Below are 83,124 nucleotides of genomic sequence, written 5' to 3'. Positions count from 1 at the left end.
GCCACCATGACCTTCACCAGCGGCACCTACGCCATTAACCAGGTCCTGACCGTCAACGCCGTGTCGGACACCGACGCCGCGGACGAGTCGGTGTCCATCACCATGGCGGTGACGGGCTACCCGGGCGTCACGGTCGGGCCGGAGATTGTGCTCGCGGTGGAGGACTCGAGCCCGGCGGTCATCGTCAAGCAGGGGACGCGCGATCTGTCCAAGGACAACCGCGGCGTGCAGCTCACCGAGGGCGCCGGCGGCGAGAACCTGACCGTCACCCTGCGCACCGACCCGGGCGGAACGGTCACCATCACGCCGACATCGGCCGACCCGGGCGCGGTGACCGTCTCCGCCGCCATCACGCTGGATGCAAGCAACTACATGACCGGGCGGACCATCACCGTCAGCCCGGCGAACGACGCCGACTCCGATGACGAGACGGTGGAGGTCACCTTCGCCGTCAGCGGCTACGGCACGGTCACCAGCGGGCCGCCGGTCACGGTCCTGGTGGACGACAACGGGCCGAAAGTGCTGGTCACGCCGACGGCGCTCAGGCTTGATGAGGGCGCCCTCGGCGGCTATTCCATCTCGCTCAACTCGGACCCCGGCGCCGGCTCCACCGTCACGGTCACGGCCACCCCCGAGGGCGCGGGGACGCCTGTGTCGACCACGTTCGACTCGGACACCTGGGACAGCCCGCGCTTCGTCTTCGTGATCAGCCCCCAGGACGACAACCAGGTGGACGAGACGTTCACCATCGCCAACAGCATCAGCGCCAGCACCAGCATCCACTATCCGACCACGATGACCGTGCCGAACGTGATCGTCACCTACCTCGACGACGACAAGGACGAGCTGGTGATCGCGCCGGCGACGCGGCAGATCACGCTCGTCGAGGGCGACGAGAACCACAACACGGGCTCCTACACCATCGCGCTGAACACGGACCCGGGCATGACTACGACCGTGGTCGTCACATCCGGGAATCCCGGTGCGGTGCACGTCGACTCCGGCGGGACGCCGGGCGCATCGGTGACGCTGACCTTCACCAGCGGGAGCGGCGGCAACTGGAGCACGCCGCAGACGGTGAACGTCACCGCCCGCGACGACGTGAACGGCCTGGATGAGGCCGTCATGGTCACCCACGCCGTCACCGGCTACGCCGCCGACCCGATGGGCTTCACCGTGCTGACCCGCGACGACGACGAGGTCGCTGAGCCCGGCCTGACGCTGACGCCGACGAGCCTGGAAGTGTTCGCCAACGCGGGCACCGCCACCTACACGGTGCAGTTGAACACGGTGCCGGCGGGCAGCGTGACGGTGAGTGTGACCTCCAGCGACACGACGCATGCGACGGTGAATCCGGCGACGCTGACGTTCGCGGCCTCCGGCGCCAACATCTGGAGCACGCCGCAGACGGTGACGGTGACCTCCGCGTCGGGGGCGGCGGCCGGCGATGAGGCGACTGTCACCCACAGCATCCAGACCACGAACGATACGACGGACTACCCGACGGGCACCGTGTCGGGCGCGGAGGTGGCGGTGGCGGTGGTGACCGACACCCGCCCCACGGTGACCGTCGCGCCGAGCGCGGCGTCGGTGGCGGAGGGTTCGCCGGCGGTCTTCACCGTGACCGCCAGCCCCGCGCCGGCCTCGGGCACGAACCTCACCGTGAGCCTGACCGTCTCGGAGGCGACCGGCGACTATGTGGCCGCGGGCAACGAGGGGGCCGGCAAGAGCGTGACCATCCCAGGCGGCTCGGCCAGCGCCAACTTCAGCGTGGCGACGGTCAACGACAGCAACGACGAGCCCGACGGCTCGGTGACCGTCACCCTGGGCGCCGGCGGCAACGTCTACAAGCTCGGCTCGACGACGTCCGCCAGCGTCACCGTCACCGACGGCGAGGCGACTTCGGTGACCCTCACGCGGGGCTCGGCCGCGGGCGTGGCCGAGGGCGCCGCGCACGACTACACCATCACGCTGGGGCGGCCCCTGGTGGCGCCCGAGGTCCTGCCGGTGACGCTGACCTTCAGCGGCACGGCCGCCCGGAACTCCGACTACACGCTGGCGTGCCCGTCGCCGCTGCCGACGGGTGTGGCCTGCGCCAACCTGAACACCGGCACCGCCACTGTCACCTTCACCGGCCCCACCGCCACTCCGACGACGGCGGCGACGCTGAGGCTGACCGCCGTACAGGAGACCAGCGGCGCCGGCCTGCGGGAGAGCATCGAGACGGTGGACGTCGGCCTGGGGACGCTGACCTCGACCTCGGGCACCGACCTCGGCGGCGGCGCCTCGGCTACCGACAGCGCCGGCTCGCTGAACATCACCAACGTGCTGCCGACGCAGACGGTCACCATGACGTCGAACAACCACTGGCCGCGAGAGGGCGCAACGGACGGGACGGAAGACGAGGACATCACCGTCACGCTCGGCTACGCGCTGAGCGGCTCGGAGACGATCACCGTGCCGCTGCGGGTGCGCGGCGCGACGGTGACCGACGACTACACCTTCGCGCTCCATCCAGCGACGCAGAACGGCGTGACGCTCAGCACGAGCAGCCCCTACTCGGCGCAGAACCCGGCGCTGGTGTTCTCGGCGCACTCCAGCAACCCGACGACGGCGACGCTGCGGCTCGTGGCCGTCGACAACACCGAACGCACGGAGCCGGCAATCCTCATCGACTTCCACGGCAGCGTGGTGAAGAGCAACTTTACGCCCACGGTGACCACATCAGGCGACGTCTTCATGATCATCGTCGACGACGAGACGGGCGATATAGAGGTGCCGCGTGATTGGCCGTTGAAGCCGTCGGGTGTGGCAGCCGCGGGTAAGTTCCGCCTGTTCTTCGTGACATCGCAGACCAGGGATGCCACGCCCACACAGATACGGCAGTACAACCTCTGGATCCAGCGACAGGTCGCCGCCACGGGCCACGCGTCGATCCAGCCCTACGCCGGGTTCATCACGGTGCTGGGCAGCACGGAGCTCGACGGGAACGCGCGAGAGAACACGGGCATGTGGGCAAGCAACGCCCACACGGACGGCTCCACCTCCACAAGCATGGACAGCGACGGCATCTCCATTTGGTGGCTGAACGGCGACAAGGTGGCCGACCACTACCACGACTTCTTCGACGGTTCCTGGGACGGCGGCACCGACCAGAGCTCACGCGCCCGCAACCAGGCAGGCGATGAGCGAGGCAACATATGGGTCTGGACCGGCAGCAACCCGGACGGCACGGCCTACGCGACTTCAACCCAGCGGCTCGGCCAGACCGCCCCGCGGGCCGGGCGGCTCTCGGCCGACCAGATCAGCAGCTCATCCCCGTCCAGAAGCAGTAGCTACGCCTTCTACGGCATGTCGCCGGTGTTCACGGTGGAGGGCGTGGAGGCGAGCCTGGCGGTCAGCGGCGGCGGGAACGTGACCGAGGGCTCGACTCTGACGGTGACGGTGAACCTGGGCGCCGCGGCGCCGAAGGCGTTGATGATCCCGGTGCGGATGCGCGCCGGCGGCAACCCGACGGCGTCGGCGGCGGACTTCACGCTCACCAAGGACGGCACCGCGGTGAGCGCCGTGAGCATCGCCAGCGGGGCGATGAGCGGCACCGTCACCCTCACTGCGGTGGCGGACCGCGTCGACGAGGACGAGAACATGGAGACGTTCGTCCTGGAGTTCGGGAGGCTGCCCGAGGGCGTGGTGGCGCACGCGACGCTCGCGACCTCCCAGACCATCACGATCACCGACGCCGACACAGCGGGCGTGACGGTGACGGAGTCGGGCGACCCGGCCAACACGCAGGTAGACGAGGACGGCACGCCCACGGCGACCGACACCTACACGGTGGTGCTGGACTCGAAGCCTTTGAGCAGCGTGACGATCCGGGTGTCGACGGGGACGACGACCGGCGCGAATCCCACGTCGGGCACGGTGGTGCGGGTGGACGGCCCCGACACGGCAACGGCGTACACGGCCACGGAGGACTTGGTGTTCACGGTGTCGAACTGGAACAGCCCGCAGACGGTGACGGTGCAGGGCGTGCAGGACAACATCGACAACCCCGGCGACAAGCGCAGCATCGACATCACCCACGCGGTACAGACTGGCGACACCAACGGCAAGTACACCACTGCCATGACCATCGACGAGGTGGAGGCAGAGGTGATCGACGACGACGCCGCGCCGACCGGCGTGACGCTGACCGTGGACGACGATTCGGTGGCCGAGGAGGGCGGGGCGCAGACCATCACCGTGACGGCCACAGTCGGCGGGACCACGCGTTTCGGCGTCGCGCAGACGGTGACGGTGCGGGTGCGGGGCAGCGGCACGGCGCACGCCGTGGACTTCTCGCCGGTGGCGGACTTCACGATCACCATCGCCGCGGGCGCCGACGACGGGGACCAGACGTTCACCCTCACGCCCGCCAACGACTCCGTGGACGAAATCAACGAGACGATCGACGTGACGGGCCACGCCATCACCCCGGCGACGGGCGTGACGTTCACCGACGAGACCATCACCCTCACCGACGACGACGCCGCGCCGACCGACGTGGCGTTGAGCACATCGCCCACGACGGTCTCCGAAGGCGTCGCGGGCGGCTCGCAGGTCGTCACGGTGACGGCGACGGTGCAGGGCACGACCACCTTCGGAACAGCGAAGACGGTCGCGGTGTCGGTGGCGGGCCACAACGCGGTGGGCCGCGTGGGGTTCACGCAGGTGAACAGCTTCAACGTGAACATCCCCGCGGGGTCGAGTACGGGGACGGCGATGTTCACGCTGTCGCCGCGGACCAACACCTGGGACGAGGCGTCGGGCGCGGCGGCGCTGACGGGCACGCTGGCGGGGGTGACCGTCGCCGGCGCGTCCGTGACCCTCACCGACGACGACGCCGCCCCGGCGGGCATCTCCTTCGGGGTGAGCCCGACGAGCATCACCGAGGACGGCGGCGCCCGGACGATCAATTTCACGCTGCAGGTGCAGACGGGGACGGGCGGCACGACCTACGGCAAGGACATCGCGGTGGCCGTCGCCGCGGCCGGCTCCGGCAGCGCCAACGTCGTGGACTTCACCGCGTCGAGCATCAGCCCGGTGACGATCACCAAGGGCTCCTCCGCGCAGTTCTCCGGCAGTTTCACGCTGACGCCCACCAACGACAGCAACGACGAGTACGACGAGACCGTCACGGTGTCCGCCACGGCCACCGACGTGCACGGCAACGCCATCGTGATGCCCGCTGTCGATGTCACGATCACCGACGACGAGCCGACGACGGTGACGATGACCGCGCCGACGGGGGCGGTGGCGGAGGACGGGGGCACCAAGGACATCACCTTGACGCTCAGCCGGGCGCTGACGGGCGCCGAGACCATCACCGTGCCCGTGGAGGTGGTGGGCGTGACGGTGGCCTCGGACTACACCCTGGGGTTGCACGGCACGAACACGAGCGTCACCGTCGACACCACGACGAGCCCGTTCAGCGCGCAGAACCCGGCGGTGAAGTTCCAGGCCGGGGCGTCGGCGGCGGTGCTGCGGTTCACGGCGCAGCCCGACAACGACCGCACCCAGCCGTTCGCGCTCGTCCGCTACGGCAGCGGCGCGGCGGCGGGCGGCGGCTTGGACTTCGGGTCGCCGGCGGGCGGGCCGGTCGGCTTCGTGGTGACCGACGACGAGACGGGCGACATCCTGTTCCCGTGGGACTCGCCGCTGCGCCCGACGGCCCTCAACATCCTCCCGGGCTACGAGTTCCGGCTGGTGTTCGCAACTTCGGGGGCGCGGGACGCCTCGTCCACGGACATCGCCGACTACGACTTCTTCATCCGCTCGGCGCTGGCGGAGGGACACGAGGACATCGTCCCGTACGCGGGGTTCTTCACGGTGGTGGGCAGCACCTCCGCGGTGGACGCCTCGGCGCACGCCGGCTTCAGCACGGGCGATACCAGCAAGGAGGTGTATTGGCTGGGCAACGCGGTGCATGCGGAGCGGCTGGGGTCCTATTTCGATTTCCGGGGCGAGTGGCTGAACCAGACGCCGTACGACGAGAGCGGGACGGCGGCGACGGTGAACGCAGCGGGCTACTTCACGGGCTCGACGAGCGCCGGCGCGAAGTCCGCCAACCCGTTGGGCGCCGCGACGGTGACGCTCGGCTACTTGGGTGACAGCGGCTCGGGCCGCGCGCCGCTCGGCAGCGGCTCGACGGCGGCGAACACGAACACGCGGCCCTTCTACGGCCTGTCGCCGGTGCTGAAGGCGGACCAGCGCCCCACGGTGTCGGTCGTCCCCAAGACCGGGGGAGAGTCGGTGGCGGAGGGCTCGCCCGCGGTGGTCACGGTCAGCATCTCCCCCGCGCCGACCGAGTCTGTCGGGGTCACGTTGTTCATAACCGACGAGTCCGGCAAGCCCTCATACACCTCGAGCGCCGACCGGGCGAACAAGGAGAACGCGGTGACCTTCACCAGCACGGTCACGTCCGCGGACTACTCGGTGCCCACGGTGAACGACAGCGTCGACGAGCCCGACGGCGGCGTGGAGGTGCGCGTGATCGGCGGGACGGGGTACGCCGCCGCCAGCTCGCCGAACGACTTGGCGACGGTGCGGGTGACCGACGGGGAGGTCACCTCGCTCTCGCTGACGGGGACGTCGGCCAACGTGACGGAGGGACTCGACAAGACGTTCACCATGTCGCTGGGGCGGCGGCTGGTCTCCGGCGAGACGGTGACGGTGCCGCTGACCTTCGCCGGCACGGCGACGCGCGGCACGGACTACACCTTCGAGTGCTCCGGCACCAGCGTGACCTGCCCGGACATCAACAGCACCGACGCAGGCAACAACCCGCGTGTGGTCTTCGCCAACGGCGCGCAGCACGCCACCATCACCATGGCGGCGGTGCTGGACGCCAACACCACCCCCGTCGAGCCGAACGAGACGGTGGACATCGGCATGGGGACGCCGACGACTGTGGGCATGGGCGGCGGCGTCGCCACCCCGACGGACAGCGCGCCGCAGTTCACCATCATGAACCGCTCCCAGATCACCCTGGTGTCCTTCGACCAGACCGCCGACACGGCGACGGAGGCGGCGGGGGCCGGGCGCACGGTGCAGGTGCGGGTCAACTACACGCCCGAAGCGCTGATCGGCCTGACCGTCCCCTTCACCGTGACGGGCACGGCCACAGAGGGCAGCGGCAAGGACTACACCCGCACCGGCGGCGCCAGCTTCACGCCGGCCGCGGGCGACAGCGACAGCACCCTCACGGTCACCGTCCTCGACGACGTCTTCGACGACGAGGCGGAGACCATCGTCATCACGCTGAGCGACGGCACCAACTGGGACCTCGGGGCGAACCCCTCCACGACGATCACCATCACCGACGACGACGCCCCGCCGGAGGTGACGCTGTCGGCGAGTCCGGCGACGGTGGCGGAGTTCGCCGGCGCCACGCAGGTCACGGTGACCGCGACGCTGCAGGGCACGACCCGCTTCGAGGCCGCTGTGACGCTGACGGTGAACATCGCCGGCTCCGGCGGCGCGAACGTCGTGGGCTTCACCGCGCCGGCGTCGGTGGCTCTGCCCATCGCCGCCGGCGCCGCCTCGGGCACGGCCACCTTCACCCTCACGCCCACCGACGACGAGGTGATCGAGAGCAACGAGGTCATCACGCTGTCGGCGACCGAGACGGGAGCGGTCATCAACAGCTCGACCATCGATCTGACCGACGACGACTCGGCCACCTCGCTTAGCCTCACGCTGTCCACGACGGCGGGCGAGGTGACCGAGGGCGGCGCGGGCGCGGCGGGCTACAAGGACGTGACCATCACCTTGGGCCGCGCCCTGACAGGCAGCGAGACGGTGACGGTGCCGCTGACCGTGACGGGCGTGACGGTCAGCACCGACTACACGTTCGCGCTGCAGCCCGCGACGCAGACGGGCGTGACGCTGCTGACCAGCGCGCCCCACAGCGCCCAGAACCCGGCAGTGCGCCTCGCCGCGGGGGCGACGAGCGCGGTGCTGCGCTTCACGCCGCAGGACAACGATGACCGGACGAACCCGGCGGCGGTCATCGCCTACGGCACGGGGACGCGGCTGCCCAGCGGCACGGGCGTCTCCCTGGGCACGCCGGCGGGGTCGCCTCTCATCTTCGCTGTCACCGACGACGAGACGGGCGCCCTCAACGTGGCGTCCAACTGGGCGCTGAAGCCGGCGGGGGTGGGCCCGGGCCAGCCGTTCCGCCTGCTGTACGTCCTGTGCCGCACCGACCGGGACGCCACCTCCACCGACATCAGGGCCTACAACACCTACGCGTGGCAGAGCCACTTGGCGCACGGGCACGACTCGCTGAACCCGTACGCGGGCCTGCTGCGCATAGTCGGCAGCACCGCCGCTGTGGACGCGCGCGTGAACACAGGCATGTGGAGCGGCGGCGCCTACACCGACGGCTCCACCGCGCAGAACAGCAGCGGCATCCTGATCTACTGGATGGGCGGCAACGACAGGATCGCGAACAACTACTTCGACTTCTACGACGGGCGGTGGGTCGGCGACACCGACGCCGGCCAGACGAACTTCGACCGCTGCCAGACCGGCAACGGACGGGGCGGCAACGCCTTCATCTGGACGGGCAGCAACGCCGACGGCACCGGCAACGACGGCCACGAACTGGGGACCTCCCAGGTGCAGTACGCGGCGCTGAGCCCCCTCAGCCGCCCCGGGCGCACCCCCCTCAGCCGCAGCGACCAGAAGAATGCCGCCACCTTGATGAGAAACTTCTACGTGCTGTCGCCGGTGTTCACCGCGGCGGCGGAGACGCAGTTCGCTCAGGCGGCGCAGAGCGTCGAGGAGGACGCGGGCACGGTCAACGTGACGGTGAACGTCTCCCCCGCGGCGGGAGGGGCCATCACCCTGAACTACACCCTCTCCGGCACGGCGACCCGCGGCACGGACTACGCCATAACCGGCGTCACTGGCGACAGCGCCACGGTGACCGTGCCGGTTGGCGCCACCAGCGTGAACATCCCCGTGGCCGTCACCGACGACAGCGACCGGGAGGGGGCCGAGACGGTGATCCTGACGCTGAACCCCGGCGACGGCTACACGCTGGGCGCTGTCGCCGCGCACACCCTCACCATCGCCGTCAACGACCAATCGACGGTGACCGCCAACGCCGACGGCTCCTACACCCTCGCCGGGGACAGCCCGCTGATCCCCAGCGCCTTGCGCGTCGCGGGCCAGAAGTTCCGCCTCATGTTCCGCACCACCAGCAGGTGGGCCGCCACCGCCACCGGCATCGCGACCTACGACGGCTACGTGCAGGGCGAGGTGGCGGGCGGCTCGCTCAACGCCATGCACCCCTACGCCAGCCTGTTCAAGGTCGTGGGCGCCACCAACGCCGTCGACGTCCGGACCCACCTCGACATGCGCGACGGCAGCAACTGGCGCCCGAACATCCCCATCTACTGGATGGACGCCTCAGGCGGCGGCGCCCTCATCGCCGACGACTACCAGGACTTCTGCACCCGGGACTCCACCCACAACACCAACCCCCGCGAGCGCTGGTGGAAGAACGACGACCTCGCCGACCAGCGCGACGAGGACGGCACCGGCCACGGCGACAACAACTTCCCGTTCACCGGCAGCAACAACGACTGCACCAAGCAGTCCACCAAGCACCTGGGCGGCTCGGGCCAAGTGGAGGTCGGCGGCCACGCGGACGCCCGGGTGTGGGGGCCGCTGAGCACCGCCGGGCAGACCCGCACCAACACCAACTCCCTCTTCGCCATGTCGCCGGTGTTCAAGGTGGGCGCCCAGGGCCTCCTCGTCGCCTCGTTCGCGCAGACCTCCCAGGGCGCGAACGAGGACGCGGGCACCGTCAACGTGACGGTGAACCTCAGCGAGGCGCAGGCGACGGCGGTCACCGTGAGCTACACCCTCTCCGGCACCGCTGTGCGGGGCACCGACTACAGCATCGCCGGGGTCACCAGCAGCAGCGGCACCATCGACGTGCCGGCGCAGGCCACCAGCGTGAACATCCCCGTGGCCATCACCGACGACAGCGCCGAGGAGGCCGCCGAGACGATCGTCCTGACGCTGACTGTGCCCGCCGACAACCGCTACGCGCTGGACACCGCCTCCTCCGTACACACCCTGACCATCGGGCCCAGCGACCAGCCGGGCGCGACGCCGGTGGCGTCCCTCGGCTCGGCGAGCCGCCGGACCGCCGAGGGCGCCGGGTCGGTGACGATGACGATGACGGTGTGGCCCGCGCCGGCGGTGCCGCTGCTCGTGGAGTACACGGTCACGGGCGACGCCCTCGCGCTGTACGGGACCCTCCCCGACGCCACGCCGGGGGCGGACCTGCCCGCCTCGGGCAGCGTCACCGTCCCGGTGGGCGCCAACCTGGTTCACTTCACGGTGCCGATCACCGACGACGACCACGCCGAGGGCGCCGAGGCGGCGCTCCTCACCCTCGTGGACCGCGCCGCCTACGACTTGGGCGAGACCCACGTGTCGCAGATCATCATCGACGACAACGACAAGAAGGGGTTCGTGTTCGACTCCGCGGCGGTGACAGTCGCCGAGGGCGCCGGCGCCGACTACACCGTGAAGCTGGCCACCGAGCCGACCGCGACGGTGACCGTTGCGATCAGCGGGGCGGGCCTGACGGCTGCGCCCGCGAGCCTCACCTTCACCGGCGGCACGAACGGCACCTGGGACACGCCGCAGACCGTCACGGTGACAGCCGCCGAGGACGACACCGACACCGCCGACGACGTGCTGGCGCTCACCCACACCCCCTCCGGCGGCGGCTACAGCGCGGCCGACAGCGGCGACCTCCGGGTGGCGGTGGCCGACAACGACGAACTGGCGGTGAGGGTCGTCGAGTCCGGCGGCGCGACGCGGGCCGCCGAGCCCAGCGGCACCGACACCTACACGCTCGCGCTGGGCAAGCAGCCCGCGCGGGCGGTGATGATCACCGTCAGGTCGACCGCGCCGGGAGCAGCGGAGGTGAGCACGGACGGCAGCCACTTCTCGTCGCTGTTGACCGTCACGTTCGGCCCCTCTACATGGAACCGGCCCCAGACCATCACGGTGCGGGCGGTCGACGACATCTTCGCCAACCCCGACGACCGCCGCGCCGCGGAGATCACCCACCGCGTCAGGACGCTCGACGCCGAGTTCCGGGGCCTCACTGCCGACGCGGTCACGGCGTACGTGACCGACGACGAGCCGGACCCGGTGCTCACCCTGCACGCGTCGACGGTCCGGGTGGGCGAAGGGGAGACCGCCACCCTGACGGCCAGGCTGGCCTCGGCGCTGCGGGGGACCGTCAGCGTCCCCCTCGACATCACCCGGTACTCGGCGGAGGCGGGCGACTTCAGCGTCCCCTCCAGCGTCCGCATCGGCGCCCGCACCCTGGAGGGCTCGGTCACGCTGCGGACCCGCCACGACAGCGACAGCGACCACGAGAGCTTCGACGTGGACATCGACGACGACCGCCTGCCCGCAGGCGTCGGCACAGCCCAGCCCTCCTTCGTCTCCATGCGCATCATCGACGACGAGTACGTCCCGCCGCCGGCCACCCTCAACTGCGACACCGCCGACGGCTACTGCGAGGCGGGCCCCCTGTCGGTCGGCGAGGGGAAGTGGCGGCAGCTCTACACCACGCTGACGCGGCGGCCGGCGCACTTCGTGACGGGGCATATAAGCGTCACGAGGGGCGCCGCCGACATCTCGGCGTCCAGTGTCGTCACCTTCGGACCGAACTTCTACCAGGACAGGAATTGGGCCGTGCACGGCCTCGAGGACGTCGCCACCCGGGCGCTGGACCCCGTCGAGGTCACGATCCGGTTCGAGTCGCGGGACCCGTTCTTCAACGGCAAGGAGACGACGCTGCGCTTCCAGGTCGTGGACAACGACGGGCGCACCAAGCTCAGCCTCGCGCCGGGCGCGGCGACCCTCACCGAGGCCGACAGCGGCACGGTGCGCCTCACGGTGACCGCCGACCGGCCCGTGCCGGTGGACGTGACCCCGGTCCTCTCGCTGCGCGCCGCCACCGTCGGCGGCGACTTCTCCGGGGCGGACGCCGACTGCGCGGGGTGCCTCAGCGCCGACGGCACCAAGATCACCTTCCCCACCATGCGCACCGGCGCCACGGTGAGCCAAGTCGTCCTGCACTCCAAGGACGACAACGTCGTCGAGCGCGACGTGCTGGTGCGCGGCCGCCTCGAGCTGCTCGACGCGCCCGGCGGCAGCCCCCTCGTCCCGCCGCCGATCGTCACCATCGACACCGCCAACCACGCCGTCGCGCTGACCCACACCGACGACGACCCGCTGACCGCCCGGGTACACCGGTACGACAGCGGCGACCACCTCTTCCTGAACCGCAAGACCGAGTTCCCCATCTCGGTACACCACCTGCGGACCGACCCGGCCCAGACCGTGCGCGAGGACTATCCGCCGGCGGAGCGGACCGCGGACGGAGCGGTGCGAGGCACCCTCATCCCGCTGCGGGCCGCGCTGAACCTCTACAGGGGCATCGTGCTGGAACTGCCCGAGGGCTTCCCCCTCACCGGGGACCGGATCACCCTCGGCGACGGCGTCGAGGCCGTCGACCTCCGCGCCGAGGTGCCGGCCGCCACCGCGAAGCCGCTGGTGGCCTACAGCCCCGTCGAGGAGGTGCCGGCCGACATCCTGCACCTCAACCCCGGCGCGCCCGCCGCCGACCGCATCAACATGCTGACCGTCTACGACATCACCGCCACCGGCTTCACCGTCGCCTGGAACGCCGCGGAGGGCGCCGACGGCTACGAGGTGCGCTGGCAGGCCGCCGGCCAGACCCAGCCGCAGACGGCCCGCGTGGCCGGCACGTCCCACACCGTCAGCGGCCTCACCGCCGCCACCGACCACCAGGTGCGGGTCATGGTGGTGAAGCGGGGCAGCGCCGTGGCGGCCAAGTCCAGCCAGACCGTCACCGTCACCACCGCCGACCCGCCGCCGCCGGGCACCCCGGAGGTCAGCGTCACCGCCGGGGCGGGCGTCACCGAAGGCGCCGCTGCTGTCTTCACCGTCACCGCTGCACCGGCGCCGTCGGCCCCGCTGGCGGTCTCGGTGACCGTCACCCAGCGCGGCGACTACGGAGTGTCAACGGGTTCCAAGACTGTGATGGTGCCCACGGGCGGCTCGGCGCAGTACAGCGTCGCCACCGCCGACGACAGCGCCGACGAGGCCGACGGCTCGGTGAGCGTGACAGTGAACGCGGGCACCGGCTACACCGTGTCCCCCTCCCGGGGCGCCGCCGCCGTCGCGGTCGCCGACGACGACGCCCCGCCGCCGCCGACCTGCACCACCGCCGACGCGGCGCTGCTCGCCGAGGTCGCAGCCAAGACCGCCGACCCGTGGAACGGGACGCGGCCCGACCTGGTGGACACGTTCACCCGCGCCCACAACACCATGCTGGGCGCCGACACCTACACGGTCGCGGCGCTCAAGGCCCGAGCGGACCGCCGGACGCCCAACTGGCAGGGCGACGGCCCCAACGCGCTCTGGCAGAAGATCTACGCCGAGCTGGACCGCCTCGAAGCCTGCCGCGCCGCGCCGCCCCCGCCCCCGCCGCCGCCTCCTCCCCCGCCTCCTCCCGCGGTGCCGGAGGTCAGCGTCACCGCCGGCGCGGGCGTCACCGAAGGCCAGAACGCGTCCTTCACCGTCACCGCCGCCCCGGCGCCTTCGTCGCCGCTGACCGTGAGCGTGACCGTCACCCAGAGCGGCGACTACGGCGCCCCGACGGGCACCAAGACCGTCACGGTCCCCGCCAGCGGCGCCAAGAGCTTCACCGTCGCCACCGCCGGCGACAGCACCGACGAGGCCGACGGCTCGGTCACCTTGACGGTGAACGCCGGCCAGGGCTACACCGTCTCGGCTGCCCGGGGCGCCGCGACCGTGACCGTCGCCGACGACGACGACCCGCCGCCGCCTCCCGCGGTGCCGGAGGTCAGCGTCACCGCCGGCGCGGGCGTCACCGAAGGCCAGAACGCGTCCTTCACCGTCACCGCCGCCCCGGCGCCGTCGGCCCCGCTGACCGTGAGCGTGACCGTCACCCAGAGCGGCGACTTCGGCGCCTCGACCGGGACCAGGACCGTCACGGTCCCCACCGGCGGCGCCAAGAGCTTCAGCGTCGCCACCGCCGGTGACAGCGCCGACGAGGCCGACGGCTCGGTGACGGTCACCGTCAACGCGGGCAGCGGCTACACCGTGTCCTCGTCCCACGGCGCCGCCACGGTCGACGTCGCCGACGACGACGCCACCGCGGTCACCCTCGCCGCTCCTGCCGGCGGCGCCATAGCCGAGGACGGCGGCGCCCGCGAGGTCACCGTGACCGCCGGCCGCGCCTTGGCCGCCGGCGAGTCCCTCACGGCGCCGCTGTCGGTGACCGGCGCCGCCGCGGGCAGCCACTACACGCTCGCCCTCAAGCAGGGCCAGGGCGTCAACGAGCACGTGACGCTGCTGACCGGGGCGCCCCACAGCGCCCAGGACCCGGCGGTGGCCCTCGCGGCGGGCGCGCGGGTGGCGACGCTGCTGCTGACGGCGCTGCCCAACGACGACACCGACGAGCGCACCGTGCGCGTCGCCTTCGGCGCCGGGCGGCGCGCCCCGACCGGAGCCGGCCTCTCCGGCGGCATCAGCGCCTCCGGCGGCCCCGTCGAGGTCGCCATTGCCAACGACGACGCCCCGCCGCCCCGGAACCTGCCCACCATTGCCATCGACGACGTCCGCGACGTCGAGGAGAGCTGGGTGCTGTCCTTCCGGGTGACGCTCAGCGAAGCGTCCACCGAGAGGGTGACCGTCGACTACGCCACCGTCGAAGGGACCGCTTACGGGTCGGTCGACTTCGGCGACGTCCGGGCCAGGACGCTCGTCTTGCCGCCCGGAACCACCCGCGCCACCATCCACATCGCCGTCCGCGACGACACCAGGCGCGAACGGGACGAGACCTTCCAGGTCGTTCTGTCCAACCCTGCCGGCGCCACCATCGCCCGAGGCACCGCCACCGGCACCATCATCAACGACGACTAGTGCAGGACGGCGTCGGGTTTGCGGGGCGTCTTGGCGTACTCGGCGGTCAGCAGGGACTCGCCGTCGCTGATGATCGTCCAGATCGAGCCCTTGGCGTTGCCGCGCTCGCCGTTGATGACCGTGCCCGTGATCCGCAGCAGCCGGATCACCTCGGGGATCACGTCGCCGTGGCTGCAGAGCACCGCGTCGGTGCTGGCCAACGCCGCCATGAGGGCGAACGTGCGGCGCCCGTCGGCACCCTCGGCCAGGACGGGCTGTGATTCCACTTCCACCCCCAGGCGGCGAGCCAGCGGCTCCACGGTCTGGACGCAGCGCGGGAAGGGGCTCGAGAGCACCCGGGTCACACCGGCGTCGCCGAGGCGGTCGGCGATGCGGACGGCCTGCCGCATGCCGTCCTCGCTGAGCCCGCGCAGATGATCATCGTGTGAGTACGGATCGCGCTTGCCGGCATCGGCGTGACGGATGAGGTAGAGGGTCACTCCGCGGGTCTCCCAGAGGCGCACACAGCGATGCGGGATTCTACGACCCCCACCCGCCCAACTGAAAGCACTTCTCCACCTATTCCGCCCCGCCCGGACGGCAGATCTCGAGGTGGGGCACCCACCGCCGGCAGCCTCCGGCCGGGAATGGCGGGGCGCGCCGCTAGCCTGCGGTCACCGGTGTCGATGGCGCCGGCGGCGACGCTGGAGGTCCCCGTGCCCGCCACGAAGGTGCCCACGAACGAGCAGGTCCTCGAGGCCCTCGACGGGGTCGACGATCCCGAACTGCACCGCAGCATCGTCGAGCTGGACATGGTCGGTGACGTGCGCATCTCGCCGCGGGGCGTCGTGGAGGTGGAGGTCGCTCTCACCATCGAGGGCTGCCCGATGCGCTCGGAGATCACGAACCGGGTCTCGACCGCGGTGAGTGCCCTGCCGGGCGTCCGCGACGTCCGGGTGGAGTTGGGCGTGATGACCGACGCCCAGCGCGCCGCCCTGCGGGAGCGCCTCATCGGCGACCCTGCGGCCACGGCCGGCTCGGGCCCCGCCCACGGTCACGCCGAGGGCCGCGCCATCCCCTTCGCCGATCCGGCCTGCCGCACGCGCTCCCTGCTGGTGGCCTCGGGCAAGGGCGGCGTCGGCAAGTCCTCGGTAACCACCAACCTGGCGGTCGCCCTGGCGGCGCGCGGTCGCAGCGTGGCGGTGGTGGACGCCGACGTGTGGGGGTTCTCGATCCCCCGGATGCTGGGCATCGACCGCCGCCCGGTGGTCATCGACGAGATGCTCGTCCCGCCCGAGGCCCACGGGGTGCGTTGCATCTCCATGGGGTTCTTCGCCGCCGAGGATCAGCCGGTCATCTGGCGCGGGCCCATGCTGCACAAGGCGCTGGAGCAGTTTCTCACCGACGTGTGGTGGGACGACCCCGACTACCTGCTCGTGGACCTCCCGCCGGGCACAGGCGACATCTCCATCTCGCTGTCGCAGTACCTGCCCCGCAGCGAGGTGTACATCGTGACGACGCCCCAGCCGGCCGCGCTCAGCGTGGCGCAACGGGCCGGCTTCATGGCCAAGCGGGTGCAGCTCACCACCAAGGGCGTCATCGAGAACATGTCCTGGTTCACCGGCGACGACGGCAAGCGCTACGAGTTGTTCGGGTCCGGCGGTGGCGCGGAGTTGGCCCGCCGCCTGGAGGTGCCGTTGCTGGGTCAGGTGCCGCTGGTGACCGAGTTGCGGGCCGGTGGCGACTCGGGCCGGCCGGTCGCCGCGCTCGACCCCGACGGCGAGGCGGGCCGGGCCTTCGCCGCCATCGCCGAGGCGGTCGACGTGGAGCTGGCGCCGACGCGGCGCTACAACCCGGGCCTGAAGCTGATCGACTGAGCTGGTCGACCGAGCTGATCGACCGGCGCTGATTCGCCGGGGCCGGGCCCCGGGGCGCTCAGGCCCGGCTGAGGCGTCGCAGCCGGTGGCGCTCGTCCTCGGTCATGCCGCCCCACACGCCGGAGTCCTGGCGGGTGCTCATGGCGAAGTCCAGGCACGGCTCGCGGGCCGGGCACTGGCCGCAGACGGCCTTGGCGCTCTGGATCTGCTCGACGGCCGGACCGGTGGTCCCGATGGGGAAGAACAGAGCAGGGTCTGTGTTCCGGCAGGCGGCCAGCGTTCGCCAGTCGGTTTCGCCCGGCGACGCCGCAGGCAAGGTGAGTGCCAACTCGCTCTCCCGGTTGCAGGCTGGTGGATACGGTTGGCGCGAACGTCGTCGGTCGCGCCGGCGGGTAGGCCGTAACGATAACGATCGCCTGTGGAAAGTTCAAGATCGACTGTGGGAAGCTTGGGCACAACCTGTCAGTGACTTGGCGGGACCGGCCGGAGGGAGGGCTGTGGCGCACACATGTGGAAACGACGAGCGGCCGCGCCGCGCCGTCGCCGGGGCGGGCCGATGACGCTGGTGGTGGCGCACCGCGGCGCTTCGACCGGTGTCCGCCAGAACACCGCCGAGGCGTTCCGGCTGGCGCGCCGGCTCGGCGCCGACTGGGTCGAACTCGACGTGCGGCGCACGGTTGACCACGTGCTGGTCGCCCACCACGATGCCCACCTGCCCGACGGCAGGCTCGTCGCCGACACCCCCCTCGACGAGTTGCCCGACTGGGTTCCCTCCCTCGCCGAGGCCTTCGAGGCCTGCGAGGGCATGGGCGTGCTGGTGGAGATCAAGAACGATCCCGACGAGCCCGGCTACGACGGCGACAACACCATCGCCACCGCCGTCGCCGGCCTCGTCTCGGCCTACCGCCCCTACGACGAGGTCATGATCTCGTCCTTCAACACCACCACAATCGAACGCATCCGGGAGGTCGACGACCGGCTGGCCACGGGTCTGCTGATGTTCGACCCCGTGCGGGTGCTGCAGGGCCCCGACCGCGCCGCCGCCTCCGGGCACGTGGCGATCCATCCTTACTACGCCACCGTGGACGCGGCGCTGCTGCGCCGGGCGCGCCGGGCGTCGGTGGCGGTGTGGGTCTGGACGGTCAACGAGGCCGCCGCCGTCGAGGAGTTCGTGCGCCTCGGCGTGGACGCCATCATCACCGACGACTGCCCGAAGGTGCGGGCGATCCTGGAGCAGGTCACCGCCGAGGGCGGGTCTCAGTAGCCGAAGGGCAGCACCAGCCGCAGCGCCTCGGGTCGCCAGGTCAGGCGCAACTGCATGAGCCGCCCGGCGAAGTCCCCGTCCACCTGTACCGGCACCGGGCGGTGCCCGACGACCCGCAGATCGGTGACCCCTTCGGCGTAGTCCACCTCGCCGCCCGCCGCCACGCCGCCCTCGCTGCGCAGCGCCTGCATCACCAGCCGGCCGAGCCCGGGCCCGGTGAAGTCGCGCACCGAGAGCAGCACCAGCGGCTCGCCCAGCGAGGCGCGCGGCGCCAGATTCAGGGGCCGCGTGCCCAGGTACGTGTACGGGTTGGTGTTCAGGCACACCGCGAAGCAGCCGTCCTCGATGCGGCGGCCGTCGGGGAGTTCCAGGGCGAAGTACGGCTCGTCCCGGTCGATGTGCCGCAGCCAGGTGACCGCGGTGGCGTACACGAACAGGGCGTGGTTCAGGGTGCGCTTCAGGTCGCTGCGCCGCTCGACGCGCTCCACCACGGCGGCATCGAAGCCGAGGCCCACGTGGAACAGGAAGTGGCGGTTGTTGACCGCCCCCAGGCCGACGCGCTCGATCGCCCCGCTGTCCAGGGCGCCCAGGAGCGCTTCGGCTGCGTCGATCGGCTCGTCGGGGAGCCCCAGCGTGCGGGCGAAGACGTTGGTGGAGCCGCCCGGCAGCACCCCCAGCGCCGCCTCGGAGCCGACGAGACCGTTGGCGGCCTCGTTCAGGGTGCCGTCCCCCCCGAGCACCACCACCGCCTCGGCGCCCCGCTCCACACCCCGGCGGGCCAGGGCGGTGGCGTGGTCGCGCCTCGTCGTGATCGCCACCGACACGTCGTGGCTCCGCGACAGGATCCGGTTCACCACCACCCGGGTCCGGGGCGACACCGAGGACGCGGAGGGGTTGACGATCAGAAGCAGCTTCAGGTTCGGCTCCTCTCCAGAGCCCGGCCCGTCCCGCGACGCTAGCGCTGCGGTCCTCGCCGACCACAATCACGGCACCGGCGGCGTCCACCCGGGCGGCCACCGAGGCGCGTTGTAATCGGGTTGGCCGAGCAGCAGACTCTGACGGTGCGAATCGCAGTCTGTGTGAAGCAGATCCCCGACCCGGCGAACCCCGGCAAGCTCGATCCGGATACGAACACCCTGGTCCGCGACGAGAAGCTCATCCTCGACGAGTCCGACTCCTACGGCGTCGAGATGGCGCTGCAGATGGCCGAGGCCACCGAGGGCGAGGTGATCGTGGTCTCGATGGCGCCCAACGAGGAGTTCGGCGGGCTGCGCACCGCCCTGGCCATGGGGGCCGACCGGGCCATCCTCGTCAGCGACGAGGCTCTGGCCGGCAGCGACGCCCTCGGCACCGCCAAGGTTCTGGCGGCGGCGATGCGCCGAGCCGAGCCCGACTTGATCCTGACGGCCACGGAGTCCACAGACGGCTACACCGGCACCGTGCCCGCTCAGATCGCCGAACTGCTGGGCCTGCCGTCGGTCACCTTCGCCAAGTCGGTCAACCTCGGCGACGGCGAGGTGACCGTCCAGCGCCAGACCGAGGAAGGCTACGACGAGGTCGTCTGCCCGCTGCCGGCGGTGCTGTCGGTGACCGCCGGTGTGGTCGAGCCCCGCTACCCCTCCTTCAAGGGCATCATGGCGGCCAAGAACAAGCCCGCCGACCGGCTCGGGATCGCCGACCTGGGAATCGAGGCCGGCCAGGTCGGCTGGGCCGGCGCCCGCCAGGAGATCGTCGAGGTGGCGCCCGTGCCCGCCCGCGAGGCCGGCGAGATCGTCGACGACGAGGGCGACGGCCACGAGCGCATCGTGGCGTTCCTGGAAGAACTCAAGGTCCTCTAGGGAGGTCGCCATGGGTGTCGGAACCGTCTGGGTGCACGTCGAGCCCGCCCCCGGTGGCGTGGCGTCGATCTCCCAGGAGCTGCTGGCGGCGGCGCGCCGCTTCGGTGAGCGCGTCGAGGCGGTCTGCGCCGGCGGCGACCCCGACGCGGTGAGCGCCGCGGCGGGCGAGCACGGCGCCTCCGCCCTGCGCTATCTCGAGCGTCCCGACGAGGCCCTGGTCGGCCCGCTGCTGGCGACCTCGCTGGCGGAGGCTGTGGCCGCAGCCGAGGACCCGCCGGCGGTGATCCTGGCGGCCACCACCTACGACGGGCGCGACGTGGCCGGCCGTCTCTCGGCCCGCCTGGACACCCCGGTGGTCACCAACGTCACCGAACTGGCGGTCAGCGACGGCGCCCTGATCGGCATCGAGCCCGTCTTCGGTGGCACCACCAACGTGCACACCCGCTTCGCCGGCGCCGGCGGCCCGCAGATCTTCCTCATCCGCCCCAAGTCGTTCCAGGCCGAGCCGACCGGCGGGCCGCCGGCGCAGCTGGTGGACCTGCCGGCCGCCGACTGCGGCGCCGCCGGCGCCGCAGTCGTCATCGGCAGCCAGGCCGAGCAGTCCACGGGACCCAAGCTGGACGAGGCGGCCGTGGTGGTCTCGGGCGGCCGTGGCCTCGGCGAGGCCGGCAAGTACGAGATGATCGAGCAGCTCGCCGGCCTGCTGGGCGGCGCCGCGGGGGCCTCCCGCGCCATCGTCGACGCCGGCTGGGTTCCCTACTCCCAGCAGGTGGGCCAGACCGGCAAGGTGGTCAAGCCCGACGTCTACATCGCCTGCGGCATCTCCGGCGCCACCCAGCACCTCGTGGGGATGAAGAACTCCCGCAACATCGTCGCCGTCAACAAGGACGCCGAGGCCCCCATCTTCGGGGTGGCCGACCTCGGCATCGTCGGCGACGTCCACCAGGTGCTGCCCCGCCTCATCGAAGCCCTGCAGGCCCGCGGCTGACCGGGCAGGCGCCGCCGGTGCCGAGTCCGGCTCCCGCCTCGTAATCGATCCGGACTTCGACTCCGGCGTCCCCCACCCTCCCCGGTTGTCGCAGGCCCAAGAGGGGCCTGTGGGCGGCGCTTGAGGGGCAAGCAGAGGCGAGGAGACGACTGCTAACGTCCCCGCCGGGATCCGCGGCCGCGGCCGGCGCGAGATCGACCCGATCGTCTGGCAGCAGGGAGGGAGCGCTGTGATCGACGTCTCAGCCCAGTTCATCCTCAACTCCTTCGCATTCCTCATCTGGGGGGTGCTGGTGATGTGGATGGCGGCGGGGTTCGCCATGCTCGAGGCGGGCTCGGTGCGCACCAAGAACGCATCGATGATCTGCCTGAAGAACATCGGGATCTTCTCCATCGCCGGCATCGCCTACTACCTCATCGGCTACAACATCATGTACGTCGACGTGGGCGACGCCGTCGGCTCCTTCCGGTTCCTGTACGAGTCGTCGGCTAGCGAGGTTGCGCTGCTCGGCGGTGACGAGGGCGCCGTCGGGTCGGTGGTCGACAACGGCTACTCGGTCATGTCGGACTGGTACTTCCAGATGGTCTTCGTGGCGGCGGCGGCCTCGATCGTGTCCGGGGCCATCGCCGAGCGCATCAAGATGTGGTCCTTCTTCGCGTTCACGCTGATCCTCACCGCCTTCATCTACCCGATCGTCGGCTCCTGGACCTGGGGCGGCGGCTGGCTGGCCGAGCGGGGGTTCGTGGACTTCGCCGGCTCCACCATCGTCCACAGCACCGGCGGCTGGGCGGCGCTGGCGGGCGTCATGATCATCGGCCCGAGGCTCGGCAAGTTCCGCCCCGACGGCACGGCCCGGCCCACGCCACCCTCCAACGTGCTGATCGTCACTCTCGGCGTGTTCATCCTCTGGATGGGCTGGTTCGCCTTCAACGGCGGGTCCGTGCTGGCTCTGGGCAGCGCGGCCGACGCCGTGAGCATGAGCGTCGTGCTGGTCAACACCAACCTGGCGGCTGCCGCCGGCGTCGTGTCGGCGCTCGCCGTCTCCAAGAGGCTGCTGGGACGCATGGACCTCATCGCCGGCCTCAACGGCGCCATCGCCGGCCTGGTGTCCATCACCGCCGCGCCCTACATCACCGAGCACTGGTGGGCGATCGTCATCGGCGCAATCGGCGGCATCCTCTGCACGGCCGGCATCAAGGCGCTCGAGATGATGAGGCTGGACGACGTGGTCGGGGCCATCCCCGCCCACCTGATCTGCGGCATCTGGGGAACCATCGCCGCCTGCATCGCCGGCGGCGCAAGCTTCGGCACGCAGCTTCTGGGCGTCGTGACCATCGGCGCCTTCTCGTTCACCGCCTCCTTCGTCGTGTGGAAGCTGATCGACATGACGATCGGCCTGCGGGTCTCCAGGAAGGTGGAGCAGCTCGGCCAGGACGTCGGCGAGCTCGGCATCGAGGCCTACCCCGAGTTCGTGGTCGTCCCCGAGGAGATCTTCAACGACGACGAGTAGGGGGCCGGCGCCCGCCGGGATGCCGCTCGACAAGTGTGAGGCGTCAGGCGCCGATCAGCCGTCGTGCCGCTTCTCGGGCCTCGTCGAGGTCCTCGACGATCTGGTCGGCCGGGATGTGCGCCAGCACGTCGAGCCCCTCCATCGTCGTGGCGGGCGCCCCGGCGAGGCCCATGACGATGCAGGCGGTCTCCTCGTCGCGGGCGATGTCGACCATCTGCCCGACCATGTGGGCGGCGCTGTCGTCCATGTGGACCGTCTCGGAGAAGTCCAGGATGACGACCTCGTGGTCGCCGATCTCCGCGCCGATCCTGTCGATGATCATGTTGGAGGAGGCGACGGTGAAGCTTCCCTTGAGGGCCACCAGGCCGACGCGAGCCGCGAACGGGTCCTCCTCGCCGGTGTCGCCGAGGAAGGTCCGGTCCAGCAGCGGCACCGAGACAACGCTGTCCAGTTGCAGGCGCTCGAACTGCCGGGCGCCTGCCATTCCCGCCGCGATCAGGCCGATTGCCACGGCGGTGACCACATCCAGGAAGACGGTCAGGCCGAGGGTCAGCAGCATCACCAGCAGGTGTTCCCTCTGGACGTGGGTAAGGCGCCGGATGAAGCGCCAGTCGATGATGTCCCAGCCGACCTTCATCAGGATCCCGGCCAGGACGGCGTGCGGGATCACTGCCGCGTAGCGCCCGAGCCCGAGGACGACCCCGAACAGGATCGCCGCGCACAGCGCGCCCGCGACCGGGGACCGCGCGCCGGCCCGGATGTTCACCACGGTGTTGGGCGTGGCTCCTGCCCCGGGCAGCCCGCCGATGAACCCGCAGACGGTGTTGCCGATGCCCTGACCGATCAGCTCCCGGTTGGGCTTGTGGCGGGTGCGCGTCATGGCGTCGGCGATGAGCGACGTGAGCAGGCTGTCGATCGAACTGAGCAGCGCCAGGGTGAGGGCGGGCGCCACCGAACGTGCCACGAGATCCGCCGACAGGGCCGGCAGGGCCAGTTCCGGCACGCCGCCCGGCACGTCGCCGATGACCGGCATGTCGGTCGGCCACAGCACGCTGGCGAGTGTCCCGGCGACCAGCGCCGCCACCGCGGGCGGCAGGAAGGCACGCAGCCGGGCGGGCCAGGCCGCGCCGACCACCAGGGTGATGGCGCCAACCGCCAATGCGCCGGCGTTGAAGTCGCCGATCGCTCCGCGCCACGCACGGACGGCCCCCGGCGCACCGCCGGAGGCGACGGGCGCCCCCAACATCGGCAGGGTCTGCATGAGGATGAGGATCAGCCCGATCCCGGACATGAATCCCGAGATCACCGAGTGCGGCGTGTAGGAGACGAACCGGCCGATCCGTAGCACGCCGAGCAGGATCTGGATGAGCCCCGCCATGACGACGACGGTGAACACTTCGGAGAGGTTGTCGGCGTGGTGGGTGACGATCGCCACGAACGCCACGGCCATCGGGCCGGTGGGGCCGGCTATGAGGGTTCGGGTCCCTCCGAAGACGGCGGCGAAGAATCCCAGTGCCACCGCCCCGTACAACCCGGCGATCGCCCCGAGACCCGACGCAACCCCGAACGCCAGTGCCAGGGGAAGCCCGACGACGGCGGAGATGAGGCCGCCGAAGACGTCGCCCCGAAGGGCTTCGACGTTGTAGTTCCCCCTCATCGGCACCCGCCTGCTCCGCTCTGCGAGCGAGCTGAGCCTAATTTGCCGTCGGTGACCTGTTAGGCGTCCAGCAGGCGCTTGGCGACCTCGCGGGCGCCGTCGAGGTCCTCCACGATGTGGCCGGCGGGGATGTGCCGCAGCACGTTGAGCGACCGGAGGGTCTCCGCCGGCGGGCCGTGCAGGCCCATCACGATGCACTCGGTGTCGGTGGCGCGGGCCACGTCGATCATCTGCTCCACGACCAGCGCGGCGCTGTCATCGATGTACTGGGTCTCGGAGAAGTCCAGGATCACGACCTCGTGCTCGCCGATGTCCTGGCTGAGGGCCTTGATCAGCCTCCGGGAGGAGGCCACGGTGAAGTTGCCCTTCAGCCCCACCATGCCGGTGCGTGCCGCGAACATGTCCACGTCGTCGTCGAGGTCGAAGATGTCCACGTCGGCATAGAGGAAGGTCTGGTCCAGCAGCGGCACCGAGACAACCCGGTCCATCTGGAACAGCTCGAAGCGGCGCGCCCCCACCATCCCGGCCACGACCAGGCCCACCGCCACGGCGGTCAGCAGATCCACGAACACCGTCAGCGCCAGCGTCGCAACCATGACGGCGAGGTGCTCGCGCTGGATCTGGCGGATGCGGGTCAGGAAGCGCCAGTCGATGATGTCCCAGCTGATCCGCATCAGGATGGCGGCGAGGGCGGCGTGGGGGATCACCTCCAGGAACCGCCCGAGCCCCAGCAGGATGGCCAGCAGGATCCCCGCGCACAGCACCGCCGAGACCCGGGTCCGGGCGCCGGCCCGGATGTTCGCCCCGGTCAGCACGGTGATCCCCGCGCTCGGCATGCCGGCGATGAAGCCGGTGACCACATTGCCGATGCCCTGGCCGATGAGCTCGCGGTCCGAGTCGTGCTGGGTGCGGGTCATCGAGTCGGCCATCAGCGAGGTGAGCAGCGTGTTGATGGAGCCCAGCAGCGCCAGGGTGATCGCCGGCTGCACCGCCCGCCCCAGCAGGTCCACCGAGAACGCCGGCAGGGCGATGGTGGGGAAGCCCTGGGGCACGTCGCCGATGATCGGCGTGTCGCCTCCCCAGGCGACGCTCAGCAGCGTGCCGGCGATGAGCGCCGCGAGGGTCGCCGGAAGCCAGCGCCGCAGGCGGGTCGGCCAGATGATGCTGACGGCCAGGGTCACGGCGCCGATGACGACGGCCTGGAGGTTGAGGCCGTCGAGCAGGTCGGGCCAGGCGCGGATCGCCCCCAGCGACCCGCCCTCGACGACGGCGCTGCCCCCGAAGGGCAGGGTCTGGCTCAGGATGATGATGATGCCGACGCCCGACATGAACCCCGAGATCACCGAGTACGGCGTGTAGGCGATGAACCGCCCGAGCCGCAGCGCGCCGAGCAGCACCTGCAGCACGCCGGCCATGATGGCGATGGCGAACACCTCGGTGATGCTCTCCACCTGCGTGGCCACGATCACCGACACCGCCACGGTCATGGGCGCCGTGGGGCCCGACACCAGGGTCTGCGTGCCGCCGAAGAGCGCCGCGAACAGCCCCATGGACACCGCCGCGTACAGGCCGGCCACCGCCCCCAGCCCCGACCCCCCGCCGAATGCCAGCGCCAGCGGCAGCCCCACCACGCCGGCGGTGATCCCGCCGAGGACGTCGCTGCGGAGGTCGTCCCTGCTGTAGCGGAGTTTGTCCGTCAGGTTCCGCATGGCGGCGCGCCTCCGGCGGCGACGCTACTCCCCGGCGAGGGGCGGGGTCGTTTTCTTCCGGGGCCGGCAAGGACCGGCGGACTGTCCGGCGGTTCGGTTCCCTTTCGGTCCCTTGGACTACACCACGGGCCAGGGCCAGCGCCTGCCGGAGGGGTCGGTGGGGAAGCGGCCGTCGCTCAGCAGCGTCTCCGATCGCACCGCCACGGCGGCGCACTCCGCCGGGTCCAGCAGTTCGGCCAGCGCCTCCGGCGGCCCGTCCTCGCACAGCACCCCCAAGCCGTCGCGCACGTCGCCGGGCAGCGGGTCCCCGGCGAAGTCCCACAGCACGGTGCGCAGCTTGAAGACGGCGTGGAAGCAGAGGCCGTTGTCGATGGCCCAGACGTGGTCGCCGCCTTCCAGCAGCACGTGGCCGCCCTTGCGGTCGGTGGCGTTGGCGACGATGTCGAAGGCGCAGAGCCGGCGCAGGGCGGGGTGCAGTTCTGGCCGTTCCCGCAGCGTGAAGTAGTGCTGCTCGAAGTCGGCGAGCACGAACAGCTGCAGCGACCCGGCGCCCAGGGGGCCGTCGCGCACCACGGTGGGCGGCACCAGGTCCCAGCCCAGCGCGGCCGACAGCTCGTAGGCCGCCGCCTCCCGCCTGTGCAGCCCCGGAGGGAAGTCGTGCAACGGCCGCTCGCCGCGGGCGGGCTTGTAGACGGCTTGCAGCGCCGGCTCGGCGCCGGGGTCCTCACCCGGGCTCACGTCCACGAGGAACGTGGCGTTGGAACTCCACGGCAGGCGCCCCAGCACCCGCACCTCGCCGGTCGCTAGCAGCTCGACGGCGTCGGCGTCCGCGACGGGCCCTCTGGCGCGGATCGGGGATTCGCCCACGGCGCAGCGGGGTCAGTTCCAGCAGGGACAGAAGCCGTCGTCGTGATTGAGGGGCGCCCCGCAGTACGGGCACGGCGGCCGGCCGGCGGCCACCAGGGCGTTCGCCTGCTGGACGAAGCCGGCAACCTGCCCGGGACGGAGCGCGATGCGCGCCGAGGCGGCCTCGTCCTCGTCGTCCTCGGTGAGTTCCTCGATCCACAGGATGATGCGGCGGTTCGTCTCCTCGTAGGCCGCGCCGATGGTGCCGACGATCCAGTCGGGGCCCTCGGGCTCGCGGAAGTCGGCCTCCCCGGCGTCGGCGTCCCGCGGGTCCGGCGGCGCGTCGGCGCTGCCCTTGCGCTCGATGTCGCCGAGCATCTCACTCAGGAACCTCGCCAGGGCGGCCACCTGCTGCTTCTCCATCTTCAGCGACGCCTCGATGTCGCCCTCGCGGACCTGCAGGAAGAAGACGCGCCGGCCTGTGGGCCCGACGGTTCCGCAGGCGAAGCCGTCCACGTCTGAGAATTCGTAGGAGGAGGGCATGATCGGTGGGGGTGCGACGGTCAGCCGGGGCGCAACGTGCGCAGGTCGTCGCCGGTGGAGTTTACGGTCAGCACGAGAGGGCCGTCGCCGCCGTAGGCGATGACGGTGACTGAGCAGGGCGAGACGACGATGCGCTGGAAAAGGTCCAGCGGCGTGCCGACCGCCTGGGCGACCGCCGCCTTGATGCAGTCGGCGTGGGAGACCGCCACGATGGCACCGCCCCGGTGGCGGGCGGTGAGGTCGGCGAGGGTGCCGCAGACGCGGGTCTGCATCTCGGCGAACGACTCCCCGCCGGGGAAGCGGAAACCGCTGGGGGTGTGCTGAACCTGCCGCCAGGCGGCGAGGCGCCGCAGGTCGGCCAGCTCACGTCCTGTCCAGTCGCCGAAGTCGCATTCGTTCAGCCCGTCGACGGTGCGGACCCGCCGCCCGGCGGCGCGGGCGATCGGGGCGGCGGTCTCGGTGGCCCGCTCCAGCGGCGAGGCGTACACGGCGCGCACGTCCGCCAGGGCGCCGATGCGCGCCGCGGCGGCCTCGGCCTGCGCCCGGCCCGTCTCGTTGAGGTGCAGCCCCGGCGCCCGCCCTGGCAGCACCTGCCCGGTGGTGGCGGTGGCGCCGTGGCGCACCAGCAGAACCGTGACCGCACGGCGGGCAGCAGCCATCGCCCGCTCAACCTAGCGTTCGGCGATCCCTCGCAGCACCCCGTCAGGACGCTGTGCCCAGAGCGCGTCGATGTCGGGGAGGTCGAGTAGGTCGTGCAGAGTCGCGAGAGATCGCCTCTCGTACACGCCAAAGAGGGTGCGCGGATAGGCTCTGAACAGGGGAGTTGCTGTCCTGCCTCAGTGGCGCGAATCGCGCAGCCGGAGCCTGGATTCCGGCCTCCGCCGGAATGACGGGATTCGCGGATTGGAATTCTCGGTCGGTAATGGCCGCCTATCCCCTAACGCCCGAAGGGGCGTGTAATCTGAAACTTGAGCTTTCAGATTACACGTACCCGTTGTTATGATGACTCTGTGATTCGTCGAGAGATTGCCGATCTTGTACTGAAACTGTTCCGACAGTACCCGTTCGTGTCGGTGACCGGGCCGCGCCAGTCCGGCAAGACGACGCTGTGCCAGTCCCTCTTCGACGACGCTGAGGTCAGCTACGCCAGCTTGGACGCGCTCGATGTCCGTGAGCGAGCCGAGCGCGATCCGCGGGGATTCCTGCGCGACCTCGGCACGCCGGCGGTCATCGACGAAGTCCAGCATGTGCCGTCGCTCTTCTCGTATCTGAAGGAAGCGGCCGATGCCCGCGGCGCGAACGGCTTGTACGTGCTCACCGGCAGCGAGAACTTCAAGCTGAACGAGGCGGTCGGCGAGTCTCTGGCCGGCCGGATAGCGCAGCTGCGCCTGCTTCCGTTCTCGTTCGAGGAGAGTCGCCGGGCGGGCGGGGCAGATGCGTTCGCCGAGATCGCGTACAGGGGCTTCTACCCGCGCATCATCGACCAGCGACTCGAGCCGCGACAGGCGCTGGCCGACTACTTCGACACTTACGTCGAGAGGGATGTCCGCCGGATGGGCGGCGTCGGCGACCTCTCGGCATTCCGACGGTTCTCGGCGCTGTGCGCAGGACGAGTCGGGCAACTCGTCAACTCGGCACAGCTAGGCGCGGACGCGGGGGTGACACACACGACCGTCCGGCATTGGCTGGCCGTGCTCGAGCGCAGCTACATCGCCTTCCTGTTGCCGCCGTATTTCGCCAACATTCGAAAGCGGCTGGTGAAGTCGCCGAAGATCTACTTCTACGACGTCGGCCTCGCCAGCCACCTGCTGGGGATCGGTGAACCGAGCCAAGTAGCGACCCACCCGTTGCGCGGCCAACTGTTCGAGAACATGGTGGTCGCCGAAGCGATGAAGCACAGCTTCAACCGCGGGCGCCATCCCCGGCTCAGCTTCTACCGGGAATCGGGCGGGCTGGAATGCGACCTGTTCCAGGAGACTGGGCGCGGCATCCATGCCGTCGAGATCAAGTCGGGGGCAACCGTGGCCTCCGACTGGTTCGGGCCGTTGCACCGTGTCGCCGCGACTGTCCCCGGCATTACGGCCCGGACCGTTGTCTTCGGCGGCGACAATCAGCAGTCTCGGTCGGAGGTCGACGTGGTGCCGCTCGGGAGATTCCCTGCGGCACTGAGCCGATTCGACACCCACACGGCGGTGATCGTCGGCAGCGAGGGCGCCCCGGTTGACGCTGCGGCTGTCCTGGCGCTGTTTCCCAACGGCACGAGACGCGGCGCGACGACCGACGCGAGGGGTGTGGCCCGCCTCGACCTCCACACCGAGGACGTGCCGATGACGGTGTTCGTCGCAGGGCCGGATCTGAGCGCCCACGTATCGACAGGTTGGGTTCCGGCTGAGGGCGCCTTGAGCGTCGAGTTGGTGCCGCTGGTCGGCGGCGGCTCGGCAATCTTCGAAGACCGGACCGGGTCCCTGCCGGGCATCGAAGGCCGACTCGACCCGATACTCGACGGGGACGGGCGTACGTGTCTGTACACAGACAACGTGGCTGTCAACGGCGCCCTCAGCTCCGGCGCGGTCCACTTCGCCGTCGGCGAGGAGATCCTTCGTCTCCAAGACGCCCACGGCAACGCGTGTGACGTGAGGTTCGTGGCGATGAGAGGTCAGTCGTCGCTGCTGGAATACCGCCCGCTCTGACCAGCCGTGTCTGTCACATATATGCTACACTTCGTGTGTGCCGGATGTCGTCTACTACGGGACGGCCAGAGGCGACGAGCCTGTAGCGGACTACGTGGAATGACTTGGGCGCTCGGGGGACAAGCGCGACGTGGCGGCGATCCTCGACCTGATTGTGGAACTTGAGGAACGGGGGAGCGCGCTGCGTATGCCCGAATCCCGGATCATCGACCGCGCCGAGCGCATCTTCGAGCTGCGGCCCCGCTCGCACCGGATCGCTTTCGCCGTACTTGGAGGCAGATACGTCCTCCTCCACGCGTGGCGAAAGCGGTCTCAGACCCTTGATAGACGAGAACTCGCCACCGCCCGGCGGCGGCTTGCGGATTGGAGGAGCCGTCATGGCCAGCAACGCCCGAGCGCACATTGAAGAGATCGTCGCCGACGACGCCGAAATCCAGGCGGAGTACGAGACGCTGCGACTGAGGCGCGCGATAGTCGGCCAGCTGCGCGCCCTGCGCGAGCAACGGAACTGGACGCAGCAGCAACTCGCCGAAGCCGTAGGAGTGCCGCGCAGCGCGATCTCCCGTCTCGAGTCGGCGGGACACAGCCCGCGCCTCGAGACCCTTCACGCCGTGGCGCGCGTGTTCGGCTACGACGTGGATGTGCGCTTGAAGCGTCGGCGGACCCCGGTGGCGTGAAGCGACACGTTCTTCGGCCGGCCGGGCGAGATCGATGATGCGTTACGCCTTGGCGGGAGACGGGATCGGGAGTTGTGCCCGCGGCGGAGAGGGCGGCGCGGTCGGTGTCAGATAGCGACACGGAGTAGCCCCAACTCCTCCTGGACGCAGTCGTCGGCGAGCCGTTCGGTCGCCACGGCGACGTATTCGTCGAGCAACTCGATTCCACCGGCCCGCCGTCCGTGGCGGCGCGCCGCGACCATCGTGGTGCCCGACCCTGCAAACGGGTCCACGACAACCCCGCCGGGTGGGCAGGCCAGCTTCACGAAGAACTCCGCGAGGCCCTCGGGCATGACGGCGGTGTGGCGTCCTGCCGGACCGTGGTGCTGGTTGTAGCTCTGGCTGACGGCGATGACGTTTCCCGGATCGGCGCCGCCGCAACCGTAGGTCTTGGTCCTGTCCCGACCGAACCCGGCGTCGGTGTTCTTGCGGCCGTTGGGGTCGCCGAGCCGCCTGGCGATCTCTGCCGGATCGGCCTTGTAGGGGACTCGCACCGCGTCGAGGTCGAAGAACGGCTTGGGCCCTTTGGCGAAGTGGTACACGTACTCGAAGCTGTCCTTGGTCCGCGGCCCGAACCGGCCGGGGATGGCGTTCGGCTTGGCCCAGATGTACGTCTCGACCCACCGCCAACCCATCCTTTGCATGGCGAGCACCAACTCGTAGACGTACGGGTGACGCTGGCCCTGCAGTTCTCCTGATTTCGCCACCCGGTTCTTGATGTTGAGCACGAACGATCCGGTCGGGCCTGTTGCCTCGCGCATCGCCGCGGCGAAGGGCAGGAACCACTCGACGTAGTTGTCCGGGTGGATCCGCGAGTAAGCCCGAGCGTCGGCATAGGGGGGCGAGGTGAAGAACAGGTCCACCGACTCTGCCGGCAGACGCTCCAGCCAGAGTTCCGCGTCCCCCCAAACGACCCCGTCGTCGAGGACTTGGTGCAGTGCCTCATCCCGATCGTCGGGCGGTGGCGGGGGTGCTTGCCCGACAGTGTTTGACGCTATGCGGCGATGATAGCTACAGGGGTGTGACAGCTACGGGACGGTAGGAGTGTTGGGGACGTCCCGGTCGCCGGGAGCGTCACATCCCCCGGACGGCACCGGTTAGCGTCCGGGAGATGAGGTCCTCCGGTGGCGCGACGGGGCCCAGGCACGGAGATGCCGGGGATGTGCTTGGCAGGACCGCTGCAGGGGTCCAGGTCTCGGCGGCTGAACGGCTGGGGGCTCTGGAGGCCGAGGTGGTGGCGTGTCGGGCGTGCCCGCGGCTGGTGGCGTGGCGGGAGGAGGTGGCGCGCACCCGCCGGGCCGCCTTCGCCGGCGAGGACTACTGGGGCCGGGCGGTGCCGGGCTTCGGCGACCCCGAGGCCCGCCTGCTGGTGGTGGGGTTGGCGCCCGCCGCGCACGGCGCCAACCGCACGGGGCGCATGTTCACCGGCGACCGTTCCGGCGAGTGGCTCTACCGGGCGCTGTGGCGGGCGGGCTTCGCCAACCAGCCCGAGGCCCTCCACGCCGCCGACGGGCTGCGCCTCACCGGCGCCTGGGTCACCTCGCCGGTGAAGTGCGCGCCGCCCGCCAACAAGCCGACCGGCGAGGAGTTCGCCGCCTGCAGCGGCTTCTTCACGGCCGAGTTGGCGGCGCTGGCGCAGGTGCGGGTGGTGGTGGCGCTGGGCGGTCTGGCCTGCGCCGCGGTGGCGCGGCACTGGGACCTGCGTCCCCGGCCCCGCTTCGCGCATGGGTTGGAGGTGCCGCTGGGCGGCGGGCGCACCCTGCTCTGCTGCTACCACGTGAGCCAGCAGAACACCTTCACCGGCCGGCTCACCGAGGACATGCTGGACGCCGTCTTCGACCGGGCCCGCCGCCTCGCCGGATAGCCTGCGCCAGTCATGGATCGTTCGGGTCGAGGCGTGCGCGGGCCGCGGCTGGCTCTGGTGGGCGTGTGCGCCGCAATGGTCCTGCTGCTGGCGGCCTGCGGCGAGGGCGGCGAGCCCACGTCCTTCGACGACACCGTCGAGACCAACTTCATCAGCGGCTGCGAGCTGGCCGCCGAGACCGACCCCCGGATCAGCCCGGTGGCCCCGCGGTACTGCGCCTGCGCCTACGACCGCGTCCGGACCGAGATCAGCTTCGAGGACTTCAAGCAGCTCGACGACGACGTGAAGGACGACGCCGGCAACATCATCGACGAAGACGCGGAATCCACCGCCGCCCGCCTCTCGGCCATCTTCGCCGACTGCCGAGCCGCCAACACCCGCAGCTGACCCCTCCCCGGACTGCCCAACACCCGCGGGGGCCCCGCCCCCGCGGTCACCCCCGGGAAGGCAGCCCCACCCGGGCCTCGGGCGCCGCCCAGTCGGGCCAGCGCTGGCGGCTCTTGGCCGAGAGTTTGTGCATGAGGGCGATGGCGCCCGGGTCGGCGTCGCCGGGCCGCCCCTCGATCACCCCCTCCTGCAGCATCCGCACGATGATCTCCCGCCCCAGCGGCGTGCGCACCACCGTGAGGGTCCAGTCGCTGACGTCGCCGATGCCGCCGGTGGAGATGTCGGCGTGCTCGGCGGCGAAGTCGGGGCAGTGCAGGCAGCCCTCCCGGGTCCAGGCGTGGCACTCCTTCAGGCTGATCTCGTGGTAGTCGCCGTTGTGCATCCACACCTGGAAGACGCCCTTGATGTTCATCTTCTTGATGTCTTCTTTGCGCAGCCCGTACTTGATCCAGAAGAGTTCGTCGAACAGCGAGTCGTCGAAGCTCTTGGAGCACAGCAGGCCGATGTTCAGCTTGATGGGCCGCCCCACCTTGCCCACCTTGCGGTGCCACATGACCGGCCCGATGGAGGTCTGGCAGCTCATGCCCACCAGCGCCAGCTCCTTCAGTCCCCGCTCGGCGGCCTCGGGGTACGCCATGGTGTTGGCCGAGTAGGTGTAGCGGCTGCCGGCGGCGGCCAGTACCTCGTCGCGGTCGGTGGCCACGCCGGGGATGGCCTTCCAGCCGGCGGCCTCGCCCTCCAGGTGCGACACCAGGGCGCCGTCGATGATGCCGTTCTCCAGGCACCAGATGAGGATGGCCGACACCAGCCCGCCGTCCTGGCCGACCTCGTAGACGAAGTCGTCGCTGGCGCGGGTCAGGATGATGTCCTTGTAGACGCCCGAGGGCTCGTCGTCGCTGCGGCGGCGACCGAAGAGGTGCTCGTCGGCCTCGGGCTCCCAGGCCCGGAAGCGGGGGCAGGCCCGGGTGCAGGAGGTGCAGCCCTTCACGCCGTGGACGCAGTCCTCCAGGCCCAGCTCCTCCTCCAGGTGGAACGGGTAGTACTGGCCGGGCTCGTGGCGGTAGCCGATCACGTCGTGGGGGCAGGCGATGACGCAGCCGGCGCAGCCGGTGCACAGCCCGCTGGTGATGACCTCCTCGTAGAGCTCCTTCCACTGGTAGGTCCAGCGGGGCTTGGGGGCGGGCGCCGCCGGCGCGGTCATCGTGTCGCTCATCGCCGTCGATGGTACCGCCGGGTGCCGCGGTCACCGGTCCGGGCAGCGCGCATCGTGCCGGCCGAGATACTGTGACTACGGTAGTGATCACACGAGTGGAGGTCTGTGATGCGCTCGGTCGGGGTCAGGGAGTTCAGGGATCACGCGACCGCGTTGATGAAGCTGGGCGAGACGATCCGCATCGAACGCCACGGCAAGCCGATCGGCTTTTTCGTGCCGGTTCCGGCACCCAAGAGAAGCCGCCAGGAGGTTCGCCAATCGCTGGACCGCGTCGGCGAAGCGGTCCAGCGGGTGCTTGACCGGACAGGTTTGGACGAGGAGGACCTCGTCGAGGCGGTCGTCCCCGGGAGCCGAACGAGCTGATGCTGCTGGTGGTCGACACCAGCGTGCTGGTGGCCGACCTACTGCGGATCAGGGGAAGGGAGCGGCTCAGCGACCACCGCTTGGACCTGTGTATCCCCGAGCACACACTGGGCGAAGTTCATGCTGAGTTGCCTCGACGCATCGGTGCCGTCGCGGCGTCCGCCGGGTTCGCTGCGGCTGAACGGGACGACCTGTTGATTCTGTGCCTCGATGCGGTGGACAACAACCTGGCAGTCGTCGCCGCCGAGGTCTACTCGCCGTTCGAGGAGGAGGCGCGGGCGCGCTCGCAGCGAGATCCCGACGACTGGCCGGTCGTTGCTTGTGCCCTGGCCCTGAGCGCCGCGGTGTGGACGAACGACAACGATCTCCTGGGCACCGGTGTCCCCACCTGGACCACCCAGACCCTTCAGACCTGGCTGGATCGATCGGGCTGACGAGCGGGTTCGGTCACAGGCCGGTGCGGCCCGCCTCGCGGATCATCGGGAGCAGTTCGGAGTAGGGGGCGTCCTCGGCCTTCGAGCCGGTGGTCACGCCGGCGTCGGTGGTGAGGCAGTGGCCGTTGGTGTAGCCCGACTCGTCGCCGGCCAGCCACAGGGCGGCGTTGGCCACGTCCGACGCCAGGCCGGGTCGCCCGGCCAGCGGCGACTTCTCGGTCAGTTCGGCCAGTACGCCGTCGATGTCGTCGGGGTCGCCGAAGTGTGCCATGGCCACCATCGGCGTGGCCATGGAGTGGGGGGCGATGCAGTTGACCCGGATGCCGTGGCGGCACAGCTCGGCGCCGGCGTTCTTGGTGAGCCCCACCACGGCGTGCTTGGCGGCGGCGTAGGCGTGCGGTCCGAGCCCGCCGATGACCCCCGCCGTGGACGCCATGCTGATGATCGAACCCCTCTGGCGGGGCTTCATCACCCGGGCGGCGTGCTTCATCCCGTAGAAGACGCCGTGTAGCAGCACGTCGACGGTGAACCGCCACTCCGCCTCGGGGATCTGGTCGATCGGTCCCCGGGCGCCCACGATCCCGGCGTTGTTGTACATCACGTCGAGCTGCCCGAAGCTGTCGACGGCCAGGTCCACGAGCGCCGCCACATGCTCCTCCCGGGTCACGTCGCAGCGGATGAAGCGGGCCGCCTCGCCGAGGTCGTCGGCGATCGCCTGCCCGGCCTCCACCTGGATGTCGCCGAGCGCCACACGGGCGCCCTCGACCACGAACAGCCGCGCCGCGGCCTCCCCGAAGCCGCTGGCGCTCCCGGTGATGGCCGCCACCTTGCCCGCGAGTCGTCCAGCCACGGTTGGTCCTTTCATCTCCCGCCCGGCGCCGATCGCGCCACCGCTGCGCCCTCCGTGGGGTTCTGGAACCTGCGCGCACGGCTCCGTCGGTTGTTGTTCGATCGCTTTGCGCCCTCGGCAGGATTCGAACCTGCGCGCACGGCTCCGGAGGCCGCTGCTCTATCCCCTGAGCTACGAGGGCCGGACTCGCAGGCTAACGCTGCGTGCGCCCTCACCGGTACGCTGCCGCATGATTCGGAGGCACCTGCTCGACGCCCTGCGCGCCGCGCTCGGCGCCGCCGGTGTCGAGCCTCTGCCTGCCACGATCGAGATCGGTCGCCCGGCACGCGCCGAGCACGGTGACTGGTCCTCGAACGTGGCGCTGGTCTGCGCCAAGGCAGCTGGCCGCCGCCCGCTCGACCTGGCCGAGAGCCTGGCCGAGCGCATCGCCGCCGACCCTCCCGCCCACCTGCGCCGGGTGGAGGTGGCGGGGCCGGGGTTCGTGAACTTCCACCTCGACGACGGCTGGCTGCACGACGTGCTGCGCCAGGTGGTCGCCCAGGGCACGGACGGCTACGCCCGTTGTGACTTCGGCGCCGGGACGGCGGTGAACGTGGAGTTCGTGAGCGCCAACCCCACCGGGCCGCTGCACGTGGGCGGCGGGCGCTGGGCCGCCTATGGCGACAGCCTCTGCAACATCCTGGCCCGCTGCGGCTTCGCCCCGCACCGGGAGTACTACCTCAACGACCGCGGCCGCCAGATGGACGCCTTCGCCGAGTCGCTGGTGGCCCGCAAGGAGGGCAGCGAGCCGCCTGTGGACGGCTACCGCGCCGACTACGTGCGCGAGTGGGCCGCCGAGATGCCCGACGGCGCCGACGCCCTGGAGTGGGGCTACGTCCGCGCCCGCCGCGATGTGGCCGAGAGCTTGGCGCGTCTCGGCGTGCGGTTCGACACCTGGTCCAGCGAGCGCGCCCTGGTGAGTTCAGGGGCCGTCGCCGCCACGCTGGAGACTCTTGAGGGCAGAGGCGCCGCCTACCGCGCCGACGGCGCCGTGTGGTTGCGCATCGCTGGTGCCGTCCCCGCCGGCGGGCGCCCGGCCGCGGCCGGCGCCCCGGTCGGCGACGGCGACGATGCCGTCCACGAGGGAGCGCTCCGGGGCGACCGGGACACCGGCGACGGACCGGTCCCGGCAGTCCTCGGCGGGGATGCCGCTCGCGCCTCCCGCGGCGGCGACCGGGTGCTCGTCCGTTCCAACGGCGAGCCCACCTACCTGTTGCCCGACATCGCCTACCACGCCGACAAGCTGGACCGCGGCTTCGATCTTCTCATCAACGTTTGGGGTGCCGACCACCACGGCCACATTGCCCCCCTAGCGGCTGGCGTCTGCGCCCTCGGGCACCGCCGTGAGCAGTTGGAGATCGTGCTGGGGCAGCTCGTCACGGTGATGCGCGGCGGCGCCGAGGCCAAGATCTCCAAGAGGGCCGGCAACGTGGTGCTGCTCGACGACCTGGTGGACCTCGTCGGGCCCGACGCCGCCCGCATGACGTTCCTGCTGCAGTCCCTCGGCAGCCGCCAGACCATCGACTTGGACGTCGCAGCGGCGCAGTCCATGGAGAACCCCGTGTTCTACGTGCAGTACGCCCACGCCCGCATCTGCTCGCTGATGGCCACCGCCGCCGAGCGCGGCACAACGCGCCCGCCGCTCGAGGACGCCGCGCTGGAGCTGCTCACCCACCGGCGCGAGCTGGAGGTGCTCCGCACGCTGCACGCCCTCGGCGACGTCGTGGCCGAGGCGGCCCGCGAGCGCGCCCCCCACAAGCTCACCACCTGGGTGCGAGAGTTGGCTGGCGCCTTCCACGGCTTCTACCACGACTGCCCGATCCTGCGCAGCGAAGTCGACTCGTCGCTGCGCGCCGCCCGGCTGTGGCTCACCGAGGCGGCCCGCATCGGCCTGGTCATCGCCCTCGACCTCCTAGGCGTCAGCGCCCCTGAACGCATGGAAACCCGCCCCGCCGACGATGCCGAGGAGGCGGTCTGATGGCCGGACCTGTCCCTCGGAACCTGCTGCCCGACAACGCCGCCTGCGACGCCGGCGGCCGGCTCTCCGTGGGCGGCTGCGACCTAGTGGACCTCGCAGGCGAGTTCGGCACGCCGCTCATCGTCTACGACGAGGACCACCTGCGGGCGCGCTGCGGCGAGGCGCGGTCGGTCTTCGGCGAGGGCGCCGTGGCGTACGCCGCCAAGGCCTTCCTCTGCCGGGCCATGGTGGAGTTGGTCCACGAAGAGGGGCTGCACCTCGACGTGTCCACCGGCGGCGAGCTGCACGTGGCCCTAGCGGCCGGGTTCCCGCCCGAGCGGCTGGTGATGCACGGAAACTACAAGTCGGCGGCGGCCTTGACCGCCGCCATCGAGGCTGGCGTGGGCCGCATCGTGGTCGACAGCTTCGAGGAGTTCGACCGCCTCGACACTTTGGCGGCCGAGCGAGGGTGTCGGCCGGCGGTGTTGCTGCGGATCACGCCGGGCATCGAGGCGCACACCCATGTTTATCTGGCCACGGGACGGGACGACTCGAAGTTCGGTTTCACGGTATCCACTGGCGCAGCGGCGGAGGCGGTGGCCCGCGCCCGCGCTTCGGACTCGGTGGAACTTGTTGGCATCCACGCCCACATCGGCAGTCAGGTGTTCCGCCTCGACTCGTTCGCGCGGGCGGTGGCTACCCTGGCGTCCTTCGCCAACCCGTTGGGCCTGCCCGAGTTGTCAGTCGGCGGCGGCCTCGGCGTGGCCTATGTTGCCGGCGAGCAGGCACCGTCGATCACCGAATGGGGGCGCACCGTGCTGCAGGCGGCGGCCGACGCCGGCGTGACGGCCCGACTCAGCGTCGAACCCGGACGGGCGATCGTGGCCGCCGCGGCCGTCACGCTCTACACGGTCGGCGCGGTCAAGGCCCTTCCGGGCATCCGCACCTATGTCGCCGTCGACGGCGGCCTCAGCGACAACCCGCGGCCGGTGCTCTACGGCAGCGGCTACGAGGCGTTCCTGCCCCGCGTCGCCAGCGCGGCGAGGCCCCGAGCCGTCCGGGTGGTGGGCATGAATTGCGAGTCGAGCGACATTCTCGTGGCGGACGGCCATTTGCCGCAGGACTTGGCCACCGACGACGTTCTGGCCATCCCCGTGGCCGGCGCCTACGGTTACGCAATGGCCTCCAACTACAACAAGATGCCCAGACCCGCCGTGGTGTTTGTGCGCGACGGCGAGGCCCGCCCGGTGATCCGCCGCGAGACCTACGAGGATCTCCTCCGCCTCGACCTGTAGGGGCGGGACGTCCCGAGGCGTCGCCACCATGGATCAGGCGAACTCAGCCTCTCGCGGGGAGTTGAGGAGCCTTCGGGCTGGTTGTGTGCCTGAGTGGGGGCGGGCCCGGGAGCGGCGCCCGCCGGCAACGCCTGCTGGCCGGTTGTGTGCCCGAGCAGCGGCGGGGGTTCGTCGGCGAGGCCGCCCCCAAGGTCGTCATCTCCGGCCGGGCGCGTGCCCCGCTCGGGAGGCGACAGGTCGATGCGGAGCCGCGACGCCAGCCGGAGGAGGTCGGCGTCGGAGCGGTCGGCGCCGAGGAACTCCACCAGCTCCTCCTGGCGGGGTTGGCCGAAGGCGAGGCGGTAGGCGGCGAGCGATTTGCGCAGCTTCGGCAGCGCCGCCGCGTCGCGGCTGAACGGCATGACGGGCACATGGCGTTCGATCTTCGCCGGTCCGGCGTGGAAAACCCAGTAAGGAACCATCTCGCCGCTGTCCGTCGGTCTTTCCGGGACGGCCCGCTCGAAGAGTCGGCTCCACGGGTCGCCGCCGCTGGCCCGCCCCTCGGTGAGCAGGTCCGGGCCGAAGGTCGCGGCGATGTTCCGGCGGACGGCGTGGCCCTTGTAGCGGTGGACGCGCCCCTCGCGCTGCTCGAGGTCGACGGGGTTGGCGGGCAGGTTCCAGTGGACGACGGCGTGGCACCAGAGATGGAAGTCCAGTCCCTCCTGCCCGACCGACGTGGAGGCCATCACGAAGGGCCAGAACGGCGAGTTGAACGCTCTGGAGAGCGACTCGGCCCGCACCTCGCCGCCGCCTTCGAGAGCCTGGTTGCCGAAGGCGACGGCGAAGCGGGTGCGCATACGGCGGGCGTCGAACTCGACGCGGCGGCTGTCCTGCGCCGGCCGGGGCACGTCCACCCGGAACGAGGAGGTGCGCAACTCCAAGGCCTCTTTGAGGTGGCCGGCGATGTCGGCGGCCAGCGCGGCGCGCCGCTCGTCGGCTCCCAGACTCAGGTACCCGAGCCAGTCACGGAGCACATGGGCGTGCTCGTCCAGCACCGCTTGGAGGTTCCCGATGATCGAGTGCCGAAGGACGTCATGCCAGTAACGCCCGCCGCCCTCTTCGGTCTCGGACTCCTCCGAGCTCCCGCCGACGATGGTGCCGGTGACCTCGGGGGCGTTGAAGAAGCTCCGGAACGCGCCCGCAGCCCGAGCGGCGTGTACCACGGCAGACTCATTGTCGAGAGGTAGCCCCGCGACCGCAGCGATCGCCCGCAGCGCGCACTGCGCCGGCCCGCCGACCGCCAACTCGGCCAGCACTGTCGTGAGGTCGTCGGGCGGGCGTCCGAGAGCGTGGCGACCGTCTTCGCCCGTGGGCCTGGCTTCGGACCCGGATGAAGGTCGGCAATGGTCGCCGGAGGACGGCCCGGGACTGTATTCGAGCATGGCCTTGGCTTCGGCGACGTGCGCCCGGAGCCCGCGGTCAACCTGCTCACCCTCCCAGTGGCTGAGGTCGTTCAGGGCCAGCAGGCGGTGCGTCGCCGACGGATGACGTTGCTGGTCGAGGAGCAGGGGCGCCGCCCAGTACCACCTCCGGTCGACCGCGCCCTCGGCGGGTGCGGTTAGGACAAGGGCTTCGATGGCCTTCGCAATGCGAGCTTTCACCTCGGCGAGCAGGTCGGTGACGCGGCGGCCCGCCTGGCCTCCCCCGACGACTGGTCGGTCTGCCGCTGCCACCTCGCCGGGCACGCCGCTGACGCAACGGCGCGGGTCGCCCGGCAGTGGCCGGGGGTCTCCCAGTTCTGCGAGGGTCGGGCTCGGCCAGGTGAGCAGGAACGTGGTCATCGCCGCGGCTCGACTGTCGCCGGCCGCCTCTCCGGGCCTCGCTGCTTCGGTTGTGCGCTCGCTGGTGCGCAAGGTGAGGCGCTGCCCGCCGCGTCGCCCGTAGTTGGCGGTGTAGGCGTGGCTGCGTCCGCTGTAGGCGCGGCGCTCGGCCTCGAAGCTGGCCAGCGACGAGACGACTTTGGGGACCACCGCCCATCCCGAGAAGATGAGCCTCTTGGTGAAGGTGGCGGCCTCCGGGCTCTCGTAGACCGACCCGGTGTCGTAGTAGCGCAGGGACGGGGGGATCCAGAGCAGATCGAAGGCGCGGTGGCGATGCAAGTCGTCGAGCAGCCAGCGGAGTCGCCCGTTCTGGGGGTCGATGCGCTCGTAGGCCTCCACATCCTCCCAACTCAGCAGGCCCGGACCCGCTTCGAGCCCCGCGCCGTCCCCGAGGCGGCCGTCCGCTGCGGCCGACACGATGGTCTCCTTCAGCTTGTAGCCCTCCATGAAGTTGACGAGGTACGGCGCGGACTTCCAGTACTCGGCGGGCTCGTGGTGCTTCACGGACTCGGCCAGATCCCCGAAGCGGAGGTAGGCGCGCAGGTCGTGCGACTTCACCTCTACGTGCGCTTCTGGCTCGTGCAGCATCCCGTCGCGGTCCGGCGTCGCCGCCAGTCGCTCGGTCCGCGCCATCACGCCGCGCAGTCGGCCCTGGATCTCCACGCAGATCTCCTCGGCGCGCCCCAGCGAGTCGGCGGAGGTGAGCGCCAGCCGGAGATCGCCGAACCGGTCCCGCAGCTCCTCGGTCCGCGCCGGATCCCCGAGCAGGAACGAGCAGGTCTCGTAGAAGTCCTCGTAGTGGTCGCTGTCGGGCTCGTCGCCGGTGGTGTACATGCGGTACGGGGTGGCGGACAGCAGCAGCGTCCGCGTGGTGCGGCCGGTCTGCGGGTCGGTGTAGTTGAACATCCGGTGCGCCACGTTGGCGGCGAAGTTCTGAGGATCGGGTCGCAGCAGGTCCTTGAAGCGCTGGAACTCGTCCAGGATCACCAGGTCGGGTTGCAGCGCGGCGACGCCGACGTTCGCCATGATGCGCCGCACGCCGGCGATGAACCACCAGCGCTTTCCGAGCAGGTCCCCGGGGAACGTGCGCTGCCAGCGCAGCCCTTCGACGAGTTGGTCGAAGAGCTCGCGCAGGGTCCGCGCGCCGCGGGCGCGCCTCGCCCGTTCGGTCTCTTCCAGCAGCCTTTTGAAGTCTTCGAGCGACCCCTGGATGCGCGGGCGGTAGTACTGCTCCCACCAGCGCAGCCGCTCATCGGGGTCGACCCTGATGCCGTGCCAGAACACCCGGCGCGCCGGCGCACCCATTGCACTCGCGCCCCAGATGGCGCGCAGGAACGTGTAGGCGAGGCAGCGCTCGGTGAACTTGCCGGTGCCGCGCCCGAACTGGAGCGAGGTTCCGGGGGTGATGGCCAGCAGGTTGACGCCTCCCCGACCGGGATTGTCCTGGTTCAGGTTCACCAGCGGGAGCATGGTGAGCCGGTCCACGGACTCGATGGGCTCGACGCCCTCGGGCGCCAGCTTGCGAAGGTTCTGGCGGGCGATGGCGCCGTTCGAGCAGATGTAGACGATGTCGTGGCGCTCGTCGCCGGTGCGCCGCAGGTGGTCGATGACCTGGGCGACCACGCCTTTGGCGACATGCGTCTTGCCGAGCCCCACCTCGTCGGCCACGAGGAACCGGGTGGCGGGATCGGCGGCGGTGTACATCCGCTGGAAGGCCCAGCGGGCGGTCCGCCTCTGGAAGTCCTTCAGGTCGGTCAGGACCGCCTCGGCGTCGACGTCCGGCGCGGTCATCGGTCCGGCGTCCCGGTGTGCGCCACCTCGTGGATCGTCTTCCAGAGTTCGGCGAAGCCCGGCGGCAGCGCGCCGTCCTCGGCCAGGTCGCCCACGAGCGGGTGCAGCCCGGCGAGCTTGGCGGGGTCCCGTCGCATCGTGCGCAGCAACTTCTCCAGGACCGGCAGGCTCGACGAACCGCCCCCGCCGCCAGCGGGGCCTCTGGCGGCGCCCTCGACGGCGTCGAGCAGGCTCACGTGGTCCGGGTCCTCGTCCAGCAGCGCCAAGAGGTAGCGGAAGAAGCGCTCGGCGTTCCCCACGAGGGCGCGCAGCAGGGAACCCTCACGCTCCTCCGGCACGCCGTCGAGCGGGACCGGGACGACGAAGCCAGTCCGGGCCTCCTCGTCGTCGGAGTGAGTGAGCTCGAATGCCAGGAAGCCGGAAATGGCTTCGAGGATCGTCTCGAAGCGAGCCTCCAGAGGTTCACCGGCGACAACCCGTCTCCGGTTCCCCGCGGACGCCAGCGGCCAGCAGTGGATCTCCGTGCCGTCGGGTGCCCGCAGAGGCTCAGACGTCCGGTACGTGACCGCCCAGCCGGTGCCGCTGCGTTCGACGGATCCCGCGAAATGAAGCTGGGCGATGGCCCGGCGAGCGCTGTCCAGCGCTCCTCGGCCTTCGTCGTCCGGTTCAGGAGTCGGTTCGGGTCGGCGGTAGCTCCGGAACAGCTCCCGGAGCCCTGGCTCGTCCTCACTGCCGACGCAGAGCCGGTCGATGCCGAGCGCCTCTGTGGCGCCCACGAGTTCCAACAGGATCTCGACATTGGCGCCGAATGCTGCACCGGTGGCGTTCGCCGATCCGAGGAACAGATGCGCCCGGCCGTCGCGCTCGAAGGCGAAGACCTTGGCGTGCAACCCCGCCAGCGGCCGGCCCGGGTCGTTGGGTGAGTCGGAGTCTTCGGCATCCGCGAGATCCGGCACGCTGGCGTCGTCGAAGGTGTGAACGGTATTCATACCCTCGAGTGACACCGGATCGAGGCCGTCCAGGGACTCTTGCGTGCTGACGAGTTCGATCACTTGGGGGGTCTGGGCGGCGGCGCTGATGTCCTGGCCGTCTCGCGCCTCCGGGGTGCTGACGGGCTCGTCCACCGGTCGCGGATGCACCCTCGTGAAGAAGTCGTCGCTCACGAACGGCGAGATGATCAGCGACCGCTCGGCGGCATCCGGCAGCGGCGAAGACCGCTGCGTCAGGCCCAGTACGTGGGTGCGCAGCTCCTGCGCACCGCCGGGCAGGGCGAACCTGGCCGACCCGAGAGCGTCCGCCAGGGATCGCACGCGGTTGCGATGGACCTCGCCGACCTCGCCGACCGCGTATTCGAGGAGTCCGCCGAACAGGTCGCCCACGGGTTCCAGCGACACGCCGTCCGCGGCGCTCGTTTCGTCGAGGCGGACCAAGGCGTCCCAGCTCGCGTCGAACGTGAGGTTCCGGCTGGCGACGAGCACCCGGAGCGCCCGCTGTCGCCCCGCACCGTCGGGCGGCGCGTCCGGCGGTGCCTCGCCGGCCTCGTAGCGCAGCACCCACACCTTGGGGTGTACGACCCCGCCTCGCGGCGCACGAACGGGGATGACCGCCCCCTCGAGGAAGGCGAACACCCGCCGCGAGGGCGGCAGGGCGATCTCGCCGGCTTGGCAGAGCACGCTGAGCTTGTCGGCGTGGGTGCGCAGCGCGTGCAGCAGTTCGATGGGTTCGAGGCGGCCGTCGTCGGGGACGATGCCGTCGGGGCCGGTGAGCGTCAGCGCAGCGGGTGCCGCTAGGAGCGCCCGGAGGTCGAGCGTGAAAGTCACGGCCATGGCCGACTCCAGCCCGAAGCCGGCAGGGGGCCGCAACGCGTCAAGGAGGGTCAGGCGGTTGGCGGGCTGCAGCATCAGGGCACCGGCCCCAGCGCCACATCGAGATCGGAGAGGTAGCTCTTGGTGATCGGCCACCGGTAGTTGAACTGACCGCCGCCGGGCACTTGACCCCAGTTCTCCAGGGCCGCCCGGTAGCCGAGGCGCGCGCGCCTCGACTTGAGTCGGACCTCCCGGTCGACGATGCAATCGTGGACCGAGCGATCCTCGGCGAAGCCCGCCGGGTTCTCCACCGCCCGCCGGGCCACGAAGTTCACGAAGTCCCGGGTGGCGCCGCCGATGCGGCGCTCGCTGAGGACGTGCCAGAACTCGGGCAGGTTCTCGGCCCAGATGCGTAACTCCTCGTGTCGGCCCTCGAGCAACCTGGCCCAGCGGCCGAGGCGGCGGAGTTGGCGCTGCTCGAGTTCGTGGGTGTCCCATCCGAACTCTGCCCGCGCTTTGCGTGCGAGGAGCACGTTGTAGACCAACTGGGGGCCGAGGGTGAGCTCGGAGAAGCAGCGGGCGTGGCGCAGGAGTTCCACGAGACCGCCGGGCATCCCGTGCGTCGGCACTTCCCACGGGAAGCGGGCGTTCGCCGCGGCGGCCGGCGTGCCGCACAGGAAGGCCAGCAGCGTGCCCGGCTGGCACCGCCGGATGCACTCGACGAGGACCTGCGCCTCATCGCGACGCAGCTCGAATGTGATGTTCTCCTGCAGGAAGTCGTCGGGCGCCGGCGGCATGGACGCCCACATCGACACCGCCCGCGCCGTCGGATTGCGGTCGTCGTCGCGCTCGGGCTGACGGCGTCCCAGAGCTGCCGCCCGCTGCCCGTACTCGGCGATGCTGAGATCGAGACGCCGCAGCCCCCAGGCGCCCAGGCCGGCCCAGTAGAGCCAACTCGGCAAGAGCTTGAGATCCCTTCCGGCGGCGTAGCCGATCACCCCGTTGTTCTTCCCCAGATGGCGGAGGCAGCCGATGAGCCGCGCCTCGTCCTCGCGGAGCCTGCGGGCGAAGTCACCCGGCGCGACGCGCTGCGCCTCGAGGCGGGCGAAGATCCACGGCACGAACATGAAGTAGCGGAGCCTTGTCTGGGTGGTCGTCGTGCCGGGGCTGAGCCTCCCCGAGAAGGCGTCGCGCACGGTGCCCAAACCCAACTCGTCCAGGGTGCCGGGCTCCTCCAGCGAACGCAGCAGCTCGCCCACTCGCGCGCTGGCGGCCGCATCGAAGTCGAGCCAGCCGAGCGACGACTCCGGCGCATGGGCGATCACGAGCGTCGCGCTCGGTCTGCGGCAGTATCCGGCGGGGGTTGCGCAATCACGTGCTACCCAGAGTACGCACCGCGGAAGATGGCCTGCCAGGCAGGCTGAGGCAACCTGAGCAGCAGCCAGTCGAGGAGACCCCGCAATCCGGTACGCAGATCGCTGGCGGTCGCTGACTCGGAAGGCGAACCCCGGCGGCCGGCCCGGGGCACCGCCGACGGCAATGTGAGTTGCCGCCGTTCGTGGCTATTCTGGCTGGGCATGACGGTCGCCCACGTCAATCCCGCGGTGTTGCAGTGGGCGGCGGATCGGGCCGACCTCGGATCGGATGATCTGAGCAGGTCCCTGCGCCAATCGGTCAGCACGGTCGAGCGCTGGTTGGACGGTTCGTCGGCTCCGACATTCAGCCAGGCGCAGCAATTGGCGAAACGGCTGCGAGTGCCGTTCGGTTACCTGTTCCTCGCTGATCCACCCGTGGACGAGTTGCCGATTCCCGACTTCCGTCGCGCTCCCGGAGGGGCCTACCGAAGGCCGTCGGTCGACCTTCGCGACGTGATAGCCGACGTCCTGCGGCACCAGGACTGGTACCGGGACTTCAGGGTCGGTGCTGATGAGCCCCCCCTCCCGGTCGTGGGGCGGTTCTCGACCCAAGCCCCGGTTTCCGCAGTGGCGGCAGACATTGCCCTGAGCCTCAATCTTGATTCCGAAGTCCGTTGCGAAACCCAGCGAGATCGATTCCTCAGGGCGTTTGTCCGACAGGTTGAGGCCTTGGGAATCCTGGTCATGAGAAACGGGGTCGTTCACCAGGCGACGAATCGTCCCCTTCGCGTCGAGGAGTTCCGCGGCTTCTCGATTGCGGATCCCATGGCCCCGGTGATCTTCATCAACAACGCGGACAGTCACTCCGCCCAGATCTTCACCCTGGCTCATGAACTGGCGCACATCTGGGTCGGCGAGGGTGGAATCTCGGACGCAGACTTGACGATCCCGGGAGGCGGGTCGACACATATCGAGGCGTATTGCAATGAAGTTGCGGGCGAAGTTCTGCTGCCCTGGGACCGCATCGCTGATAGCTGGAAGCGCCGGACCTCCTCGGAGAGCGAATGGCTCGGGGGTGTAGCTGCAGAGTTTCGTGTCTCGACCGTCATGGTCGCCAGACAACTCTGGACGCACGGGGCGATCAGCCGCCAGAGATTCTTCGAACTCTACGAGGCCGAGCGGGCCAAGTGGAACGCGCAGCGCGCGACAACGTCTTCGGGGGGCGACTACTACAAGAACGTCCCGATCCGCAACAGCCGGCTTCTCACCGAGGCCGTCCTTGAGAGCGTCGGCGCGTCGGAGATGTTGATACGCGACGCTTCCCGGCTTCTCGGAGTCAAGCCTGCGAACCTTCCCAAACTCCGGGCTTCCCTGGGCGGCACATAGTGCTCCGCCTGCTTGATGCCAACGTGTTCATAACGGCGAAGAACACATACTACGGATTCGATCTGGTGCCTGCGTTCTGGACGTGGCTGGAGGGTCGGGCGACCGCCGGGGTGCTGGCGTCAACCGACCTCGTGTACCAGGAACTCAAGGATGGAGGCGACGAACTGGCCCACTGGGTCGGCAGCCGGCGCGAACTCCTGTTCCATGTGAGCTCCGCCTCCTCGGAGGTAGCGGGACATGTCTCCGACCTGGGAGATTGGGCTCGCGGCGAGGGGTATCGCGAACATGTGGTCGAGGACTTCATGAGCTGCGCTGATCCATTTCTCGTGGGTGCCGCGGCGGCCGTTGGTGCGACGATCGTGACTCTGGAAACGCTGGCTGGTGCAAGTCGGAAGAAGGTCAAGATCCCTGATGCTTGCAGTCACCTCGAAGTGCCCTACGAGGACACTTTCGAGATGATGCGCAACTTGGGGGCGAGATTCGGGTAGAGCCCGCGGAAGCTTGCCTCAGGATCTGAACGTGCTGCCGAGCAGCTTGGCGGCTCGTGGAGATTGTTGTCCGGTCTGTCCAGCCGGAGGCTGGATCTGCGGCGGGCGGTGGGCGGCTGCGCCGGTAGCGTGAGCGGGATGGTTGCTCCCTCTTCTGCTGGGTCCGGTGCCGCGCCCGCGGCTTCCTCTGCTCCGGTGCGAATCGGCGTGGGCATCTTGGGCGGCGGCACGGTCGGCGCCGCGCTGGTGGGGCTGCTGGACGAGCGGCGGGCCGAGATCGCCGCCCGCTGCGGCACCGAGCTCGTGCCGGTCGCCGTGGCGGTGCGCTCGCCGGAGCGATCCCGACCGGGTGTGGCGGCCGAGCTGCTGACCGGCGACGCCGCAGCGGTGGTGGCGCGCCCCGACACCGACGTGGTGGTGGAGCTCATCGGCGGCATCGAGCCGGCCCGGGAGTTGCTGCTGGCGGCGCTGGCTGCCGGCAAGCCCGTGGTCACGGCCAACAAGGAGGTCATCGCCGACCACGGCGCCGAACTGTTCGCCGCGGCCCGCGCCGCCAGCGTGGATCTGCTGTTCGAGGCGGCGGTGGGCGGGGCCATCCCGCTGGTGCGGGCGCTGCGGGAGTCCCTGGCGGGCGAGTCGGTGCGCCGCATCATGGGCATCGTCAACGGCACCACCAACTACATCCTGAGCCGCATGACGACGGGCGGTTCCAGCTACCTCGACGCCCTGGCCGAGGCCCAGGCGTTGGGCTACGCCGAGGCCGATCCCCGCGCGGATGTGGAGGGCCACGACGCCGCCGCCAAGGCCGCCATCATGGCCGCCGTCGCTTTCGGCGCCGAGGTGACCGCGGCCGACGTGCACTGCGAGGGAATCTCCACCCTCAGCGCCGACGACATCACCTTCGCCCGCCGCTTGGGCCACGTCATCAAGCTCCTGGCCATCGCTGAACGCGTCGACGCTGAGGAGACCCACCCGGCTGAGGCGGCGAAGGGAGGGGGCGGGGTCGGGGGGCCGGGCTGCGACGACTCTTCGCCCCGCACCGAGGAGCAGAGCAGCGCCTCGGGCCCCCCGGTCCCGACGATCGCGGTGCGGGTGCATCCGGCGATGGTGCCGGAGGACCATCCGCTGGCGTCGGTGCGCGACAGCTTCAACGCCGTGTTCGTGGAGGGCGAGGCTTCCGGCGAGTTGATGCTCTACGGCCGCGGCGCCGGCGGCCGCCCCACCGCCTCGGCGGTCCTCGGCGACCTCATCGACGCCGCCGCCAACCTCCGCCGCGGCGCCGCGGGCGGCCCGCCGCCCATGGCGCCCGCCCGCATCCACCCCATCGGCGAGCTCCGCACCGCCTACTACCTGGCGCTGGAGGTGATCGACCGGCCGGGCGTGCTGGCCGCGGTGGCCGGGGTGTTCGGCCAACACGGCGTGTCGATCCGCTCCATGACCCAGGAGGGCCTCGGCGAGGAGGCCCGCATCATCTTCATCACTCACGTGGCCTGCGAGAGCGACATGCGGGCGACGCTCGACGACCTGCGCCACCTCGAAGCGGTCCGGCAGGTGGGCAGCGTGCTGCGGGTCATCGCCGACGAATGAGCCTCAGCTACGTCTCCACCCGCGGCCGAGCCCCCGAACTGGCCTTCGCCGACGTCCTGCTCGCTGGCCTCGCAACCGACGGCGGTCTCTACGTGCCGGCGACTTGGCCCACCCTGGCCGTGCGTCATGGCAGCACTCTAGATTCCGGCCCCGGATCGAGTCCGGGGCAGGCTCTTCGCCGGAATGACGGAGTGGCGGGGGTGCGGGGGGCCGGCGCCGGATCGATTTCGCCAGACGATCCGCCGACGGCCACCGGCACCGCTGCCGATGGTGATAACCAACTGGGGGTGGGGATGCCGGTGGCTAGCGCAGGCGTGCCATTTTCAGAGGCCGCCGGAGCGCCACCGGCGTCCCCACCCGGACGCCCGCTGTCCGACTACGCCCAGACCGCCGTCGAGGTCATGTGGCCGTTCGTGGCAGGCCAGATCGACAGGCAGGCCTTCGAGCAGCTCACCGCCGAGGCCTACGCCACGTTCGAGCATCCCGACGTGGCCCCCCTCGTCCCCCTCGACGAGGGCGAGGGCCTCTGGCTCATGGAGCTGTTCCACGGGCCCACGCTGGCGTTCAAGGACATCGCCCTGCAGCTGGTGGGCAGGCTGTTCGACCACGAGCTGGCCCGGCGCGGCGAGCGGGTCACCATCGTGGGGGCAACCTCGGGCGACACCGGCTCGGCCGCCATCGAGGCGTGCCGCGACCGCGACTCTCTCGACATCTTCGTGCTGCACCCGCGCGGCCGCGTCTCGGAGGTGCAGCGCCGCCAGATGACCACGGTGCCCTCCGCCAACGTGCACAACATCGCCCTCGACGGCAGCTTCGACGACTGCCAGGACCTGGTGAAGGCCATGTTCGCCGACGAGGCCTTCCGCGGCCGGCACCGGCTGGCGGCGGTGAACTCCATCAACTTCGCCAGGGTCATGGCCCAGATCGTCTACTACGTGGTGGCGGCCCGGGCCCTCGCCGGCGCGGGGGCCGCCCGGCCGGTGAGCTTCGCCGTGCCGACCGGCAATTTCGGCAACGTGTACGCCGGGTACGCGGCGCACCGCATGGGCCTCGGCGTGGAGCAGTTCGTGGTCGGCAGCAACGTCAACGACATCCTCACCCGTTTCTTCGACTCGGCCCGCCTGGAGATCCGCCGGGTGATGCCCACCATGTCGCCGAGCATGGACATCCAGGTGTCGTCCAACCTGGAGCGGCTGCTGTTCGAGTTGAACGGCCGCGACGGTGCCGCCACCGCCGCGTTGCTGGAGGGCTTCCGTGCCGCCGGCGAGGCCGAGCTGCCGCCGGGTCCGGCCGCCGGGCTGTCTCCCCTCTGGTCGGGGGCCCGGGTCGGCGAGGCGCAGACGCTGGCGGTCATCGGCGACACCTACGACCGCACCGGGATGATGATCGATCCGCACACCGCGGTGGGTGTGGGCGCGGCAACGACCGCCCGGCGCGACCCGGAGGTCCCGCTGGTAGTGCTGGCCACGGCGCATCCGGCCAAGTTCCCCGACGCCGTGGCGCGAGCCTGCGGGCGCCGCCCCGAGCTTCCCGAGCACCTCGCCGACCTGGGCGAGCGGCCCGAGCGCTGCGTCGAGTTGGACAACGACCTGGCGGGGGTGCAGCGTTTCGTGGCGGCGCACACCCGTGTCGCCGGCGACCGCTGAGCAGGGGGCCGGGCGTGAAGTACGTGGTTTGCATTCCCGACGGCTGCGCCGACGAGCCGGTGCCCGCCCTGGAGGGCCGCACCCCGCTCGAGGTGGCGCACATGCCGACGCTGGCGCGCCTGGCGGCCCGGGGCACACTGGGGCGTGCCCGCGTGATCCCCGAGGGCCTGCCGGCGGGCAGCGATGTCGGCAACATGTCGATCCTGGGCTACGACCCTGCGCTGTACCACAACGGTCGGGCGTCCATCGAGGCCGCCGCCATGGGCGTGCCCCTCGCCCCCGGCGAGGTGGCGTACCGCTGCAATCTCGTCACCCTCTCCGGCGACGGCACGATGCTGGACTTCGCCGGCGGGCATCCCCCCAGCGCCGCCGCCGCCGAGGTGATCGGCGCCCTGCAGGAGGAGTTGGGCGGCGAGGTGGCCTTCCACGCCGGCGTGCAGTACCGGAACATCATGGTGGCGCCCGCCGTCTGGGCCGAGGCCGACTGCACCCCGCCCCACGACATCAGCGGGCAGCCGGCGGTGTGGCCCACCGGCCCGGCGGCCCCCCGCCTGCAGGCCCTCATGGACGCCTCCCGCGACGTGCTGGCCCGTTTCGACATCGAGGCCACGCAGGTCTGGTTCTGGGGCCAGGGCACGTCGCCGCAGATGCCTTCCTTCGCCGACCGCTACGGCAAGGCCGCCGGCCTGGTCAGCGCGGTCGACCTGGTCCGTGGCCTGGGGGTGCTCACCGGCATGGAGGTGGTGTCGGTCCCGGGTGCCACCGCCTGGTACGACACGAACTACGAGGGCAAGCGCGATGCCGTCCTGGCGGGCCTCGAGGCCGGTGCCGACCTGTTCGTGCTCCACGTCGAGGCCAGCGATGAGGCAGGCCACGCCGGCGACGTGGACGAGAAGGTCAAGAGCCTCGAGAACTGGGACCGGCGCATCCTCCGCGACCTGGTGGCGGGGCTCGACGAGCTCGGTCCGTGGCGACTGCTGCTGCTGCCCGACCACGCCACGCCGCTGGAGTTGCGGACCCACACCGCCGACCCGGTGCCGTACCTGCTGGTGGATTCACGCGCCGGGGGGGCCGGCGGTTCCTACACCGAGTCGGCGACGGCGGACGCACCGGTGGTGCCCGGCCACCGCCTGATGGGGGAGTTGCTGCGGCCCTGACGGCCACCGGGAGCTGGCCCCGGGGGTTGTCGCCCTCTGTGCCTGCGGTTACCCTTGAAGTTGCCTTCGGCAGGCAAGTCGCAGACCGAGGGCTCTGTGAGTGCCCCGAAAGCTTGTGGGTGCATCTTGCACGCACCGCGAGCAGCCATCGGGAATGGTTGCGCAGGGGTTCTCCGTCCCAAGTTCTGATGTGGACGCAAAACCGTGCCGGTGACTGAGCCGGCCTGTGGAAGTGAGGTTGAGGTGAGCACCGAGACCGTCGATTCGCAACGCAGTCTGTTCGAGGCCAAGAGCCGCGCCGAACTGATCGACATCGCCACGGCGATGGGTGGGAGACCCTCATCGCGGAGCAAGAAGGCCGAGTTGGTCGATCTGATCGTGGAGCTGGCGGGCTTCGGCGCCGCCACCGAGCAGGCAGCCAAGGGAGAGAGTGCCGCGCCCGCGGCCACCGCTGTTGCGACGGCGACCGCGGCCGGCGATGGCGCCGGCGCTGTGTCCACCGAGGCCCCTCCGGAGATCGCCGCCGCAGACGGCGCCGAGTCGGACGATGGCGCGGACACCGCTGTCGCCACTCCCGAGTCCTCCAACGGGTTGGAGTCCGCAACCGAGGTGGCTGACGCCGCCGAGGCCGGCGAGCGCACCGAGGGCCGCACGGCCCCCGCATCCCGACCCGGATCCGCCGAGCAACGCGGATCCGCCGAGCGCCGCGAGGGCGGTCAGCGCCGCGAGGGTGGCGAGCGCCGCGACGCCGGCGAGCGCCGTGAGCGGGGTCAGGGCGGCGAGGGTGGCGAGCGCCGTGAGCGGGGTCAGGGCGGCGAGGGTGGCGAGCGCCGTGAGCGGGGTCAGGGCGGCGAGGGCCGCTCGGGGACGGCCACGGCCGAGCGTTCCGAACGCTCCGACGGCGAGCGGGGCCGCTGGGAGGACGGCGGCACCGAGTACGGCAACCGGCGTCGACGCCGGGGCCGCGGCCGGGTCGAGGAGGAGCCCTGGGAGGGCGAGCCGGTGGAGGTGTCCGGCTACCTCGACCTGCGCGACGAGGGCTACGGCTTCCTGCGCCTGAACGGCCACCTGCCCAGCCGCGAGGACGTCTACGTGTCGGTCAAGCAGGTGCGCCAGTTCGGCCTCCGCAGGGGCGACCACGTCAGCGGCGGCTCCCGCCCCGCCAACCGCAGCGAGAAGAACCCCGCACTGCTGCGCCTCGACACCATCAACGGCAAGCCTCCCGAGGAGTCCCGGAAGCGCCCCAACTTCGAGGACCTCACGCCGCTGTTCCCCGACGAGAAGCTGCGCCTCGAGCGCGCCGCCGACCGGGGCAACATGACCACCCGCATCATCGACCTCATCTCGCCGATCGGCAAGGGCCAGCGCGGCCTCATCGTCTCGCCGCCCAAGGCCGGCAAGACCACGATCATGAAGGAGATCGCCCGCTCCATCGAGGTCAACAACCCGGAGGTCCGCCTCATTGTGCTGCTCGTGGACGAGCGGCCCGAAGAGGTCACCGACATGCGCCGCTGGCTGATGCGCGGCGAGGTGGCCGCCTCCACCTTCGACCGCCCCGCCGAGGAGCACACCCACGTGGCCGAGCTCACCATCGAGCGCGCCAAGCGCATGACCGAGGCCGGCGAGGACGTGGTCATCATGCTCGACGGCATCACCCGCCTGGCCCGGGCCTACAACCTGGCGGCGCCGGCCACGGGCCGCATCATGTCCGGTGGTGTGGACTCCGGGGCGCTGTACCCGCCCAAGAAGTTCTTCGGCGCGGCCCGCAACATGGAGGAGGGCGGCTCGCTCACCATCCTGGCCACGGCGCTGGTGGAGACCGGCTCCAAGATGGACGAGGTCATCTTCGAGGAGTTCAAGGGCACCGGCAACATGGAGTTGCGGCTCGACCGGCGCACCGCCGAGCGCCGCATCTATCCCGCCATCGACGTGGACGCCAGCTCCACCCGCCACGAGGAGTTGCTGTTCGAGCGCAAGCAGCTGCAGCAGGTCTGGAAGCTGCGCCGGGTGCTGTCGGGCCTCGCCAGCGATCACGGCAACGGTGCCGCCGGGCTGGAACTGCTGATAGACCGGCTGAAGACGTTCCCCGACAACGACGCTTTCCTGGAGGAAGTGGCCCGCGGGCCGATGGGCGGCTGAGCGGACCGCCCGCAGAGAGGAGCCGAGCGCATGAAACCCGACATCCATCCCGAATACCGCGCGGTCGTGTTCCAGGACACGTCCTCGGGGGAGATGTTCCTGACCCGGTCCACCATCGCCACCGCCGACACCGTGGAGTGGACCGACGGCAACACCTATCCCCTGGCGAAGGTGGAGATCTCCAGCGCCAGCCACCCGTTCTTCACCGGCACGATGACCATCGTCGACACCGCCGGGCGGGTCGAGCGCTTCGAGCGGCGCTACGGCAGGCGCGACCGCCAATAGGGGAGTGCCGGCGAACCACCTCCACACCGGGCCCGCCGTTCCCCCATCATCCCAGTGGAGCCCGGGAATCAGCGCCCTGCGACAGCGGGTGCCTCTCTCGGCGTTCCGGCCCCCTCTATCGTCATTCCGGCGAAGGCCGGAATCCAGTGCCGGGGGTCGAGTGGCTGTGCGGGGCGAACGTGCTGGCGGGGAGTCTGACCGGGTTCCATCGTTCGGGCGTAGGCCGCAGTCCAAGGTCCAGTCGCGCGGGCGGTCCTGTGCAGGGGATCCGTGAGCCGATGAGCATCGATCCCCACTCCGAGCGCTTCCAGGCGCTGGCAGTCGAGCGCGCCGACATCGAGGCGCGCCTCGCCGGCGTCGACCTGGCGCGTGACCGCAACGCCTTCCGCCAAGTCACCCGCCGCTACAAGCAACTCAGCGAGATCACCGACCGCGTCGACGCCCTGCGGGCGGCGATCGACGACCGGGACGCGGCCGTCGAGCTGCTCGGCGAGGCCACGCCCGCCGAGGCCGAGTCGCTGCAGGCCGAGGCTGCCGAGGCCGAGGAGCGCATCGCCGCCCTCGAGGCCGAGCTCACCGACCTGCTGGCGCCGCGCGACCCCAACGAGGGCAAGGACGTCATCGTGGAGATCCGCGGTGCCGAGGGCGGCGAGGAGGCCAACCTGTTCGCCCGGGAGCTCTTCGAGATGTACCTGGCCTTCGCCGAGGCGCAGGGCTGGAAGGTGGACGTGCTGGGCTCGCAGGCCTCCGACCTCGGCGGCATCACCCACGTGGCCTTCGAGGTGTCCGGCGACGGCGTGTGGCGGCGGCTGCGCTTCGAGGGCGGCCCGCACCGGGTGCAGCGGGTGCCCGAGACCGAGTCGCAGGGCCGGATCCACACCTCCTCGGCGACGGTTTCGGTGCTGCCGACCGCCGACGAGGTGGAGGTGCAGATCGACGAGGCCGACCTGCAGATCAGCGTGTTCCGCTCCTCCGGTCCCGGCGGCCAGTCGGTGAACACCACCGACTCCGCCGTGCGGGTCACCCACAAGCCGACCGGCCTGGTGGTGAGCATGCAGGACGAGAAGAGCCAGTTGCAGAACCGCAACAAGGCGCTGCAGGTGCTGCGGGCCCGGCTGCTGCGCCTGGAGCAGGAGCGGGCCGCCGCCGAGGCCTCCGACCAGCGGCGCAGCCAGATCGGCCGGGGCGGGCGCTCGGAGAAGATCCGCACCTACAACTACAAGGAGAACCGGGTCACGGATCATCGCATCGGGCTCACCCTCTACAAGCTGGACCGGGTGCTGGCCGGCGCCCTCGAGGAGATCGTCGAGGCCCTGGCCCGCCACGACCGCGAGCAGGCGCTGGCCGGCGCCACGTCGTAAGCGGGTCGGCGTGGCTGGCGACGTCGCCGGTGCCGGCGTCGTGCTCTGGCGCGAGCTGCTGGCCGAGGCCGCCGAGCGCCTGACGGCCGCCGGGGTGGCCTCTGCCGATATCGAGGCTCGGCGCATCGTGGTGGCCTCCGCCGGCTGCGACGACGCCGCCTGGCACAGCGAGCTGGACCGGCCCGCCACCCGCCGGGGCGTGGCCTCGTTCGACCGGATGCTGGCACGCCGGACAGCCGGCGAGCCGCTGCAGTACGTGCTGGGCTCGTGGGGGTTCCGCGCCCTTGACCTGTTCGTGGACCGGCGGGTGCTGATCCCCCGACCCGAGACCGAGATCACCGCCGGTTGCGCCCTCGCCGAGCTCCAACGCCTCGCCGAGCTCCAGCGCCGCGCCGGTGCGTCCGGGGGCGGAGGCGGGGTGCCGCTCCGTTCCTCCACGCAGGCGAGAGTCGCCGCGGCCCGGCCCCCCGCCCCGCCCCCTCCGTCTGCGGCCCCTCGGAGAGCGTCTGTCCTGCTGGCCGCCGACCTGGGGTGTGGCTCGGGGGCGATCGGGTTGTCGCTGGCGGTCGAGTGTTTGGATGTCGAGGTGATCTGCACCGACGTCTCGCCCGAGGCGCTGGCGGTGGCGAGCGCCAATCTGGCCGGTCTGGGCCGGCCGGCGCGGCGGGTGCGGCTGGCGGAGGGCTCCTGGTACGCGGCGCTGCCGGCGGATCTGCGCGGACGCTTCGACGTGCTCGTCTCCAACCCGCCCTACATCGCCGCCGGCGGCCGGCTTCCGCCAGAGATCACCGACCACGAGCCACCGGTGGCGCTGTACTCGGGGCCGACCGGCACGGAGGCGACCCGGACGATCCTGGCCGGGGCGCCGGAGTGGCTCGCCCCGGGCGGCGCGGTGGTGCTGGAGATGGCCGACGGCACCGCCGGCCGCGTCGAGGAGCTGGCACACGCCGAGGGGCTGCAGGAGGTCGCCGTACACCACGACCTGGCCGGCTGCGAGCGCGTCCTCGTCGCCCGCCGCTCCGGATGAGCCGCCCACCTCCACCCGGACCCGTGCTGATCGACCTGCGGGTCGAACCACAGCGGGCGCTGGAGGAGGCCACCGCCGCGCTGCGCGCCGGAAGGGTGGTGCTCCTGCCGACCGACACGGTCTACGGGCTCGCCGCACTCACCCCGGCCGCCGAGGAGGACCTGTTCGCGCTGAAGGGCCGGCCCGCCGACCGCTCGATCGCAGTACTGGTGGCCGACCGCCCCGCAGCCGAGTCCCTCGCAGTCTCAGTCCCGGAACCACTCGCAGAACTCATGGACCGACACTGGCCGGGGCCGCTCACCGTGGTGCTGCCCCGCCCGCAGACATCGGTCCCACAAGTCGGCGGCAACCGCGAAACCATCGGCGTCCGCTGCCCCAACCACCCGTGGCTGCGAAGCCTGCTGGCCGAGGTCGGCCCCCTCGCCACCACCAGCGCCAACCGCCACGCCCAGCAAACCCCAACCCACGCCACCGAGGTTCTGGCTGCTCTGACTCCCGATCACGAATCCGCCGTCGGCATCGCCGTGGCCATAGACGGTGGCCCCTGCACCGGCCAGGCCTCCACCGTCGTTACCTGGCAAGACGGCGAACTGAAGATCCTCCGCTCGGGGCCCCTGAGGCTCGAACCGTCCAACTCCGCCTGAGAGCGGTCATTCGCCGACCGGTCCGCAACGCCACACCAGCGGTTGTGCCTTGGTGGTCCTGAGTCCAGAATGCAAGCGCCGCCCCCCTCGCCTTCAAGGATTGTGACCCTTGAGGGGGGCGGCACCGAAGGTCTAAGACCCTGCCGAAGCATATAGCGGCGGGTACCTGGCCGTAAACCTCGGACTTCCGCACCAACGGAGGCTGGAACGTCGATAAGGCGATCGCCCGGGCCACGGCCCCCGTACAATCCCGTCCGTGCGCGTTGCCACAGGGTCTGACCACGCCGGCTACCAGCTGAAGAGCCTCCTGGCCGGGCGTCTCGCCGAGCGGGGCCACGAGGTCGTCGACCTGGGCGCCCACAGCGAGGACCGCGTCGACTATCCCGATTTCGGCGCCGCGGTCGGCCGCGCCGTGGCCGCCGGCGAGGCCGACCTGGGGGTGTGCGTGTGCGGCAGCGGAATCGGCATCGCCATGGCGGCGAACAAGATCTCCGGCATCCGGGCGGCGGTTGTGCACGACACCACCTCGGCGGCCCTGGCCCGCATGCACAACGACGCCAACGTGGTCTGCTTCGGCCAGCGCCTGCTCGACGAGTCCGTCGCCCTCGAGGCCCTCGACGCCTTCCTGGACGCCGGCTTCGAGGGCGGCCGCCACGTGGCCCGGGTCGCCAAGCTGGACGCACTGTGAGCCTTGCGCCCGTGGCGGGCGATGTTCCGGCCGCGGGCGGGCGTGATGCGCGGAGGCGTCATGGCCGCCCTCGTGGACGCCACCGTCGTGTCGGTGAGTGCGCCCGATTGAGGAACCCGCCGGCCGAGGTGCCACACTTGACGGTTGAGCAGGCGTCTGGAGGGTCATGAGCTACGACGTTGGAGACCGGGTCGTGTACCCACATCACGGCGCCGCGGTCATCGAGCGCCGGGAGATGCGCGAGGCCTTCGGCACCGAGACCGAGTACCTGGTGCTCCGCATGGCCCACGGCGACATGACCGTGGCGGTGCCGGCGGACAAACTCGACGACGTGGGCGTGCGCTGGCCCATCAGCGCCGACGAGGTGGAGGACCTCTTCGAAGTGCTGCGCAAGCGTGACGTGCACGAGCCGGCCAACTGGAGCCGCCGCTTCAAGAACCACCAGGAGAAGCTGAAGTCCGGCGACGTCTACCAGGTGGCCGAGATCGTCCGGAACCTGGCCCTGCGTGACCGGGCCAAGGGCCTGTCGGCGGGCGAGAAGACGCTGTGCTCGAAGGCGCGCAGCGTGCTGATCTCGGAGTTGAGCTTCGCCCTCGACATCTCCGAGGAGGACGCCGTCGAGAAGGTGGACGAGGCCCTGCAGTAGCCCGCCTGCCACGGCCGCTCGGTAGGCTCGTGGCCGGATCCCCGACGGGCTGTGGCGCAGCTTGGTCAGCGCACCTGCTTTGGGAGCAGGGGGTCGCCGGTTCAAATCCGGCCAGCCCGACACCTCCGATCACCCCGCTCGTGCCGGCCGCCCTTCCGGGCCGGCGCCGGCGGCTGCGCCCCTGCTACTCCTCGGCGATGACGGTGATGTTCTTGGCGCCGTCGTAGGCCCGGTACGACCCGCACACCTTGCAGGTCCCCACCAGCACCCGCACGCCGTCGATGTGGTCGATGCCGTAGGGCACCAGCGTCAGGCAGTCGGGCTTCGGGCACGGCCCGTCAACGATGTAGGTCGACATCGGCGCCTCGCGGCGATCGGCGGCTGAGCACCCCGTACGGGATTCGAACCCGTGCTACCAGATTGAGAATCTGGCGTCCTAGGCCTCTAGACGAACGGGGCAGGAGCGCCCCACAGGCTAGCGGCCACCGTCCCGCGCCACCCACTGAGCCCGTGCGCTCTAGTGCTGCCCGGGCGGGTGACGCCGGTGGTGCTCCGGCGGCCTCTGAGAATGGCGCGCCTGCGCCAGCCCCGGCGTCCCCGCCCTCGCCCGTTGGCTGCAGCCCGGGTGGGCGCGAGGCTTGTCGGTAGGGTGGGATCGTGCTCGGTGGTGGCTTGGCGAGGGCGGTTGCGGCGCTCGTGGCGGTGGCGCTCGTGGCGGTGGCATGTGGTGGCGTCGGAGACGGCGAATCCGCGGACCGCGAGCCCGGCGCCGAGACCGGGAACCTCGTCGCGGAGCCGGAGCCGTCGTCCGGTGAGGAGCCGCCGCAGGAGCCGGAGGCCCCGCCCGAGCCGCCCCCGCCCTCCGAGCCTCCGGCGGGGGAGGGCTCGCAAGAACCGGAACCGCCGGAGGTGCCCGGTGAGACCGTTGCCGGGGAATCGCCGGACGAACCTGCCGAGCCGGCGGCCGCGGAGGAACCGCCGCCGGCCCCCGAGCCGGACGCCGACGCCGCAGAGCTCCGGGGCATGCTCGAGTTCGCCGACTGCGGGCAGGAGTACCTCTGCGCCACGCTGGCCGTGCCCGCCGATCACGCCGACCCCGGCGGGCCCACCGTGGATCTTGCCGTCGGCATGATTCCCGCCGCCGATCCGGCCCGGCGCGTCGGATACCTGCTCGCCAACCCGGGCGGCCCGGGCGCCGGCATGCAGGGGTTCCTGGACTTCGGCGCCGGGCTCTCCCCCTACCTGCTGGAGCGCTTCGACGTGATCGGCTGGGACCCCCGCGCCGTGGGCGGCAGCGTGCCCTCGAGCTGCTGGGCGGAGGCCGTCGAGCTGCACCTCCTGGACCCGGTGCCGGACTCACCGGCCGAGCAGGAGGCCCTCGACGATGCAGCCCGCGCCGTCGCCGAGGAGTGCATCGCCCGGCTCGGCGACATGGTCGGCCACGTCGGCACCATCGACACGGTCCGGGACATGGACGCCATCCGCCGGGCACTCGGCGCCGACACGATCAGCTACGTCGGGTTCAGCTACGGCACGCTTCTGGGCCTGCTCTACGCCGACCTGTTCGGCGAGCGCCTTCGTGCGGCCGCCCTCGACGGCGTGGCCGATCCGTCGCTGTCGGGAACCGAGCACGCCGTCGGGCAGATGGTGGGCTTCGACAGGGCGGTCGAGGACATGTTCGCCTGGTGCCGCAGCGACCCCGGCTGTGCGGTCAGCGGCGATCCCGCCGACGCCTACTACGGGTTGCTGGAGCAGGTGGACGAGGCCCCGCTCACCGGCCCGGCCGGCGAACTCGTGCTGGACCCCGCCAGGGTGGTGCTGGCCGCGGTGTTCGCCACCTACAGCTCGCAGCTCTGGCCATACTTCTTCCAGTTCCTGGCCGAGGCGACCGCGGGCGACGGCTCGAGACTTGCGCAACTCGGCGAGGCCTACACCCTGCTGGCCGACCTCGGCGCCTTCGTCGCCATCAACTGCACCGACGGCGGCGCCGCCACCCGCGCCGAACTCGACGCCCTGGCCGACGTGCTGGAGGAGGTGGCCGGCGTCCTCGGGCGGGCCTCGATGATCTCGGGGTTGCCGTGCGAGCACTGGCCGGTCACGAACGGCACGCGGCCCGTCGGGCCGGTCGCCGCTCCCCTGGCCCCGCCGATCCTCGTGGTGGGCAACCGGGGCGACAACGCCACGCCCTACGAGTGGGCCGTGGCGGTCGCCGGACAGCTCGAATCAGGGGTGCTGATCAGCTACGACGGCAACGAGCACGGCAGCTACGGGCTCAGCAACTGCGTCACCGGCATCGTGGACGAGTACCTGGTGAACCTCATCGTGCCGCCGGACGACATGGACTGCCCCCGGGAGTCCTAGCCCCGAACGCCGGCGAGCGCCCCTGCCGGCCGGCCGGAGCGCTCTGCGATGCTCGGGGGGGAGGACTCGAACCCCCAACGACGGGACCAGAACCCGCTGTGTTGCCTATTACACCACCCCCGAAAGGGTGGGACAAGGCTACCGGCAACCCGCTGGCGACGGCCCGGGCGGGCGCCCCCGGTGCCGAGTCCGTCTCTCGCCTGCGTAATCGATCCGGACTTCGCCCCCGGCGTCGACCGCCCTCGGTTGTGGTGATTCTTGGGACGGTTGCCGGCACTTGGAGGAGAAGAGCTGGGCGCGCTCAGTCTCCAGGCGGGCCCCGCCCCGGAAGGACTGTCAGCCGGCGGGCTCCGAATCCAGGCGGGCCCGGGCGTTCCGCAGGCGGCGGAGGACCTCGGCTCGGTCCAGCAGGACCATGGACTCGAAGAGCGGCGGGCCGACGGTGCGTCCGGTGAGCGCCACCCGGATCGGGGCCTGGGCCTTGCCCAGCTTCAGGTCGTGGCGCTCGGCGAGGGCGAGCGCGGCGGCGTGGGCGGCTTCGGGGGTCCAGTCGGCGGCGGCGTAGGTGGCGATGGCGTCGTCCAGCACCGCCGGGGCCTGCGGGCCGCCCATGGCCTTGCGCCACGAGTCGTCATCGGCTGGCGGCTCCTCCAGGAACAGCCAGTCCACGTAGCGGCCGATGTCGCCGAGGGTGCGCACCTTCTCCTGCACCACCGGGGCCAGGGCCTCCAGCACCTCGGGGCGGGTCCGCTCGGCGGGCCAGGGAGCCGCCTCGCCCAGCCACGGCTCGGAGCGCCGCAGGTACTCCTCGGTGCTCAACGCCCGGATGTACACCCCGTTGAAGTGCTCCAGCTTCTTGGTGTCGAAGAACGCCGGCGCCCGGTTCACGTCGGCCAGGCGGAACTGCTCGATGATCTCGGCCATGGGGCGGATCTCGACGCCGTCGGTCGGCCCCCAGCCCAGCAGCGCCAGGTGGTTCGCCATGGCCTCGGGCAGGTAGCCGCGGGCCCGGTAGTCGCCCAGCGACACGTCGTCGCGCCGCTTGGAGAGCTTCTTGCGGGAGGCGTTCACCAGCAGCGGCAGGTGGGCGTAGACGGGCGCCTCGGCCCCCAGGGCCTCCAGCAGCAGGATCACCTTCGGCACCCCCGACAGCAGGTCCTCGCCCCTGATGGCGTGCGTGACGCCCATGTCCACGTCGTCGACGGCATTGGCCAGCAGGAACGTGGCCGCCCCGGCGGAGCGCCACACCACGAAGTCCTCCAGGTCGTCGCTGGCGAAGGACACCTCGCCGCGCACGACGTCCTGGAACGTCACCGTGCGCCCCTCGGGCATCCGGAACCGGGCCGCCAGGCCGGGCTGCAGCGTCGTGCCCGCCACCGGCTGGTTGTCGGCGTCGCAGAGGTAGGCGCCGCCGCCGGCCAGCAGCGACTCCACGGCCTCCCGGTGGCGCTCTCTGCGCTCGGACTGGAACACGGGCTCCTCGTCCCAGTCGATGCCCAGCCACTCCAGCAGGTCGTAGATGAGGTCGACCACTTCGGGCTGGTTGCGGGCCTCGTCGGTGTCCTCGATGCGCAGCAGCATCCGCCCGCCCACCGAGCGGGCGTAGATCCAGTTGAACAGCGCCGTCCGGGCCGAGCCGACGTGCAGGAACCCCGTCGGCGACGGGGCGAACCGCACCCGTGGCCGGGTCACGGCGCCCCGAGCGCCTCGGGTGACGCCTCCTCCGCGATGCGGCAGCGGATGGGGTAGCCGTCATGGCCTCCGGCGCCGGCGAACAGCTCCCGCCGGGAGGCCACCACTTCGATGGGGGTGCCGGCGTCCAGGTATCCCCAGTGGTCGAAGGCCACCTGCAGGTCGTCGGCCACCGGCGCCCGGCCGAACAGCGAGGCCCGCTTCAGCGCCACCGCCACGCAGCCCGCCACCACGTCGCCGGCCTTCTCGCCCGCCTGCAGCGCCAGATGCGGCACGAAGCGCCCCGCCAGGCGCAGCGCGTACCCCTGGTCGGGGCCCTGGTGGCCGAACCCGTCGCCGGCCGGAAGCGGCCCCTCGGGCAGCTCGCCGGGCCGCTCGGCGCGCCAGCCGCCCCGCTGCGGGGGCGAGCTGTAGTGGCGGGCCGTCCTGCCGGGTGCGTGGGGCACGTAGGGGGGCTGGGCCATGGCGCAAATGTACTTGCGGGCCGGCGGGCTTCAGCGCTCCACGGCAGAATCCGTAGAGTCCGTCGCCCGGCGATCCGGGTCGCCGTCTCGGCAGATCGCTTGGTGCTGGTCGAGGCCCGGTACCGTGCACCCATGCTCTTCGGAATCAAGACCTCGCAGCAGGACACTGACTGGGCGGACATGCTGGCCGTCTGGACCGAGGCCGACGACATCCCGGTCTTCACGTCGGCCTGGAACTTCGATCACTTCTACCCCATCTACTCGGACTCCACGGGTGAGTGCCTGGAGGGCTGGACGACCCTCACCGCACTGGCGCAGGCCACGAAGCGCCTGCGGGTGGGCTGCATGGTGACCGGCATCGTGTACCGCCACCCCGCGGTGCTGGCGTCCATGGCGTCCACGGTGGACATCATCAGCGGGGGCCGGCTGGAGTTCGGCATCGGCGCCGCCTGGAACGAGGAGGAGTGCGAGGGCTACGGCATCCGCCTCGGCACCCTGACCGAGCGCTTCGACCGTTTCGCGGAGGCCTGCGAGGTCATCACGGGCCTGCTCACGCAGGAGGTCACCACGTTCGACGGCCGCTACTACACGCTCAGCGAGGCCCGCAACAACCCGCCGGGCGTCCAGAAGCCGCATCCTCCCATCTGCATCGGCGGCGGGGGCGAGCGGCGCACGCTGCCGCTGGTGGCCCGCTTCGCCGACCACTGGAACTGCCCCCCCGACTGGGACGCCCCGCCCGGCCAGGTCAACACCGACGGCTTCCGGGCCAAGCGCGACGTGCTGTACGAGGCCTGCGCCGCCATCGGCCGGCCCCCCGGCGAGATCATGATCTCGACGCACGTCAGGGTGCCGCCCGACGGCTCCCCCGGCCCGGTCGTCGAAGCCTGTGCCGGCTACGCCGAGGCCGGCATGGATCTGGCCATCTGCTACCTGCCCCCACCGCACGACCCGGCGGTCCTCGAACCCCTCGCCGAGGCCCTCAGCGACCTCGCCGACTGAGCGCCCAGGACTCCCCGGCCGGCGCCTCGGCGTCGCTGTGGAGCAGGCCCCAGACGATCGAGTCGCAGAGCGCCTCCCAGGAGGCCTCCACGATGTTCTCCGACACGCCGATCGTGGTCCACGTGCGGGCGCCGTCGGTGGAGTCGATCAGCACCCTGGTGACCGCGGCAGTGCCGGCGGCCGTGTCCAGGACCCGCACCTTGTAGTCGGTGAGGGCGATGCGGGCGATCTCGGGGTAGTGATCGCCGGCCGCCGACAGCAGGGCGTTGTGCAGGGCGTTCACCGGGCCGTTGCCCTCGCCGACGGTGATGCGCCGCTGGTCGCCCACCCACAGCTTGATCGTGGCCTCGCACTGGCGGTGCATGGCGTCGTCGTCGGGCCGTCTCGGCCCGGAGACACCGACCGGCGCACCGCCCGACCGCAGGTGCCGCCCCACCTCCACCCGGAACGACTCGATGCCGAAGAACGGTTGCTCCCAGCCGAGGGCCGCCCGCATCCACAACTCCAGGGAGGCGTCGGCCACCTCGAACTGGTAGCCCTCGTACTCCAGCCGCTTCAGGGTCTCGATCAGCTGGCTGATCGTGGCGCCGTCCAGCTCGATGCCCAGCTCCTGGGCCTTCAACTCGATCGACGAGCGTCCCGCCATCTCCGAGACCACGAACCGGGTGCCGTTGCCCACCGCTGCCGGGTCGATGTGCTCGTAGGCGTCGGCCCGGCGGGCCAGGGCGCTGGCGTGCAGCCCGGCCTTGTGGGCGAACGCCGAGGTGCCCACGTAGGGCTGCTGGGGGTCCGGCACCCAGTTGACCATCTCCGCCACCCGCCGGGAGACCGACGTCAGCAGCTCCAGCCGCTCCGGCGGCAGCGTCGCCACGCCCATCTTCAGGCTCAGGTTGGCGATGATCGGCACCAGGTCGCAGTTGCCGGTGCGCTCGCCGTAGCCGTTGATCGTGCCCTGCACCTGGGTGGCCCCGGCCCGCACGCCGGCCAGCGCGTTGGCCACCCCGCAGCCGGTGTCGTTGTGCAGGTGCACCCCGACCGGGGCGCCGAGGGCGTCCACGATCTCCGCCACGATGGCGTACACCTCGTGCGGCAGCGAGCCCCCGTTGGTGTCGCACAGCACCAGCCGCTCCGCCCCGGCCTCGGCCACCGCCGCCAGCACCGCCAGCGAGTAGTCCGGGTTGTGCTTGTAGCCGTCGAAGGCCCCCTCGGCGTCGAAGAACACCCGCCGGCCCGCCCCGACCAGGTACGCCACCGACTCCGCCGCCATGGCGATGCCCTCGTCCAGGCTGGTGCGCAGCGCCTCGCTGACGTGGTAGTCCCAGCACTTGCCCACGATGCACACCGTCCGGGTGCCGGCCGCCAGCAGGTTCGCCAGCACGGCGTCGCCGTCGCAGCGGCCCCCCACCCGCCGGGTGGAGCCGAACGCTGCCAGGCGGGCCGTCTCCAGCCGCAGCTCCTCGGCGGCCCGGGCGAAGAACTCGTCGTCCTTGGGGTTGGCGCCCGGCCAGCCGCCCTCGATGTAGTGCACGCCGAGGCGGTCCAGCTCCCGGGCGATGCGCAGCTTGTCCTCGACGGTCAGCGAGATGCCCTCGAGTTGGCTGCCGTCGCGCAGGGTGGTGTCGTAGATCTCCACCGCGGCCGGCGTGCGGTGGGCGGCCGCCGCGGCCCGGGCCCGGGCTTCGAGGTCGCCGCTCAGCCAGACGGCACGGGCTCTCGCGGCTCCGGCTCGAGCAGCAGCACCGGCCTCAGCGGTACCGGCTCCGGCGGCGGCTCCGGTTCGAGCAGCAGCACCGGCCCCGGTCGGCAGGGCCGGCGCGGCGCCTGCCGCGGCGGTGTCGGCGCCGTCGCCGGCCACCCCGCGGCCCGCGCCGCTACTCGTTGACATACTCGTTCCACTCCTTGTAGCGGTCCACCTTCCCCTGGACCGCCTCGTAGAACACCTCTTGGATCTGGCGGGTCACCGGCCCCGGGTCGCCGATCTCCCGGTCGTCGATCGAGCGGATCGGCACCACCTCCGCCGCGGTGCCGCTGAGGAACGCCTCATCGGCCGTGTACAGGTCGCTGCGCAGCAGGTTCCCGGTCTCGTACGGGATCTCCAGGTCGCCGGCGATGGTCTCGATGGCGTCCTGGGTGATGCCCCCGAGGGCGCCCGCGCTGGTCGGCGGCGTGATGATCCGCCCGTCCATCACGACGAACAGGTTCTCGCCGGTGCATTCGCTGACGTGGCCCTGCGGCGACAGCAGGATGGCCTCGTCGTAGCCGGCGTTCAGGGCCGACACCTTGGCCATCTGGCTGTTGATGTAGTGCCCGCAGCCCTTGGCGGCCGGCGGCATGGCGTTGGGGTCGTGGCGCTGCCACGAGCTGATCATCATGCGCACGCCGGTGTTGATGGAGTCGGCGCCCAGGTAGATGCCCCAACTCCACGTGGCGATCGACACGTTCACCGGGCAGGGCATGGGGTTGAGCCCCATCTCGCCGTAGCCCAGGTACACTAGCGGGCGGATGTAGCACGATTCCAGCTCGTTGATCGCCACGGTCTGCTTCGTGGCCTCCACCAGCTCCTCGGGCGTGTACGGGATCTGGATCCCCAGGATCTTGGCGCTGCGGAACAGCCGCTCGATGTGGGGCGTGAGGCGGAAAACGGCGGCCCCCCGGTCGGTCGCGTAGGCGCGGATGCCCTCGAATACGCCGTTCCCGTAGTGCAGGGTGTGGGTGAGGATGTGCACCTTGGCGTCGTGCCAGTCCACGAACTCACCGTCCATCCAGATCTTCTCGACGGGCTGAATCGGCATCGGGTATCCCTTCGTTGTCTCGGTGCGTCAATGATGGTCCAATGCGGGCGGTGACGGCCCGCGGACCGTCACCGGGGCTCGCCGTGGTTCCGGCGGGCCCCTAGCCGGCTACGGCGCCGGCGATGGCGTCGCCGATGGCGCTGGTGCCACCCACGCTGCCGTCGACGGCCATGCAGGCCCGGTCGATGGCCGCCGCGGCGGCGTTCTCGCCCAGGTGCTCCAGCATCATCGCCGCCGACAGGATCGCCGCGCTCGGATCGGCGATGCCCTGCCCGGCGATGTCGGGCGCCGAGCCGTGCACGGGCTCGAACATCGACGGTCCGGTGCCGGCCGCGTTCAGGTTCGCCGAGGCGGCCTTGCCGATGCCGCCGCTGACCGCCCCGCCCAGGTCGGTGAGGATGTCGCCGAACAGGTTGTCGGTCACGATCACGTCGTAGCGGTCCGGCGAGTCCACGAAGTAGATGCAGGCGGCGTCCACGTGGTTGTAGGCGGTGCCGTAGTCGGGGTATTCGGCCGCGACCTCCTCGAAGGTGCGGTACCACAGGTCGCCGGAGTAGGTCATCACGTTGGTCTTGTGCACCAGCGTGACGTGGCGGCGCCGCTTGGAGGCCAACTCGAAGCCGAAGCGGATGGCCCGCTCCACGCCCATGCGGGTGTTCACCGAGCCCTGCGTGACGATCTCGTGCGGTGTGCCCTTGCGCAGGAACCCGCCCTCGCCGGCGTAGGCGCCCTCGGTGTTCTCCCTGATGACGGCCATGTCGATGTTGCGTTCGGGCAGGCGGAAGGGGCGCAGGTTGATGTACAGGTCCAACTCGAAGCGCATCCGCAGCAGCAGGCCCCGCTCCAGGGTGCCCGGCGGCACGTCGGGGGTGCCCACCGCGCCCACGTAGATGGCGTCGAGGCCCCGCCACTCCTCCACCACGCTGTCGGGCAGCACGGTGCCGTCGCGCAGGTAGCGCTCGCCGCCGAGGTCGTAGTCCACCGTCTCGAAGTTCACGCCGGCGGCCTCGATGACCTTCAGGCCCTCGCCGATCACCTCCGGCCCGATCCCGTCGCCTGCCAGCACTCCAATGCGATGTGTCGCCATGCGAACAATCTACCGGGCGTTTCGCGGCGGGGGGTCAGTAGATTGATGTGATGAACGCCCCGCAGTTGACGCGTGTGGCCTACGAGCGGCTGCAGGAGGAGCTCGCCTACCTCACCGGGCCGGCCAACGAGGCCATCACGGCGCAGATCGCCGCCGCCCGGGCCCTCGGCGACCTCTCCGAGAACGGCGACTACCACGCCGCCCGCGAGGAGAAGGGCAAGATGCAGGGCCGCATCCAGCAGATCCAGGCGCTGCTGGAGAACGCGGTGGTGGTTTCCCCCGGCGACGGGCCCGCCGACCGCGCCACCGTGGGCTCGCTGGTGGATCTGCGCTTCGAGGGCGACGAGGACACCGAGCGCTACCTCATCGGCACCATCGAGGAGCGCCACGAGGACTACGACGTGGTGTCGCCCTCCTCGCCGCTCGGGGTGGCCATGATCGGCGCCCGGCCCGGCGACGTGGTGCGCTACGAGGCGCCCGCCGGCCCGGTGGAGGTCACCGTCGTGGACGTCGTCACCGCCGAGGACCGCCACTGATGGCAGCCGGCCCTCGCACGCTCAGCGAGAAGGTCTGGGACGCCCACGTCGTCCACGCCGGCGACGACGGCACCGACATCCTCTTCATCGACCTGCACCTGCTGCACGAGGTCACCTCCCCGCAGGCGTTCGACGGCCTGCGCATGGCGGGCCGCAGCTTGCGCCGCCCCGACCTCACCGTGGCGACCGAGGACCACAACGTGCCCACTGCCAACATCAGCGGCCCGGTGGCCGACGCCGTGTCGCGCCGCCAGCTGGAGTCGCTGCGGGCCAACTGCGCCGAATTCGGGGTGCCGCTGTACCCCATGGGCCACGACCGCCAGGGCATCGTCCACGTCATCGGCCCCGAACTGGGCCTCACCCTGCCGGGCAGCACCGTGGTCTGCGGCGACAGCCACACCTCCACCCACGGCGCCTTCGGGGCGCTGGCATTCGGCATCGGCACCAGCGAGGTCGAGCACGTGCTGGCCACCCAGACGCTGCCGCAGGCCCGGCCCCGCACCATGGCGGTCACCGTGGACGGCGAGCTGCCGGCCGGTTCGGGCCCCAAGGACGTGATCCTGTCGATCATCGGGCGCATCGGCACCGGCGGCGGCATCGGCTCGGTCATCGAGTACCGGGGCGCCGTCATCAAGGCCCTCTCCATGGAGGGCCGCATGACCGTGTGCAACATGTCCATCGAGGCGGGCGCCCGGGCCGGCATGGTCGCCCCCGACGACACCACCTTCGCCTATCTGCAGGGCCGCCCGCACGCCCCGGCGGGCGCCGCCTGGGACGAGGCGGTCGAGCACTGGCGGGCGCTGCGCACCGACGACGGGGCGGGCTTCGACACCGAGGTGCACCTCGACGGCGCCGACATCCCGCCGCACGTCACCTGGGGCACCAACCCGGGCCACGTGGCGCCGCTCGACGGCGCCGTGCCGTCGCCCGACGAGGCCGGCGACGCCGCCGGGCGGGACGCCGCCGTCCGGGCGCTGGAGTACATGGGCCTCGCCGCCGGCACGCCCATGCGGGACATCCCCGTCGACACCGTGTTCATCGGCTCGTGCACCAACAGCCGCATCGAGGACCTGCGGACCGTGGCCGAGGTGGTGGCGGGCCGGCGGGTGGCGCCGGGCATGCGCACCCTGGTGGTGCCGGGCTCGATGCAGGTGAAGCACCAGGCCGAGGCCGAGGGTCTGCACGAGGTGCTCATCGCAGCCGGGTTCGATTGGCGGGAGCCGGGCTGCTCCATGTGCCTGGGCATGAACCCCGACAAGATCTCCGCCGGCGAGCGCTGCGCCAGCACCAGCAACCGCAACTTCGAGGGCCGCCAGGGGATCGGCGGGCGCACCCACCTCGTGTCGCCGGCGGTGGCGGCGGCAACCGCGGTGGCCGGCCACTTCGCCGCCCCGGCCGACCTGGACTGAGCCCCGATGGCCCACCGACCTACGGCCCCGACGAGAAGATCCGTCATTCCGGCGCAGGCCGGAATCCAGGAGTCGGGGACCCGACTTGCGGCGTCGGCGGACCACCCGGCGACGGTGCGAGGAGCGAAGTAGCCGATGGAACCCGTACGGATCGTGGAGGGCCGGGCGCTGCCGCTGGACCGCTCCGACGTGGACACCGACCAGATCATCCCCAGCCACTGGCTGAAGCGGGTGGAGCGCACCGGCTTCGAGGAGGGCCTGTTCTCCTCGTGGCGCGAGGATCCCGCCTTCGTGCTGAACGACCGGCGCTACGCCGGCGCCGAGGTGCTCGTGGCCGGCCCCAACTTCGGCATCGGCTCGTCGCGCGAGCACGCCGTGTGGGCCATCCAGCAGTACGGCTTCCGGGCCGTCGTCGCCCCCCGCTTCGGCGACATCTTCCGCAACAACGCCGCCAAGTGCGGCCTCGTGACCGCCGCTGTGGACGCCGACTTCGGCCGGGCGCTGCTCGACGCGCTGCTGGTCGACCATAACCTCGTCGTGCGGGTCGACGTGGAGAACCTCACCGTGGAGGCGCCCGCCGCCGGCCTCGCCGCCCCGTTCCCGCTGGCTGACGCCGTCCAGGAGCGCCTCCTCGGCGGCCTCGACGACATCGCCATCACCCTCCGCCACGCCGAGGCCATCGCCGCCTTCGAGCAGACCCGCCCCACCTGGCTCCCGGTCACGACCGGCTGAGCGATGCTCCGACCTGCCTCTCCCGCCGTACCGGCGAAGGTGGGGAACCACATCGCGGCGATTCTGGTAGGCGTCGCGGTCTTGGCCACGGCGTGCGGTTCGGACGAGCCCGCCGCTCCGTCCCCCGAGCCCGCCCCGGCGCCCGCCGCTGAAGCGCCGCCGGCAGCGGCGCCGTCACCGGCCGAGGCCGCGCAACCGCCCTCGGAGCCTCCGGCACCCCCGCCGGCCGAGCCGCCGCCACCCCCGCCGGAGCGGGAACCCGAGCCCGAGATCACGCCGGCGGAGCCGCCGCCCCCGCCGCAGCCTGAGGATGCGGCCGAGGTCCCGGCGCCCGTCCCGCTGCCCGAACGCATCCCGCCGGGCCCCAGCGACGCCTACTTCGCCCTCCACCGGGTGCTGGACATCGCCATAGAGATCGACACCGAGGACTGGGACACCCTGCGCCACCAGACCCGCACTCTCGAGGACCTGTTCGCCGAGATCGCCGAGTACCAACTCTCCCGACCGTTCGCAAGCATCTACACCTGGTTCCCGGCCACGGTGACGGTCGACGGCGAGACCCACACCGAAGTCGGCGTCCGCAAGAAGGGCTTCATCGGTTCCCAGAGCGACACCAAGCCCTCCCTCAAGCTCCGCTTCGACAAGTACGTCGACGACCAGGTCCTGGGCGGCGTCATGGAACGCATGACCCTCAACAACAGCATCCAGGACCCGTCGATGATCAACACCTGCCTCACCTACCGGGTCTTCGCCGCGGCGGGCAATCCGGCCTCGCGCTGCAACTTCGCCACCGTCTCGGTGAACGGCAAGAACCTCGGCCTCTACGTCCACGTGGAGGAGATCAAGGCCCCCTTCCTGGCCCGCCACTTCGCCAGCACCGAGGGCAATCTCTACGAGGGCAACGTCAGCGACTTCACGCCCGAGTTCCGCGGCACGTTCGAGAAGAAGAACAACGAGGACGCCGACGACTGGTCCGACATCGACGCCGTCGTGGCCGCCCTGCAGGACCCCTCCGACGCCGGCTGGGCGGACCTTTCCCTCATGGTCGACCTCGACGCCTTCGTGACGTTCTGGGCCACCGAGGTGCTGGTGGGCCACTGGGACGGCTACGCCGGCGACCGCAACAACTACTGGTTCTACCGGGATCCCGGCGGCCCCTTCGTGTTCATCCCCTGGGGCGTCGACGACACCTTCCACCTCCGGGACGACCCCAACCCGTTCGACAACATCAGCGACCCGCCGCCGTCGGTGCTGGCCCTCACGGCCATCCCCAATCGGCTGTACAACGACAGCTACTGGCGGGACCGGTACGTCGAGCGCCTGAAGCACCTGCTGGAGGCCGTCTGGGCCGAGGAGGCCCTGCTGGCGAGCGTCGACGAGATGGCCGCCATCGTGCAGGAGAACGCCCTGCCGGAGGACCGGGCCGGGGCCGCCGCCGACGCCGAGCGGGTCCGTCAGTTCATCAAGAAGCGCCGGGCGGAGATCCTCGACGACCTCACGCCCGAGCCGCCGGAGTGGCCGGCTCCCGACTTCCCCGCCGACGAATCGGAGCGGGTCGAGTTGACGGTGCGCTTCGAGAGCACGTGGGGATCCAACAAGAGAATCAACCCCGTGGCGGAGGGCGAGATCCTGCACCTGGCCTTCGACGGCACCGAGGTTCCCCCCGGCGACAGCGGTGTGATCGTCGGCCACGCCAGCCCCGAGGAGGCGGCCGGGTTCGACGAGCCGGCGGCCTCGATCACCCTCCTCGGCCTGCAGCCCGACGGTTCGGTGGAGGGAATGACCGTCGTGCTGCCCCTGGCCCGGTTCACGGGTGGCGCCGAACTGGTGATCGGCGTGGACTCCGTCGGGGGCGGGGTGTGGACCATCCCGGCCGGCGGCACCGCGCTGGACAGCTTCACCCCGTTCACCGAAGGCACCCTGAAGCTGGTCGAGGCCGGCACGTCGGAGGGGGCGACGGTCCTCGGCAGCTTCGTCGGTGCGTTCGGCGGCACCCCCGGCATCGCGGGCGACGGCACCGGCGGGGGAGGCACGGACGGGGGCGACTCGGACGGGGGCGACACCGGCCCGGCTCCCGTGAACGTCGGCCTCGTCATCAACGAGGTGGCCGCCAAGGGCGATCCGCTGGACTGGTTCGAGCTCCACAACTCCTCGGGGGAGTACCTGGCGCTGGCCAACTTCGTGATGGCCGACGACCTGTCGGACCCCGCCAAGCGGGTGCCGTTCCCGCCCGACCTGGTGATCCCGCCGGGCGGCTACCTGCAGGTCGAGCTCGACAAGGAGGCCTGGCCCGGCTTCGCCCTCGGACAGGACGAGGAGCTGGGCATCTGGACCGCCGACGGGGCACCCGTCGACCAGGTCGACTGGGCCGAAGGCGAGGCCGGCGAGGGAACCAGCTACGCCCGCCTACCCGACGCCACCGGCGACTTCCGGACCACCCCCACCCCCACACCGGGCGCCCCCAACGGCTGATCCCACCTCCGCGGCCCCCTACCCCGGGCGGCCGCGACCGTTGCCGTCGCCCAGCAGTTCCTCCAGGCGGGCGAGGCGCTCGTTCATCTCCCGCAGCTCGTCCCGCATCTCCTGCTCGCGGTGGCTCTGACCCCGGATCCCCGCCAGCAGCTCCTCGTGGCCCTCCTCGGTCTCGAGTTCCACCAGGCGGGCGGCGGTGGCTGCCGACAGCAGGGCGATGAAGCTGATGCCGGCGATCATCAGCACCGTGGCCACCAGCCTGCCGAGCCCCGAGTTGGGGACGACGTCGCCGTAGCCCACCGTCGTGGCGGTCACGATCGCCCACCAGATGCCCTCGGGGACGTTGCGGCCCTCCTCCAGGTACGAGAAGAGAGTGCCGCTGACGACCACCAGCACGATCAGGCTCGACAGCAGCCAACCCAGCCCCGATCTCCCGAAGATCCGGTGGATGAGCGCGGCGGTCCGGTTGGCGATGGCGGCGAGCCGCAGCAGCCGCAGCAGCCGCAGCACCTCGATGAGACGCCCCAGACGGGCCAGCCGCAGGCTCGCCAGCAGGTAGGGAACCAACGGCACCGTGAACAGCACGATGCACACGTCCAGCCAGGCGCAGCGCAGGTACGCCCTGCGGTTGGGCGTGACGATCAGCATGATGGCCAGTTCGGCCGCGAAGACGCCCCAGATGGCCCAGTCGGCGACGTGGAGCCAGAACACGGCGGTCGAGCCGGTGAACTGCTCCTCCATCACCAGCAGCGGGATGACCGCCGCTGCCGCCATCACCACCAGCACACTCATGCGGCGCTTCAGGATGCGGCCCCGCGGCGTCAGGATGGCGTCGAACCCGGATCCCCCGAGGAGCGTGTGGGGCCCGACCAGCGAGAGAGACTCCGCGATCGGCCGCTCGGCGCGGTCGGTCTGGGGAGGTCCGCTCGTGTCCTTCGATCCCACCACCGGTGATCCTCTCGTTCCGTACCCGCACCGAGAGTAGTTCTGCCCCTATCGCGCGCCGGCCATCCCCGGGTCCCCGACCGGGCGAGGCAACCGGGACCGGATTCGAATTCCCTACCCCGACGGTCGTATTTCGCCGCCGGCGCCGTAGCCTGATCGGTGGCCGTGAATCCACGGCCGTTCCCATAGGAAAAAGGAGAAGACGGACGTGTCCGAATCAACCTGGGGTTTCGAGACCCGCCAGATCCATGCCGGTCAGGTACCGGATTCGGCGACGAATGCTCGAGCGGTACCCATCTACCAGACCACCTCGTACACCTTCAACAGCAGCGAGCACGCTGCGAACCTGTTCGCCCTCGCCGAGATCGGCAACATCTACACGCGCATCATGAACCCGACCCAGGCGGTTTTGGAAGCGCGAATGTCGAGCTTGGAGGGTGGCACCGAGACAGCAGTGGGCATCCCCGGTGCGCTGGTCCTCAGCAGCGGCCAGGCGGCGGAGACGCTGGCGATCCTGAACCTGGCCGAGGCCGGCGACCACATCGTCTCCTCGGCGTCCCTCTACGGCGGCACCTACAACCTGTTCCACTACACGCTGCCGAAGCTGGGCATCGAGGTCACCTTCGTGGACGACCCGCATGACCTCGACGAGTGGTCCTCGGCCGTGCGTCCCAACACCAAGTGCTTCTACGGCGAGGTGTTCGGCAACCCCGGCAACGACTTCCTCGATATCGAGGCCGTGGCCGACCTGGCGCACGCCAACGACTGCCCGCTGATGATCGACAACACGGCGGCCTCGCCGTACCTGGTGCGGCCGATCGAGTGGGGCGCCGACATCGTCGTGCACTCGCTGACGAAGTACATCGGCGGACACGGCACCTCCATCGGCGGCTGCATCGTCGACGGCGGCACCTTCGACTTCAGCCGCAGCGAGAAGTTCCCCAACTTCACCGAGCCCGACCCCAGCTACCACGGCCTGGCCTACTGGCCGGCGCTGGGTCCGGGGTCCTACATCATCAAGGCCCGGGTGCAGTTGCTGCGGGACATCGGGGCGGCGGTCGCACCGCTGAACTCGTTCCTGTTCCTGCAGGGGCTGGAGACCCTCAGCCTGCGGATGGAGCGGCACTGCCAGAACGCCCAGATCGTGGCGGAGTACCTGGAGGGCCGCGACGAGGTGGAGCAGGTGTTCTTCGCCGGCCTGCCGTCGAACCCCACCCACGAGCGGGCCACACGGCTCACCGGCGGGCGGGGCTACGGCGCCATCCCGTCGTTCATCGTCTCCGGCGGCCGTGACGCCGGCCAGCGCTTCGTGGAGGCGCTGCAGATGCACAGCCACGTGGCCAACATCGGCGACGTGCGCAGCCTGGTGATCCACCCGGCCTCCACCACCCACTCCCAGCTCACCGAGGAGGAGCAGGCGGCCGCCCAAGTGCAGCCCGGCCTGGTGCGCCTCGCCGTGGGCCTCGAGTCGGTGGACGACATCATCGCCGACCTGGAGTTCGGCTTCAAAGCCCTCTGACCGGGGCCGCGGCGCCGGCAGATCCCGGCCGCCGCACACAACCGAGGGAGGGGACGCCGGGGGGCGGCGCCGGATCGATTTCGCCAGACGATCCGCCGACGGCCACCGGTGGCCCCGACCGGACTAGCGACGAACCGGTGCCCCGTCCCCCGACCCGGGAGGCGGGGCGCCGCCGCGCCCGGGGTTGTGCGGGGCTCAGTCGCTGCGGCGGAGGGTGGCTTCGAGGTGGGGGGTCATGGGCTCGCCGACCGCCGCCATGTGCACCTCGTAGCGCATGGTGTCGCCGTCGACGGAGATGCGGCGCTCGGTGGCGTCGACCCGCTTGGCGGTCGGCGCCAGGACCACCCGGCTGCCTTCGGGGCCCGCCCAGCCCGACAGGCTGTCCGCGCCGGCCCGCAGCACCACCAGCAGGCCGAAATGGGTGTCGGTCACCTCGCCCACCAGCACTTCGGCGATGCCGCTGGGATGCACCACCAGCAACTCCAGGCCCGACTCGCCGTCGGGTCGCAGGTAGCCCGACTCGGCGTGCAGCGGCGCCCCGTCGGCGCCCTTCGTCCGCTGGCTGTAGGCCAGGAACGGCTTGCCGACGTGGCCGATGGTGACTTCTTCGCTGTAGTCGAAGGCCTCGATGGTCGGATAATCACCACGGCCGCCGCCTCGCCAGGTCCCCAGCAGCGGAGCCAGGTGGGCGGCGGCCGGGTGCAGTTCCACTGGGGCTTCTAGCCGGCTGTACCGGGTCTCACGTCCCGACCATCGTCATTCCGGCGCAGGCCGGAATCCAGGACCGGGCGGTTGAGGCTGTCTGGGCGCGGTATGGCTCGGTACCCGTCTAGAAGTCCATGTCGGGCATGCCGCCGGGGGTGCCCGCGCCGTCCTCCTCGGGCTTGTCGGCCACCACGGCCTCGGTGGTCAGGAACAGCCCCGCCACCGAGCCGGCGTTCTGCAGCGCCGAGCGGGTCACCTTGGCGGCGTCGATGATGCCGGCCGCGGTTAGGTCCTCGTACTCGCCGGTGGCGGCGTTGAGCCCGTCGCTGCCCTCCAGGCCGCGCACGTGCTCAACCACCACGCCGCCTTCCATGCCGGCGTTCACGGCGATCTGGTACAGCGGCGCCTGCAGCGCCCGGGCCACGATGCGCGCCCCGGTGGCGGCGTCGGGCTCGTCGAGCCCCGCGGCGGTCTCCTCCACGGCGGCCTGCGCCCGCAGCAGCGTCACGCCCCCGCCGGCCACGACGCCTTCCTCGATGGCGGCCTTCGTGGTGCTGACGGCGTCCTCGATGCGGTGCTTCTTCTCCTTCAGCTCCACCTCGGTGGCGGCGCCGACCTTTAGCACGGCCACGCCGCCGGAGAGCTTGGCGAGGCGCTCCTGCAGCTTCTCCCGGTCGTAGTCGGAGTCGGTGTTCTCGATCTCCTGGGAGATCTGGCGGATGCGCCCGTCCACGTCGGCCTTGCTGCCGGCGCCCTCCACGATGGTGGTCTCGTCCTTGGTGACGACCACCTTGCGGGCCCGGCCCAGCAGGTCCAGCGTGGTGTTCTCCAGCTTCAGCCCGACGTCCTCGGAGATGACCTGGCCGCCGGTCAGGATGGCCATGTCGGCCAGCATCGCCTTGCGGCGGTCGCCGAAGCCGGGGGCCTTCACCGCCACCGAGGCGAACGTGCCCCGGATCTTGTTCACCACCAGCGTTGCCAGCGCCTCACCTTCGGTGTCCTCGGCGATGATCAGCAGCGGCCGGCCGGCCTGCATGACCTTCTCCAGCACGGGCACGACGTCGCGCACGGCGGTGATCTTCGAGCTCACCAGCAGGAGGTACGGGTCGTCCAGCACGGCTTCCATGCGCTCGGGGTCGGTCACGAAGTAGGGCGAGATGAAGCCCTTGTCGAAGCGCATGCCCTCCACGAGGTCCATCTCCATGCCGAAGGTCTGCGACTCCTCGACGGTGATGACGCCGTCCTTGCCCACCTTGTCGATGGCCTCGGCGATCTGCTCGCCGATCTCGTCGTCGGCGGCGGAGATGGCGGCCACCGAGGCCACCTGCTCCTTGGACTCCACGTCCACGGACTGGCCGTGGATCGCCCCCACGGCAGCGTCCACGCCGGCCTCGATGCCCGCCTTGATGGCCATGGGGGAGGCCCCGGCGGCCACGTTGCGCAGGCCCTCGCGCACCATCGCCCACGCCAGCACGGTGGCGGTCGTGGTGCCGTCGCCGGCCACGTCGTCGGTCTTCTTGGCGACCTCCTTGACCAGTTCGGCGCCGATCTTCTGGTACGGGTCCTCGAGGTCGATCTCCTTGGCGATCGACACGCCGTCGTTGGTGATGGTGGGGGCGCCCCACTTCTTCTCGAGGACGACGTTGCGACCCTTCGGGCCGAGCGTCACGCGGACGGCGTCGGCGAGTTGGTTCATCCCTGCTTCGAGCGAACGGCGAGCCTGTTCGTCGTAGGCGATGATCTTGGCCATGCTGGGTTTCCTCCGTGGAAGCGTCGATCTACTAGCACTCTCAGTCTGAGACTGCTAGGAAGCTTAGGGGTGACCGGCACCGTCCCCAACACCGGCGGGGGAGGGTCCGGGCGAGGATCCGGGGTGCCGCCCTGCTCCTTCGCGCAGGCGCAAGGCGTCGCAGCCCGGCCCCCCGGCCCCCCGCCCTTGCGATGTTGCGGCTGGTAGGCGTTGGGTTGGCGCCGGGTCAGGTAGTGGTGGGGAAAGTGCCGCCGGCTACTGCGGGGACGATGGCGAGGGTCGAACCCTCGGGCACTTCGGTGGCGGGGCCGTCCAGGAAGCGCACGTCCTCGTCGTCCACGAAGACGTTCACGAAACGCCGCAGGTCGCCCGACTCGTCCACGACCCGTTCGCGCAGGCCGGGATGGCGCGCCTCCAGGTCGTTCAGGACGTCGGCCACGGTCGCGCCGCTGGTGCTGACGGTCGCCGCGCCCGCGGTCAAGGGCCGCAGTGTGGTGGGAATTCGCACGGTCACACTCATGGCCCGACATGCTACCGAGCTACTCCCGACCCCCGGCCGCCCGGGCTCTTACCGCGCCCCTGGGGCCGCTAGTCCGACAGGTGCGCCGCCACCACCTCTTCCACGCAGGCGGCGGCCTCGTTCCAGGCCCGGTCGGGGCCGAAGCGCTCGGTCAGCGACAGCACCCGCACATCGGCCGGCGCCGTTGCGTCGCGTTGCACGTGTCCGGCCACGGCCAGCGCCGGCACCCCCAGGCGGTCGGCCAGCCCGCACACGCCTCCCACCACCTTGCCGTTGAACGACTCGGCGTCCAGCAATCCTTCCCCGGTCACCACCAGGTCGGCCCCATCGAGGCGCTCGGCCAGGCCGGTCTCCTCGGCCACCACCTCGAACCCCTCCACGATCCGCGCCCCCAGGGCCGCCAGCCCGCCCGCCAGCCCGCCGGCGGCGCCGGCCCGCGGCAGGTCGGAGACGTCCACCCCGTACTCGGCGACGTACATGTCCACCAGCCGCTCGAGGCGCCGGCGCAGCAGCTTCACCTCCGCCGGCGTGGCCCCCTTCTGTGGGCCGAACACCTCGGCGGCTTCCAAGAAGCGGGTGCGCACGTCGCAGGCCACCACCAGTTCGGTGGCCCGCAGCCGGTAGCCCGGCAGCAGCGCCCGCAGCGCCCCGAACCCGCCGTCGGTCGTGGCCGATCCCCCCACGCACACGATGATCCTCTTGGCGCCCCGCTCCAGGGCCGCCTCGATCAGCTCGCCCGTGCCGTAGGTGGAGGCGGCGAGGGCGTCGTTGCCGGAGGCGCCGCCGACGAGCTGCAGGCCCGACGCCTGGGCCATCTCGATGATCGCCACCTCGCCGTCCAGCCGCCAGCCGGCGCTGACCGGGTCGCCCAGCGGGTTCGTGACGACGGTGTGGCGGTTGGCCCCGCCGAGGGTCGCCAGCGTGCCCTCGCCCCCGTCGGCCATCGGCATCGACTCGGCCTCCCAGCCGGCCGCCTCGGCCGCCCGGCACGCCGCCGCGGCGATCTCGGCGGCGGACGCGGTGCCCTTGAACTTGTCAGGGGCGGCGATCAGGCGTGGGGTTCGGCTCGCCATGCCGGGGGTTGGCCTTCAGCCCCGGCGGGGCCTCAGCAGTTGGGCTGGGCCAGGTCGTCGGCGCCGAGGTGGATCAGCACGTGGGCGTCGCCGGGGGCCGTCGGGGGTGAGGCCGGCAGCGGCAGCACCTGGCTGGAGGCCACCTGGATGAGCGAGGCCACGACGCCGGCGTCGGCGCCGTACTGGTCCACGTAGTAGATGGTCGATATCTCGATGTTGCCCTCGGGGTCGTCGTTGACGGCCGGCAGCACGTTGTACCCCTGGGCGCTGAGCGAGGTGGAGAGTCGGCCGGCCGCTCCGCAGACGCCGGAGCCGTTGGCCACCAGCACCCGCACCTGGTCGCGGTTGTGGGTCGGAGCCGGCGGTGGCGGCGGCTCGGCGAACATGTCGTCGGGGGCGGCCTCGGGGAGTTCCGCCGGTGCGGGCGCCGGTGCCGCCGGCTGCGGGGTCGGCTCGGCGGCGGGCGCCGGGGGCTGCGGCGCGGGTTCGGGCGCCGGGGCCGGCGCCGCCGGGGGTTCGGTGCTCTCCGCCGTCGTGTCGGTCGTGCCGACCGGCTCGTTCGTCGTCTCCGGATCGTCGAGGCCGCGCGCCAGGATCACCACCGCGATCACCAGTGCGACGATGACGAGGAGGGCGCCGCGCAGGGCGTTCATGGGCGCGAAGCCAAGCGGCTGGGAGACATCGACGACAGGCTAGACGCGTCTCAGCGGCAGTTGGGTCATATCCGGGTGTGCAACCAGAGTGCGCAACCCACGGCCCGCAAGCGGCCGCGGCCGCCCGCCTCGTAGGCTGAGGTGTACCGCCCGAGTAGCTCATCTGGCCAGAGCACCGGTCTTGTAAACCGGAGGTAGTGGGTTCGATTCCCACCTCGGGCTCCGCCTCGCCCGCCGCTCCCGGCCCCCACCGCAGGGCCCGGAACAAGCCCGCCGGGGGGTTGGTATCTCCGCAGCGGTCGGTATGTTGAGCACTCTCAGACCGAGAGTGCTAACAGCAGAACCAAAGGGAGAGCCAATGAACCTTCAGCCCCTCGAGGACCGTATCGTCGTACGGCCCAGCGAGTCCGAGGAAGTCACCGCCAGCGGTCTCGTCATTCCCGACACCGCCAAGGAGAAGCCCCAGCAGGGTGAGGTGCTCGCAGTCGGTCCGGGCAAGCGTTCCGATCAGACCGGCGAGATCATCAGCGTCGACGTGAGCGTCGGCGACACCGTGGTCTACAGCAAGTTCGGCGGCACCGAGATCACCGTCGGCGGCGAGGACCTGCTGATCCTGTCGGCCCGCGACGTGCTGGCCACCATCGGCTGAGCGTCCCCCCAACGCCCGGGACCGCACGCCGCCCACTGCACGGCCTTAAGTAAGAAGGAGTCACCGACACCCCATGACAACCCTGTTGAAGTTCGACGACGACGCCCGCAAGGCCCTCGAGGCCGGCGTCAACCAGCTCGCCGACACCGTCAAGGTCACGCTGGGCCCCAAGGGGCGCAACGTGGTCCTCGACAAGAAGTTCGGCGCACCCACCATCACCAACGACGGCGTCTCGATCGCCCGTGAGGTCGAGATCGAGGACCAGTTCGAGAACATGGGGGCGCAGCTCGTCAAGGAGGTCGCCACCAAGACCAACGACGTGGCCGGCGACGGCACCACGACGGCCACCGTGCTGGCGCAGGCGCTCGTGAACGAGGGCCTGCGCAACGTGGCCGCCGGCGCCTCGCCCATGGGCCTCAAGCGGGGCATCGAGAAGGCGGTCGCCGCCGCCACCGACGCCATCGCCGACATGGCCACCCACATCGAGGACAAGAAGGAGATCGCCCAGGTGGCCGGTCTGTCCGCAGCCGACCCCGCCGTGGGCGAGGTCATCGCCGACGCCATCGACAAGGTCGGCAAGGACGGCGTCGTGACCGTCGAGGAGTCCAACACCTTCGGCATGGAGCTCGACTTCGTCGAGGGCATGCAGTTCGACAAGGGCTTCCTGTCGCCGTACTTCGTCACCGACCCCGAGCGCCAGGAGGCCGTGCTGGAGGATCCCTACATCCTCTTCCACCAGGCCAAGATCACGTCGGTGCAGGACCTGCTGCCCGTCCTCGAGAAGATCATGCAGACCGGCAAGCCGCTGCTGCTCGTCGCCGAGGACACCGAGGGCGAGGCCTTGGCCACCCTGGTGGTCAACAAGATCCGCGGCACGTTCACGTCGGTGGCCGTGAAGGCCCCCGGCTTCGGCGAGCGCCGCAAGGCCATGCTGGCCGACATGGCCATCCTCACCGGCGGCCAGGTCGTGTCGCCCGAGGTCGGCATCAAGCTGGACGGCGTCACCCTCGACCTGCTGGGCCGGGCCCGCAAGGTGGTCGTCAACAAGGACGACACGACCATCGTGGAGGGCAACGGCAACCGGGCCGACGTGGAGGCCCGCATCCGCCAGATCCGCACCGAGATCGACAACACCGACTCCGACTGGGACCGCGAGAAGCTCCAGGAGCGCCTCGCCAAGCTGGCCGGCGGCGTGGCGGTCGTGAAGGTCGGCGCCGCCACCGAGGTGGAGCTGAAGGAGAAGAAGCACCGCATCGAGGACGCCCTCTCGGCGACCCGTGCGGCCATCGAGGAGGGCGTCGTGGCCGGCGGCGGCACGGCGCTGCTGCGCTGCCGTGAGGCGGTCGCCGCGGTTGCCGAGGAGCTGTCGGGCGACGAGGCCACCGGTGCCCGCCTGGTGCACAAGGCCCTGGAGATGCCGACGAGGCTGATCGCTCAGAACGCTGGCTTCGAGGGTTCGGTGATCGTGCGCCGCGTGCTCGGCACCGAGGGCACCACGGGCTTCAACGCCGTCACCGGCGAGCTGGAGGACCTCCCGGGTGCCGGCGTCATCGACCCGGCCATGGTCACCCGTGCGGCGCTCCAGAACGCCGCCTCCATCGCCGCCCTGCTGCTGACCACCGAGTGCCTGGTGGCCGACAAGCCCGAGCCCGCCCCGCCGATGCCCCCGGGCGGCGGCATGGAGGGCATGGGCGGCATGATGTAGCAGGCCCCAGCGCCACAAGTCCCCCCAGCGACCCCCTGGGCCCGGGAAACCGGTCGGGGGGTCGCTCGCGTCGCCGGGTGTCGTGTCGCCGCAGCCCGCCGAGCCCCCGTAGCGGGAGCCG

General features: G+C 71.1%; 61 protein-coding genes, 5 tRNA genes and 1 pseudogene. 38 read left to right on the top strand and 29 right to left on the bottom strand.

What is annotated here, in order from left to right; translation table 11 throughout:
• The first annotated feature begins 6 nt into the window (after positions 1-6).
• Positions 7-15,057 (top strand): fibronectin type III domain-containing protein, encoded by a 15,051-nt coding sequence (locus OXG55_03800; protein MCY4102378.1) that lies wholly within the window; start codon positions 7-9, stop codon positions 15,055-15,057.
• Here OXG55_03800 and OXG55_03795 read toward each other — a convergent pair.
• Positions 15,054-15,536 (bottom strand): histidine phosphatase family protein, encoded by a 483-nt coding sequence (locus OXG55_03795; protein MCY4102377.1) that lies wholly within the window; start codon positions 15,534-15,536, stop codon positions 15,054-15,056. The genes OXG55_03800 and OXG55_03795 overlap by 4 nt on opposite strands.
• Positions 15,537-15,722: 186 nt before the next feature.
• Between OXG55_03795 and OXG55_03790 the strand changes: the two genes are divergently transcribed.
• Positions 15,723-16,913: a P-loop NTPase gene (locus tag OXG55_03790; GenBank protein ID MCY4102376.1), complete on the top strand. Its 1,191-nt coding sequence runs from the start codon at positions 15,723-15,725 to the stop codon at positions 16,911-16,913.
• 58 nt (positions 16,914-16,971) lie between these two features.
• Here the strand turns inward: OXG55_03790 and OXG55_03785 are convergent, their stop codons facing one another.
• Complete coding sequence (locus OXG55_03785) at positions 16,972-17,229, bottom strand: WhiB family transcriptional regulator (GenBank protein MCY4102375.1); 258 nt, start codon at positions 17,227-17,229, stop codon at positions 16,972-16,974.
• Positions 17,230-17,469: 240 nt separating this feature from the next.
• Between OXG55_03785 and OXG55_03780 the strand changes: the two genes are divergently transcribed.
• Positions 17,470-18,177: a glycerophosphodiester phosphodiesterase gene (locus tag OXG55_03780; GenBank protein MCY4102374.1), complete on the top strand. Its 708-nt coding sequence runs from the start codon at positions 17,470-17,472 to the stop codon at positions 18,175-18,177.
• On the opposite strand, the gene OXG55_03775 is transcribed toward OXG55_03780, so the two are convergent.
• On the bottom strand, positions 18,171-19,160 hold the full coding sequence (locus OXG55_03775) for a diacylglycerol kinase family protein (GenBank protein ID MCY4102373.1): 990 nt from the start codon (positions 19,158-19,160) through the stop codon (positions 18,171-18,173). The genes OXG55_03780 and OXG55_03775 overlap by 7 nt on opposite strands.
• Before the next feature lie 78 nt (positions 19,161-19,238).
• Here OXG55_03775 and OXG55_03770 point away from each other — a divergent pair, with 78 nt between their 5' ends.
• From OXG55_03770 to OXG55_03760, 3 genes are all read left to right on the top strand, one after another.
• Positions 19,239-20,015, top strand: a complete 777-nt coding sequence (locus tag OXG55_03770) for an electron transfer flavoprotein subunit beta/FixA family protein (protein MCY4102372.1) — start codon at positions 19,239-19,241, stop codon at positions 20,013-20,015.
• A 10-nt stretch (positions 20,016-20,025) separates the two neighbouring features.
• Positions 20,026-21,003 carry an electron transfer flavoprotein subunit alpha/FixB family protein gene (locus OXG55_03765; protein MCY4102371.1) on the top strand — a complete coding sequence of 326 codons (978 nt, stop codon included), beginning with the start codon at positions 20,026-20,028 and terminating at the stop codon, positions 21,001-21,003.
• Between the two features lie 229 nt (positions 21,004-21,232).
• Entirely contained in the window at positions 21,233-22,513 is a 1,281-nt protein-coding gene (locus OXG55_03760; protein MCY4102370.1) for an ammonium transporter, read from the top strand.
• Between the two features lie 43 nt (positions 22,514-22,556).
• Here the strand turns inward: OXG55_03760 and OXG55_03755 are convergent, their stop codons facing one another.
• From OXG55_03755 to OXG55_03735, 5 genes are all read right to left on the bottom strand, one after another.
• Positions 22,557-24,170 (bottom strand): SulP family inorganic anion transporter, encoded by a 1,614-nt coding sequence (locus OXG55_03755; GenBank protein ID MCY4102369.1) that lies wholly within the window; start codon positions 24,168-24,170, stop codon positions 22,557-22,559.
• Between the two features lie 59 nt (positions 24,171-24,229).
• Positions 24,230-25,879: a SulP family inorganic anion transporter gene (locus OXG55_03750; protein MCY4102368.1), complete on the bottom strand. Its 1,650-nt coding sequence runs from the start codon at positions 25,877-25,879 to the stop codon at positions 24,230-24,232.
• A gap of 117 nt (positions 25,880-25,996) precedes the next feature.
• Positions 25,997-26,746 carry an SCO1664 family protein gene (locus tag OXG55_03745; protein MCY4102367.1) on the bottom strand — a complete coding sequence of 250 codons (750 nt, stop codon included), beginning with the start codon at positions 26,744-26,746 and terminating at the stop codon, positions 25,997-25,999.
• A 12-nt stretch (positions 26,747-26,758) separates the two neighbouring features.
• On the bottom strand, positions 26,759-27,241 hold the full coding sequence (locus OXG55_03740) for a DUF3090 family protein (protein MCY4102366.1): 483 nt from the start codon (positions 27,239-27,241) through the stop codon (positions 26,759-26,761).
• 47 nt (positions 27,242-27,288) lie between these two features.
• Positions 27,289-27,927: an MSMEG_4193 family putative phosphomutase gene (locus tag OXG55_03735; protein MCY4102365.1), complete on the bottom strand. Its 639-nt coding sequence runs from the start codon at positions 27,925-27,927 to the stop codon at positions 27,289-27,291.
• 351 nt (positions 27,928-28,278) lie between these two features.
• Here OXG55_03735 and OXG55_03730 point away from each other — a divergent pair, with 351 nt between their 5' ends.
• Positions 28,279-29,958: an ATP-binding protein gene (locus OXG55_03730; GenBank protein MCY4102364.1), complete on the top strand. Its 1,680-nt coding sequence runs from the start codon at positions 28,279-28,281 to the stop codon at positions 29,956-29,958.
• Positions 29,959-30,335: 377 nt separating this feature from the next.
• The gene (locus OXG55_03725) at positions 30,336-30,635 is read left to right on the top strand and encodes a helix-turn-helix transcriptional regulator (protein ID MCY4102363.1); all 300 of its coding nucleotides are present in this window, start codon (positions 30,336-30,338) and stop codon (positions 30,633-30,635) included.
• A gap of 107 nt (positions 30,636-30,742) precedes the next feature.
• Here OXG55_03725 and OXG55_03720 read toward each other — a convergent pair whose 3' ends face one another.
• Positions 30,743-31,537, bottom strand: coding sequence for a site-specific DNA-methyltransferase (locus tag OXG55_03720; GenBank protein MCY4102362.1), 795 nt, complete (start codon positions 31,535-31,537; stop codon positions 30,743-30,745).
• Between the two features lie 299 nt (positions 31,538-31,836).
• Here OXG55_03720 and OXG55_03715 point away from each other — a divergent pair, with 299 nt between their 5' ends.
• On the top strand, positions 31,837-32,538 hold the full coding sequence (locus OXG55_03715; GenBank protein MCY4102361.1) for a uracil-DNA glycosylase: 702 nt from the start codon (positions 31,837-31,839) through the stop codon (positions 32,536-32,538).
• A gap of 33 nt (positions 32,539-32,571) precedes the next feature.
• Positions 32,572-32,925 carry a hypothetical protein gene (locus OXG55_03710; protein ID MCY4102360.1) on the top strand — a complete coding sequence of 118 codons (354 nt, stop codon included), beginning with the start codon at positions 32,572-32,574 and terminating at the stop codon, positions 32,923-32,925.
• Between the two features lie 46 nt (positions 32,926-32,971).
• Here the strand turns inward: OXG55_03710 and OXG55_03705 are convergent, their stop codons facing one another.
• Positions 32,972-34,138, bottom strand: coding sequence for a Coenzyme F420 hydrogenase/dehydrogenase, beta subunit C-terminal domain (locus OXG55_03705; GenBank protein MCY4102359.1), 1,167 nt, complete (start codon positions 34,136-34,138; stop codon positions 32,972-32,974).
• Positions 34,139-34,243: 105 nt separating this feature from the next.
• Here OXG55_03705 and OXG55_03700 point away from each other — a divergent pair, with 105 nt between their 5' ends.
• On the top strand, positions 34,244-34,501 hold the full coding sequence (locus OXG55_03700; GenBank protein ID MCY4102358.1) for a hypothetical protein: 258 nt from the start codon (positions 34,244-34,246) through the stop codon (positions 34,499-34,501).
• A complete protein-coding gene (locus tag OXG55_03695) occupies positions 34,501-34,935 on the top strand; it encodes a PIN domain-containing protein (protein MCY4102357.1) in 435 nt (144 codons plus the stop codon). Before OXG55_03700 ends, OXG55_03695 begins: the two co-directional genes overlap by 1 nt.
• Positions 34,936-34,948: 13 nt before the next feature.
• Here OXG55_03695 and OXG55_03690 read toward each other — a convergent pair whose 3' ends face one another.
• Complete coding sequence (locus OXG55_03690) at positions 34,949-35,785, bottom strand: SDR family oxidoreductase (GenBank protein ID MCY4102356.1); 837 nt, start codon at positions 35,783-35,785, stop codon at positions 34,949-34,951.
• A 109-nt stretch (positions 35,786-35,894) separates the two neighbouring features.
• Positions 35,895-35,966 (bottom strand) — tRNA-Arg (locus tag OXG55_03685).
• A 48-nt stretch (positions 35,967-36,014) separates the two neighbouring features.
• Between OXG55_03685 and OXG55_03680 the strand changes: the two genes are divergently transcribed.
• Together OXG55_03680 and lysA are read left to right on the top strand one after the other, a co-directional pair.
• The gene (locus OXG55_03680) at positions 36,015-37,802 is read left to right on the top strand and encodes an arginine--tRNA ligase (protein ID MCY4102355.1); all 1,788 of its coding nucleotides are present in this window, start codon (positions 36,015-36,017) and stop codon (positions 37,800-37,802) included.
• Positions 37,802-39,076 carry a diaminopimelate decarboxylase gene (gene lysA / locus OXG55_03675; protein MCY4102354.1) on the top strand — a complete coding sequence of 425 codons (1,275 nt, stop codon included), beginning with the start codon at positions 37,802-37,804 and terminating at the stop codon, positions 39,074-39,076. Before OXG55_03680 ends, lysA begins: the two co-directional genes overlap by 1 nt.
• On the opposite strand, the gene OXG55_03670 is transcribed toward lysA, so the two are convergent.
• Genes OXG55_03670 through OXG55_03660 form a run of 3 tightly spaced genes read right to left on the bottom strand, consistent with a single transcriptional unit; the run spans position 39,046 to position 45,856 of the window.
• On the bottom strand, positions 39,046-42,726 hold the full coding sequence (locus tag OXG55_03670; protein MCY4102353.1) for a helicase-related protein: 3,681 nt from the start codon (positions 42,724-42,726) through the stop codon (positions 39,046-39,048). The two genes, lysA and OXG55_03670, sit on opposite strands and share 31 nt — an antisense overlap.
• Positions 42,723-44,627 (bottom strand): phospholipase D family protein, encoded by a 1,905-nt coding sequence (locus OXG55_03665; GenBank protein MCY4102352.1) that lies wholly within the window; start codon positions 44,625-44,627, stop codon positions 42,723-42,725. Before OXG55_03665 ends, OXG55_03670 begins: the two co-directional genes overlap by 4 nt.
• The gene (locus tag OXG55_03660) at positions 44,627-45,856 is read right to left on the bottom strand and encodes a DUF6361 family protein (GenBank protein ID MCY4102351.1); all 1,230 of its coding nucleotides are present in this window, start codon (positions 45,854-45,856) and stop codon (positions 44,627-44,629) included. Before OXG55_03660 ends, OXG55_03665 begins: the two co-directional genes overlap by 1 nt.
• A 465-nt stretch (positions 45,857-46,321) precedes the next feature.
• On the opposite strand from OXG55_03660, the gene OXG55_03655 reads away from it, so the two are divergent.
• The 14 genes and pseudogenes from OXG55_03655 to OXG55_03590 all read left to right on the top strand — a co-directional run bounded on the left by OXG55_03655 (position 46,322) and on the right by OXG55_03590 (position 59,060).
• Entirely contained in the window at positions 46,322-47,272 is a 951-nt protein-coding gene (locus OXG55_03655) for an ImmA/IrrE family metallo-endopeptidase (GenBank protein MCY4102350.1), read from the top strand.
• Positions 47,272-47,760: a DUF4411 family protein gene (locus OXG55_03650; protein ID MCY4102349.1), complete on the top strand. Its 489-nt coding sequence runs from the start codon at positions 47,272-47,274 to the stop codon at positions 47,758-47,760. The genes OXG55_03655 and OXG55_03650 overlap by 1 nt, the downstream gene beginning before the upstream one ends.
• A 195-nt stretch (positions 47,761-47,955) precedes the next feature.
• Positions 47,956-49,347 (top strand): homoserine dehydrogenase, encoded by a 1,392-nt coding sequence (locus OXG55_03645; GenBank protein MCY4102348.1) that lies wholly within the window; start codon positions 47,956-47,958, stop codon positions 49,345-49,347.
• Positions 49,344-49,466, top strand: a pseudogene (locus tag OXG55_03640) (hypothetical protein). Before OXG55_03645 ends, OXG55_03640 begins: the two are co-directional and overlap by 4 nt.
• A gap of 174 nt (positions 49,467-49,640) precedes the next feature.
• Positions 49,641-50,993, top strand: coding sequence for a threonine synthase (thrC, locus tag OXG55_03635; GenBank protein MCY4102347.1), 1,353 nt, complete (start codon positions 49,641-49,643; stop codon positions 50,991-50,993).
• A gap of 14 nt (positions 50,994-51,007) precedes the next feature.
• Complete coding sequence (gene apgM, locus OXG55_03630) at positions 51,008-52,150, top strand: 2,3-bisphosphoglycerate-independent phosphoglycerate mutase (protein MCY4102346.1); 1,143 nt, start codon at positions 51,008-51,010, stop codon at positions 52,148-52,150.
• A gap of 243 nt (positions 52,151-52,393) precedes the next feature.
• A complete protein-coding gene (gene rho / locus OXG55_03625; GenBank protein MCY4102345.1) occupies positions 52,394-54,289 on the top strand; it encodes a transcription termination factor Rho in 1,896 nt (631 codons plus the stop codon).
• A 30-nt stretch (positions 54,290-54,319) separates the two neighbouring features.
• Complete coding sequence (locus OXG55_03620) at positions 54,320-54,574, top strand: type B 50S ribosomal protein L31 (GenBank protein ID MCY4102344.1); 255 nt, start codon at positions 54,320-54,322, stop codon at positions 54,572-54,574.
• A gap of 278 nt (positions 54,575-54,852) precedes the next feature.
• Positions 54,853-55,935, top strand: coding sequence for a peptide chain release factor 1 (gene prfA / locus OXG55_03615; protein ID MCY4102343.1), 1,083 nt, complete (start codon positions 54,853-54,855; stop codon positions 55,933-55,935).
• Positions 55,936-55,945: 10 nt separating this feature from the next.
• On the top strand, positions 55,946-56,962 hold the full coding sequence (locus OXG55_03610; protein ID MCY4102342.1) for a peptide chain release factor N(5)-glutamine methyltransferase: 1,017 nt from the start codon (positions 55,946-55,948) through the stop codon (positions 56,960-56,962).
• Positions 56,959-57,606 carry an L-threonylcarbamoyladenylate synthase gene (locus OXG55_03605; protein ID MCY4102341.1) on the top strand — a complete coding sequence of 216 codons (648 nt, stop codon included), beginning with the start codon at positions 56,959-56,961 and terminating at the stop codon, positions 57,604-57,606. The genes OXG55_03610 and OXG55_03605 overlap by 4 nt, the downstream gene beginning before the upstream one ends.
• 256 nt (positions 57,607-57,862) lie before the next feature.
• Entirely contained in the window at positions 57,863-58,294 is a 432-nt protein-coding gene (gene rpiB, locus OXG55_03600; protein MCY4102340.1) for a ribose 5-phosphate isomerase B, read from the top strand.
• A gap of 166 nt (positions 58,295-58,460) precedes the next feature.
• Positions 58,461-58,940 (top strand): CarD family transcriptional regulator, encoded by a 480-nt coding sequence (locus OXG55_03595; GenBank protein MCY4102339.1) that lies wholly within the window; start codon positions 58,461-58,463, stop codon positions 58,938-58,940.
• Positions 58,941-58,985: 45 nt separating this feature from the next.
• Positions 58,986-59,060, top strand: a tRNA-Pro gene (locus OXG55_03590).
• Positions 59,061-59,124: 64 nt separating this feature from the next.
• Here the strand turns inward: OXG55_03590 and OXG55_03585 are convergent.
• Positions 59,125-59,298 carry a hypothetical protein gene (locus OXG55_03585; GenBank protein MCY4102338.1) on the bottom strand — a complete coding sequence of 58 codons (174 nt, stop codon included), beginning with the start codon at positions 59,296-59,298 and terminating at the stop codon, positions 59,125-59,127.
• A gap of 28 nt (positions 59,299-59,326) precedes the next feature.
• Positions 59,327-59,399: transfer RNA gene (locus OXG55_03580), tRNA-Glu, on the bottom strand.
• A gap of 198 nt (positions 59,400-59,597) precedes the next feature.
• On the opposite strand from OXG55_03580, the gene OXG55_03575 reads away from it, so the two are divergent.
• Complete coding sequence (locus tag OXG55_03575; GenBank protein MCY4102337.1) at positions 59,598-61,301, top strand: alpha/beta hydrolase; 1,704 nt, start codon at positions 59,598-59,600, stop codon at positions 61,299-61,301.
• Between the two features lie 51 nt (positions 61,302-61,352).
• Here the strand turns inward: OXG55_03575 and OXG55_03570 are convergent.
• The 3 genes from OXG55_03570 to OXG55_03560 all read right to left on the bottom strand — a co-directional run bounded on the left by OXG55_03570 (position 61,353) and on the right by OXG55_03560 (position 63,457).
• Positions 61,353-61,424 (bottom strand) — tRNA-Gln (locus OXG55_03570).
• A 213-nt stretch (positions 61,425-61,637) separates the two neighbouring features.
• Positions 61,638-62,993, bottom strand: a complete 1,356-nt coding sequence (locus tag OXG55_03565; protein MCY4102336.1) for a glutamate--tRNA ligase family protein — start codon at positions 62,991-62,993, stop codon at positions 61,638-61,640.
• Complete coding sequence (locus OXG55_03560) at positions 62,990-63,457, bottom strand: hypothetical protein (protein MCY4102335.1); 468 nt, start codon at positions 63,455-63,457, stop codon at positions 62,990-62,992. Before OXG55_03560 ends, OXG55_03565 begins: the two co-directional genes overlap by 4 nt.
• 132 nt (positions 63,458-63,589) lie before the next feature.
• On the opposite strand from OXG55_03560, the gene OXG55_03555 reads away from it, so the two are divergent.
• Positions 63,590-64,456, top strand: a complete 867-nt coding sequence (locus tag OXG55_03555; GenBank protein ID MCY4102334.1) for an LLM class F420-dependent oxidoreductase — start codon at positions 63,590-63,592, stop codon at positions 64,454-64,456.
• Here OXG55_03555 and cimA read toward each other — a convergent pair.
• The 3 genes from cimA to OXG55_03540 all read right to left on the bottom strand — a co-directional run bounded on the left by cimA (position 64,437) and on the right by OXG55_03540 (position 68,335).
• Positions 64,437-66,341, bottom strand: a complete 1,905-nt coding sequence (gene cimA / locus OXG55_03550) for a citramalate synthase (protein MCY4102333.1) — start codon at positions 66,339-66,341, stop codon at positions 64,437-64,439. The two genes, OXG55_03555 and cimA, sit on opposite strands and share 20 nt — an antisense overlap.
• On the bottom strand, positions 66,328-67,248 hold the full coding sequence (locus tag OXG55_03545) for a branched-chain amino acid transaminase (protein ID MCY4102332.1): 921 nt from the start codon (positions 67,246-67,248) through the stop codon (positions 66,328-66,330). The genes cimA and OXG55_03545 overlap by 14 nt, the downstream gene beginning before the upstream one ends.
• A 100-nt stretch (positions 67,249-67,348) precedes the next feature.
• Positions 67,349-68,335, bottom strand: coding sequence for a 3-isopropylmalate dehydrogenase (locus OXG55_03540; protein ID MCY4102331.1), 987 nt, complete (start codon positions 68,333-68,335; stop codon positions 67,349-67,351).
• A 50-nt stretch (positions 68,336-68,385) separates the two neighbouring features.
• On the opposite strand from OXG55_03540, the gene OXG55_03535 reads away from it, so the two are divergent.
• The 4 genes from OXG55_03535 (at position 68,386) to OXG55_03520 (ending at position 73,484) form a co-directional block, all read left to right on the top strand.
• Positions 68,386-68,871: a transcription elongation factor GreA gene (locus OXG55_03535; protein ID MCY4102330.1), complete on the top strand. Its 486-nt coding sequence runs from the start codon at positions 68,386-68,388 to the stop codon at positions 68,869-68,871.
• Positions 68,871-70,280, top strand: coding sequence for a 3-isopropylmalate dehydratase large subunit (gene leuC, locus OXG55_03530; protein MCY4102329.1), 1,410 nt, complete (start codon positions 68,871-68,873; stop codon positions 70,278-70,280). Before OXG55_03535 ends, leuC begins: the two co-directional genes overlap by 1 nt.
• Positions 70,281-70,415: 135 nt before the next feature.
• Entirely contained in the window at positions 70,416-71,012 is a 597-nt protein-coding gene (gene leuD, locus OXG55_03525; GenBank protein ID MCY4102328.1) for a 3-isopropylmalate dehydratase small subunit, read from the top strand.
• Between the two features lie 81 nt (positions 71,013-71,093).
• Complete coding sequence (locus OXG55_03520) at positions 71,094-73,484, top strand: CotH kinase family protein (GenBank protein ID MCY4102327.1); 2,391 nt, start codon at positions 71,094-71,096, stop codon at positions 73,482-73,484.
• Positions 73,485-73,502: 18 nt separating this feature from the next.
• Here the strand turns inward: OXG55_03520 and OXG55_03515 are convergent, their stop codons facing one another.
• Positions 73,503-74,432 (bottom strand): ion channel, encoded by a 930-nt coding sequence (locus tag OXG55_03515; protein ID MCY4102326.1) that lies wholly within the window; start codon positions 74,430-74,432, stop codon positions 73,503-73,505.
• A gap of 166 nt (positions 74,433-74,598) precedes the next feature.
• On the opposite strand from OXG55_03515, the gene OXG55_03510 reads away from it, so the two are divergent.
• Positions 74,599-75,948, top strand: coding sequence for a bifunctional o-acetylhomoserine/o-acetylserine sulfhydrylase (locus tag OXG55_03510; protein ID MCY4102325.1), 1,350 nt, complete (start codon positions 74,599-74,601; stop codon positions 75,946-75,948).
• 195 nt (positions 75,949-76,143) lie between these two features.
• Here the strand turns inward: OXG55_03510 and OXG55_03505 are convergent, their stop codons facing one another.
• The 5 genes from OXG55_03505 to OXG55_03485 all read right to left on the bottom strand — a co-directional run bounded on the left by OXG55_03505 (position 76,144) and on the right by OXG55_03485 (position 80,649).
• Positions 76,144-76,659, bottom strand: a complete 516-nt coding sequence (locus OXG55_03505; GenBank protein ID MCY4102324.1) for an FABP family protein — start codon at positions 76,657-76,659, stop codon at positions 76,144-76,146.
• 118 nt (positions 76,660-76,777) lie between these two features.
• A complete protein-coding gene (gene groL / locus OXG55_03500; protein MCY4102323.1) occupies positions 76,778-78,403 on the bottom strand; it encodes a chaperonin GroEL in 1,626 nt (541 codons plus the stop codon).
• Between the two features lie 226 nt (positions 78,404-78,629).
• Positions 78,630-78,923, bottom strand: coding sequence for a MoaD/ThiS family protein (locus OXG55_03495; GenBank protein MCY4102322.1), 294 nt, complete (start codon positions 78,921-78,923; stop codon positions 78,630-78,632).
• 68 nt (positions 78,924-78,991) lie between these two features.
• Complete coding sequence (locus tag OXG55_03490; protein MCY4102321.1) at positions 78,992-79,996, bottom strand: glycerate kinase; 1,005 nt, start codon at positions 79,994-79,996, stop codon at positions 78,992-78,994.
• 32 nt (positions 79,997-80,028) lie between these two features.
• Positions 80,029-80,649, bottom strand: coding sequence for a LytR C-terminal domain-containing protein (locus tag OXG55_03485; GenBank protein MCY4102320.1), 621 nt, complete (start codon positions 80,647-80,649; stop codon positions 80,029-80,031).
• Positions 80,650-80,797: 148 nt separating this feature from the next.
• On the opposite strand from OXG55_03485, the gene OXG55_03480 reads away from it, so the two are divergent.
• From OXG55_03480 to groL (OXG55_03470), 3 genes are all read left to right on the top strand, one after another.
• Positions 80,798-80,871: transfer RNA gene (locus tag OXG55_03480), tRNA-Thr, on the top strand.
• 136 nt (positions 80,872-81,007) lie between these two features.
• Positions 81,008-81,298 carry a co-chaperone GroES gene (gene groES, locus OXG55_03475; protein MCY4102319.1) on the top strand — a complete coding sequence of 97 codons (291 nt, stop codon included), beginning with the start codon at positions 81,008-81,010 and terminating at the stop codon, positions 81,296-81,298.
• Between the two features lie 73 nt (positions 81,299-81,371).
• Entirely contained in the window at positions 81,372-83,003 is a 1,632-nt protein-coding gene (gene groL, locus OXG55_03470) for a chaperonin GroEL (protein MCY4102318.1), read from the top strand.
• Positions 83,004-83,124 lie beyond the last annotated feature (121 nt).

It is taken from the genome of bacterium (assembly GCA_026708055.1).
Classification (GTDB): domain Bacteria; phylum Actinomycetota; class Acidimicrobiia; order Acidimicrobiales; family CATQHL01; genus VXNF01.
Note: the sequence above shows the minus strand (reverse complement) of the source record. Positions and strands in the feature narration are given on the sequence as shown.

What these genes read in the sequence shown, in the direction of transcription:
- lysA (MCY4102354.1), top strand. Translation starts at nt 37,802, where the DNA reads ATGGCCGGACCTGTCCCTCGGAACCTGCTGCCCGACAACGCCGCCTGC.
- groES (MCY4102319.1), top strand. Translation starts at nt 81,008, where the DNA reads ATGAACCTTCAGCCCCTCGAGGACCGTATCGTCGTACGGCCCAGCGAG.
- OXG55_03680 (MCY4102355.1), top strand. Translation starts at nt 36,015, where the DNA reads ATGATTCGGAGGCACCTGCTCGACGCCCTGCGCGCCGCGCTCGGCGCC.
- OXG55_03585 (MCY4102338.1), bottom strand. Translation starts at nt 59,298, where the DNA reads ATGTCGACCTACATCGTTGACGGGCCGTGCCCGAAGCCCGACTGCCTG.
- OXG55_03800 (MCY4102378.1), top strand. Translation starts at nt 7, where the DNA reads ATGACCTTCACCAGCGGCACCTACGCCATTAACCAGGTCCTGACCGTC.
- cimA (MCY4102333.1), bottom strand. Translation starts at nt 66,341, where the DNA reads ATGTCAACGAGTAGCGGCGCGGGCCGCGGGGTGGCCGGCGACGGCGCC.
- OXG55_03540 (MCY4102331.1), bottom strand. Translation starts at nt 68,335, where the DNA reads ATGGCGACACATCGCATTGGAGTGCTGGCAGGCGACGGGATCGGGCCG.
- groL (MCY4102318.1), top strand. Translation starts at nt 81,372, where the DNA reads ATGACAACCCTGTTGAAGTTCGACGACGACGCCCGCAAGGCCCTCGAG.
- OXG55_03780 (MCY4102374.1), top strand. Translation starts at nt 17,470, where the DNA reads ATGACGCTGGTGGTGGCGCACCGCGGCGCTTCGACCGGTGTCCGCCAG.
- OXG55_03490 (MCY4102321.1), bottom strand. Translation starts at nt 79,996, where the DNA reads ATGGCGAGCCGAACCCCACGCCTGATCGCCGCCCCTGACAAGTTCAAG.
- OXG55_03495 (MCY4102322.1), bottom strand. Translation starts at nt 78,923, where the DNA reads ATGAGTGTGACCGTGCGAATTCCCACCACACTGCGGCCCTTGACCGCG.
- groL (MCY4102323.1), bottom strand. Translation starts at nt 78,403, where the DNA reads ATGGCCAAGATCATCGCCTACGACGAACAGGCTCGCCGTTCGCTCGAA.
- OXG55_03605 (MCY4102341.1), top strand. Translation starts at nt 56,959, where the DNA reads ATGAGCCGCCCACCTCCACCCGGACCCGTGCTGATCGACCTGCGGGTC.
- OXG55_03535 (MCY4102330.1), top strand. Translation starts at nt 68,386, where the DNA reads ATGAACGCCCCGCAGTTGACGCGTGTGGCCTACGAGCGGCTGCAGGAG.
- leuC (MCY4102329.1), top strand. Translation starts at nt 68,871, where the DNA reads ATGGCAGCCGGCCCTCGCACGCTCAGCGAGAAGGTCTGGGACGCCCAC.
- OXG55_03555 (MCY4102334.1), top strand. Translation starts at nt 63,590, where the DNA reads ATGCTCTTCGGAATCAAGACCTCGCAGCAGGACACTGACTGGGCGGAC.
- OXG55_03790 (MCY4102376.1), top strand. Translation starts at nt 15,723, where the DNA reads ATGGCGCCGGCGGCGACGCTGGAGGTCCCCGTGCCCGCCACGAAGGTG.
- leuD (MCY4102328.1), top strand. Translation starts at nt 70,416, where the DNA reads ATGGAACCCGTACGGATCGTGGAGGGCCGGGCGCTGCCGCTGGACCGC.
- OXG55_03705 (MCY4102359.1), bottom strand. Translation starts at nt 34,138, where the DNA reads ATGAGCGACACGATGACCGCGCCGGCGGCGCCCGCCCCCAAGCCCCGC.
- OXG55_03750 (MCY4102368.1), bottom strand. Translation starts at nt 25,879, where the DNA reads ATGCGGAACCTGACGGACAAACTCCGCTACAGCAGGGACGACCTCCGC.
- OXG55_03620 (MCY4102344.1), top strand. Translation starts at nt 54,320, where the DNA reads ATGAAACCCGACATCCATCCCGAATACCGCGCGGTCGTGTTCCAGGAC.
- thrC (MCY4102347.1), top strand. Translation starts at nt 49,641, where the DNA reads ATGCCGGTGGCTAGCGCAGGCGTGCCATTTTCAGAGGCCGCCGGAGCG.
- OXG55_03725 (MCY4102363.1), top strand. Translation starts at nt 30,336, where the DNA reads ATGGCCAGCAACGCCCGAGCGCACATTGAAGAGATCGTCGCCGACGAC.
- OXG55_03545 (MCY4102332.1), bottom strand. Translation starts at nt 67,248, where the DNA reads ATGCCGATTCAGCCCGTCGAGAAGATCTGGATGGACGGTGAGTTCGTG.
- prfA (MCY4102343.1), top strand. Translation starts at nt 54,853, where the DNA reads ATGAGCATCGATCCCCACTCCGAGCGCTTCCAGGCGCTGGCAGTCGAG.
- OXG55_03485 (MCY4102320.1), bottom strand. Translation starts at nt 80,649, where the DNA reads ATGAACGCCCTGCGCGGCGCCCTCCTCGTCATCGTCGCACTGGTGATC.
- OXG55_03560 (MCY4102335.1), bottom strand. Translation starts at nt 63,457, where the DNA reads ATGGCCCAGCCCCCCTACGTGCCCCACGCACCCGGCAGGACGGCCCGC.
- OXG55_03765 (MCY4102371.1), top strand. Translation starts at nt 20,026, where the DNA reads ATGGGTGTCGGAACCGTCTGGGTGCACGTCGAGCCCGCCCCCGGTGGC.
- OXG55_03665 (MCY4102352.1), bottom strand. Translation starts at nt 44,627, where the DNA reads ATGCTGCAGCCCGCCAACCGCCTGACCCTCCTTGACGCGTTGCGGCCC.
- OXG55_03695 (MCY4102357.1), top strand. Translation starts at nt 34,501, where the DNA reads ATGCTGCTGGTGGTCGACACCAGCGTGCTGGTGGCCGACCTACTGCGG.
- OXG55_03735 (MCY4102365.1), bottom strand. Translation starts at nt 27,927, where the DNA reads ATGGCTGCTGCCCGCCGTGCGGTCACGGTTCTGCTGGTGCGCCACGGC.
- OXG55_03670 (MCY4102353.1), bottom strand. Translation starts at nt 42,726, where the DNA reads ATGACCGCGCCGGACGTCGACGCCGAGGCGGTCCTGACCGACCTGAAG.
- OXG55_03595 (MCY4102339.1), top strand. Translation starts at nt 58,461, where the DNA reads ATGAGCTACGACGTTGGAGACCGGGTCGTGTACCCACATCACGGCGCC.
- OXG55_03755 (MCY4102369.1), bottom strand. Translation starts at nt 24,170, where the DNA reads ATGAGGGGGAACTACAACGTCGAAGCCCTTCGGGGCGACGTCTTCGGC.